The sequence below is a fragment of the Bradyrhizobium centrolobii genome (genome assembly GCF_001641635.1).
GTDB lineage: Bacteria > Pseudomonadota > Alphaproteobacteria > Rhizobiales > Xanthobacteraceae > Bradyrhizobium > Bradyrhizobium centrolobii.
On the sequence record NZ_LUUB01000080.1, the window covers coordinates 198,763 to 289,897 of the forward strand.

Genomic DNA, 91,135 nt, shown 5'->3' on the forward strand with positions numbered 1-91,135 from the left:
GCGCTAAAACTCCTGGAAGAGGGACATGCCGGCGGCAGCTTCAATCTCGGCACCGGTTCCGGCTTTTCGGTGCGCGAGATCCTGACTGCCATCAGGCAGGAGACCGGTCGCGAGGTGCCTCACACCGTCAAGCCGCGCCGCGCCGGCGATCCGACCTATCTGGTCGCTGATCCCTCCGCCGCGCGCAAAGTGCTGAACTTCGTGCCGCGCCACTCCGACCTGCCGACCGTGATCCGAACCGCCTGGGCCTGGCACCAGAAGGCGCATCCGCCAAGGTCGCGTTAGGCGACGCTGGCGTCCGCATCTTGCCTGCCGGGCGCATGAACGGCTAAAATCGGGGATCCCTGTCGGCGTCGGCACCTGTCCCGGCGTCCGGAATTTTTGCATCGCTGGCGATGATGCCGGCCTGCGGGGCTCAGCCAATTGCGCGAGCCAATTTTTCAAAGTGTCAAGGCCACGAACCTGATTCCCGCGCATCGGCCTGTTTTCAGGCGCGGACTTTAGGAGCATGGAGCGAATGCATCAGGCTGCCCGCCTGGAGTTCGAGCGCGTGATGGACGAGTTTGCCCGCTGGCACGCCGTGTCCGAGGACGAGCGCTCGCCGGCGCCTGCCTGGTGGTGGGGCCCTGCGATGGCGGTGTTCGACGACCATGAGCCGATGCGCAGCGCATGGTGCTGCCAACTCGGCCTCGGCGAAGGGGCGAGCTTCGCCGACGGCGCGCGCCGGTTGCTCGCGCTGTTCGCCGAGCAGACGTCGCTGCCGACGGCGAATGACTTTCCCAGCAAGGCGCAGAGCGCGGATCGCGACGCCCGCGATCTGCATCCGCAGCCGTCAGACGACAGCGCGTTTCAGCCGTGACTCCGCGCTCTTGTCGGCGGCCGCGTCGAGCTCCGGCAGAAGCGGCGGCGCGACGGGCAGCACCGTCGGCCGCAGCAGCTCGGCCATCTGCCGTGCCGGCAGCGGCTTGGAGATCAAGAAGCCCTGCATCTCGTCGCAGCCATGGGTACGCAGGAACGTCTCCTGCTCGGCATTCTCGACTCCTTCAGCGACCACGGTCATGCCAAGCGCCTTGCCCATGCTGATGATCGCCTGCGCGATCGCCTGATCCTCCGAATCCTGCGGCAGATCCCGCACGAAGGAGCGATCGATCTTGATGGTGTCGATCGGGAAATGCTTCATCAACGACATCGACGAGTAGCCGGTGCCGAAATCGTCGATGGCCAGACGAATGCCGCGGCTCTGGATGGCGTCGAGCACCTTCAGCGCGCGCCCGACATTGCGCATCATCATGCTCTCGGTGACCTCGAGCTGGAGCAGCACCGGCGACATGCCGCTGGCCGCCAGCGCCTCGTCGACGTCCTGTAACAGGTGCTCGTCGGCGAACTGGCGCGGCGACAGGTTGACCGCCATCGACAGCGGCAAGAGGCCACGGCGCTGCCAGACCATCGCCTGCGCACACGCCTCCTTCAGCACCCAGCGGCCGATCGGCACGATCAATCCGGTCTCCTCGGCGAGCGGGATGAACTGCGCCGGCGAGACATTGCCGAGATCGGGGTGCGTCCAGCGCAGCAGTGCCTCGACGCCGGTGATCTGGCCGGTCTCCATGTCCACCTTGGGCTGGTAGTTCAGCGCGAACTGCTCGCGCTCCAGCGCGCGACGCAGTGCGCTCTCGAGCGACAGGCGCTCGATCGACTGTGTCTTCACTTCCTTGGAGAAGAAGCGGTAGCCGTTCTTGCCGTCTTCCTTGGCGAGATACATCGCCATGTCGGCGTTCTTGGTCAGCGTCTGCGCATCGGCGCCGTTCGCCGGATACATCGCGATGCCGATCGAGGCGGTGGTGTGGCACTCGTGGCCGGCGAGCTCCATCGGCTGGCCGAGTGCCGTCAGCAATTCGGTCGCGATGCGCTGGACGTCGTCGATCTCGCCGCACTGGTCGAGGATGACGACGAATTCGTCGCCACCGAGCCGCGCCACAACGTCGCTCGCGCGCAGCGACTTGCGTAAGCGGTCGGCGACTTCGAGCAGAAGCAGGTCGCCGGCTTCGTGGCCGAGCGAATCGTTGATGACCTTGAACCGGTCGAGATCGATGAACAGCAGCGCGAAGCGGTGATCATGACGCTGTGCGGTGTCGATCGCCTCGCGTAACAGGCCGTTGAAGGTCTCGCGGTTCGGCAGGTTGGTCAGGCTGTCATGCGAAGCGAGATATTCGATCCGCTCGTCGGCCTTGTTCTTCTCGTCAGCGCGGTCGAAATTCTCCATCGCGAAGGAGACGTTGTCGGCCAGTCGCTGCAGCAGTTCGACGAACTCGCTGGTGAAAGTGTTCATTTCGGTCGACATGTAGATCATGACGCCGACAGGCTGATCGTGTGCGATAAGCGGGAACGCCGCGCCCGACCGCGCGCCGTCGCCGCGAACGATGGCGTGGAAGGCGCTGACGCGCTGGTCGTTGAGATAATCGTTGCTGATGCAGGGCCGCCGCGTGCGGAACGCCGTGCCGCTCATGCCACGGCCCTCGGGGCGTTCGGGGTCGACCGAGAGGCGGACGTTGCGCGTGGTGTCGGCCGACGGCCCGGCGCTGGCCACGATTTCGAGCTGGTCGCTGTCGGCCATGGCCAGCGCAATGGTCGTCGAGGTGAACTTGGCGCCGTTCGAAGCGGCAAGGCAGACGAGACCGAACAGCTCGGCGCGGGACTTGGCCCGCATGATCGCCTCATTGGTCGCGCTCAGCGCCGCGAACATGCGCGTCAGGCGTTCCTTCTGCGCCTCGGTGCGGGCCTTCTCCTCGGCGCGGTCGAAATTGTCGAGGGCGAAGGAGACGTTTTCGGCCAGGCGTCCGAGCAGTTCGACCAGATCGGGCGTGAACGTATTCTCTTCCGGTGCGAGGAAAAGCAGAATGCCGATCGGCTCCTGGCCAGCCCGCAGCAGCGGAAAGCTGGCAGCCGCCCGGGTGCCATCCTCGGTCGCCTTGGAGTGCCAGTGCGCCGATCGGGGGTCGTTCAGATAGTCGTTGATGACACTGGGCCTGCAGGTGCGCAGCGAGGTCCCGATGATTCCCTGGCCCTCGGGATGATCGGCGGAAACAACACAGGTGCGCCCGACCATTCGCTCCTGGAGGCGCCCTTTCACGGCGACGACGCGAACGAGTTCACGATTCTCGTCCATGATGCCGATCGTCGCCGAGGCGAACACGTCGCCCAGCACGGCCGCCTGGCACGCCACCTCGAACAGTTCCTCGCGCGTCTTGGCACGCATGATGGCTTCGTTGGTGGCACTCAGCGCCTTGAACATGCCGCTCAGGCGGCTGCGCTGCTTGTCGGCCCGCGCCTTATCCTCCGTCCGATCGAAGTTTTCCAGCGCGAAGGCGACGTTGGCCTGGAGCCTGCGCAACAGCTCGACGAATTCGGGCGTGAACGTGCCGCGCTCCGGCGAATTGAACAAGAACACGCCCTCGACCCGGTCGCCGTTGAATAGCGGCAGGGCCGCGGAGGACGCGATGCCGTTACGGCGGGCACTGGCGTGCCAGGGCTTGATGCGGTCGTCGGCCATCACATCGTTGCTGACCGAGGGCTGGCGCGTGCGGAACGCGGTGCCCGTCAAGCCCCGTCCCTCGGGCACCTGATCGGAGGTGGAGAACTTGAAGGTGCGCACCAGATCGGCATTCGGCCCGTAGCAGGCGACGACGCGAAGCAGTTCGGTGCGATGGTCGACGAGCGCGATGGTGGCCGAGGTGAACTTGGCGCCCTGCACCGTCGCCTCGCAGACCAGATCGAACAGCTCGGCGCGCGACCGTGCGCGCAGGATCGCCTCGTTGGTGGCGCTAAGCGCGGCATACATGCGCGCGAGGCGGTCCTCTTCCGCGGCAATTCTGGCCTTCTCGGTCTCGCGGTCAAAATTCTCGATCGCAAAGGAGACGTTTTCCGCCATGCGCAGCAGAAGCCCGACGATCTCCTCGTCCTTGGCCCAGGACCTGCTGATGAAGAACAGGATGACGCCGACGCTCTCGCCATGCTTGATCAGCGGAGCCGCGACGCAGGCAACGACGCCCGTATTGATGTTAGCCTGCTCCCACGGCGTTCCCTTGGTTCGGCTCGCGAGGTCGTCTTCGACGTATGGCTTCTGCGTACGGAAGACGTGCCCGGAGATGCCGCGGCCGTAGGGATTGTCGGCATCGACGGAGTAGCTTGTCTGGCCAACGATATCCAAATTCTGACCGGTGCCGGCGACCGGCCTCAACCAATGAGAAGCCTGCTCTTTGAGCAGAACGAAAGTCGCCAACGACTTGCCGCCATGGACGGAGGCGTCACACACGAGCTGATACAGCTCCTGTTCGGTCTTGGCGCGCAGAATGGCCTCGTTGGTCGCACTGAGCGCGCCGAACATGCGATTGAGCCGCCGCGTCGACCGCTCACCATTCTGCCGCGCGGTTTCGCGCGCGAAATTGTCCAGCACATAGGAAATATTGGCCGACATGCGCTCGAACAGCGAGACCATCTGCTCGTTCAGCGAGCCGGCCTCGCTGCGGGTGACGAACAGCACGCCGACGCTCTTGCCGTTGCAGAGCAGCGGCAACGCTGCCGCCGCGCCGACGCCGGCCTTGATCGCGCTCTCGCGCCACGCCAGCGAGCGTGGATCGTTTAGAAAATCATTGCTGATGCAGAGCTTCTGACTGCGGAACGCCTCGCCGCCGACGCCGGAGCCCTCCGGCGAGCCGGCTTCCGTCGTGATCTCGATCGACCTCAGCCGCGCAACGTCCTCACCGCAGCCGGCCGCATAACGGAGCCGCAGGCCGTCCGGCTCGACCAGGAACACCGAGACAGCCAAAAAGTCGCCGCTCGAAAACCCGGCGTCGCAGACCTTCTGGTACAGTTCGTCCGGCGATTTCGCATACAGGATGGCTTCGTTGATGGCACTCAACGCTGCAAATGTGCGCGCGAGGGTCGTCTGCAAGGTCTCAACTCCCGGGCATTCCTGCCGTTTTTCCCGGGACTTTATCGCCGCCGATCAACTAAGTGGTCGTTATTGCGCGCCCCAAACCATGGATCAAAGTGAACGAGCTGCGAACGACCGGCGCCAAACTGTCTGGAATACCGCCGTACGGGATGTCTGCGGGCGCAGCCCCACGACGAAAGGCGCATTCTCTTTGCGAATTTGCAGCCCTGTATTGGTTTACGGGAGATTGATATCGCACCTGCGCTTTGAGACGATGGCGGCAACAACCGAGTCCCAGCAAGGGCGATGACCGAGGGAACGCCATGCCAATCGTCAGGGCCGAACGCCTCACGCGCATCAGCGCCGCGCTGCTCCGGGCCGCCGGGGCATCCACTGAGGAAGCCGACGCGGTCGCCGTCGGCTGCGTCAACGCCAACCTCGCCGGGCATGATTCCCACGGCGTGATAGCGGTTCCCACCTATATCGATCGCGTCAAGGCCGGGCATATCGTCCCCGGCGCGCCATGGACCATCGTCCAGGAATCGCCGACCACGACCGTGATCGACGGGAATTGGGGTTTTGGCTTCCACGTCAACGCCAAGGCGATGGCGCTGACGATCGAGAAGGCGAAGACGGCGAATGTCGCCGCCTGCACCGTGTTCCGGCAGAGCCATGTCGGCCGTCTCGCCGCCTATCCGATGATGGCGATGCGCGAAGGCATGATCGGGATTGCGACGGCGGACTCCGGCCGCTCGCCCAAGCATGTGGCGCCGTTCGGCGGCCGGGAGGCGCGGCTCGGTACCAACCCGATCTCGATCGCGGTGCCGTCCGATCTCTACGCGCCCTTCTATCTGGACATGGCGACCTCGGCGGTGGCCGCCGGCAAGATCCAGCTTGCGGTGGCACGCGGCGAAGAGATTCCAACGGGATGGATCATCGATGCCGAGGGACGGCACACCACCGACCCCACGCAGTACCGCAAGGGCGGCGCGCTGCTACCGCTCGGCGGCACCGAGGGCTACAAGGGTAGCGGCCTTGCCGCCATGGTCGAAGTGCTCTGCGGCCTGCTCACAGGTCTCGGCTTCGGCGTCGAGCCGACCGGCCGGCACAATGACGGCTGCTTCATGGCGGTGTTCAACGTCGCGGCCTTCCGGCCGTTGCAAGACTTCAAGCGCGAGGTCGCCGAGTTCGCGCGCTACCTGAAATCGACTCCGCCCTCCGAAGGAAGCAAGGGCGTGTTCTATCCCGGCGAGATCGAGCACATGCGCGAGCAACAGCGGCTGCGCGACGGCATCGAGATCGAGGATGCGACCTGGGAGAAGCTGCGCGCGCTCGCGCGTGACTACAAGCTCGATAATGAGCTCGATCTGGCCTGACGGAATCTTGGAGAGCAGCAGCATGACGCGGCAGATGGCACTGGTCGGCTTCCTCCAGGCGCAAAATTGCACCAATTTGCCGAGCTCCTGGCGGCATCCGGAGTCGCGCGAGGATTCGATGTCGGCGGACTACTATCAGGAGATCGCCAGAATTCTCGAGGCCGGCAAATTCCACATGGCGTTCTTCGACGACCGCCTGGCGATGCCGGACCGCTACGGCAACGACCACGCCCACACCGTCGAATACGGCATCCGCTGCGTGAAGATGGATCCGCTGATCGTGCTGACGACGATGGGCATGGTCACCGAGAAGCTCGGCCTTGGGGCGACCTGCTCGACCACCTATTACGAACCCTTCGATGTCGCCCGCCGCTTCGCGACGCTCGACCTGATGTCGGGCGGACGTGCGGGCTGGAACGTCGTTACCTCGCTGAACGACGGCGAGGCGCTCAACATGGGAAAGGACTCCCATCCCGAGCACGACTCCCGCTACGACCGCGCCGACGAGTTCATGGAGGTCGTGCTCGGTCATTGGGATACCTGGGAAGACGGCGCTCTCATCATGGACAAGACGAGCGGCCGCTTTGCCGATCCGGCCAAGGTGAAGCGGCTCGACCACAAGGGCGAGTTCTTCAAGTCACGCGGGCCGTTCACAGTGCCGCGCTCGGACCAGGGCCATCCCGTCATCATACAGGCCGGCGCCTCCGGCCGCGGCCAGCGCTTTGCCGGACGCTGGGGCGAGGTGATCTTCACCGCCGCGCGCAACCTCACGGCCGCCAAGGAAAGCTACGCGGCAGTGCGCAACGAAGCCGCCAAGGCCGGCCGCGATCCCGACCAGATGTTCCTCTGCAACCTGACGACGCCGGTCTGCGCCGCGACCAATGCGGAGGCCGAGGACAGGATGGCGCTGATCAACAAGCTGCCGCTCCAGATCGACGCCCTGTCGCTGCTCGCGGAAGCGCTTAACTACGACTTCGCGTCCAAGGGACTGGACGAGCCGCTCACGACCGAAGAACTGAAGAGCATGCAGGGCATTCTGGGCATTCGCGACGGCGTGCTGAAGACGTCGGGGAAGAGCAATCCGAGCGCGCGCGACTTCGTCACCTTCTCCGGCCGCGGCCAGGTGCAGGACGCGATGGTCGGCGGCCCCAAGGAGATTGCCGACAAGTTCGAAGAAATGTTCGTCGAGCGCGGCTGTGATGGCTTCGTCATCGCCGCGACCTACGTGCCCGGCTCCTACGCCGATTTCGTGCGCCACGTCGTGCCGGAGCTGCAGCGCCGTGGCTTGTTCCAGAAGGACTATCGCGGCAAGACGCTGCGCGAGAATCTGGGCCTGAAGCGGCCTGCCGTGGGCGCCTGGAAGGCGCAGCCGCGTGATGCGGCGGAATAGAGCGAGGATCGGACATGCGTTGGTTGAAATTCACCGCCTCAGGCAAAACCTCCTGGGGGATCATCGAAGGCGACCAGGTGATCGCGGTCGACGGTGAGCCCTTTGGCGAATGGCAGCGCACCTCACGCACGCATCCGCTGTCACAGGTGAAGATCGAGCTGCCGCTGGTGCCGCGCACCTTCTATTGCGTCGGCTTGAACTATCTGAAGCACCTGAAAGAGGCCGCCGACAAGCGCGGCGAGGTGCCGGCCGTGCCCGACCGGCCCGAGATCGGCTATCGTGCCCAGAACGCACTGATCGCGCATGATGAGGACGTCGTGATCCCCTCTTTCGCGACCGAGAAAATTCACTACGAAGGCGAACTCGTCGTCGTCATCGGCAAGAAGGTGAAGCATCTGACTGAACAGAGCGCGATGGATTGCGTGTTCGGCTATACCATCGGCAACGACGTCAGCGAGCGCACCTGGCAGAAGGCCGATCGCAGCCTGTGGCGGTCGAAGAACGCCGACACGTTCAAGCCGATGGGACCGTGGATCGAGACGGAGGCTGATCTCGGCAGCATGGAAACCGTCGTCAGGGTCAATGGCAAGGAGACCAACCGCTTCCGCACCAACGACATGATCTTCGGCGTGGTGCCGTTCCTGGTCGAACTGACGAAGTATTTTACGCTTTGGCCGGGCGACGTGATCTGGATGGGCACGGATGGAGCCTCGCCGGACATCAAGCATGGCGACGTCGTGGAGATCGACATCGCCGGCATCGGCAGCTTGCGCAATCGGTTCGTGCGCGAGGGGCAGTAGCCACTCGTCTACGACTGCTGGGGCGGGACGAAATTAGGTCTCGTTGCGTCCGCAAGGGCGGTGCGCTCCCTCTCCCGCTTGCGGGGGAGCGGTGGGGTGGGGGGCTTCCGCAATCGAGGCTCCGGATGTGGTGAGAGCCCCCACCCGGCGCTTCGCGCCGACCTCCCCCGCAAGCGGGAGAGGTTGAGCGAGCTCGCGGCTCAATCAATCCCACCTCATGCCAATTCGTCTCAAAACGGCAGCGCCACGCCGGTCTTGATCTCCTTGAGCACCACGTTGCTGCGGACATAGCGGATGCCGGGAATGCGGAACATGAATTCGTCGAGAAACCTGTTGTAGGCGGCCATGTCCTGCACAACGACGTGCAGGTGATAGTCGGCGTCACCCGTGGTCGCAAAGCACTCCAGCACTTCGCGACGCTTCGTCACCCGCGCGACGAACTCATCGACGAATTTCGCGTCGTGCCGCTCTAGCGATACATGGAGGATGGCGGACATCGCAAAACCCGCCCGCTCCCGCGCAACCAGCGCCGCATAGCCCTGGATGACGCCAGTCTCCTCGAGCGCGCGCACCCGACGCCAGCAGGCCGACGTCGACATGCCGACCGCGTCCGCGAGTTGCTGGTTGGTGGCGCGGCCGTCCTTCTGGAGATGGGCGAGAATCCGCGCGTCCTGATCTTCGATCACCAAAGCTCCTCAGTCCGATAGTTTATACCATATTGTACCGTAAACTGGAAGATCATACCAAATTTCAGGCCATATCGGAATAGATAGGTAAGACCTACCACCCACCCGGGCTTAATCTCAGCGTATTCGGCAGGGATGCCGCGCGAGGTCCGCCATGGACGCCATTCCATCACTCGACAGTTACGAACTCTCCGACCGCTACGACCGCGAACACGGCCGCGTCTTCCTCACAGGCACACAGGCCATCGTCCGGATTGCACTCGACCAGGCGCGGCGCGACCGCGCGGCCGGGCTCAACACCGCCGGCTTCATCTCCGGCTATCGCGGCTCGCCGCTCGGCGGCATCGATCTCGAACTCTGGCGCATCAAAGAGCAGCTGAAGCGAGACCGCATCGAATTCCTGCCGGCCGTGAACGAGGATCTTGCGGCAACTGCGGTGCTCGGCTCGCAGCAGGTCGAGACCCAAGCAGATCGCGAGGTCGATGGCGTGTTCGGGCTGTGGTATGGCAAGGGACCCGGCGTCGACCGCTCCGGCGATGCGCTGAAGCACGGCAACGCCTATGGTTCCTCGCCGCATGGCGGCGTGCTGGTGGTCGCGGGCGACGACCATGGCTGCGTCTCCTCCTCGATGCCGCACCAGTCCGACGTTGCCTTCATGAGCTGGTTCATGCCGACGCTGCATCCGGCCAGCGTCGGCGAATATCTCGAGTTCGGCGAATATGGCTATGCGCTGAGCCGCTTCTCCGGCATGTGGGTCGGCTTCAAGGCGATCTCGGAGATCGTGGAATCGGGCGCCTCTGTCGCATTGCGCCCGCCGCGCGCCTTCCGCACGCCCGACTTCGTGCCGCCGCCGGGCGGGCTGCACTATCGCTGGCCCGACCTGCCGGGGCCGCAGATCGAGGAGCGGCTGGAGGCGAAGAAGCATGCGGTCTACGCCTTCGCAAAAGCCAATCCCATCGACCGCCACATCTACGACATCCCGCATGCGACCTACGGCATCGTCACGACAGGCAAGGCGCATCTCGACCTGATGGAGGCGCTGCGGCTGATGGGTCTCGATGAAGCGGCGTGCCGCAGCATCGGCATCGACGTCTACAAGGTCGGCATGGTCTGGCCGCTGGCGCTGCACGACGCGATGGAATTCGTGAAGGGCAAGCGCGAGATTTTGGTGGTCGAGGAGAAGCGCGGCATCATCGAGAGCCAGTTCAAGGAATACTTTTACGACTATCCCGGCGCAAAGCCCGAGCGCATGGTCGGCAAGCACGACGAGACCGGCGCGCGGCTGATCTCCTGGATCGGTGAATTGTCGCCCCGCGCGCTCGCGTCTGTGCTGGCGCGCCGGCTCGATCCAATGTTTCCGGGCCTCAATCTCGCCGCGCGTGCCGCCACGCTTACGCCGGAGGCAGAGCGCACGATCAACGTCACCGGCGCAACGCGCACGCCCTACTTCTGCTCCGGTTGCCCGCACAACACGTCGACGAAGGTGCCGGAGGGATCGAGGGCGCTGGCCGGCATCGGCTGCCATTTCATGGCGAGTTGGATGGACCGCGAGACATCCTCGCTGATCCAGATGGGCGGCGAAGGCGTGAACTGGGCGGCCTCGTCGAGATTCACCGGCCACAAGCACGTGTTCCAGAACCTCGGCGAAGGCACCTATTATCACTCCGGCTCGATGGCGATCCGGCAGGCTATCGCGGCAGGCGCCAACATCACCTACAAGATCCTGTTCAACGACGCGGTCGCCATGACCGGCGGCCAGCCGGTCGACGGCCCCATAGGCGTGCACGCCATCGCCCACAGCGTCCGCGCCGAAGGTGTTTCGCGCATCGCGCTGGTGTCGGACGAGCCCTCGCAGTTTTCACCTGCGGATCTGCCCTCCGGGGCGACTATCCATCCGCGCGAGGAGATGGACGCCGTGCAGCGCGATCTGCGCGACGTCCCCGGCGTCTCCGTGCTGATCTATCAGCAGACCTGCGCCACCGAGAAGCGGCGTCGGCGCAAGCGCGGGCAGATGATCGATCCGAAGCGCTTCGCCTATATCAACGATCTCATCTGCGAGGGCTGCGGCGACTGCTCGGTTGAGTCCAACTGCCTCAGCGTCGAGCCGAAGGAGACGCCATTCGGCCGCAAACGCCAGATCAACCTCTCGGCCTGCAACAAGGATTTCTCCTGCCTCAACGGCTTCTGCCCGAGTTTTGTCACCGTTGAGGGTGCCACGCGCCGGGCGAAGACGGCGAGCAGTATCGACGCGACCAGCCGCGCTGCAACGCTTCCCCTGCCCGCCCCCGCATCGCTCGATCGTCCCTACGATTTGCTCGTGACCGGCGTCGGCGGCACCGGCGTGATCACGGTCGGCGCGCTGATCGGCATGGCGGCGCATCTCGAACGCCGCGGCGCCTCGGTGCTGGACTTTACGGGCTTTGCGCAGAAATTCGGTCCCGTGCTGAGCTACATCCGCCTGGCGGCGTCCCCTGAGGCACTGCACCAGGTGCGCATCGATCAGGGCGCGGCGGATGCGCTGATCGGTTGCGACCTCGTCGTGAGCTCCGCGCCAAAGGCGTCCGGCACGTATCGCCGCGGCACACGCGCGGCGATCAACACCGCGGAGATGCCGACCGGGGACGTCGTCCGTTTCCGCGATGCCGATCTCGCCTCGCCCGCGCGCCTGCGCGCGATCGCCCGGGTCATCGGCGAAGTCAATCTCGACACGATCAACGCCAACGCGTTGGCCGAAAGCCTGCTCGGCGATAGCGTCTATGCCAACATCATCATGCTTGGCTTTTCCTGGCAGCGCGGACTTGTGCCGCTCTCGCTGGAGGCGTTGCTCCGCGCGATCGAGCTCAATGGCGTCTCCGTTGAACGCAACAAGCAGGCTTTCGCCTGGGGTCGGATCGCCGCCGCCGATCCGGAGTTTCTGCCCAGGCCCAAGAGCGCTCCCGCCGCCGAGACGCTCGATCAGATCATCGACCGTCGTGCCGAATTCCTGACCGCCTACCAGGATGCTGCCTATGCCGCGCGCTATCGGGAGATGATCGCGAAGGTGCGTCGTGCCGAGTCAAGATTGGGTAGCGAGGCGCTGACCGACGCGGTCGCACGCTCCCTGTTCAAGCTGATGGCCTACAAGGACGAGTACGAAGTGGCGCGCCTGCATATGCAGTCCGGCTTCCTCGACATCCTGAAGCGTGAGTTCGACGGTGATTTCCGCGTCAATTACCACCTCGCCCCGCCCTTCCTTCCCTCACGGCGCGACGCACGGGGTCGGCCGCGTAAGCGCGCCTTCGGCCAATGGATCCAGATGCCGCTGGCCGCGCTGGCGCGGCTGAAGGTGTTGCGCGGCACGCCGTTCGATCCGTTCGGCTACACCGCCGAGCGGCGCGCGGAACGGGAGCTGATCGGCTGGTATGAAGGCTTGATCGAGGCGATGCTCGCCCGGCTCGATGCGACTGGCCTGTCCGACATGATCGCGATCGCCAGGGCACCGATGGAGATCCGCGGCTACGGCCCGGTGAAGGACGCCGCAATCACGAAGGTAAAGGCCGAGGTCGGGGGGTTACTGACCCGCCCGGTATCGGCCCGAGCAGCCTGACGGGCCTGCGTCCTCAAAAATGAGGACACGCGCCGGCGCGGCGGCGAGGTAAGCTTCGGCGGTCACCTTCACCGATGGGGAGCCTCATGCAACGCAGACCGCTTCCGCTGAATTCAGCCATCGCGAGCTTCGTCCTGGTGGCCGGCGCGGTACCCGCCCTCGCGCAACAGGCGATTGATCTCGATCAGCTGACCATGACCCGGGCCGCAACCGATCTCTGCGCCGGCAAGATCACCAGCAAGGCACTGACCTCGGCAGCGCTGGCGCGCGCCAAGGCCAATCCCAACCTCAACGCCTTCATCACGCTTGATGAAGCCGGCGCCATGAAGGCCGCCGAGGCCTTCGACGCGCGGCGCAAGAAGGGCGCCTGCAAGCCCCTTGGCGGCGTGCCGATCGTGATCAAGGACAATATCGAGGTCGCGGGGCTGCCCTCCAGCGCCGGCACGCCAGCCCTCAAGAGCTTCGTGCCGAAGCAGGACGCGCCCGTCGCGGCAAAACTGCGCGCGGCCGGCGCGATCATCATCGGCAAGACCAACATGCATGAGCTCGCCTTCGGCATCTCGGGCTACAATGCGGGCTTCAAGACCGGCAGCGAGCCCGGCGTCCGCAACGCCTATGACAACAGCAAGATCGCCGGCGGCTCCTCGTCCGGAACGGCAGCCGCGATCGGCGCGCGGATCGTCACCGCGGGCCTTGGCACCGACACCGGCGGCTCCGTCAGGGTCCCCTGCGCGCTCAATGGCTGTGCGTCGCTGCGGCCGACCGTCGGCCGCTATCCGCAAGGCGGCATCGCGCCGATCTCCCACACCCGCGATACCGCGGGCCCGATGGCCGCCACCATGACTGATGTCGCGGCGCTCGACCGGGTCATCGCCGGCGGTGGCACGATCGCGCCCGCCGATCTGAAGCAGGTGCGCATTGGCGTGGTGAAGACCATGCAGGCCAATCTCGACGGCGATACCGATGCCGCCTTCAACGGGGTGATCGACAAGCTCAAGTCGCAAGGCGTCACCGTGCTCGATGTCGATATGCCAGAGCTTAATGAGCTCAACGGCAAAGTGAGCTTCCCCGTCGCGATCTTCGAGGCCAACGACGACATGGTCGCCTATCTCAAGCACACCGGCACCGGCCTCACCATCGAGGCCCTGGCCAAGGAGATTGCGAGCCCCGATGTGAAAGGCACCTATGAGGGTCTCGTCATCCCGCGCAAGTTGCCCGGCCCCGACAACACGGTGGTCGACGGCAAGCCGGCCTATGATGCGGCCATGAAGACCGGTCGGCCGACGCTCCAGACGCTCTATCGGGACACGTTCACGAAGAATAAGCTCGATGCCCTCGCCTTCCCGACCACGCCGAAGGTCGCGATCGACTCGAATCCCGATTCCAGCAGCCTGCCGAACTTCCTGCTATTCATCCAGAACACCGATCCCGGCAGCAATGCCGGCATTCCTGGCATCCAGATCCCGGTCGCGCTCGGCGCATCGAGCAAATTGCCTGTCGGCCTTGAGCTCGATGGTCCTGCGGGGAGCGACCGCCGATTGCTCGCGATCGGAATGGCGATGGAGAAGGTGTTCGGGCGACTGCCTGCGCCGGCGCGCTAGATGCATGATGCGGTTAAGTCTGGTTAGGAACCGCGAGGGAAGGTGCGCTCCTCTCGCGCTTGCGGGGGAGGGCTGGGGTGGAGGTGTCTCCACAATGAACACTCTGGAGGGAGCCCTTCTCCTCAGGAATAGGGATTGATCAGCTTCTGCTGCTCCGCACTGTGAAGCACGAGCATGTCGATGAAGGTCCTGACCTTCGCGGACAAATGGTGCCGGTGTGGATAGACTGCGTTCATCGACATCTCGACCGGCCGGTATTCGGGCAACAGACGAACCAGGTGGCCTGCTTCGAGATCGTCGCGAATGAGAAATCCGGCCATCAGGCAGACGGCGGCGCCTTCCAGCGCCACCTTCCGCAACGCCTCCCCGCTGTTGGTGACGAAGCTGCCCGAGATGCGCACCGATGCCGGCGTTCCCTTGCGGTCGAAGAAGCGCCAGTCGTCGCCGAAGGGATAGTTCACGTGACGACCGCAATTATGCGCGGTGAGCTCCTCGAGCTTCTGAACGCGGCCGTGCTTTTCGAGATAGTCGTGCGAGCAGCACAGCACGTGGCGCCAGGTGGCGAGGCTGCGGACGATCAGGCTCGAATCCGGCGGCGAGATCATGCGCAGGGCGACGTCGTAGCCTTCCTCGATCAGATCGACCTCGGCCTCGCCCATGCGCAGATCGACCTTGATCTCCGGATAGGTCGCCAGGAGCTTTGCCACCACCGGCGCGACGAAGGGCACCATGTGCGTGGCGGAGTGGATGCGCAGCGTGCCGCGGGGCTCCGATTGCAATTCGCTCGCAATGTCGTCGGCCTGTTCGAGGTCGGCGAGGATCTGGGTGGAGCGGTCGTAATAGGCCTTGCCGATTTCGGTGAGGCTCACCTTCCGCGTGGTGCGGTTGAGCAGCCGCACGCCGAGCCGGTCCTCCAGCGCCTGCACGTGGTTGCTGACCATGGTTGTCGACATGTTGAGCCGGCGCGCAGCGGCGGAAAAGCCACCGTTCTCGACCACCCGGACGAAGGCCGTAAGGCTGGTGAAGCGGTCCATCTCGTGAGGCTCCGATTATCCGCTCTTACTGGATAATGCTTCCAATTCTTCATGGATTATCACAAGGGCCGGGACAGCGCATCTTCACGCTCGACAGCAGCGCCCCCTTCGGAACGGGACGTCTGGCGATCCGGAGATGTCATGTCGAACGCTTCTTATGTTACTGAAACCAAAAACAAAATCAGCCTCCGCCCGTCGCGGCAGGCGATCAAGCGGGCAGCCATCGGGCTGGCGCTGGCGCTCGGCATCGCTGCGGCCGGCGACTTCGGCTACAGCTACCTGACGACCGGCCGCTACCTCGAATCCACCGACGACGCCTACGTGAAGGCGGATTCCACGATCATCGCGCCAAAGGTCTCGGGCTACATCGCCCAGGTGCTGGTCGGCGACAACGAGAAGGTCAAGGCGGGCCAGCTACTGGCCAAGATCGACGACCGCGATTTCAAGACCGCGCTCGAGCAGGCCCGCGCTGATGTCGCGGCCGCTGAAGCCTCGGTGCGCAACCTCGATGCCCAGCTCGAACTGCAGCAGCCGATCATCGAGCAGGGCACGGCGGACGTCGCCGCGGCCGAGGCCAATCTGAAATTCGCGCAGGAAGAGCGCGCCCGCTACGACGACCTGATGAAATCGGGCTCGGGCACGATCCAGCGTGCGCAGCAGACCGACGCAGCGCTGGGCGCCAGCAACGCGCAATTGCAGCACGCGAAGTCAGGCCTGTTGGCCGCACAGCGCAAGGTCGACGTGCTCACCACGCAACGCGCTCAGGCCGTCGCCCAGCTCGCGCGCGCCCGCGCGGTCGCTGAGCAGGCCTCATTGAACCTGTCCTATACCGGGATCACCGCGCCGGTCGACGGCACGGTCGGCGCCCGTTCGCTACGTGTTGGCCAGTACGTGCAGGCGGGCACGCAATTGATGGCGGTGGTGCCGCTCGATGCGGTCTACGTCGTCGCGAATTTCAAGGAGACGCAGCTCACGCATGTGCGCCCGGGCCAGCCGGTCGAGCTGCGCATCGACAGCTTCCGCAACGAGACCCTGCGCGGCCATGTCGACAGCCTGTCGCCGGCGAGCGGGCTCGAATTCGCGCTACTGCCGCCCGACAACGCCACCGGCAATTTCACCAAGATCGTGCAACGCGTGCCGGTGAAGATCGTGCTCGACGACCACCGCCTGGCCGGCCTGTTGCGGCCCGGCATGTCGGCGGTGCCGACCGTCGACACCAAGGCGACCGTGCTGGCCGAACGCGAGACCAGCGAACGTCTGGCTGACAATACGGCGCGTCCGAACGGCAGCTGAGGTCCATCGATCGCGGCAGGATTATCAAGACCCGCCGGACGATCCTTCCAAGACTTCCTCGATTATCGAAACCATCCGCCTAATGCATTCTGTCTCCGTAATCGAGACGAGGCTTCCATGAGCACGCTCCAACCCGCCCTCAACGCCGCTTCCGCCGCCAGCATTCCCGCCCCGGCTATGCCGGCAACGCCAGCGGTCTCCGCAAAAACCTGGATCGCCGTGGTCGGCGCAACGCTCGGCGCCTTCATGGCGGTGCTGAACATCCAGATCGTCAACGCCTCGCTTGCAGACATCCAGGGTGCGATCGGCGCCGGCATCGACGACGGCGGCTGGATCTCGACCTCCTACCTGATCGCCGAGATCGTCGTGATCCCGCTGTCCGGCTGGCTGGCACAGGTGTTCTCGATCCGCATCTATCTGCTCACCAACGCGACCTTATTTCTGGTGTTCTCGGCGGCCTGCGCGCTGGCGCAAGACTTGCCGCAGATGATCGTTCTGCGCGCCGTGCAGGGCTTTTCCGGCGGCGTATTGATCCCGATGGCGTTCACACTGATCATCACGCTCTTGCCGAAGGCGAAGCAGCCGATCGGACTTGCGCTGTTTGCGATCTCTGCGACATTCGCGCCAGCCATCGGCCCGACCATTGGCGGTTATCTGACCGAGAACTGGGGCTGGCAGTACATCTTCTACGTCAACCTGGTGCCCGGCACGCTGATGATCGCGATGCTGTGGTTCTCGCTGGAAGCCAAACCGATGAAGCTGCCGCTGCTGCGCGAGGGCGACTGGCCGGGCATCATCACCATGGCGATCGGCCTCTCCGCGCTGCAGACCGTGCTGGAAGAAGGCAACAAGGACGACTGGTTCGGCTCGCCTTTCATCGTCAAACTGTCCATTATCGCCGCCATTGCGCTGACCGCCTTTCTGTTGATCGAACTTACTGCGAAGAAGCCGCTGTTGAACCTGCGTCTGCTGGTTCGCCGCAATTTCGGTTTCGGCATCCTCGCCAACTTCCTGCTCGGCATCGCGCTGTACGGTTCGGTGTTCATCATGCCCGTCTATCTGTCGCGCATCCAGGGCTACAACGCCGAACAGATCGGCATGGTTCTGGCCTGGACCGGCTTGCCGCAGCTGTTGCTGATCCCGCTCGTGCCGCGGCTGATGCAGCGCTTCGATGCCCGGATCATTATCGGCATCGGCTTCGCGCTGTTCGCGATCTCAAATTTCATGAACATCTATATGACGAATGACTACGCGACCGATCAGCTGTTCTGGCCCAACGTCGTTCGTGCCGTGGGACAGGCCTTTGTATTCGCACCGCTCTCGGCCGTCGCCACTGCCGGGATCGAGCCGGAGAATGCCGGCTCCGCATCGGGCCTGTTCAACATGATGCGCAACCTCGGCGGCGCCATCGGCATCGCACTGCTGCAAACGCTCCTGACCAAGCGCGAGCAGTATCACTCCAACGTGCTGATGCAGTCGGTCTCGGTGTTCGAGCAGGCGACCCGGACGCGGCTGGAACAGCTCACACAATATTTCGTCAATCACGGCGTCCTCGACCGCGCCGACGCCTCCCATCGCGCCTATGTCGCGATCGGCCATATCGTGCAGAAGCAGGCCTATATCCTCGCGTTCAGCGACACCTTCTATCTGCTCGGCATGGCCCTGATCGTGGCCCTGGTCGCCGCCCTCTTCCTGAAGAAGCCCGGCCACCTCTCGGCCGGGGAAGCGCACTGACATCAATCCGCAAAGTAAGGAGAACGACCATGAAGCCCCGCATGAATTTCTACCAGGCTGCACCCGACACGCTGAAGGCACTGATGGCGCTGGAAGAGCAGATCCAGTCGACGGGCCTCGAGAAGTCGCTGATCGAGCTCGTCAAGATCCGCGCATCGCAAATCAACGGCTGCGCCTTTTGCATCAACATGCACACCGAAGACGCGCGCAAACGCGGCGAGACCGAGCAGCGCATCTATCTGCTCAGCGCCTGGCGTGAATCCCCGCTCTATTCCGACCGCGAGCGCGCGGCGCTCGCCTGGACCGAGTCGGTGACGCTGATCTCGCAGACGCACGCTCCCGACGACGTGTACGAGCAGGTGCGCGCGCAGTTCTCCGACGAGGAGACGGTGAACCTGACCATGCTAATCGCGGCCATCAATGCCTGGAACAGGATCGCGATCGCGTTCCGCGCCGTCCACCCGGTGAAGGTGAAGGCGTCGGTGGCGTGAGGCGGCGGGATGCCGTCGATCGCATGATGAACGCGACGCCGCTTCCACATTCTCACTGTCATGCCCCGCGAAGGCGGGGCATCCAGTATTCCAGAGACGCCAGATGTCCCATGCACTGCCGCGGCGTACTGGATCGCCCGGTCAAGCCGGGCGATGACGGCGGAGTGTGTGGCAACTGCATCGCGCCCCTTCGTCAACTGGGAGCGTGGTTCGCTAAACCCCCGTCGCCTTGGCGAACTCCACGTAGATCTCCCGCAGCCGCTTGGCCATCGGGCCGGGCTTGCCGTCGCCGACCGTCTTGCCGTCGATCGCGACCACCGGCTGCACGAACAGCGAGGCCGAGGTGATGAAGGCTTCCTTGGCGGCGAGCGCTTCCGCGACCGTGAAGGAACGCTCCTCGACGCGGAGCTGGCGCTCTTCGGCGAGGGCGACCACGGCCTTGCGGGTGCACCCCGGCAGGATCGCGTTGGAATTCTGGCGGGTCACGATGACGTCGTCCTGGGTCAGGATGAACGCCGAGGACGAGCCGCCCTCGGTGACGAAGCCGTCTTCGAGCATCCATGCCTCGCCGGCACCGGCCTCGGCCGCGGCCTGCTTCGCCAGCACCTGCGCCAGCAGCGCCACGCTCTTGATGTCGCGCCGCTCCCAGCGGATGTCGGGGACCGTGATGACGTTGATGCCGGTCTTGGCCGAGGCCGCGCCGACGATGTCCTTCTCCGAGGTGAACATCACCAGGCTCGACTCCACGTCGCCCTTGGGGAATGCGAAGTCGCGACCCTTGTCGGCGCCGCGCGTCACCTGGAGATAAACGAGGCCGTTGGCGACCTTGTTGCGCGCGACGAGTTCCTTCTGGATCTCGGTGATGCGCTCGACCGTCATCGGCAGCTTGAGCTTGATCTCGCCGACCGACCGCTCCAGCCGCGCCAGATGCGAGGCATTGTCGACCAGCTTGCCGTCGAGCACGGCCGCGACCTCGTAGATGCCGTCGGCGAACAGGAAGCCGCGGTCGAGGATCGATATCTTGGCGTTCGAGAGCGGGACGAATGAGCCGTTGACGTAGGCGATCGAGTCCAAGGGAAGTCTCCTGGCGGAATGGGGATTTGCCAGTTCCTATACGAAATTTGTTGATGTCACGAAACCCTCAACTCGTCATTCCGGGGCGGCGCGCAGCGGCGAGCCCGGAATCCATAACCACCGGCCGGGGTTATGGATTCCGGGCCTGCGCCTTCGGCGCACCCCGGAATGACGATGGGAGTTAGTGCGACAAAATCTTCGACAAGAACTTCTGCGCGCGGTCGCTGCGGGGCTTGCCGAAGAAATCGTCCTTCGGCGCGTCCTCGACGATCTCGCCGCGGTCCATGAAGATCACGCGGTTGGCGACCTTGCGGGCAAAGCCCATCTCGTGGGTGACGACCATCATGGTCATGCCCTCGCGGGCGAGGTCGACCATGACGTCGAGCACCTCGCTGATCATCTCGGGATCGAGCGCGGAGGTCGGCTCGTCGAACAGCATGGCGATCGGATCCATCGCCAGCGCGCGTGCAATCGCGACGCGCTGCTGCTGGCCACCGGAGAGCTGCGCGGGGAATTTCTGCGCATGCTCCTTCAGCCCGACGCGCTCCAAGAGCATCATACCCTTGGTAACGGCCTTGTCATGCGCCCGGCCCAGCACCTTCTCCTGGGCGAGGCAGAGATTGTCGATGATCTTCAGGTGCGGGAACAGCTCGAAGTGCTGGAACACCATGCCGACGCGGGCGCGCAGCTTCGGCAGATCGGTCCTGGGATCGTTGACCTTGGTGCCGTCGACGGTGATATCGCCCTTCTGGAACGGCTCCAGCGCGTTGACGCATTTGATCAGCGTGGATTTGCCCGAGCCCGAGGGCCCGCACACCACCACCACCTCGCCCTTGGCGACGTTGGTGGTGCAGTCCTTCAGCACCTGAAACGCGGTGCTGTACCATTTGTCGACGTGACTGATCTCGATCATGACAAGGCTCTAACGAATGATGGCGATGCGCGACTGCAGGCGGCGGACGCCGACGGACGCAACGCAGGAGATAGTGAAATAGACAAGGGCCGCGAACAGATACATCTCGACCAGACGGCCGTCGCGCTGCGCGACCTTGCTCGCGGCGCCGAGGAAATCCGGGATCGAGAGCACGTAAACCAGCGAGGTGTCCTGGAACAGCACGATGGTCTGGGTCAGCAGCACCGGAAGCATGTTGCGGAAGGCCTGCGGCAGCACGACGTAGCGCATGGTCTGGGCATAGGTCAGGCCGAGCGCGTTGGCCGCCGCCGGCTGGCCGCGCGAGATCGACTGGATGCCGGCGCGCATGATCTCCGAGAAGTACGCCGCCTCGAACATGATGAAGGTGATGAGCGAGGAGGCGAAGGCGCCGACGCTGATCGGACGCGAGGCGCCGGTCAGCCACTGCCCGATATAGGGCACCAGGAAGTAGAACCAGAAGATGACGAGCACCAGCGGCAGCGAGCGCATGAAGTCGACATAGAGGCCGGCGATGCGGCCGAGTATCTTGTAGCCCGAGAGCCGCATCAGGGCGATCGCGGTGCCGAAGATCAGGCCGCCGAGCGCGGAGAGCGCCGTCAGCGTCAGCGTGAACGTCATGCCCTCGTAGAAGAGATACGGCAGCGAGCGGCGGATGACGTCGAAATCGAAACTACCGAGCATCGCTATTTCCCCGTGATGTAGCCGGGGATCGCGACATAGCGCTCGAGGATGCGCATGCCGGTCACGACGACGGCGTTGACGAGGAGGTAGAGGATGGTCGCGGCGGTGAAGGCCTCGAACACCTGGAACGAGAACTCCTGCATCGAGCGCGCCTGTCCGGTGAGTTCGAGCAGGCCGATCGTGATCGCCACCGCGGTGTTCTTGATGGTGTTGAGGAACTCGGAGGTCAGCGGCGGCAGGATGATGCGGAACGCCATCGGCAGCAGCACGTAGCGATAGCCCTGCACGGTCGTCAGACCCAGCGCAGTGGCCGCCTGCCGTTGCCCGCGCGGCAGCGAGCCGATGCCGGCCTGCAATTGCACGGCGACGCGTGCCGACATGAACAGGCCGACGCCGATCGAGGCGGTCCAGAACGGTGCGTTCGGCAATTGCTTCAGCCACAGGCCGGCGGCCTTCGGCAGGATTTCAGGCAGCACGAAGAACCACAGGAAGAGCTGCACCAGGAGCGGCATGTTGCGGAAAAATTCGACGTAAGCGAAGCCGAACCAGTAGGCGCCCCTTGAGGGCAGCGTGCGCATCACGCCGACGATCGAGCCGGTGATGAGCGCGATGATCCAGGCCAGCACCGCGGTCTCGAGGGTCAGCACCAGCCCAGACAACAGCAAGTCGAGATAGGTGCCGGTCCCCATCGGGTTCGGCTGGAAAAAGATTCCCCAGTTCCAGTTGTAGGTCACGTGTCCCCCGCGCGAACGCGCCGATTGTACGAACTGTCTTTCAGGCCTCCGACCATTCTCCTCCAGAATGATCGAAGCTGATCCTCATCCTGAGGAGCGGCGTCTTCGCCGCGTCCCGAAGGACGAAGGCCGCAGCTCGGGCCTCATGGTCCGAGACGCCGCTTCGCGGCTCCTCACCATGAGGGTTTCAGTCTTGCCGGGACATCTCCGGCACCGAGCCTGCGGAGAGTCCCCCCTCACCCGGATCGCATCTAGCGGTGCGAGCCGGCCTCTCCCCGCACGCGGGGAGAGGCGGAAGTTGTGGCGCCGCTCATGCAATGATCAGGCCATTGCTCGGCGGCGAGCGAGCAAAGCTTACTTATAGTCGTCCGGGTTCGGCGAGTCCGAGGGCTTTGCGAACTCGTGCTTCAGCTCGTCGGAGATCGGCGTGTTGAGGTTCAGCCCTTTCGGCGGAATCTTCTGCATGAACCACTTGTCGTAGATCTTCTGGCCTTCGCCCGAGGTGTAGAGCGCCGCGGTCGCCGCATCGACCACCTTCTTGAAGGGCGCATCGTCCTTGCGCAGCATGATGCCGTAGGGCTCGGGCTTGGAGAACGCGTCCTTGGAGATCACGTAGTCGGACGGATTCTTCGAGCCGGCGACGAGGCTCGCGAGCAGGATGTCGTCCATCACGAAGGCGACGGCGCGGTCGGTCTCGACCATCAGGAAGGCTTCGGCATGGTCCTTGGCCGGGATGATGTTGGCGCCGAGACCACGCGCGACGTTGGCTTCGGTGAGCTGCTTGATGTTGGTTGTGCCGGCGGTCGAGACCACCGTCTTGCCCTTGAGGTCGTCGATCGACTTCAGACCGCTCGACTTCTTGAACACGTAGCGGCTGGCGGTGAGGAAGTGAGTGTTGGTGAACGAGACCTGCTTCTGCCGCTCGGCGTTGTTGGTGGTCGAGCCGCATTCGAGATCGATGGTGCCGTTGGCCATCAGCGGGATACGGGTCGCCGACGTCACCGGATTGAGCTTGACCTCGAGCTTGTCGAGCTTGAGCTCCTTCTTCACGGCGTCGACGATCTTGTAGCAGATGTCCATCGCGAACCCGACGGGCTTCTGGTTGTCGTCGAGATAGGAGAACGGGATCGAGGAGTCGCGGAAGCCCAGCGTGATGGCGCCGGTGTCCTTGATGTTCTTCAGCGTGCCGGTCAGCTCCTCGGCACTGGCCTGGCTGACGGCGAAGGTCGCGGCGAGTGCGAGGCCGATGCTACGGAAATGTCTCACTTTTTCTTCCCCTTTCAGGATGATGCGGGCGGATGCAAGCACAAATCGGGCCGAAATAGAATGTGACTTTCGGCTGGATCGCGGCTCAGGTTAACGGCCGCGGCAATTCGCCGAGATCCCAGAACAGGCCGGCCATCACCGTCAAGGCCTCTTCGGTCAGCGGAAGCAGGATGTGCTCATTGGGCGCATGCTGGGAGCAGCCGGGATAGGAGTGCGGCACCCAGATCGTCGGCAGTCCCAGTATCTCGGAAAACACGTCGTTGGGCAACGACCCGCCGAAATTGGGCAGCACGGCCGGCGCCTTGCCGGTGGTCTTCTGCACCGAGTCCGCCGCCCATTTGATCCAGGGGCTGTCGAAATCGGTGCGCGAGGCGGCAAAGCTCTGCGCCGCCCGCACCTCGACCATCGGAAAGCCGTGTCCCACAAGGTGCGCGCGGATGGCCTCGACCAGCCCGTCGATCCTGGTGCCGACGACGAAACGCAATTGCAGCACGGCATTGGCATGGCCGGGAATGGCATTCGCCGGCTTCTCGAAATTGCCTGATGACATCGCCAAGACTTCGAGCGTGTTCCAGGCATAGAGCCGTTCGGCGGGCGATAGCCCCTCCTCGCCCCAATTGTCGGCGAGCGCCGGCTCGTCCTCGGTCGGCACGACCTGCACATCCGCGAGATAGCTGCGGATCTGGTTGGTGAGCCGCGGCGGCTTCAGGGCCTCGAGCTGGAGGCGGCCATGGCCGTCAACCAGCGTGGAAATGGCGTTGACCAGAATGGTCGCGGGGTTGGCGAGCACGCCGCCCCAGTTGCCGGAATGGTGCCCGCCATCGCGCAAGTTCACGTCGAGATGGATGCGGATGCCGCCGCGGCAGCCGAGGAACAGCGTCGGCCGGTCGGCGGACAGGCGCGGACCGTCCGAGGCCATGAAGAGGTCGGCCTTCAGGGCGTCGCGATTGGCATCGCAGACCTTGCCGAGGTCGGGCGAGCCGATCTCCTCGCCCATCTCGACAATGAACTTGGCATTGAAGCCGAGCTTGCCGCCGCGAACCTCGCGCACCGCACGCAGCGCCGCCATGTTGATGCTGTGCTGGCCCTTGTTGTCGGCGGTGCCGCGGCCATAGACGCGCGCGCCGGCCGTGGTGGTGCGCCAGGGATCGCGGCCCTCGCCCCACTCGCCTTCCATGCCGTCGACGACGTCGCCATGGCCGTAGATCAGCACGGTCGGAACCGAGGCGCTCTCGTGATGCTCGGCAATGAGGAACGGCGCCTTGCCGCTCGGGGATTCCACCAGCCGGCTCTCGAAATCGAGTGCGGCGAAGGCGGGCTGCATCTCCTGTTCCAGATAGGCGCGCAGCTCGGCACCGCGCGACGGATTCTGGCTCTCGGTCCGGTAGGCGACGCGGCGGTCGAGCTCGGTGAGGAACGCGCCGGACTGGATGTCGTTGCGGGCGCGGGCGATGGCGTCGGCTCTGGTCATTACTTGCTTTTTCGACGTTTCGAGGCGAAGGAGCCTACCCGAGATGGGCGGGCCTTCGAAAGTGGCGGGAGGTTGGGATTTGGTTCGTGCTCTCTTGAGATTGGCTCGCCAAGGCAGGAGTGCTTTTTCGATTTTGGCCTTGCCAATGGCGGGACCATGCAAGAACTTCGCCAAAATCGGGCGCACTGTTAGCATTCGAAGAGCGCCAGGCATAGGGCGCCGAGGGACAAAACGATGGCCAAGCAAATCCGGCTCAACGCATTTGCGATGAACTGCGTCGCGCATCAATCGCCGGGCCTGTGGACCCATCCGCGCGACCGCACCGCCGAATATAACCGCCTGCCCTACTGGCTCGACCTCGCCCGGACATTGGAGCGCGGCCGGTTCGACGGGCTGTTCCTGGCCGACGTGCTCGGCGTGTACGACGTCTATGGCAACAGTCCGGATGCTGCTTTGCGCAATGCAGCACAGACGCCGTCCAACGAACCGCTGCTGCTGCTGTCGGCGATGGCGGCGGTGACGCAGAATCTCGGCTTCGGCGTCACCAGCAATCTCTCTTTCGAGCCGCCCTACCCGTTCGCGCGGCGGATGTCGACGCTGGATCATCTCACCGAGGGACGGATCGGTTGGAACGTCGTCACCGGTTATCTCGACAGCGCCGCGCGCGGCGCCGGCAAGGAGAAGCAGACCGCGCATGACGACCGCTACGACATCGCCGACGAATATATGGAGGTCGTCTACAAGCTCTGGGAAGGAAGCTGGGAGGACGACGCGGTGCTGCGCGACCGCAAGCGCGGCATCTTCACCGATCCGGCAAAGGTTCACCGCGTCAACCACGAGGGTGCGAACTACCGCATCAACAACACCATTCACCTGAGCGAGCCGTCGCCGCAGCGCACGCCCGTGCTGTACCAGGCCGGCACCTCGCCACGCGGCCGGCAGTTCGCGGCAAAACATGCCGAGTGCGTGTTCATGTCGGGGCCTTCGGCCAAGGTGATCGGGCCGCGCGTCGCCGCGATCCGCCAGGAGGCTGCCGCGCTCGGCCGCAACCCTGCAGAGATCCTGATGTTCTCGATGATGACCATCATCCTCGGGCGGACGGAGGCCGAGGCAAAGGAGAAGTATGCCGACTACCGCCGTCACATCAGCCCCGAAGGCGCGCTGGCGCTGATGTCGGGATGGACCGGCGTCAACTTCTCCGGCTACGACCTCGACCAGCAGGTGCGTCACGTCCAGAACGATGCCGGCCGCAGCGCGATGGACAACGTCACCCGCGCCGATCCCGACCGCGTCTGGACCGTACGCGACGTCATCGAGCATGTCGGCATCGGCGGCGCCGGCCCTGTCGTGGTCGGGACGCCGGAGATCGTCGCGGACAAGATCGAGGAATGGTTCGAGGCGACCGACGTCGACGGCCTCAACGTCGCCTTTGCAATCTCACCCGGCGATTTCGAGGATATCGCCGACATGCTGGTGCCCGAGCTGACCCGCCGCGGCCGTTACAAGCCGGAGTATGCGAAGGGCACGCTGCGGGAAAAACTGTTCGGCCAGGGACGCGCCAGGCTCGACGCACCGCATCCGGCGGCGGGGCATCGGGTCGGAAAGAAGGGGTAGATTTGGCGGGAGGTCGCGTCACACCTTCGGTGTCGTCCCGGCCTAGTGCGCAATTGCGCACGGGGGCCGGGACCCATAACCTCAGGCAGGAGTTTGGCGCAGATTCGTCGTTCGGTACTCCCACTACCCGCCACCGAGAGATCACGCAGTGTGGGCCTTCGGGACGACGTTGGAGAAGCATTGTGCCTCCACAACATCATCGGGACTGCGCGCCCCATCCCCAATGTCGTCCTGGCGAAAGCCAGGACCCATAACCCCAGGGAGCAGTTTGACGAAGATTGGTCGTTCGGGATCAGCACCACCCGCAATCGATAGGTCACGCGGTTGGGTCCTGGCTTTCGCCAGGACGACGTTGGGGAGGCATCGCGCACACTGGCTCCACATCGTCATTGCGAGCGCAGCGAAGCAATCCAGAATCCCTCGGCGGGGACGGTCTGGATTGCTTCGTCGCTTCGCTCCTCGCAATGACGGCGATGGGCGCCGTCTACACCTTCCCGTCCACCATCACCTCGATCAACTTCGTGCCCGGCCGGTTGAATGCCGACGCCAGCGTCGCCTTCAGCTCGCGGGGATCGCTCACCTTGATCGCCTCGCAGCCCAGCGACTTGGCGATGCCGACGAAATCCACCGGCGGATCCACAAAGTCCATGCCGACATAGTTGTCGTCGCCGTGGAAGGCGAGCAAGCGCTGCTTGATGATGCGGTAGCCGCCATTGTTGGCGATGACGACGTTGAGCGGCAGCTTGTGGTGGGCCGCGGTCCACAGCGACTGGATCGAATACATCGCGCTGCCGTCGCCGGAGAAGCACACGACGGGGCGATCCGGATTGGCTAGGCTGACGCCGACGGAGGCCGGCAGACCCCAGCCGATGCCGCCGGAGGCAAGGCCATGATAGCCGTAGCGATCGCGATGCGGATGCAGGTTCGCGATCTGGCGTCCGGAGGTGAGGCCCTCGTCAACGAGGATCGCGTTGCCGGGCATGGCCTCGACCATTTGCAGCACCATCCAGTCGGGATCGATCGGCGTGCGGCCGGCACTCTTTCCGAGCTGCTCGACCAGCGCGGCGCGCCGCGCGCTCCAGTTCTTCGGCGCGAGCTCGGCGAGACGCTGCCTGGCGCGTGGCGCCAAGGCAGCGCCTCCCATCTCCTTCACCACGGGGATCAGCGCGCGCAGGGTCTCCTTCAGGTCCGCCTTGAGCGCGATCTCGGCGCCGTAGTTCTTGGCGATTTCCCAATCGGCGAGGCCGATCTGAACGATGCCGAGGCCATCCGGCAGCGCATCGACCTCGCTATAGACCGACATCCGCAAGGGATCGCCACCGAGCGCGATCAGGAGGTCGTACGGCGCGAGCGCATCGCGCGCGACCTTCTGCACCCGCGCCAGCGGGCCGACGAAGCTCGGGCTCTCCGAGAGGAAATGCGCGCCATAGGGCGTCGAGGATTGATAGGCGGCGGCGCCGAGCAGCTCGGCCAGTTCGGCGGCTTCCTTGAGTGCGTCGCTCTTGACCACCTCGTCCATGGTGACGATCACTGGCCGCTCGGCTTTCAGGATACGCGCGGCAAAAGCCATGAGCCCTTCGTCCGACGGCTTGGTTCGCGCATCGATGCGCGTGGAACGGCCGAGATCGATGCCGGCCTCGCTGTTCAGGATGTCGCCGGGCAGCGAGATGAACACCGGCCCCGTCGGCGGCGTGGTCGCGACCTTGGCGGCGCGGCGCACGATGCGCGGCAGGTCCTCCAGCCGCGTCACCTCGACAGCCCATTTGACCAGCGGTTCGGCCATGCGCACCAGCGGGCCATACAGCACCGGCTCCATCAGCCCGTGGCCCTGCTCCTGCTGGCCCGCGGTCAAAATCATCGGCGTGCCCGTGAACTGGGCGTTGTAGAGCGAGCCCATCGCATTGCCGAGACCTGGCGCGACATGGACGTTGCAGGCGACGAGCTTGCCGGAGGCGCGGCTGTAGCCGTCGGCGATCGCGACCACCAGGCTCTCCTGCATCGCCATCACATAGGTGAGGTCGGGATGATCCTTCAGCGCATGCATGATCGGCAGCTCGGTGGTGCCGGGATTGCCGAACAGATGCGTGATGCCCTCGTCCTTGAGCAGCGCGAGAAAGGCGGAGCGGCCGGTGATCCTGTTCTTCATGTTTCCTCCAGGCCTCGCGGGCGTTGCCGCAAGGACGAAGACATGATGGCCGAAGTCAGAGGATGCGCGCAATGGAGCGCGGTCATGGCTGCGTTGCGTACGAGCGGAGCACGCCGCGCGTCACATCTCCTCGCGCCCGAGCTCGAACGGATCCTCGCCACCGGCCCGCTTCTTCTTTTTCGAGCGCTGCCACACCACGCCCGGAAAACCCTTCAGCGGCACCAGGGGCTCGCCGGTATAGGCCCATTCCTGCAGCTCTTCGATCGCGATGTGATAGAGCGGCTGGCGGCCGGTGCGTTCGTTGAACAGCGCGCGCGGGATGTTGACCATGTGCGGGCCGCGCGGGCGCTCATAGGCGATCGGCGTGCCGCAGTTGGAGCAGAAGCTGCGCGCGGTCTTGGTCGCCTTGTCCTCGTAGCGGGTGAGCGCCGTCTTGCCCGACGTGATGCGAAACCGCTTCTTCCAGCTCCCGACATAGGTCGCGTAAGCTGCGCCGTGAGCCCGGCGGCTGGCCGCGGAGTGATCATGCCAGGCCCAGCGCGCGGGAACGTCGATCTCGAAGCTGACCTTGCCGCAGAGGCATCGGCCGGTGGCGATCCCTGCGGCGACTGCGGCTTTGGCCATGGTGTTTCCTCATCGTCATTGCAAGCGCAGCGAAGCAATCCAGAGTCTTTCCACGGGTACAGTCTGGATTGCTTCGCTGCGCTCGCAATGACAGAAATTGTGTTAGCGGTCGTGCAACAAATCAAGCTCGTCATTCCGGGGCGCGACGAAGTCGCGAGCCCGGAATCCATTGGGCCCCACGTTCAGACGGAGAGATGGATTCCGGGTTCGACGCTCCCGGGCCGCGCTTCGCGCGGTCCGTCGCGTCGCCCCGGAATGACGGGAATAACTTACGCCGGCGTCAGCTCGTCATACACCGGATAGTCCGTATACCCCTTCTCCTCGCCGCCGTAGAACGTCGCGCGATTGTACGGCGTGATCGGATAGTCGTGCTGCAGGCGACGCGGCAAATCGGGGTTGGAGATGAAGATGCGGCCGAAGGCGATGATGTCGGCATGGCCATCGGCGATCGCCGCGTTCGCGGTCTCACCGGTGAAGCCGCCGGCGGTGATCAGTACGCCGCCATAGTGTGGACGGAACAGCACCATCGCCGAGGGCACGTTCTGCCAGTTGACATCGGCGCGGCCCGCGCCGCTGGAGCGCGGCTCGATGAAGTGCAGATAGGCGAGACCGAGCTTGTCGAGCGCCTTCACGACATGCGTATAGAGCGGCATCGGATCAGGCTCGCCGGAATCATTGGCAATGCCATGGGGCGACAGCCGCAGTCCGACGCGGTTCGCGCCCCAGACGTCGATTGCGGCCTGGGTGACCTCGAGCAGCAGGCGCGCGCGGTTCTCGATCGAGCCGCCATATTGATCGGTGCGCTGGTTGCTGCGCGACTGCAAGAACTGCTCGAGCAGATAGCCGTTGGCGCCGTGGATCTCGACGCCGTCGAAACCGGCGGCGAGCGCGTTCTTCGCGCCCTGCCGGAACGCCTCGACGATGTCCTTGACCTCGTCCGTCTCCAGCGCGCGCGGCGTCTCGTAGTCGGCGATCTTGCCATCGGCCGTCATCGCCTTCATGCCTTCGGCCTTGATCGGGATCGCCGAGGCCGAGACCGGCAGCGCGCCGCCATGATAGGAGGAATGCGAGACGCGGCCGACATGCCAGAGCTGGAGGAAGATGATGCCGCCCTTGGCATGCACGGCATCGACGACCTTGCGCCAGCCAGCGATCTGCGCGTCCGAATAGATGCCCGGTGTGGCGGGGTTGCCGCGGCCGGTCGACTGCACCGGCGAAGCCTCAGCGATGATCAGGCCGCCTTGCGTTGCACGCTGGCCGTAATACTCGGCATTGAGCGGACGCGGCGCAAAACTTTCGCGCTCCGCCCGCATGCGCGTCAAGGGCGCCATCGCGACGCGATGCGCGAGCTTGTACGGACCGACCTGCAACGGTTGGAACAACGCCTCGAATTTCATGCTGGCCCCAAATGGCTATGGAAGGATGTGGATCATATAGCGAGGGGCGGCTACCGGAAAAGGCGCCGCCCCTGCAAAAACAAATATTCCCTCCCGCGGAACGCGAGACAGTAGAGCCACTTACGCAGTCTTGATCCAGACAGCTTTCACGTTGAGGTATTCCTCGACGTGCTGCTTGCCGGACTCGCGGCCATAGCCGCTCATCTTGTAGCCGCCGAAGGGCACGGCCGGATCCATCGCCTGGTAGCAATTCACCCACACCGAGCCGGCACGCAAGCTTTTCGCGACCGCATGCGCCTTGCTGACATCGCGCGTCCACAGGCCCGAGCCGAGGCCGAACGTGGTGGCGTTGGCACGCTTGACCAGCTCATCCATGTCCTTGAAGGCGATCGCGGATATGACGGGACCAAAGATCTCCTCCTGCGCGATGCGCATGTTGTCCTGGACGCCCGCGAACACGGTCGGCGAGACGAAGAAGCCCTTTGCCAGCGCGCCTTCGGTGACGCGGCCGCCGCCGGCGAGCGCTCTCGCGCCTTCCTTCTGGCCGATGTCGAGATAGCCGGTCACGCGCTCGAGCTGCTGCTCGGAGACCAGCGGACCGATCTGAACATTGGGGTCGAGACCGTTGCCGACTTGCAGCTTCTTGCCGAACTCGGCGACGCGGCCGACGAACTCCTCGTAGATCGACTGCTCGACGAACAGGCGCGTGCCGGCGCTGCAAATCTGCCCCGAGTTGGCGAACACCGCCATCGCGGCGCCCGGCACGGCGGCATCGAGATCGGCATCCGCGAACACGATGTCCGGCGACTTGCCGCCGAGCTCGAGCGAGACGCGCTTGAGGTTACCGGCCGAGGCACGAATGATCGACTGGCCCGTGACGTGCGAGCCGGTGAAGGCGACCTTGTCGACATCGTGATGCGAGGCGAGCGCAGCGCCCGCGGTCTCGCCATAGCCGGGCACGACGTTGATGACACCGGGCGGCACGCCCGCTTCCATCGCAAGCTCGGCGATGCGCAGTGAAGTCAGCGGCGCTTCCTCGGCAGGCTTGAGCACCACGGTGCAGCCGGTCGCGATCGCGGGACCGATCTTCCAGATCGTCGCGGTGAGCGGGCCGTTCCATGGAATGATGGCGCCGACAACGCCGACCGGCTCCTTCAGCGTGTAGGAGAAGATCTCGCCGGGCAGCGAGTTCTCGACGGTCTCGCCATGGATCGCGGTGGTCTGCCCGGCGTAATACCGCAGCATGCCGACGGCGCGCAGGCGGTAGGCGCGCGTGCGGCTGACCGGCGCGCCCATGTCGAGCGTGTCGAGCTGCGATAATTCGTCAAAATTCTTCTCGACGAGGTCAGCGAGCTTCAAGAGCAGGTTCTGGCGCTCGAACGGTTTGACCTTGCTCCACGGCCCCTCGAAGGCGCGGCGCGCGGCGGCAACTGCGCGGTCGATGTCTTCCTTGTCGCCTTCGGCGACGGTTGCGAGCAGCTCGCCGGTGGCGGGGTTGCGCGTCTCGAAGCGCTTCCCGGAAGCAGCGTCGACCCACGTCCCGTCGATCAGCATCTGCTTGTAGGACCCGTTGGCGAACGGATGGCGCGTGATCGGAATAGCCTGCGACACAGCCATGGCTGCACTCCCTGTCAGGTGATTGATTGGGCTCGATCTGGGCGGGATCGTTAGGTCGAAGAGAATACAGCGGCGCGGATTAGGCGTAAAGTCGGCGTGGAACGAAGACCACCCATGCCCGCTTGTGCAGGGTCGAGCGGCCGCCATGTTATAGCTCGACCGAGCGCAACGCCCCTCCCCGGAGACGATCCATGCCACATCCCGCCATCGCCAAGGACAATGTCGCCGTGATCACCGGTGGTGCCTCCGGCATCGGTCTTGCCGCCGCCATGGCCTTCGCGCGCGCCGGCATGAAACTGTGCATCGTCGATGTGGACAAGGCGCGATTGGCGGAGGCCGCAACAAAGCTGTCATCCGTCGCAGGTGCCACAAATGTGATGGCATCAGCGGTCGATGTCAGCAAAGCCGAGAGTGTGACGGAACTGGAACGGGCCGTACGCGAGCGCTTTGGCGGCACCGACGTCCTCATGAACAATGCCGGCATCCAGCCCGGCAGCACGCTGTTCGGCGAGCCCGACAACTGGCAGCGCATCATCGGCGTCAACATGTGGGGCATCATCAACGGATCGCGCATCTTTGCACCCGGCATGATCGCGCGCAGCAAGGCCGGCCTCATCATCAACACCGGCTCAAAGCAGGGCATTACGACGCCGCCCGGCGATCCCGCCTACAACGTCTCCAAGGCCGGCGTGAAGGCGTTCACCGAAGCGCTCCAGCACGAGCTGCGCAATACGAAGGACTGTCATGTCACTGCACATCTGCTGATCCCGGGCTTCGTCTTCACGGGGCTCACCGCGAAGGGCCGCACTGAGAAACCCGCCGGCGCCTGGACACCGGAGCAGACCGTCGATTTCATGCTCACGCGGCTGGAAGCCGACGACTTCTACATCCTCTGCCCGGACAATGACGTGCCGCGCGCGCTCGACGAAAAGCGCATGCTGTGGGCGGCCGGCGATATCGTCGAGAACCGCCCACCGCTGTCGCGCTGGCATCCGGACTACGCGGATGCTTTCGCGAAGTTCGTAAAGGGCGACTAGGTACCGCGGCACCATTCGCTCATTCCCTCACTCCCTCTCCCCGTCCTTACGGGGAGAGGTGGGGAACAGCCTACAGCGTCTCTTGCTGGTGCCCACACTCCTTGCAGGCGAACTTGACCCGGCTCTGACCCCTGGGAGCCTGCACCCGGTTCGGGGCGCCGCACCTGCCACAGACCGCCTCGATGCGGGTCGTGCCTTGCTTGACGATGATGGTCTTCTTTTCCATCGATTCGCGGATCAGGCGCTCGGCCTCCTCTCGCAGGGATTGTTTCGACAAAGCTCGTCTCCGCCTCTGAAAGCGCGAGAGCCATATCGCACCTGCATTCAAATCACAATCCGCAATGCCTGCTCAGACCTCGACAATCACATAACTGTCCTCGACATGTACCGGAAACGTCTCCGCCACATACGGCCCCTTCTGCAACTCCTCGCCGCGCTCCACCGCGACCGGATATGACCGAATCTTGACGCGCTTCGGGTCGAACCAGGACTGACCGTTGCGCATGTCGAACTCCCAGCCGTGCCAGGGACAGCGCAGCATCTCCCCGACGCGCGAGCGCTGATAGACGCCGGGTTCCGGCGAGGTCAGCCGCGCCACGCAGGCGGCCTTCTCGAGCGGGGCACCCTCGTGCGGGCAGCGGTTCAACAGCGCGAAGAACTCGCCGTTGACGTGGAACACCACGATATTGCGATCCGCGATCTCGACGACCTTGTTGCCGCCGGGCGGGATCTCCGAGGTGCGCGCGACGATGTGGCGGGCCATATCCCTTCAGAACCTTTGAATCAGAACTTGTAGACCGCGCGGGCGTTGGTGCTGAAGATCTTCTTCCGCTCGGCCTCCGTCAGCGGCGTCTTGAAGGCGAAGCGCGGATCGTCGAAATCCCAGTGCGGATAGTCCGACGAGAACAAGAGCCGGTCGATGCCGACCCATTCGATCAGCGCGCGCAGATGCCGCGCCTCGTCCGGCTCGTCGATCGGCTGCGTCGTGAACCAGAAGTGCTCGCGCACATATTCGGACGGCTTGCGCTTGAGGTGCGGCACCTCGCTGCGGAAACGCTCGAAATGCTGATCCATGCGCCACACCGCCGGCGGGATCCAGCCGAAACCGCCCTCGATGAACACGATCTTCAGTTTTGGAAAGCGCTCCGGCACGCCTTCAATCACGAGGCTGGCAAGCTGCGCCGCGATGGTGTGCGCGTTGGACTGATGCTCCTCGACATAATAGGACGGCCAGCCGCCGCCGGTCGGCGCGTGACCACCATAGCCGCCGACATGAATGCCGAGCGGCAGGTCGAGCTCCTGCGCGCGCTCGTAAATCGGCCAGTAGCGGCGTCGACCAAGCGGCTCGTTGGCACGCGGCGAGACGTTGACCTGGATGTATTCGCCGATTTTCGCGCAGCGCTCGATCTCGGCAATCGCAAGGTCCGTGCCGTCCTGCCCGACCAGGATCGACGCCTTCAGGCGCGGATCGCGGTGCGACCAGAACGCAAGCTGCCAGTCGTTGATGGCGCGCTGGATCGCAGCGCCGAATTCCAGATTCTGCTGCGAGAAGATGAAGAGATCGAGCACCTGCAAAATGCCGAACTCGACGTCGAGCGGATCGAGGTGCTGCTTGCGCATGAAGGCAAGGTCCGAGCCGGGCGGCCCGCCGGTCGGCGGCCAGGCATCGCGCCGCGCGATCAGCGGCGAAGAGCGCGGATAGGGCGTCGTGAACAGATAGGGCGTGCGCAGATGGCTGCCATATTCCTTCAGGTGCTGCTGCCAGCGCTTGGGCAGAAACTCGTTGAGATCGTCGAGCGAATGCAGGCTCGGATGGACGTCGCAATCGATGATACGCAGCCGCGTCGCGGCGGGCTTCTCGTCGTCGCGCAGCGGACGGTCGATGACTTCACTCATGCGATCCTCCAAGCATTTTGTTTGCGCATGATCTTATCAGAAAACCGGTTCCCACTTTGCACTAACGTGGCCCTCCGGGTCCGGATCATGCTTGTCAGTTCAACGACAAACGTGAAAACGTCTCCAGCGGATTGTCGACGCACATCTTCGAGATGATGCTTTTCGGCAGGTTCGGCGGGATCGGATCGTCGCCGTCGAACTGCCAATGCGGGTAGTCGGACGCGAACAGGAACATCTTTTCTGAGCCGATCTGGTCGATGATCTCCTCGACGCTTCGCGCATCACCCGGCGCATCGAAGGGCTGCATGGTGACGCGGAAGTTGTCGCGGATGATCGCCGCCGGCTCGCGCTCGACCCAGGGCACCTCGACGCGCACGCCGCGCCAGGTCTTGTTGGCGCGCCACATGAAGGCCGGCAGCCAGCTCACACCGGATTCCATCAGCACGACCTTGAGGTTCGGAAATTTGCCGAACACGCCCTCATAGATCAGGCTCAGGATCTGCGCCTGAAACGCCTGCGCCTCGACGAAATAGTATTCGTAGCGGTGCGACGGCCAGCCGGCCGAGCTCGGCGCGTAGCGGTATTGCGTCCCCGCGTGGATCGCGAGCGGCAGCTTGTATTTTTCCGCGAGCTGATAAACCGGCCAGTAGTGCCGCCGGCCAAGCAAGGTCTCGCCCTGCGCCAGCACCAGGATGGAGACGAAGCGGTTGTCGCCGGCACGGCGCTCGATTTCCTCGATCGCAAGATCCGGCGCCTGCATCGGCACGACAATGGACGCGCGCAGGCGAGAATCGCGCGAAAGCCATTCGGCGGCGATCCAGTCGTTGATGGCCTTGCAGAAGTCGGCCGCCATGTAGGCGTCGAACACGGCCTGCGCGCCATACAGCACATTGAGGATCGCGCGGCTCGCGCCCAGCTGATCGAACGCCCCCTTCTGCACCATGGAGAGATCGGAACCGGGCTTGCTGCCGTTCGCCGGCCGCCAGTCGGCGCGACCTGTCAGCGGCATGCTTGGCGGATAGCTGGTGAGATCGAGACCGTCGATGGCGCGGCTCACCACCTGCTCTTTCCAGTGATCGCTGAGATAGGGAAGCAGCGTGGTACGCGTCCCACCAACCGCCGGGTGGATGTCGCAATCGATCCGCGTCGCCGCCATGGAAGCTTCCTCGCGCCGTCTTTATTGGCGGCGTTCTTGGTGCGCCGCTTCCGCAGAGTGCCCCTGCCCGCACCGGTGCGCAAGGGCGCACGCCCGCGCGTTCCGTCATGGCTCGGTTGCATTTCGCAGGCGCAGCACGCGTCGCCGAAGATCTTCACGCGCCCAAGAACGCTCCAGTGACTGGCTAAAATTTCGCCTGTTGCATCCCGCCGCCCAGGCATAGCTTCCCACAGCGTCCAACCTCTTTACACCCCAGCGGAGTCCCTCATGCCCCTCCTCATCCGCGGCGGCACCGTCGTCAATCATGATCATTCGCGCCGTGCGGACGTGCTGGTCGACGATGGCGTCGTCGTCGCGATCGGCGCATCGATCGATGCCCCCGCGGGCACGGAGACCATCGACGCCGGCGGGGCCTATGTGATCCCGGGCGGCATCGATCCGCACACCCATCTCGAAATGCCGTTCATGGGGACCGTCACCGCCGACGACTTCGAGTCGGGAACGAAAGCGGCGCTCGTCGGCGGCACCACGATGGTGGTGGATTTCTGCCTGCCCGATCCCGGCCAGTCCATGCTCGCGGCCTATCAGGACTGGCGGCACAAATCCGAGAAAGCGGCCTCGGACTACGGCTTCCACATGGCGGTCACGTCGTGGTCGAAGCAGATCTTCGACGAGATGGAGACCGTCGTCAAAACCTACGGCATCAACACCTTCAAGCACTTCATGGCCTACAAGGGCGCGCTGATGGTGAATGATGACGAGCTCTACAATTCCTTCGCGCGCTGCGCCCATCTCGGCGCCATGCCGGTGGTGCATGCCGAGAATGGCGACGTCGTCGCCTTGATGCAGGAGGCGCTGATCGCGCGTGGCGTCACCGGCCCCGAAGGCCACGCCTATTCGCGACCGCCGGAGGTCGAAGGCGAAGCCACCAACCGCGCCATCATGATCGCCGACATGACGGGCACGCCGGTCTACATCGTGCACACGAGCTGCCGCGAAGCGCATGAGGCGATCGCGCGGGCGCGCGCGGCCGGCAAGCGCGTCTATGGCGAGCCGCTGATCCAGCATCTGCTGCTCGACGCCGGCGAATACCAGAGCAAGGACTGGGACCATTCCGCCCAGCGCGTGATGTCGCCGCCGTTCCGCGACAAGTCGCACCAGGACAGCCTGTGGGCCGGCCTGCAGGCCGGCTCGCTGCAGGTGGTCGCAACCGATCACTGCGCCTTCACGACCGAACAGAAGCGGTTCGGGCTCGGCGATTTCAGAAAGATCCCGAACGGCACCGGCGGCCTGGAAGACCGCCTGCCGCTGCTGTGGACCGCCGGCGTCGCGACGGGGCGGCTGACGAAAGAAGAATTCGTCGCGGTGACCTCGGCGAACATCGCCCGCATCCTCAACATCTATCCGCGCAAGGGCGCGGTCGCCGTCGGCTCGGATGCAGACCTCGTGGTGTGGGACCCCGCCGCCCACAAGACCATCAGCGCGAAGCGGCAGATCAGCCGGATCGATTACAACGTGTTCGAAGGCTTTTCCTGCACCGGCGGACCAGCGGTGACACTGTCGCGCGGCCGGATCGCCTGGAAGGACGGAACCTTGCGCGCCGAAGCCGGCGACGGCCGCTATATTGAGAGGCCGGCATTCTCGCCGGTCCACGTCGCCAACTCCACCTGGAAGGAGCTCACCGCCCCGCGCGCCGTAAGCCGCGGAGCGGTGACGCCTTAGCCCACCTCGGGTGTCAGAGCGAGCCATGGAATAGCATCGGGGAATCAGTCGGCCGGAAACGCGCGTCCCAGCCGCGCTTCGCTCGCGAGCAAGGCAGCAGCATCGAGCTTGCCCTTCCGCGAGCCGTCCAGCGCGCAATCAAAAATCCGGTAGAATTGCGCGCCGTCATAGGCGACCAGCAGGAGATCGACGCCCGCGTTGATCGCCTCGACCACGGCCGTGCAGACGTCGTGCTGGTAGATCGCGCCCATGACAAGATCATCGGTCATCACGACGCCCTGGTAGCCCCATCTGTCGCGGATGATGCCTTGCACGACGCGCTTCGAATGCGAGGCGGCGCGGTCGGGATCGACCGCCGTGAGCGTGACATGGCCGACCATGACCGCGCTCTGCGAATGCGCGAGCACCTCGCGGAATGGACGCCAGTCGGAGGCATCGAGCTGTTCGACCGGCGTATCGAGATTGGCGCTGAAATGGTGCGTGTCGGTGCGCACGCGGCCGATGCCCGGAAAATGCTTGAGGGTCGCACCGACGCCCGAGGCTTCGAGCCCGCGGACATAGGCGCCCGCGATCGCGCCGACGACCGCCGGATCGCTCGCGATCGCGCGTTGGCCGATCAGCGTATGGAAATCGAGGCGGTTGCGCCTGACCGGCGGCTTGAGATCGAGCACCGGCGCGAGATTGAGATTGATGCCGAGGTCCGCGAGTTCACGCCCGTGAATGCGCCCGAATTCCTCTGCCTTGGCTTGTTGGACATCCGGCGCGAGCCCGGCAAGCGTCGCCAGCGCCGGCACCTTCGTGAGCGGCGGGGAGAGATGACCGACGATGCCGCCCTCCTGGTCGGCGGCGACGACGAGCGGCGGCAGGCCGGCGGCGCGCCGCTTGTCCTGGAGCGCTGCGATCTCGGCGCGCAAGGCCTCGACCGTCCGGTCCCTGATGTTGTGCCGGGTCACGTAGATGCCGCCGATCAAGCCCTGCTCGGCAAGCCGCGCGATCTCGGGAAAGGACGAATAGCCGACCATGAAGTGCGGTCCGAGCTGGCGTGCCTCGGCCGCACTCGCACTGAGGACATCGTGCTTGCGCACCTCGAACCTTAGGTGCGCGGCTGACATCAGGAGTGGCGGCAGGCACCAGAGAACGACGAGCAGCTTGCGCGCGATGCTGCGCCAGTGCCCCCGGCGCAGAAGGACGGCGACAATGATGATGCTCACAGCGACAAGCGCGATGTTTCCCGCGCCACGCAGCATGATCAGATAGGGATCGTTCTTGTTTGCCGCCGCGAATGCAAAAAGCGGCGCAGCCAGCCAGAGCAGGATGAGGCCGATACGACGAATGATCTGCATGGATTTCGATGGGTGCGAGAGGACGAATGCCTCGCACCTATCAAGGCGATTCACGTCGCGCGAGAGGCAAAAGCGCACCTGCACGAAAACTGCACGAAACTCCTGAACTCGTGCAGACGATCATCCCGGCTTCTGCACAAGGAGCGTCCAGACTTCGTGGCGTTACCAACCACGAAAGGTCTTCTGGACATGACGAGCCTGGCTTCGACGTCAACGACGGACATCCAACCGATCAGGCCTTCCTCGATACCCGCCAAGCTCGCGATGGCACTGGTGCTGGCCGTTCTCGCCGATTGGCTCTTCTACGGCCAGCGGATCGGACTCTCGCTGGCCATCTTTGCCGTCGCGATCGCCTGCGCCTCACTGCTCGCCAACCACGCGACGCTCGAGGCACGGCGGGCAATGGCCGGCGGGATCGTTCTCGCTCTGGGCCTCGTGCCAGCCGTCGAGGAGCTCAACACGCTCTCGTTCCTGATCCTCATCATCGCATTGGCCGTCAGCCTGCTGTTCGCGACCAATCCGGAGACGACCGAGCTCGCAGACCGCGCTCGCGCGCTGCGCAACTTCTTCCTGTTCGGCCCCTTCCGGTTCTTTCCCGACGCGCTCCAGGTCTTCAACATGTCGGCGTTCACACGAGGCATCGCCCTCTGGCTGATGCCGGCGGTTCTCGGCACCGTCTTTGTCGCGCTGTTCGCTGCGGCCAACCCGGTGATCGAGCAATGGGTGTCCCTGCTCAATCCAAAACTCATCTTCGAATATGTCAGCGTCTGGCGGCTGCTGTTCTGGACGGCGATGCTGGCGCTGGTCTGGCCGTTTATCCATGTGCGCTGGCGTCGCAAGAAGTGGCCCACCAATGCGGCAGCCAATATCGCGGAGCCGGAGCCCCTTGCGCCCTTCGTCTCAGCCGAGTTCCTGGGACCCTCGACAATTCTGCGCTCGCTGATCCTGTTCAACCTGCTGTTCGCCGCACAGTCCATCCTCGACGGGATCTATCTGTGGGGCCATGCGGCGCTGCCCGCCCAGGTCACCTATGCGGAGTATGCCCATCGCGGCGCCTATCCGCTGATCGCGACCGCGCTGCTCGCCGCCGCCTTCGTGCTGGTCGCGATGCGTCAGGGCGGGCCGGCGGAGAAATCGAAGGTGATCCGCTCGCTGGTTTATCTCTGGGTGGGGCAGAACGTCCTGCTGGTCGCCTCCTCCATTCTCCGCCTCGACCTCTACGTGGACATTTACATGCTGACCTATTGGCGCATCGCGGCCTTCATCTGGATGGGGCTGGTAGCGCTCGGACTGATCCTGATCGTCGCCCGCATCGTGCTCGACAGGTCCAACCAATGGCTGATCGGCGCCAACCTGACTGCGTTAACGATCGTGCTCTATATCGCCTCGCTCGTGAACTTCGACGCCTTCATTGCCGACTATAATGTCGCCCACAGCCGGGAAGTGTCGGGGCGGGGCGTGCAGATCGATATCAACTACCTCACCCAACTGGGGCCCCAAGCTTTGCTGGCGATCGGGAAGATGATGCAGCATCGCGCCGATGGCAATCTTGTCGTATGGCACGATAGGCTTGTAGAAGTGCAGCGCCTGGACATGGCTTGGCGAACCTGGGGATTTCGGACCTGGCGGCTGCAACGCCGGTTAGATGCACAGGCAAAGAGGCCGTCCGATAGCCAGCCGGCGGGCTGACGAGGAAGCGGAGAGATTCTTGGCGCATCGCATTCTCATCGTCGACGACGAAGGCCATATCCGCGAAGTCATCCGCGTCGCGCTGAGAAAGGCCGGCATGGACGTGATCGAGGCGCGCGACGGCAAGGAAGCGCTCAGCCGCTTTGCCGCCGACCGGCCCGACCTGATCGTGCTCGACATCGGCATGCCTGAGTTCGACGGCCTCGACGTCTGCCGCGAGGTCCGCAAGAGCTCGGGCGTGCCGATCCTGTTCCTGTCGGCGCGCGACGAGGAGATCGACCGCGTGCTGGGCCTCGAGATCGGCGGCGACGATTATGTGACGAAGCCGTTCAGCCCGCGCGAGTTGGTGGCGCGGGTCAACGTCATCCTTCGGCGTCTCAGCCCGCGCAATGGCGAGACCAAGGCTGGGCCCGCCGCGCTTGCGCAAGGCAACCTCCTGATCGATCCCGAGCAACATGTCGCGTCCTTTGCAGGTATCCCGCTGAAGCTCACCGCGATCGAGTTCGGCATTTTGCGCGCATTCCTGACGCGGCCGACTGCGGTGTTCAACCGCGACCAGTTGATGCGGGCGGCCTACCAGCTCAACATCCAGGTCTCCGACCGCACCATCGACAGCCACATTCGCAACATCCGCGCCAAGCTGGCGGCGCTAGCCTGCGACAACGTGATCGAGACCATTCACGGCGTCGGCTTCAAGCTCGGCCGCTGCGAGAAGCAGGCATGAGCACGGCGCCCGACAAGTGGCGGCCGTCGCTCGGGCTCGTGATCTTTGCGGTGCTGACCACCGTCGGCGTGCTGCCTTTAGTCGGGCTGTTCTTCTTCCGCCTCTACGACAACCAGCTCATCCGCCAGACCCAGGCGGAGCTGATCGCGCAGAGCCGCGTGCTCGCGACGATCTACGCGCAGGAGGTCGAGGCGCGGCTCGGGAGCGGCCTCACGCTCGGCGCCGAGGTGCCGCCCGGCGTGCTGCCCGACCCCGGCGATCAGTTCACGCCGATCCGGCCCGCGCTTGACCTCACCGCCAACGACCTGTTGCGGCGGCGCCCCGATGCGCAAGCCGCGCCCCGGCCGGCGGAGCAGGCCTATGTCGAGATCGGCGCAAAGCTGACGCCGATCATCCGCGAGACCCAGAAGGTGACGCTGGCAGGGTTCAGGATCCTTGATCCCCAGGGCGTGGTGATCGCCGGGCGCCAGGAGGTCGGCCAATCGCTTGCCCATATCGAGGAAGTCGCGAACGCACTGCACGGGCAATACCGCGCCACGCTGCGCAACCGCGTGCCGGACAAGCCTCCGCCGCCGATCTACTCGTTCAGCCGCGGGCTCGGCGTCCACGTGTTCTCGGCGATGCCCGTGATCGTCAATAACCGCGTCGCCGGCGTGATCTACACCACGCGGACGCCGAGCAACATCTTCGATCATCTCTATCAGGAGCGAAGCAAGTTCGTGCTGGCGGGGCTCGCCGTCATTCTCGGCACGATCGCGATCGGGCTGGTGTTCTCCCGCACCATTACGCTGCCGATGCGCGAGCTGATCGATCGAGCGGCCCGGATCGGCCGCGGCGACCGGGAGGCATTCCAGCCGCTCAGGCACTACGGCACGCGTGAATTCGCCCAGCTCTCGCACAGCTTCCTTGGCATGGCCGAGCAGCTGGCGCGACGCTCCGACTACATCGCGACGTTCTCGGCGCACCTCACCCATGAGCTGAAATCGCCGCTGACCTCGATCAGGGGCGCGGCCGAGCTGTTGCAGGACGCGCTTCAGGGGAAATCCGACGGCCTGACACCGGCCGAGCAGAAGATGTTCGTTGCGAACATCCTGTCAGACACCGAGCGGCTGGAGGCGATGGCGCAGCGGCTGCGCGAACTGGCCCGCGCCGAAAGCCTGCCGCAGAACGAACGCACCGAGCTCGCGCCCGTCATCGCCGATCTCAAGACCCGGTTTCCGGCCGGCGCGATCTCGGCCTGCGGCAGCCTTGATCGGCCGATCAGCATGTCCGGCGAGAAGGCGCTGATCGTGCTGTCGCACCTCACCGACAACGCGATGCGGCACAAGGCCAGGACGATCACGCTGGAAGCGGTCGACGAACGAACGACGCTGCGGCTGACGGTCAGCAATGACGGCGAGCCGATCTCAGTGCCCAACCGTGACAGGATATTTGACGCTTTCTTCACCACCCGCCGTGACCAGGGTGGGACCGGGATGGGCCTTGCAATCGCGCGTGCGGTGATGGCGAGCCATGGCGGCTCGATCAGGCTCAAGCCGACGGACAAGGGCGCGGCCTTCGAGCTCCAGTTTCCGGTAGCCTAGATCGCGAACACCCAGGCGGCGACGATGGTGCCGATCGTGACCAGCCCGGCAATGGTCCAGCCCGCGGCATATTCGAGTTCAGGATGACCGGTCGCCCGCATGATCTCTGCCGGATCGGCGGTATGCTTCCAATGCTCTGCCATGACAGCCTCGCGCGTTTCTCGCCGCGTCATATGTAAGTCGCAGCAGCCGCCATTAGGTTCCATCACGGAAACGCGAGGACCAGCGGCATCGATCGACCAGGAAGAGTGCCGCCGGAATGACGCAGCTTGGTTTATTTGCCGGCCCGCAGGAAGGCCCTGCGGGCCTTCGCTACACGGACGATTTCATCCCTGAAGCCGTCGAGCAGGACTTGATCCGCCGCATCGCGGCATTGCCGCTCCAGCGCTTCCAGTTTGGCGCCTTCGAGGGCAACCGCCGGGTCGCGTCCTTCGGCTTCCGCTACGACTATTCGCTGCAGCGCCTGACCGAAGCCGAGCCGATCCCGGAGTGGCTGATGCCCGCTGCCCGTCAGGTCGAGGCATGGGCCGGGCTGCCCGACCGCAGTGTCCGCCAAGTGCTCTGCACGGAATATGACATCGGCGTCGGCATCGGCTGGCACCGGGACAAGCCGCATTTCGACAAGATCCTCGGCCTGTCGCTCGGCTCTCCCTGCAAATTCCGCTTCCGGCGCCGGAGCGCGGATAAGTGGGAGCGCCATACGCTCGAGGCCCTTGCGCGCTCGCTCTACATGATGGACGGCGAGGCGCGGTCGCAGTGGGAGCACAGCATCCCGCCGGTCGAGGCCCAGCGCTACTCGATCACGTTCCGGACGATGAAGCCGGCCGCCGGCAGGCGACCGTGACAGGCCGATGCGAAATCTGAAAAACAACCCCATGCAAAGTAGCAGGGTGTCGCCGGCATAAGGCCTTGCGCGCTCTGCAAAGTCGTTGACACGTCGGGCAAAACAGCGGCACCAAGGTATCGTCGCGCGCTTTGTCAGCTTGCCCTCCACTTCCGATTGCATGGTAGATTGCGCATGTGGTGGTCTGGCCGACAAGCGGGCCACCGAGCGCAACACGACGGGCTGGGATTGGGGTACGGGGGCAAGGATGAAGTCCGGCAGATTTTTCCTCACCTGCGCCCTTGTCGCCGGCGGAGCTTCCAATGTCGGCGCTGCGCCTGCGAAGGTCTCGGGCTCGACCGCGCTGGCACTCGCGGGCGTGATCGCGCCGCTGTCGCCGGACTTGTCGGGCGCCGAGAAAAAGGCGGTGGCGATGCTGTTCGCCGCCAACAGTGACATCCCCTACAAGAAGACAATCGTGGTGACCGCGGACCGGATCGTCTGCCGCACCGGCAATGTCGACATCACCATGCGCAACTGCGAAGTCACCTTCGGCAAGACGGTCAAGACCGTGAATGGCTCCACGGCCAACGAAATCTTCGCCACCGAGGTGCTGGCCGGCATTCCGGCCGATGGCGCGGCGGGATCGAATTTCGAAAGCCTGACCAGGCTGAGCTGCACGATCGACCCGAACGCGATCCGGCAAAAAGACGGCAGCGGCGCGGATTGCACGTTCCAGCCGGGGAATTGAGCTGGGCCTGAAGGGGGAGCCGAAGGTGCCGTGAAATCGCCTCAAGACGAACTAACTAATAAGGCGAATTGAAAAGACGGGCCAAACGGGCGACCCAATATGAGGCGCGCAAGGCCGGCATCAATATGAAGAATTATCTCGCATTTTTCCTTCTTCTGACCGTCACAACAGCCTCCGCGCACGGCCCGCTGCGGGCGCGGCTGACAGCGCCGTCCAATCTTGTTCAGGTGGGCCTAATCGACTCGGACACGGTTGCCGGTGGGACCGCGCGGCTGTGCGAACAGGTCTCGTTCACGCGCGGCCTGCGCTACGGCGAGAGCGAGGCCAATGTGCTCGATGTCGCCACCAGCACGACCAAGCCGGATACGCCGCGGCCGGTGCTGCTGTTCGTGGCGGGCGACACCTTTACCGGCGACACGGCGGCGCCGGACCTGTCGCGTCAGATCCAGGACCAGGCCATGTGCTTTGCCGCGCGCAACGACATGATCGGGGTGCGCGTCAACTATCGCCTCGCGCCCGCGGCGACCTGGCCGGTCGGCGCGACCGATGTGGCGGCGGCGCTGTCCTGGATTCACGGGAATATCGACCTGTTCAATGGCGACACCCGCGAGATCGTCGCGGTCGGTTACGGCGCTGGCGCCTTTCATGTCGCCAGCCTGCTGGCACATCCCGAACTCCAGACCACCCACTCCGACGTCGCCGGCGTCGTGCTGATTTCGGGGATCTATCGCGCGGGCAAGAACGCCACCGACAGCGAGAAGGCTTATTTCGGCACCGATGCCAGCCAATATGACAAGCGGTCGGTCTTCCCCGGCATCCTCAACGTCGAAGAGACGATCGTGCTGGCCTGGGCCGCGGACGATCCCGCAGAACTCGTAACGCAGGGCGATATCCTGAGGAAGACGCTCTGCGGCGCAGGCCACTGTCCGCGCACCACGGTTCTGCGCAGCCGCGACGGCATTGCCGCGGCGTTCGGCCTCGACGGCTCCGCCGACAGCCTCGCCGAACCGACGCTGCTGCTGGTGCACCAGCTCGAGGCGCGCGGTCTGCCATAGCGGCACGCCGCCGTCGGCGCGTCAGCACGTCTGCCGTTTGGGTCAGCGTGGAACAGGACGCAACTTCGAAACGAGCCGTCAGCCACAGGATTGACAAACGCTTGACCTAGATCAAGCGGCCTTGGTGCCGATTGGGCCGACCTCCATGAGGGGCCAACATCAAACATCAAGGTGTCGAACATGCGCGTCATCGGCAGGATGCTGTTCGTTTTGATGGTCGCCTCAGCGTCGCTGGGGGCGATGTCCCAGCAACATGCAGAGCAATCCGCCGCCGACAACGAAATCCGCATCGGCAATGTCATGCCGTATTCGGGGCCGCTTTCGGAATTCGGCGCGATCGGCAAGGCGGAGGCCGCCTATTTCGACATGATCAACGATCGTGGCGGCATCAACGGCCGCAAGATCCGCTTCATCACCCGCGACGACAATTCCGATCCCGCGACCGCGCTGGAGCTGACGCGCAATCTGGTCGAGACGGACGACGTGCTATTGATGTTCGGATCGTTCGGCACGCCCGGCAATCTCGCCACGCGCTGGTATCTCAACGAGCGGAAGATTCCGCAGCTTTTCGTCGCGTCGGGTGACGAGGAGCTGAGCCGGCCCAACCGGTTTCCCTGGACCATGGGCTGGCAGCCCTCGTTCAAGGCCGAGGGACGCATCTACGCCAACTACATCCAGGCCTATTATCCGCATCGCAAGATCGTGGTGCTCTGGCAGAACGACCAGTTCGGGCGCATGGTCTTCAAGGGCATCGAGGAAGGTCTTGGCGATCTGAACCGTCTTGTCCTCGTCGATATCGCCTTCGACATTGCCGATGAGCATCTCGAAGGGCACGTCTCGATCCTCAAGCGCGCGGGCGCCGATATTTTCGTCTTTCTCGGCGTGCCGTCGACGGCGTCCAAGGTGATCAAGCTGGCGGCGTCACTCAATTGGCGCCCGGTCTTCATCGTGAACGATGCCTCCGCCTCGATCGCCAATGCGATGGCGCCCGCAGGCTTGGAGAATTCGGCCGGCGTGATCTCGGCAGCCTTCCTGAAGGATCCGAGCGATCCCGCATGGAAAGACGATCCTGCCATGAAGGACTGGTTCGCCTTCATGGACAAGTACCATCACGTAGAAAGCACGAACAACAGCGCTGCGCTCTATGGCTACGCCGCGGCCGAGGCGCTGACGCAGGTGCTGAAGCAATGCGGCGACGACCTATCGCGCGAGAACATCATGCGTCAGGCGGCTTCGCTCAGGGATCGTCGGCCCTCCGTTGCGTTGCCCAACATCAGGATGAATACCTCGCCAGACAGCTATCTGCCGATCAAGCAGATGCGGCTTGTCCAGTTTGACGGCCGTTCCTGGCAACCATTCGGCGACGTGATCGAGACCGCATTCACGGAAGGCGCAAAGCGATGACCTGCCCTCACGCGGGCTTGAGCGAGGCCAGCGCGTTTTCCAGGAGCAAGCGTACACGGGCGGCGTCACCGGATTTCACGACGGCCGGGTCGAGATAGAGCTCCAGGCCCGGAGCGCGCTCCGTGATGACGCCGCTCTTCCCGGCTCCCCCATCGTTCAGTGCGTCGACCGAATAGGGGATGACCTCCCGGCTGATGCCCTTCATTGTGATCGCGGGCAGCGCGTGCGCGCGAACGATGTCGCTGACCAGCGCGAAGGTCTCGTAGCTCAGCACGATGCCGCCGGGTTCGGCGATCGATTGCAGGCGCGCGGCGAGGTTCGCTTCCGCACCGATGATGGTGTAGTCCATGCGGTCGCTGCTGCCGAAATTGCCGACATTGCAATAGCCGGAATTGATGCCCATGCGCGAGCGGAACGGCTGCTCGATGCCGGAGGCGCGCCATTTCGCATTGAGCTCGGTGAGCCGGTGCTGCATGCGCCAGGCCATCTGAAGACAGGCCTGCGCGTCGGCGCGATCTCCCTTGGTCTCGGGGTCGCCGAAGAAGATCAGCATGGCGTCGCCGATGAACTTGTCGATGGTGCCGCCGAATTCGTGCGCGATCGCCGACATCTCGGTGAAGTATTCGTTCAGAAGCTGGGTCAACAGCTCCGGCTGGAGCCGCTCGGCGGTCGCGGTGAAATTCTGGATGTCGGAGAAGAATATAGTGAGCTTCTTGCGCTCGGTATGGATGGTGACGTCCTTCTGGCCGCTGAAGATGCTCTTGTAGACCTGGGGCGGGATGTAGCGCGAGATCTTCATCGAGAGCGAGGCGAGGAAGTCGTTGGCCGACTCGAGCTCCTTGTTCATGTTCTTGATGCGATTGGCCTGACGGCGCTGGAGCGAGAGGAAGGACAGGCCGCTTCCGGCTGCAATCAGGAGATAGGCCAGCAGGAACTTGAACGAGAAGATATTGGCCGCGATCGGCTGCGCGATGATCACCTCCTGGATGCCGCGGACGTCGCCGACCTTCCAGTCCTTCTTGGGGCTCTCGGGATGGCTGTTGTGGCAGCTCACGCAGGCCGGCCCCATGGTTACGGGGGCGACCAGGCGGACCTTGTCGGAGAACAGCGACGTCTCGGTGTCGACGATCTTCTGCTCGGGATCGATGCGGAGCGCGGCCAGCGCGTCCCGCTCGAACTTGTCGAGCTGGTGCGGCGCGCGGTTCTGGAACGGGAAGTCCGAGACGAAGCGGTAGGTGATGTTCTCCTGCTGTGCGCCGATCACCCGCCCGAGCTCCAGCGAGAGCGTCGCCGGAATCGGGATCGCGCCGGGGACCGACTCGTAGTTGTGCACGACCTTGGTCGTGCCGTTCGGGTTGGCGAGGATGCGCCCGACCACGTTGGACGCATAATAGCTGCGCACGCTGGTGATGACGGAGTTGAGATCGGCGGCCTGCCGGCGCAGCGCCGTCTTGCTCAGCTCGGTCAGGTCCAGCCAGACCGCCAGCGGCAGCGCAAGCAGGAGGAAGGCGATCACGGCACCGGTCAGGATGCCGCTCTTGCGCTGTTCTTCGGAGATCTCTTGTTTCACTTTGTGGCTCCGTTGTGTGCGTTCTTGTCGCAAAGTCTGGGGACCTGACGGCACAGCATGCAGGGGCACAGAGCCCGTAAACGCGAACCCGCGCAACCCCATTTTATGGTGGTCGCGGGAATGCGCCTTTTCGTTTCATGACCAATGCTTAAGATCGGGGCAGACCTGCATCTGCTCCGCCGGGAGACGCCCTATGACCGAGACCATCCGCATCAAGCGCATCAATGCGCGCCCCGTGATCGTGCCGATGAACCTGCCGCTCCAGACCTCGACCGGGGCGGTCGCCAAGGCACCGCTGGTGCTGATCGACTGCGAGACCGACGAGGGCGCGCAGGGGCATGCCTATCTGTTCTCGATCACGCCGTCGGCCTTGAAGCCCCTGACGGCGATGGTCGCGGAAATGTCGGAGATGCTCGCCGGCGACGAGCTTTTGCCGTTCGAGCTCGAGCGCAAGCTGACCCAGCGTTTCACCCTGCTCGGCCTTGCCGGCCTGCAGAGGCTGGCGCAATCCGGCATCGACATGGCGGCATGGGACGCGCTGGCGCGCGCCAAGGGCTTGCCGCTGGCACGGCTGCTGGGCGGTGCGCCCAAGCCGGTGCGGGCCTACAACTCGAAGGGGCTCGGCATCATGCCGGCCGCCGCCGCGGTGGACGAGGCGCACAAGCTGCTGGCTGAGGGTTTTCATGCCGCAAAAATCCGCGTCGGGCGGCCCGATGCGCGGGAGGATCTCAACGTGGTGCGCGCGGTGCGCAAGGCGGTCGGCGACCAGGTGACATTGATGTGCGACTACAACCAGGCCTTGACGGTCACCGAGGCGATCCGCCGCGGCGAGATGCTCGACGACGAGGGGCTGACCTGGATCGAGGAGCCGATCCGCCATGACGACTATGCCGGCTGTGCCCGCATCGCGGATGCGCTCCGCACGCCGGTCCAGATCGGCGAGAATTTCGACAGCGCCTTTTCCATGCAATCCGCGCTCGCCGCGGAGGCCTGCGACTACGTGATGCCTGACGTGCAGCGCATCGGCGGCGTCACCGGCTGGCTGCGCGCCGCGTCGCTGGCGCATGCCGCCGGCGTGGAGATGTCGACGCATCTGTTCTCGGAGGTCAGCGCACATCTGCTCTGCGTGACCCCGACCGCGCATTGGCTGGAATATGTCGACTGGGCCGATGCGGTGCTGGCAACACGCCTTGCGATCAAGGACGGCTTTGCACTGCCGAACGAGACGCCGGGCAACGGCATCGAATGGGACGAAGCTGCGGTGAGGAAGTACCTGGTCGAGTGATCGAAGGCTGGAGGCTGGTCGGTTCACCTCGCGCCGCTTGCGGGGAGAGGGAGCGCGTCAGCGCACTGCGGCATTCAGATCCATCGTCTCGAGCAGGCTGTCCTGGCGCCAGTCGATCAGGGCATCCTTGAGGCGGCTGATGACACCGGCGTGCTGGGGCGCGCCCCAGAGATTGTCGCGCTCGGCCGGATCATTCGCGAGATCGAAGAGCTGGCCGTCCTCCGCGCCGTGAATGAACACGGCCTTCCATCTGTCGTCGCGCACCATGGTGATCAGCCTCGCGCCCGTCATGGCGACGTCGCCGGCCTGCTCGCTGAAGACGAAATCGCGGCCGGCCCAGCTGTCACCCTTGAGCGGGGAAAGCAGGCTGCGGGCCTGGAACGGTTTTGGATGCTGCGCGCCGGCGAGATCCAGGATGGAAGGACCGAGGTCGAACAGCTGGCATTTTTCGCGGATCCGCCGCCCGCCTTTGAAACGTCCGGGCGACCAGAACAGCAGCGGTATGCGCGTGACGGGCTCGTACATCGACCATTTCTGGCTGAGGCCATGTTCGCCGAGATTGTCGCCGTGATCCGACATGAAGATGAGGACGCAGTCGTCGAGATAGCCCTTGTCCCCGAGCGTCTCCAGCAGGCGACCGATCTGCTCGTCGATCATGGTGACGTTGGCATAATAGTGTGCGCGCAGGCGCCGCATCTCGTCATGCGTCGGCTGAAGCTTCCATGACACCGCGTCGTGGTCGACCTCAGTGTCGTGGCGGCGCTTCTCCTTCAGATAGGCCGGCAATCCCTCGATCTCGGCCTCTGTCGGCTGAGGGACCGGAAGGTCGTTTCGGCCAAGGTAATGCTCCAGATATTCCGGCAGCGGGTCATAGGGCGGATGCGGTCCGGGCAGGCCGATCTGCATGAACAGCGCATCGGGCTTGGGACGGGTCTCCAGCCACCACATCGCGGTCTCGGCGACGAAAATGTCTGGATGCAGCGATTTTGGCATCTCCCATGTGAACGCGCCCATCCTGTCGCCGTAATCCGGCAGGCTGCGATAGCCGGCACGGGACGGCTTGGTCAGCTTGTGCGCGGCGAAGGCCTTGTCCAGTTCGTCGGCGAACCAGCGTCCTTCGAAAAAACGATCCTTGTTCTCGACTACGAAGCGCTCGTGGAACCCCGCCTTAGCGTCATAGGGGATCGTATGCATCTTGCCGACGTTGACGCAGTGATAGCCGGCTTCCGCCAGCTTGCTGACCCACGTCTTCTGCCAGGCCTGCCCGTTGCGCAGCACGCCGGAGGCGTGCGGATAGAGACCGGAAAACAGTGCCGCGCGCGAGGGAACGCAGCTCGGCGCATTGATGAAGCAATTGTCAAAATAGACCCCTTCGCCCGTCAGACGATCGAGATTCGGCGTTTTCATGTAGGGGTGGCCCGTCGCCGCGATCGTGTCGAAGCGTTGCTGATCCGTCATGACCAGGACGATGTGGGGCTTTGTCACGGTTGTTTTGTCCTACGCGGCGTTGTCTCAAAAGAAAATATGTCTGACATAATAATTCTTGTCAAACCTCGCGCTGCTGGATTATCTTGCATTCGAACCGCATTTCTCTGGGCAAACGCATTCACAACATGCAATAAATCAGACATTTAAACTCCAGGATCCGGATCAACGTGGCAAAGGCCGACAGCAACGACAGCCCGCAATCGAGCACTCAGGTCGCCCGCGAAGTGGCGCGGCTGATCCTGACGGGCGTGTGGCGCGAGGGCACGACCTTGCCGCGCGAGATCGAGCTTGCGTCCCGCTTCGACGTCAGCCGCGCCTCCATCCGCGAGGCGCTCTCGCTGCTCAAGGCGAAGGGGTTGATCGTCTCGAAGCAGAAGGCCGGCACGCATGTGCGGGCGCGCATCGACTGGAACATGCTCGATGAGGAATTGCTCAATTGGACCTTGTCGGAATTGCCGACGCAGGAGTTTGCCAAGCAGCTTTTGGAGATTCGCAGGATCGTTGAGCCGGAGGCCTGTGCAATCTGCGCCGCGCGCGGCACCGACGAGGATTTTGCGCGGATCGAACGCGCCTATCGTGGCATGGACGCAGCAGGAATGGACCGCCTTGCCTATGCCGAGCCGGACCTGCAGTTTCACCGCGGCATTCTCATCGCCACGGGAAACGACTTTCTGATCGCCTTCGGCGCCACCGTTGCCGCGGCGCTGCGCATGTCGTTCAACCTGTCGACGCAGAACGCGGGCGCGCCGCGCAAGAGCCTGCCCTACCATCGCGCGGTCCTCGACGCGATATGGGCGCGCAATCCCGACGCGGCGCGTCAGGCCATGCACAAGCTCATGGATCTCACCGAACAGAACATCATCTCGGCGCTGTCGCGCCAAAGGAAGAAGGACGCCGAGGATGAAAACGCCCGCACCAGACGGGCGCGTTGAAACCGGCAAGCCGTATCGAGGGAGGACAATATGAAGAACCAGGCGGACCAACCCGCTCGTGCGATCACCCGCCGCAAATTGCTGAAAGCGAGCGCCGCAGGCGCGGCGCTTGCGGCATTTCCGGCGCCGCTGATCGCGCAGACAAAACCGTTTGCCGGCGTCACGCTGCACGGCGCCTCGTTCCAGCACCGCTTCTTCACGCTGCTGCAAAAATACATCCCCGAGTTCGAGGAGAGAAGCGGCATGAAGGTCGACCTCCAGCTCTCGGCCTTCCCGGTCTACAACCAGCAGGCCAATCTCGAACTGTCCTCGGGCGGCTCGGCCTATGATTTCGTCAACGTCACCTTCATCCTCGCCGCGCGCTGGGTCGCGGCGGGGCTGCTCGCCAATCTCGACGAATTCGCGAGCGACCCCAACCTGACGGCAGCCGAATGGAATCCGAAAGACTTCGTCGAAGGCGCGCAGGTGCCCTATCGCGACGCCAAGGGCGGCACCTACGGCTATTCCTGGGAAGGCGGCGCGATGGTGATGGGGCTGTCGCGCATGGACCTGATGGAGAAGAAGGGGCTGAAGATCCCGAAAACCTTCGCCGAGCTTCAGCAGGTCTGCGCCGAGATCAACGGCAGCGATGGCGTCAACGGCATCGTCTCGTTCCAACTCCATCACTGGAACCTGCCGCCTTACGTCCAGGGCTTTGGCGGCAACATCTTCAAAAATCCACCCGGCGACATCATGCCTGCGCTGAACAGGCCCGAGACCATTCAGGGCATCGAGTACTACGCGAACCTCCTGAAGAGCGCGCCGAAGGGCGTGCTCACCTACACCGAGGACCAGGCGAGGCAGTCGCTGCTCACCGGCCGCTCCAACATCTTCATCCATTCCAGCGCCTGGGTGACGCCGATCCTGCTTTCCGATGAAAGCAAGGTGAAGGACACCTCGCGCGTGGTGCGGATGCCCGCGGGTCCCGTGCATGACTATCCGGCATCGAACAGCCAGGGGCTCGGCATTCCCAAAAACGCCAAGAACAAGAAGGCGGCGTGGGAATTCATCAAATGGGCGCTCTCCCCTGACATCTCGATGCGGCTCGTCAAGGAGCATGGTCATTCCTCGGTCTGCCGGCGGTCGATCATCACCAGCGACGTCTATCGCAAGCTGAACACGGTGAACGGCCAGGATCTCGGCGCGCTCTATCTCGAGGTGCTGGAATTGCCGGCCAGGGGCGAGAACTACATGGCATATCGCACCGTGAAGGAGTTCCCGATCGTCGGCGACGTCCTCAACAAGGCGTTCGAGCAGGTCGCGACCGGCCAGCTTCCCGCGAAGGACGCCATGAACGCGGCGCAGGACCAGGCGATCGCAGCACTTCGTCGCGCCGGGACGCAGCTTTGAGCCAGGGTGGAATTGACGGAGAGCGCCGCAGGTTCATCGCCTTCGCGCTCACGCCGAGCCTGATCGTGCTGTTTGCGGTCGCCGTGCTGCCGGCGATCTATCTCGTCGTGACGAGTCTCACGCCATTCCAGTTGACGACGCCGGGCTCGGCCACCGATTTCAGCGCGCCCTTGCGCAACTATGGCCTCTTGCCCGGCGACCCCCGCTTCGTCAATTCGCTGCTCGTGCAGGCCAAGCTGTCGTTCTGGGGCGTGCTGTTCCAGGTGCTGCTGGGCATGCTGCTCGCGCTGCTTCTGAACGTGCAGTCGCGCTTCGTCGAATTCGCCCGCACCTTCTTCCTGATCCCGATGGTGCTGCCGCCGATCGTGGTCGCGGTGATCTGGAAGCTGATCTACACGCCCGACATCAGCCCGCTCAATTACTCGGCGCAGTTGTTGAATTTCACCATGCCAGCGCTGACCTCGAGCGTCGATTTCGCGCTCACCGCGATCATCATCGCCGACACCTGGGAGTGGCTGCCCTTCACCTTCCTGATGGTGCTCGCGGCGCTGCAGACCATCCCGGAGGAATACTCGGAAGCCGCCCTCGTCGACGGCGCCAACAAGCTACAGATCTTCTGGTACGTGACGCTGCCCTTCATCACGCCGATCCTGGTGATCTCCGGCATGTTCCGCCTGATCGACAGCGTGAAGGCGTTCCCGCTGATCTTCCTCTTGACCGGCGGCGGCCCCGGCACGGTAACTGAAGTAACCAACTACTATGCGTACCTTCTTGCCTTCGACACCAACGAGATCGGCTATTCCAGCGCCGTGACGGTGGTGATGCTGCTACTCGTCGCCGGCGTCAGCCTTGGCCTCGTCTGGATGGGCCGCCGGAGAGAGGCGATGGCATGAGCGAACATTCCGGACGCCGCACGACGCCCGGACGGCTGGTCGCGATCGTCGTCACGCTGCTCATCCTGCTCTCGCCGTTCCTGTGGCTGCTGCAGATGAGCTTCAAGTCCAACGACCAGATCCTGCAATTCCCGCCGCCGCCGATCTTCACGCCGACGCTGGAGAATTACATCTCGCTCTGGCACAGCGCGTTCTCGGCCTCCTTCGTCAACAGCCTGCTCAGCGCCTCGCTCTCGACAGCGCTGGCGTTGCTGTTCGGCGTGCCCGCGGCCTACGCACTGTCGCGCTGGGCCGGTCGCGGCAAACATGGCTTGAGCTTCGCGATCCTGGTGACGCGCATGGCGCCGCCGATCGCGTTCACGATCCCCTTCTTCCTGTTCTACCGCTGGATCGGCCTGCTCGACACCATCACGGGCCTGGTTCTGGTCTACACCAGCTTCAACCTGCCGCTGGTGATCTGGATGATGCAGCCGTTCTTCGACACGGTGCCGATCTCGCTGGAGGAGGCAGCGCTCGTCGACGGCGCGCGCACGCGCACCGTGTTCACCAAGATCGTGCTGCCGATGGTGACGCCCGGCATCGCCGCGACCGCGATCCTCTGCTTCCTCTACGCCTGGAACGATTTCTTCTTCGCGCTGATCCTGACCCGGACCAATGCGCGCACGGCGCCCGTCGCCGTCGTCAACTTCATGAACTACGAGGGCTGGGAATGGGGCAAGATCGCCGCCGGCGGCTCGCTGGTGATGGCGCCGGTGCTGATCTTCTCGCTTGCGGTGCGCCGCTATCTCGTCTCCGGACTCACCGCCGGTGCGGTCAAGGGGTGACATCATGAAACTTCCGACCGGCGCCTCGCGCGTCGTCTTCATCTTTGCCCATCCCGCCGGCCATGTCGGTGCGCCGCGCCACTACACGCCCTATTTCCACGAGCAGGGCCTCGACTGGCACATGGTGCCGATGGATGTACGCCCGGAAAATCTCGCCGAGACGATCCGCGTGCTGGCGAGATCGCCGAACACTGCGGGCTTCAACCTGACCATGCCGCACAAGCCGGCGGCCTTCGAGCTCTGCGACGAGGTCGGGCGCGCCGCAAGGTTCGAGGGCGTCGTCAACACCATCCGCATTGATGCCGATGGCAGGCTGGTCGGCGAGTCCTTCGACGGCGGGGGATTTCTGAATGCGGCGCGCCAGGCCGGGATTTTCGATCCCAACCGTCGCTGCGTCGTGATCGGCGCGGGCGGCGCCGGCCGCGCGATCTGCCACGCGCTGGCGGCGGGCGGCTTGAAGCGACTGCGTATCCTCAACGAGGTGCCCGGCCCGGTCGAGGCGCTGGCGACAAAGCTGCGCGGACAATTCCCCGATCTCGATATCAGCCTTGAGGAACGCTTCGACGACGCCGGCCTCTGCGTGAACGCGACCTCGCTTGGCCTGCATGCAACCGACGCGCTGCCGATGGATCCGGCGCGACTGCCGAAGGATTGCGCTGTGTTCGACATCATCGCCGCACGCCGCACCGAGTTCATGGCAGCCTGCGCCGTCCGCGGCCTCAAGGTCATCGACGGCGTCGCCATGATCCGCCACCAGCTCCCGCTGCAGACTGCGTTCTGGCGGGATGGGCGGTAGGTCCTCCGCGCTCGTGTCCCGGACGCGCTGCAACGCGCAAGCGTTGCCGCGCAGGGCCGGGGGACCCAGTTGGCAACACAGCACGGCGCTGCCACATGGGCCCCGGCTTTGCAGCGCACCGCTCAAGAAGCGCTGCGCTGCGTCCGCGGCACGAAAGAGCACTATGCCGCGGCGGGCGGGCCGAACCAGGTGGTGAGCGCTTCGGCGAGTCCGTGCTGAGCTGAATCGCCCACCCACGCGACATAGCCGTCGGGCCGCACCAACACGGCATGAGGCGCAGCGACCGGTCCGAGCGCGGGAAGCTCCCACGGGCCGGCATGGTCGGCGTCGATCGACTGGACCCGATCCGCCCATGGCGCGATATCGAAGGCCCCTCGCTCGCCGAGATTGAGCAGCACGGCGCGGCCACCATGCAGCAGGGTAAACATTCTGAGTGGACCAGCGGCGGTGATGAGGTCGAGATCGGGCATGCGGCGCCCGAGCAGCGGATGTCCCTCGCCGAGATCGTAATGAATGTCGAGACCCGACATCATCGCACCGAACCGCTTGCGAGGCTCGTCCATGCCGAGGAGCTCGGACACGGAGTCGCGCAAGGCGTCGATACGGTCGTCGTGACGAAGCAGCGCGGTCTGCGCCATCGTGTTGCGCAGGACGCGCGCGGCGACCGGGTGGCGTTCGGCGTGGTAGGTATCGAGGAGACTTTCCGGCGACGTCCCCTTCACCACCTGCGCCAGCTTCCATCCCAGATTCACCGCATCCTGTAAGCCGGTGTTGAGGCCTTGGCCGCCTACCGGCGAATGTACATGCGCGGCATCTCCGGCCAGCAGCACTCTCCTGTCACGATAAGTGGCTGCCTGCCGGGTCATATCGGTGAATCTGGAGATCGAGGTCGGACTGTGGATCCCGTAATCGGTCCCGTGCACGGCGATGAGGGCGTCGCTGAGATCGCGCAAGGAGGGCTCGCTGCGGCCGGGTGGTCCGGCGTGCCGTTCGGTCACCATCATCCGCACGGGCCCGTCCTCCAGACGCGAGAAGGAGTGGATGCCCTTGTCGTCGCGACGGAGGCCCCATTCCGGCTCCTCAGTGATCTCAGCCTCGGCGATCAGGCAGCTCGTTGTCGGATCCCAGCCGGGGAAATCGATGCCGGCAGCCTTACGAACCCGGCTTCGTCCGCCGTCGCAGCCAACGAGATAGTTCGCCCGCAGCGGCGGGCTGCCAGTCACGTCGATACCGACGCCGGCCTCGTCCTGCGAGATCGCCGTCACCTCGCGCCCGCGATAGATCCGCACGCCGAGCTCACTGGCCCAGTCGGCCAAAATGCGCTCAATGCGGTTCTGCCGCAGCGCGAGCCCGTAGGCATGCCGGGTGGGAAAGTCGCTGATGTCGAGACGATGCCATGCGAACCCCGCAACCTGGGCCAACTGCCCCTCGCTAAGGAATCGGTCCGCGATGCCGCGCTGATCGAGGATCTCGATGGAGCGCGAATGCAATCCGCCGGCGCGCGTGCCGGCAAGGTCCTGGCTGACGCGCCGCTCGACCATGGCAACGTCAACGCCCGCCAGTGCCAGTTCGCCCGCGAGCATCAGTCCCGTCGGACCTGCTCCGACGATCACCACCGCATGGCCACTCGTCGCCGCTCCGGCGATCCGCCCGGCCGCCTGTGCCCGATCCGTCGATATCGATGCGCTCATCTCGTGACCCCCCAAGTTGTGGCTGAGGCCGGGGGTTCTACGGGATGACCGGGGGCTTGAAGCAAGCCCCTTGCAGGCCACATATAGAGTTGGGAGGACGGGCATTTTTCCTCCAGCCGGTCCGCGGCAGAGCGGAAACTCCTGACGACTTTATCCAGATGGTTAGTAGCGGCGCGGCTGTTGCGCGTCGGACTATGCCGATCACGCAGCGCCATCTCTCAACATATCCGGCGCACGGCCGGACAGCCTCACCACACACCGGAATCCGACGTGGCTGGTCGATGTGTCGACAGGCTCGGCATGGCGCGCGGCCGGGCGATAGCGGCGGCAATAGTTCGGCGCGCAGAGATGCGAGCCGCCTTTCAAGACTTTCCGCGGAATGCGGATGCTTGGTAGACATGGATCAAAGCTCGCCTCCTCGCGCCCACCGCGCGGGTTGCGCGGGATGCAGCAGGGCTTTGCCGCGTCGGCTTCGTGCTTCGGCGACCACCAGTCCGAGGTCCACTCCCAGACATTGCCGATCATGTCGTAGAGGCCGTAGCCGTTCGGCGGGAAGGCCATGACCGGCGAGGTACGCTCGAACCCATCCTCGCCGAGGTTCTGGACAGGGAAGTTTCCCTGCCAGATGTTGGCCATATGCTTGCCGCCCGGCATCAGCGCATCGCCCCAGGCGAACTCCTCGCCGTCGAGGCCGCCGCGCGCGGCGAACTCCCACTCCGCCTCCGTCGGCAGATCCTTGCCGGCCCAGCGCGCATAGGCAGCCGCGTCGCTGTAGGAGACGTGGACGACGGGATGATCGTCGAGCCCCTTGATGTTGCTGCCGGGGCCATAAGGGTGACGCCAGTTGGCGCCGCGCATGAAGCTCCACCACTGGCTCCAGTCGCGGAGATCGGTGATGCGCGGCAGCGGCGAGAACACCAGCGAGCCGGCGTAGAGCATCTCCTTCACCGCTCCGGGATAGTCCTTGGGATCCGGGACGATCTGCGCCTCGGTGACGTGGCGGGTGGCGTTCACGAACTGCTTGAACTGCCGGTTGGTCACCGGCGTGCGGTCGATCCAGAAGCCGTCGACGGACACGCGATGGCTCGGCACTTCCTCGGGATAATGATGGTCGGAGCCCATCCGGAAGGTACCGCCGGGAATGAAGACCATCTCGCCCGTCTTCACGTCATCCGGCAACCACTCGCAGCGATCCAGGCCTGCCCGCAGCATCGTGAAAACTCCGATACGCGCACTCCACCTCGCGCTACGGCGCGGAATTCAGCGGATGTCGGCGATGACAGACTGCCCTATGCGCTGGACACATTGCCTGGCCCCTCTTCCTGGCGCTGAAGGCTGGAGATGCAAATGATGCGTTACGTAAACATCTCTTCCTTTTTTAGGTACCGTTTGAGCACACAACAGAATCTGACTGCGTTCTCCCCGCGATCCCGAGGAGCGAACGAATATCGCTTAGGTTGCAAAAGGTAACCGAAGATTGGACGACTGTGATGTGCAGTTTGTGCCAGCACGGCGCAACGGGGGTGAGCCTTAACGACGCCTGTTGCAAATCCCTCAATCAGCAGCGTTGTGAGGCAGACATCTCGCGTGAAATGCCGCAATGATTTTCCTCGAAACGGGAAGCCAGGTTGTCTCATCCGCTTCCCGCTGCGGTAGTATTTTGCAGTTGGTTGCCGCAGAATTGTCGCCCTTCAGTACAAGAGTACGGCCATGGGGCAGTTGCTTCTAGTTGATTCGCAAAAGCTTGACGGCTTCGAGGGCCTTCACCAGGCCGTTCACGGATCCCATGTCGACGTCATGCAGCTTGGACGCGGACGGCTGCGCGGCACGCTGTCCCATATCGGCATCGGAGATTTCTCCCTCAGCATCGGCGCCTTCAACGTCGGCATGCGCACTCAGCGCATCTCCAGCGACGACAAGCTGATCATCGGCATGCTGCTGGCGGCGGAGAAGCGCGTGGCCCATTGGTCGTTCGACATGCAGCTCAACGACGTGCTCGTGATTCCGCCGTTGCTCGAGCATGACGGCGTCTTTCACGGTGCATCCGCCTACGCGGCCATGCGCCTCGATCTCAACGAGGTGACGTCGCTGTTCGGTGGCGACGCCAGGCTGAGCGATCCCGACACATGGCGCAGCCGGGGCCACTTCCGGGCGGATCTTGCGACCGGCGCGATCGCCTCGCGCCGTCTGATGCAAATCATGTCTCATCTGCGCACCCACAAATACGGTCTCACGACGTCGACCGCCGATTTCTGGAAACGGTCGATCGTCGAGTGCATGGCCGCCAATGTCATGTCGTCTCTGCCGCCCGACGACGGCGGCTGGCTGCCTTCGGCAAGGCGGCTCATCCGCAGGGTCGAGGACTATCTGGACGAAGCCGGCCCTCGCCCGGTGCATGTTTCGGAGATCTGCGCGGCGCTGAGGGTATCGCGACGCACCCTGCATCGCGCCTTTCAGGAGGTGTTCGGGCTTGGGCCGGTCACCTTCCTGCGGCACAAGCGCCTGTGCACCATCCATTCGATCCTGCGCGGCAGCGCGCCGGGCTCGACGACGGTGGCGGCGGTGGCCATGCAGCAGGGCTTCTATGAGCTCGGGCGCTTCTCACAGTATTACTTCATGATGTTCGGCGAGCATCCGTCGCAGACTTTGGGAATTGCACCGTCTGTTCTTGCCAAGGACAGAAGCATCAGCGCCTAGCGTGCGATGCCGCGCAAGGCGCAGCGGCGCGGCTACCTGACATCCGCGCCAGTCTTCTTCTTGCGGGCTGCCCTGTGCTCGATCCAGGCGCAGCGGCGGGCCGTGGCGCCGGAGCGCGCGACGGCCGAGATGCCCTCGCCCGCGCGGAGCAGCGGCTCGGCGTTCTCGCGCAAAGCGCGGCAGCGAGCGAGCTCGGCCTGCCAGTCAATGATCCCTGCATGGGCGCTGGACGCGATCAGCGCCAGCATCGCGATTGCAGGACAGGCCGCCTTCATTGCCGAAGCATCCTTCATTTCGGCCGAGCCGGATCGCGCCGGTAGCGGAAGTCGCAGTGATCGGCGCCCTGCATGATCGTCTGCGTGCGCGCGAGCGTGACGTCAGGGCCAAATCCATCCGCGGTCGCGAAGTCGGCGGTGCAGATCAGGAGAAAACCGAGCTCCGGCTCGCCGAGCGCCTTGTAGAACTCGGCATAGGCGCAGCGCTTTACATCGAGGGCAAATGCGTCCTCGGTCTGTTCGATCACGTCATAGGCGATCGCATCGTCGCGGGCGTAGGTCTTGAAGGCCGACGCGACGGCCTTGCCGAGATTGGTCTCGTTCTTCGCTTTCCAGAATTCCTCGCCGTAGCGGCGGTAGAGATCGCCGAGCGCCTGGCGCACCAGCGCGTTGGCGCGCGTCTCGCCGAGCTCTGCCTGCAGGGCCTTGACCAGCGGGATCAGCACCTCGGCCTGGATCTTTGCCTGTTCGATGACGGAAACGCTCATTCGGGTGTCTCGCGCCCCGGATGGAGGCCGTTGCCCGGATGGAGCGCAGCGTAATCCGGGAGAACACGCGGCGGGCAATATCCCGAATTTCGCTTCGCTCGATCCGGGGTGCGCAACTACGGCAAGCATAGCCCCACCGGGGACGATTGGCTAACCTTCCGCCGGGTAGCACAAACGGCCGTCAGGCTGGATTCGCACGGCCGGGTTGATCTCGGCCGGCTCGACCTGCCCTGGTCCCATGATGTGAACAACGGTCTCGCCGGCGGCGATGAGATAATCGGCGATGATCCGCCGGTGACATCGCCACCACAGCGTCTCCGCGCACATGATCGCGCAACGCCGTTCGTGACCCAGTTCCCGTAGATGCGCGAGGCCGTCCTGAAAGGCATCGCTCATGGCGCAGTCGGCGTAATTGTGAAAGCTGTCGTTCTGCCAGAAGGCGTTGGACGCGCGCGGCACGTCGCGCTTGCGGCCGCGCAGGCCTCCGAGCGCGGCAATATGCTCGTAGCCGATCGAATGCGCCGCGAGCGATTGCGGCAAGGTCTCGCGGTTGTACTGCGGATTGGTGCGCGAGCGCGGCACGGTGCGAACGTCGACGACGAGCGTGACGGCGGCGTTCCGCAATAATTCGACGAACTCGTCAATCGGGCGGGTCGCGTGGCCGAGCGTGAAGAACGGATGAGCCATGGGATGCCCTGCCTGTCAGCGCGACCGCCGCCCGTCAGCTCCGCAGCCGCCGCAGCGCCCGGCCCTTGTGCAGGGCGACGTGGTCGGTCTTGTCGCTCTTGATCTCGTATTGCGGATCGTCCGGGCTCGCGTGATGGACGTAGCCCTTGTAGTCGACGTCCTTCCTGTGCACGCGCAGGATGTGGCCGCGCACACGGCCGGCCTCGGAATTCCAGCTCACGTGGTCACCGACTTTAAATGTCTTCCCGGCCGCCTTGGTCATGGAACATCAATGCCGGCCGGCGCCGGGCTGTTCCAGACGGTCCCACCCAATTGCAGTACGCTTCGCTCTGATGGGTTTGGCTGCCGGTATGATCGTGGCTTGCCGAGCCGTGGCTCGTGGCGACAAGCCCGCCTGCGCCCGTTCGCCTTCGGCGCGGCATCCTTCTCTCGCTTCGCGAGCGCAGGATGGTGGGCACGACAGGGATCGAACCTGTGACCCCTACCATGTCAAGGTAGTGCTCTCCCGCTGAGCTACGTGCCCTAGAGGTCGTCTAGATCGGGTGGGGTCCCTATAACGGCTCAGGGGAGCCGGCGCAAGGACGGAACGGGGCCGATTTAGGCCGCCAGCATCTTGTTCACTTCGCTCACCAATTCGCGCAGGTGCACCGGTTTCGACAGCACCTTGGCGTTCTTGGGAGCGTCCGAATCCGAGTTCAGGGCCACCGCGGCAAAGCCGGTGATGAACATGATCTTGATGTCGGGATCGAGTTCCGAGGCGCGGCGGGCGAGCTCGATGCCGTCCATCTCCGGCATCACGATGTCGGTGAGCAGCATCTCGAAAGGCTCTTCCCGCAACCGCTGATAGGCGGCCATGCCGTTGTCGTGCGATGAGACCTGAAAACCGGCGTTTTCCAGCGCCTTGACCAGGAAACGGCGCATGTCGTTGTCGTCTTCGGCAAGCAGGATTTTTGGCATGGCAGGAAACGTCGAATCCCAAGAGGACTATCAGCAGAGGTCACTAAGCCCGACAGAGGGTAAATTTGTGGTGAAAATGTTTACCCTGGGCCGCGATCCACCGGTTCTTTGTGAACCGGAATGCGGCACGAATCAATCGAGCCGTTCGGAGCGATGCCGCCTCCATGCCTGCACGGTTAAGACACGTTCCAGCGCCGATCACACTTTTTCGCTTGGCAGAATGGTTGCGATTCCAGACAATGAAAGCACATAAGAGCCGCTCGACCGGCCGAATCAATTCGATCCGAGCCCTGCCGGATCCTGCGGATGCTAAAGGGACGAAGCCCCTCAGATGACCCGGTTTGACGGCGAGGTATCGCCAGCGTTCGAGATCGTGGAGCCCGCGGAGTGGCGGGCGCCAATCATCTTCAACTCGCCCCATTCCGGCTCGACGTACCCGGACGAATTCCTGCAGGCCTCGCGGATCGACCTGCCGACGCTGCGGCGCTCGGAAGATTCGTTCATGGACGAGCTGATCGGCCACCTCAGCACTCGCGGCTTTCCGACCGTGCGCGTCAACTTCCCGCGCTCCTATGTCGACGTCAACCGCGAGCCCTACGAGCTCGACCCCCGGATGTTCTCCGGGCGGCTGCCGAGCTTCGCCAACACCCGTTCGATGCGCGTGGCCGGCGGGCTCGGCACCATCCCGCGCGTGGTCGGCGACGGCCAGGAGATCTATCGCGACCGCATCCTGGTCGACGATGCGCTGGCGCGGATCGAGGCGCTGTACAAGCCCTATCACCGCGCGCTGCGCCGGCTGATCAACAAGGTGCACCAGCTGTTCGGCACGGTGGTGCTGATCGATTGCCACTCGATGCCATCGGTCGGCGTCTCCCGCGACGAGCCGCGTCGCCCGGACGTGGTGATCGGCGACCGCTACGGCACGAGCTGCACGCCGCTCCTGCCCGACCGGGTCGAGGAGACCATGAGCAGCCTCGGCTATTCGATCGGCCGCAACAAGCCCTATGCCGGCGGCTTCATCACCGAGCACTACGGCAACCCCGCGAGCGGGCTGCACGCGGTGCAGCTCGAGCTCAACCGCGCGATCTACATGGACGAGCGGCGGCGCGAGCGCGGCGCACGCTTCGCACAGGTCGCATCCGACTTCGCAGTCCTCGCCGACGTGCTGGCGACGACGATTCCCTTCGCAGATCTCGGCCCGTTCCAGGCGGCGGCGGAATAGCGGTTCGCGCCCTTCGTCGCGCGATCGCATCGCGAGCGCTTCGCGCGGGAGCGTTTTCGATTCGCGCCCGAGCGCGCGTTGAAGTGAAAACAGAGGCCCAAGAAAAAAGGGCCGCTTGTGATGAACAAGCGGCCCAAGTCTAGGGAGGAAACGCCCAAGGAGGGCAGCGGTAACGCGAAGCGCTACCGCACCGCAACAATATGCGACTGCGCCGCACAAAGTGCAAGGGCTTTTGAGCCGTTTCCCATGCAAAAAACACAGGGCTCAATTGCTTCCAGCGAAATCCGGATTCAGTTTCTTTGATAAGGAATTTCAATGGGTTGATAGCCGTTTGCATACGAACGAGGCATATCCGGAACTAAGTTCTCAACGTCGTGATCGATATTTGGCCAGGATATGGCTCAGAGGAGGCAGCCGCCCCGGCATCCAAAATACCAGGGTGCAAATCAAGACAGCGCTGCACGGCGGGGGCGAATTGAGCTAGGCAGATGCGAGCTTCACCCGACTTTCGTTTTGAGGATTCGCCGTGACGGTGATCGACTTCTCAGCCTTCATCGGGCGGCTCGCCACCGCCTCCGGCGAGACTATCCTGCCGTTCTTCCGGACCTCGCTCTCGATCGACGACAAGAGCAAGACCAAGGATTTCGATCCCGTCACCGAGGCCGACCGCGCGGCAGAGGCGGTGATGCGGCGCCTGATCAAGGCCAATTTCCCCCAGCACGGAATCGTCGGCGAGGAGTTCGGCAACGAGCGCGAGGACGCCGACTATGTCTGGGTGCTCGACCCCATCGACGGCACCAAATCCTTCATCGGCGGCTTCCCGATCTGGGGCACGCTGATCGCGCTGTTGCACAAGGGCGCGCCGGTGTTCGGCATGATGCACCAGCCCTTCATCGGCGAGCGCTTTTCCGGCGACAACGGCTCGGCCAATTATAAAGGCCCCTCCGGCGAACGTCGGCTCCAGGTCCGCCGCTGCGCCTCGCTTGCCGAGGCCACGACCTACACGACGAGCCCGCTCTTGATGAGCGAGAGCGACCGCGCCATTTTCGGCCGCATCGAGAAGGGCGCGCGGCTCTCGCGCTATGGCGGCGACTGCTACTCCTATTGCATGCTGGCCGCCGGCCATGTCGACCTCGTGGTCGAGACCGAGCTCAAGCCCTACGACATCGCGGCGCTGATCCCGATCATCACCGGTGCCGGCGGGGTCGTCACCACCTGGGAAGGCAAGCCGGCGCAAAGCGGCGGCCGCATCATTGCCGCCGGCGATCCGCGCGTGCATGAAGAAGCGCTGAAATTGCTCAACGGATAGGCGGGCGAGGAGCTTGCATGAAAAACTGGCGCAAGCTTGTCCTCGCAACCCTGCTCCTGCTGCCGTCGCTCGCCGCGGCCCAGGATTTCCCGGCCAAGCCGATCCGGCTGGTGGTGCCGTTTCCGGCCGGCGGTCCCAACGACATCATTGCCCGCGTGATCGGCCAGCGCATGTCGGAGATCTCGGGCCAGCCGGTCATCATCGACAATCGCGGCGGACAGGGCGGCGTGCTCGGCACCGACGCGGTCGCAAAGAGCCAGCCCGACGGCTACACCATCGCCATCTCCAGCGCCGGCGCGCTCGCGATCAGCCCGAGCATGGAGAAGGTCGCCTACGACACGCTGAAAGATTTGACGCCCGTGACGCTGGTCGCGACCGTGCCGGAGATGCTGGTCGTTGCCACCAACGTGCCCGCCAAGGACATCGGCGAGCTGATCGCGCTGGCAAAGGCGCAGCCCGGAAAACTCAACTTCGCCTCCTCCGGCCCCGGCAGCCTGCCGCATCTTGCCGGCGAATTGTTCAAGCTGACCGCAAGCATCGACATCGTGCACGTGCCCTATCGTGGCGCCGCCCCGGCGGTGAACGATCTCCTGGGCCAGCAGGTGAAGATGACCTTCCTCGATCTGCCGGTGCTGCTGCCGCAGATCAAGGCGGGCAGCCTACGTCCGATCGCAGTCGGCTCGCCCGAGCGGGCACAGACCGCGCCTGATGTGCCGACCACGGCGGAAGCGGGCTTCCCTGCCCTACGCATCGAGAACTGGTACGGCATGGTGGCGCCGAAGGGCACGCCGAAGGAGATCGTAACAACGCTTCACCGCCTCGCGACACAGGCGATGGCCGATCCGGCCGTGAAGGAAAAGCTAACCGCGCAGGGCGCGAGCCTTGTCGGCGACACGCCGGAGCATTTTCGGCAGTTCATCGCCAACGAGACCGCGAAGTGGGCGAAGGTGATCAAGGACGCCGGCGTCGAGACGGCGAAGTAGGCGGCGACTTAAGGCACAGCCATCACCACAAAACAGGTGCGTTCCCTCCCCCCTTGCGGGGGAGGGCTAGGGAGGGGGGTGCCACACGGCACACGCTCTCCGTCTCTGCGCGAACGTCGCGCGTTGTTCTTGATAGACTTTTTCCTGGGCTACCCCCCTCCCTGCCCTCCCCCGCAAGGGGGAGGGAGCAGAGCGGAGCGCGTGGCAACACTGCACCTCGCATCTTGGCAGCACGCCCTCACATCGCCGCGGCGCGCAGATGCTCGACCAGCATTTTCGCCGGCCGCGGCAGCGTCTTGAAACTTCGCGCGCAGATGACGAGTCTCCGGTTGGCCCAGCTGTCGCGCAGGCGAACCATGGCGAGCGGCATCAGCTTGGCGCAACGGCGGGCGGCGGATTCCGGCACCAGCGCAACGCCGACGTCGGCGGCGACCATCTGGCAGATCGCATCGAAATCGCGCAGGCGCGCGCGATAATGCGGGCGCATGCCGAGCCGGGCGGCGTGCTTTGAGATATGGAGCTGGAGCGCGGTGGCGCTGGTCAGCCCGACGAAATCGCAACCGCCTGCCTCCTGGAAGTCGATCTGGCGGCGGCCGGCGAACGGGCCGCGCCGTGACGTCACCAGCGTCAGACGGTCTTCGCTGAAGACGAAGCGCTCGATGTGGTCGGGCAGCGCATGCTCGGCGGCGAAGCCGAGATCGGCGGCGCCCGCGGTGATCGCAGCCGCGATGTCGGTGCTCTCGCGCTCCTCGATGTCGACGGCGACATCGCGATGTTCGTGCAGAAAGCCGGCGAGCGCCTTCGGCAGGTGCTCCGACAGGCCGGAGGTGTTGGCGAGGAAATGCACGCTCGCCCGCACGCCGCTGGCAAAGCCGGCGAGATCGCCGCGCATGGCGTCGACCTGGTGGATGACGAGGCGAGAGTGATCGAGCAGGCTCTCGCCGGCCGCGGTCAACTCGACACCGCGGCGGCCGCGCTTGAGCAGCGCGACGCCGAGCGCGTCCTCGAGCCCCTTGATCCTGGCGCTGGCCGAGGCCAGCGCAAGATGCGACCGCTCGGCACCGCGCGTGATGCTGCGCTGGTCGGCGACCGCGATGAAAAGCTGGAGATCGACGAGGTCGAAACGCACTTGCTGTCTCCTTCGACGTTCAGCCTTCGTCAATGGCGAAGGCTATCTCCGGAACCTCCAGATTGTGCTGAAGCGCAGCTTCCGTCAATGTGGGCGGTATGATCGACCCGCTGCTCATCCTCATCGCCGCCGTCTTCCTGATCGCCGGATTCGTCAAGGGCGTGATCGGTCTGGGCTTGCCGACCGTCTCGATGGGCCTGCTCGCCGTGAGCATGGCGCCGGGCCGCGCGATCGCCATCGTGATCGTGCCCGCCATCATCACCAACATCTGGCAGACCTTCGTCGGCCCTTACCTGCGCGACATCCTCAAGCGCCTGTGGCCGCTGATGGTCGGCACCGTGATCGGATGCTGGCTCAACGCCGGCGCGCTCACCGGCCCCTATGCGCGCTACGGCACGATCGTGCTCGGCCTCCTGCTCATCATCTACGCGGTGATCGGACTGAACAAGTTCCACTTCCGCGTCGCGCCGAAGAACGAGAGATGGGTCGGCGGCGTGGTCGGCGTCATCACCGGGGCGATCTCGGCTTCGACCGGCGTGCAGGTGATCCCGTCGATGCCGTTCATGCAGGCGATCGGCATGGAGAAAGACGAACTCGTGCAGGCGCTCGGCGTGTTCTTCACGGTCGCAACGCTCGCGCTCGCCTTCAACCTCACCGCGGGCGGCCTCCTCACCCCGGCCAACGCCGTGCCGGGCGCCGTCGCAATGGCCTGCGCCTTTGCCGGGATGTTCATCGGCCAGTCGGTGCGGGCGCGCATGCCGGCGGAGGCATTTCGCCACTGGTTCCTGGTCGCGATGATCCTGCTCGGCCTCTATCTGGCGGGCAGCGCGCTGCTCAATGAGGTTGCTTAAGAGGCTCGAGTGCGACGAATCTAGTCGACCGAGATGCTCGAGTCACCTCGCACGCGAGGCAAGGCTCACGACTTCGGTGCGTAGCCGGGCACCCATTTTTCGTATTGAGGCAAATCGTCCTGGATCGTCCACCACGGCGCGCGCGACGAGGTAAATACGTGGAGGCGCGGCCTGACCTCCGGATCGTCATCGAGCAACCCGGCGGCAATGCTGACGGTCTCAAGATAGCTCGCCTTGCCCGGCGTCAGGCAGCCGCAGACCTTGCATCGATGGCGGAAACTCCCCGGCGCGGATTCGTAGCGCACCATCATGTCCTCGCCCGCGACGAAGCGAAACTTGCCGGCATCGACATGGGCATAGGTGGCGAATGGCGCGCCGGTCAACTTGCGGCAATTGGCGCAATGACAGTGCGTCAGCGAACGCACTTGGTCGACCTCGAACCGCACCGCGCCGCACAGACAGCTTCCACGAATCATTGCAACCACCCCCTCTGCCGGGATCGCGTCGGGAGCCCGATCCGCCGGCTTGTTATGGCCCTTCGCTTTGTTGTTATCGCGTTTCCAGCATGGCAACGCGGATACCGAGATAGACGAAGAGGCCGCCGAGCGTCCGGTTGATCCAGGCTATCACGCCCTCGGACTGCCGCAGCCGGTGCGCGGCCTTCGCCGCGAACGCCGCCAGGAACAGGCACCACAGCGTGCCCGTGCAGATGAAGATCAGGCCGAGCGTCAGGAAGGCGAGCGGCTTGTGCGACGAATCGACTGCGACGAATTGCGGCAGGAAGGCGAGGAAGAACAGCGCCACCTTGGGATTGAGCGCATTGGTGAAGACGCCCTGGAGAAAGACCCGCCGCAGCGATTTCTGGACGGGCTCGCCTGTCACGGCCGCCGCGAGCGCCGGCCGCGACCACAGCATTTGAAGTCCCGTCAGGACGAGATAGGCCGCGCCGACCAGCTTCAGGATCGCGAATGCCGTGGATGAGGCCATCAGCAGTGCCGATAGCCCGATCGCTGCGCCCGTCACATGGAATAAGCAGCCAAAACTGATGCCGAAGGCGGCCGCAGCCCCACCCCGCCATCCCATCTGCATGCTCCGGCCGATGACATAGACGGAGTCCGGTCCCGGCGTGATGTTGAGCAGCACGCCGGACAGGATGAAAAGCCAGAGTTCGTGAATGCCGAGCATGCCTGATGTCCCGTCCACCCGGGGCCGGGCGGTGTGAGGGAACCCGGCTTAGTCGGTTCGCCGGCCTGCGTCCACCGCCGGATTGCGTAGGATTTGTAACGAATTTGCAATGCGGATCATACTTCCGCTCGGCCTCTTCTGCTCTATAAAGGCAAGGTTCTTGAAATGCTGGATTCGGGACGACTGCCACGCCGTGGCCGGTCCCCGATCCGTTGGAGCCCTGGGGATATGGAAAGACGCCTGGCCGCCATCGTCTGCGCCGACGTCGCCGGCTATTCGCGCATGATGGGCCATGACGAGGCCGGCACCCATGCCGCCTTCAAGGCGCATCGCAGTGCGATTCATCCCATTATCCTCAATCACGGCGGCCGCGTCGTGAAGAACACCGGCGACGGATTCCTGCTGGAGTTCGCCAGTATCGTCGGCGCCACTGAGGCGGCGATCGCGATTCAGACGCTGATGGCGGAACGCAACCACCATCTGCCCGCCGAGCGCGCCATGCAATTCCGCCTCGGAATCCACATGGGCGACGTGATCGCCGACGAGGACGAGGTGTTCGGTGACGACGTCAACATCGCCGTACGCCTCGAATCCGTGGCCAGCCCCGGCGGCTTCGCGATCTCGGCCAAGGCCTACAAGGAAGTCGGCAAGCATCTCAGCGTATCGCTGGTCGATGCCGGCAATCACCGCTTCAAGAACATCAAGGATCCGGTCGGCGTCTGGACCTGGACGCCAGAGGGCGCACCTGCGCTCGTGCCCGAGGCGAAGGAGGCGTCGGTCCTGTCGCAGCAGTACCGGACCGCGATCGTCGGGGTGCTGCCCTTCGCCAATCTCAGCGACGCCCAGGACGACGAGTATTTCTCCGATGGCCTGACCGAGGACCTGATCCACGCGCTGTCGCTGCAATCGTTCTATCGCGTGCTGAGCCGCAACTCGACCTTCGCCTTCAAGGGCAAGAACGTGAGCACCCGCCTGATCGCGCGCGAGATCGACGCGACCTACCTGATCCAGGGTTCGGTGCGGCGTGCCGGCAGCAAGATCCGCGTCACCGCCGAGCTGATCGCGCCGGAGACCGGCGAGCAGCTCTGGACCGGCCGCTACGACCGCGACATCGGCGATCTCTTCGCGATGCAGGACGAGATCACCACCAACCTGTCCGCAGCCATCGCCACCGAGATCGTCCGTGCCGAAGCCTCCGCGCCCGCACGCCTCACCAACGACGTGACCGCCTGGGACCGCTTCCTCAAGGGACTCTCACATTATTACCGGCAGACCAAGGAGGACCTGAGCTCGGCCATCGCCCTGTTTCACGAGGCCATCACGCTCGATCCGAAACTGTCGATCGCCCACGCCTATCTCGCCACGATCCAGATCCAGAGCATCCAGTTCGGCTGGATCAAGGGCACCCGTGAATTGTGGGCCGAGGCGATGAACCTCGCCGAAACCAGCGTGCGGCTTGATCCGCGCTCTTCCTTCGCGTTTTCGATCCTGTCGTGGGCGCATGCGATGGAGGGGCATTACGAGGCCGCAATGGACGCCGCCAGGCGCGCGGTCGCGCTCAACCCCTACGACATGGGCGCGCGCGGTGTGCTCGGCATCTGCCACTTCGTCATCGGCGAGCACCGCGAGGCGATCGAGCTGTTCTCGATGGCGGCGCAGCGCGACAACAACGATCCGCGCTACCAATGGGCGGCACTGAATGCCTTCAGCCATTACCTGCTGGGGCAATATGACGCGACCCTGTCATGGGCGCGCGAACAGCTCTACATCAACCCCAATCACATGCAGGCGCTCGCGATCCGCGCCGCCGCGCTGGCACAGCTTGGACGCGCCGAGGAGGCCGCCGAGGCGGCCGAAGTTCTGCTCGGCAACTACCCGGCGCTGAACGCCGACCGGCATTTGCGGAATTTCCACTGGAAGCGGCCCGAGGACATCGCCCATTACCGCGAGGGCCTATTGAAAGCGGGTGTACCCTTCAGCAAGCTGACCCTCGTCCAGACCGACGTCAAGCGCGCCGCCGAATCCTGAGGGCAAACCTCGGCCCCATCGCAATCTCACGTCTGCTTTTATTGACACCGCGCGGAATTCCGCCACACTTCTCCACACGCTGAGGTAGCATAGTCTCCCGCTGTCTGTTTGTTAGGACTTTCCGCGCTCTATCGGCGCGTCTGCTTTTTACGATTCGCTGTTTTCAGGAATTTGGGCCATGCATAACCCTGCCTCGAAACCCTTCGATCCCCCGATCGAGGTGTCGCCGAACAATCCTTGTCCGTTCCTGCGCGGACTCGTCGGCAAGGGCTTCGTCGACGGCGGGACCGTCCCGCTGGGCACGCTGGCGCAGACCATCGCGAATGCGAGTGGCGAGAAGGGGCCGAAAAAGACGCTGGCCCGCATCGAGACCCGCGGCGTCGCGCTCATCGCCAACGGCGCGCGTCACCTGCTGAAGAGCATCTGGTCGGGCGCCCAGCTCGACGCGCTGCGCGGCGGCCCCCTGGACAAGCGCGGCGCCGGCTCGCGCATCCTCAGCGTGGACGGGCGCGTCAACGAGGACGAGATCGCGCGGCTTGCCAGCTTCGGCCGGAATTACCCCGATCCGTGCGGCGGCGTTGAGCCTGGCCTCAACGCGTCGGAGATCGAGATATTCATGCGCGATAACCTCAAGCGCGCCGGCGACGCTGCGCGCTGGTACTACCCGCTGCTGATGAAATTCGAATGGCCGATCCTGCTGAAGATCATGGGCAAGGGCGAGGGTGAGAACCGCTATCTCAGCGTGGCCGACGTGCGCACGCTGTTCAATGAGCGCAAATTCCCCGATCGCATCAACCAGCGACTTTTGTCGCAACCGGTGCTGTCGGCCTGCCAACGCACGATGCGCGGCGCCCTCAAGCTTGCGGCCCTGCTCGTCGCCCTCGGCCTCGTGACCCTCATCGCCGTTGCCGAATTCCCCGATCAGGTCAGGGCAGTCCTGTGGGGACAGGCGGCGCAATTGATCCCGCCGCCCCTGCCCCCGCTCCGTGAGACGACGGCTGCCTACTGGCTCGAGCAGAACTGGTCGCTCGAGGACCGGCACTGGTTCCATCACACCAGCCAGGGCACCGCAACGTTTCCTGTCCCCTACTCCTGGTTCATGGCACTGGAGCAGCCTCGCCTTCACCTGTTCTCGCGGCCAGGCATGATGAAGGACAGCACCTATCTCGAGCGCTTCGGCTTCATCCCGAGCCCGCAGTCCATCAACACCGACGCAACCACGCTGCGGCGCTTCGGCTATGCCAACGTCTACGAGACGAAGCAGCCGCCGAGCCTGTCGAGCGATTGGGGGCAAGGCGAGAATGTCGACGGCCTTCCGGTCGGATTTGCGCGGACGACGGGCGTCGTCGACCCTGCGACGGGACGGCGTGAAGAAGACAAGATCGGGCTGACCTGCGCCGCGTGTCACACCGGGCACATTCGTTACAAGGGCGTGGACGTGCGCTTTGACGGCGGACCGGCCATGACCGACCTGAAGAAGCTCGAGCTCTCGACCGGTCTCTCGATCGCCTACACCCTGTATGTGCCGTTCCGCTTCAAGCGGTTTGCCGATCGCGTGCTCGGTCCCGAGGCGAGCGACGCCGACCGCGACGCCCTCAAGCAGAAGCTCGGCGCGATCGGCAAATTCCTGCTCGACTGGCAGAACAATTACGACAAGACGATCGCCGGCAAGACGACCTGGGACGGCAAGCAGCAGAAGGACACCGAGGAAGGATTCGGGCGTCTCGATGCGCTCAACCGCATAGGCAATCAGGTGTTTGCGCAGGACTTCGCGTTCAGCGGCGTCGCTGGGTTCGAGAAGAACCTGCATGCCCAGGATGCGCCGGTCAGCTTCCCGCCGATCTGGACCGTGCCGTGGCTCAAATATGCGCAGTACGATGCCTCGATCGAGCAGCCGCTGATCCGCAATGCCGGCGAAGCCCTCGGCGTGACCGCGCTGCTCAACCTGTCCGATGCCTATCCCAAGGACAGGCTCTACCGCTCCTCGGCCGAGATCACCAATCTGCACTGGATCGAGAGCTTGCTGGCAGGTCCCGATCCCTACGCGCAGAAGAAGCTCGGCGGGTTGACCTCACCGAAATGGCCTTCGCAGATCCTTGGCGACGCCTGGAAGATCGATCCCGATAGCGTCAAGCGCGGCCGCAAGCTCTACGCGACGATCTGCGTTGAGTGCCACCTCGGTCCCGTCAACGATCCCGAGTTCGACAAGGAGTATCCGGAGAAAAGCGTCTGGTCCTCGCCGCGCTGGGAGCGCATCGGAGACCAGATGGTGCTGAACCCCGTCCAGAAGAGCGTCGCGGGGATGGGGACGGATTCCGCACAGGCCAACGTCCTTGAGAAGCGGACGATCTCCGTGCCGGGCTTCCTCGACCTGCAGCCGACGCGCATTCTCGGCGAGCAGTGGAAATGCACGAACCTGCCGGAGACCTCGTCGACCGAAATGTCCTACGCGCTTGGGCTGATGGCCATCGTCGACGTCGTAAGCCGCAAGGCGATGGATGACGCACAAATCCCGCCAGAGAGACAGAAGTCCTGGTGGGGCGCCCGCGCGAACTGCCCTAATCCCGGGCCGCAGCCTCCGGACCCCAAGGAGCCACGCCCCTGGTATCGCGCGCGTCCGCTGAACGGCGCGTGGGCCACCGCCCCGTATCTCCACAACGGCTCGGTCCCCTCGCTCTACTGGATGCTGAGGCCGGCGGCCGAGCGCCCGAAGAAGTTCTGCATGGGCAATCGCGACTACGATCCGAAGCAGGTCGGCTTCGCTGTCGTCGAGGGCGAGACCTGCAAGACCGGAGAAACGCAGTTCTCGACCACCTGGCCCGACGGCACCGAGATCAACGGCAACAGCAATCGCGGCCATTCATTCGAGGGCACGCCGGGGCCGGACAAGCCAGGCGTCATCGGGCGCCCGCTGGAGGAAAAAGAGCGCTACGACCTGATCGAGTATCTGAAGACGCTGTAGCGAGAGGCGCTCTTTGACACGCGCGACAAGACGCGGATGCCCGGGACAAGCCCGGGCATGACGAGATTGTGGGACGATCGGCCGCTCAGGACGCATCGAGCTCGCTGTGATCCGCGCAGGCCATTGTCCTGCTGCTCGCCTACCACCTCACCCGAATAACGGCGTGCCCGGCACGAAGGCGTCGAACGCGGCCCAGAATTGCGCGCGGTAGCGGTCCTGCTCCTGGAGGATCTCGTGCTTGGCTCCGGCGATCACGAGATGGGAGCCTGCACGCAGATGATAGGCGAACTCCTCGATCGCCGCGGTCGAGACCACGGTGTCGTTGGAGGCCGCCAGCATCAGGATCGGCTGCCGGATCTCGGACGGGTAGTACATGCCCTTGAAGGTCTGCATCGCGCGGAACGCGGTATCGGCCCAGGCGACCGTCGGCGATGCCAGCCCGAGCGTCGGATCCTCCTCGAGGATCGCCGCGTTGCGCGCATAGCGCACGGGATCGCTGGTCAAGGGATTGTTGATGAAGGGATCGAGCCCGGTGAGACGGTCGCTGCCGCCGGGCACGTAACGGCCGCCCTGCCCCAACAGGCGCATGGTCCTGAGCAGCGCCCGGACCGGAAACGAGGTGGAGCGGCCTGGCAGGTCGATCATCGGCGCCGACAGCACCATGCGGTCGAACCAGCGCTTGCCCGCATGCGCCACCCGCAGCATCACCGCGCCGCCCATGGAATGGGCGAGCGCAAAAAAGGGCGGCGGACAATCCGGCAGCACCACCTGCTGCACGAAGGTCTCGACGTCGACCTCATAATCGGAGAAGGCGCGCACAAAGCCCTTGCGCGGATCGCGCAGGCGGCGCGAGGAATGGCCCTGCCCGCGCCAGTCGATCATCGCCACCGCAAAGCCGCGATCACGCAGGTCACGCACCGTCTCGAAATATTTCTCGATCTGTTCGCCACGCCCGGTGAAGACGCAGACGGTGCCCTTGCGGCCCGCCGGCGGCGCCCAGCGTGCGAAGCGCAGCTCGGCGCCATCGGGCGTCTTGATGGTGCCGCTGACGACGTTTTCGGGAACCGGATTGGCGGGGATCGAGACCAGCGTCATGGTGGGAGGTGCTGAAAATCAAGGGGCGGACGCGCCGAAAAGGCGCCGTTGCCGCCCTCTTGAACGCTGTTTCGTCCCACCCATATCATTTTCGTGCAGGCCGCTACCAGTGCTTCGGAACCGAAGCATCAGGCTGCACACAGACTAAGCCCGGCCCGATTCGCGGGCGGGTTACCAGATCAGTCGCTCAATGGAGGACTAACCATGCGTACCTACGACCTCACCCCCTTCTATCGTTCCACCGTCGGCTTCGACCGTCTCTTCAACCTGCTCGACCAGACAAGCTCCGACGGCAGCCCCGGCTATCCGCCCTACAACATCGAGCGTACCGGCGAGAACGCCTACCGCATCACCGTTGCGGTTTCCGGCTTCTCCAAGGATGAGCTGTCCATCGTCGCGAAGGAAAACACGCTGACGATCAAGGGCGAGAAAGTCGCGAACGAGAACAGCAGGAGCGAAGTGCTCTACCGCGGCATCGCCGCCCGCGCCTTCGAGCGCGCCTTCCAACTTGCCGACTTCGTGCAGGTGAAGGATGCCTCGCTCGAGAACGGGCTGCTTCATGTCGACCTCGTGCGCGAGATTCCCGAGGCCAAGAAGCCGCGCCAGATCGCGATCAACACCAGCGCGCAACCTGCGCAGGTGATCGAGGGCTCCGCCGGCAAGGCGGCCGCTTAAGACACCTCGACAACTTCCAAGTTACGAAAACGCCCCGGTGCCCCGGGGCGTTTTTTGTTTGCATGACGCAAAGAGACGCACGAGAATTTTTGGGCGCCTTTTGTTTTGCTCAGCTCTCCCCGATGTCGTCCTGGCGAAAGCCAGGACCCATTACCCCAGGGAGACGTTTGGCGAAGATTCGTCGTCCGGTACTCGCACCGTCCGCCATCGATAGACCTCGCGGTATGGGTCCTGGCTTTCGCCAGGACGACACCGGATGGTTTTTTGCGCTACATCACAGAGCGGTGAAGAGGCGTAACGAGCTAGCCGCATGCTCCGTCCTTTGGGCATCGAAGCCAAGAAGGACGGAGAATAATCGTGACACTTTGGCGCAGCCTTTTCGTCGCCGCGAGCCTGTTGGCGGCCCCACTCAGCCTTGCCCATGCCCAGGCACCGCAGACCGTGAAGGCGAAGAATGTCGTGCTGGTGCACGGCGCCTGGGCGGACGGCTCGAGCTGGTCGGAGGTGATCCCGATCCTCCAGGCCGCGGGCCTGCATGTAACCGCGGTACAGAATCCGCTGGGCTCGCTCGCCGAGTCCGTCGAGGCGACCAGGCGCGCGCTGGCGGAGCAGGATGGTTCGACCGTGCTGGCCGCGCATTCCTGGGGCGGCACCGTGATCAGCCAGGTCGGCACCGATCCGAAGGTCACTGGCCTCGTCTATGTCGCAGCGCGCGCGCCCGACGCCAACGAGGATTTCGTCGCGCTGTCGAAGCAATTCCCGACCGGACCCGCGCGCGCCGGCATCGTCGAGCGTGACGGATTCACAAAACTCTCCGAGGACGCCTTCCTGAAGTATTTCGCCAACGGCGTCGCACCGGACCGCGCGAAGGAGCTCTACGCCGTGCAATGGCCGACGGCCGCCTCGATCTTCGCAGGCCGCACCACTGAAGCCGCCTGGCACTCGAAGCCGAGCTGGTACGCGGTGTCGAAGAATGACTACACCATCAATCCAGATTTCGAACGCTTCCTGGCCAAGCGCATGAATGCGACCACGATCGAGCTCGACGCCGGTCACCTCTCGCTGGTGTCGCATCCGAAGGAGGTGGCGAATTTGATCCTGGATGCGGCGGGGTACGGGCATAGCTAAGCGGCGATCGCTTGAAAGCACAAAGGCGCCCGAGGTTTTCGGGCGCCTTTTGTTTTGCTCATCCCTCTCCTCAATGTCGTCCTGGCGAAAGCCAGGACGACATTGAAGGAGCGGCCGGCGCTGTCGCGATTTAACGAACAGCGCCCACGTCCTAATCCAGCCCCTGCGCGGCCGGCATCTCCTGGGTCGGCAGGATCGTCGGTGCGGGCTTGGACTGGCCGACGGTTGGAGTGGCGGCTTGCGGCGCGGCCTCGGCGGGCTTGGGCTGCACGGCGGCTGTCTGCTGCGAGGGCTGAGCCTGCCCAGGTTGAGCCTGCGGCGCTTGCGCCTGCTGCGGCGCCGGCTCGGTTGAGGCCGGCCTGGCGGCGGCGACCGGCGTCTGGCCGCGCGGCGGGGAGGCCTTCGGCAGCGGCACGGTGCGACTCGCCACATGCGGGATCGGAGCCGGCGGCCGCGGCGGACCGCTGCGGATCACGGTCGGCGGCGGCAGCGCGCTATGCGGTCCGTAAGGCGCAACCGCGCCCTCATCATAGGCCGGAGCCATGCCGAAGGCGTCGTAGGCCGGCATGAAACGTAAAATCCGTCCGTCGCGGGCATCGATCACGAGCCGCCCATCGTCACCGCGGCGGTCGATCACCGCGATGGTGTAGACGGTGCCGCGCAGGCGCGGGATGCCGAGCGGCGAGAAGCCATTGTCGCGGAGCACGGCGTAGACCTCGGTCGGCGGCAGCAGCGCCGGCGCCGCGCCGCGCTCATCCTCGTAGCCGTAGCGGTATCGTGGTGGTGGTGGAACCTCCGGCGGGCCATAGGGGCCGTCGAAATCCGAAACCGCGATATAGGGCCCCCGCGCGCCTCCGTTCGCCAGCACCTGCGCCTCGGCAGCCGTTGCAGCCAGCGCCAGCGCGGCGGCGGCCACACATCCTGTGAAAAACTTCATGGTCGAACGCTCCTGTCAGGCCCTAGAAGCGGCGCGCGCTGTTTCGCTTCTGGTGGCGGGGCGCGCCTTTCCGAGGGTTGATCCGAAGCTTCCTTGGGGATTTCGGCGCCGCTTCGACGCGCCTAGGGCCGGATCAGGGCGCGTTTGCTTCAAATCCGGGGCGGCGCGCCATGCGGAAAGCGCCGATTGACACTCTGGGAATCGGGACTTTCGCGCGCTTGTGTGCTAGACAAAAATTTGGCAAGGTGATGGTTAGGACAGGAAGACTGTCTCAATTTGGCTTGCGGTTCCGGCACAGGGATTGCAGCGAAACTTGGTGCTCTCGAGCGCCAAGAAGGTGACAGGCAAAGCCGTTCTCGGGGACGAAGAACGCCTAGGCCTGAATTTAAGAAAATGCGGCTCGCAACGGACGAGCGGTGGCCCTGAAGCGGGTGCCGCGGGACGCCCAAGGTGCGCCGAAGATGGCGGTGAGGCAGCTTGCCGCATGGAGAGGACGAGGACAATGAACGGGTCGCAATTCGAGCGCGCAAACATCGTGGCAGAAGAGCTGTCGGCGACGGTCGCCTCGAAAACGACCGATCGTCCGCTCGAAAAACATACCTACCGCCCGCCCGCCGAAGGTCTTTACGACCCGAGCCTGGAAAAGGATTCCTGCGGCGTCGGCTTCATCGCCAACATCAAGGGCAAGAAGTCGCACGAGATCGTCTCGGACGCGCTAAGCATCCTCTGCAACCTCGAACACCGCGGCGCGGTCGGCGCCGATCCGCGCTTCGGCGACGGCGCCGGCATCCTGGTGCAGATCCCGCACGCCTTCTTCGTCCGCAAGGCCAAGGAGCTCGGCTTCGCGCTGCCTAATCCGGGCGAATACGCCATCGGCGCGCTGTTCATGCCGCGCGACACCGCCTGGCGCAACGTCATCAAGAGCATCATCGCCGACCAGATCAAGGAGGAAGGCCTGACGCTGCTCGGCTGGCGCGACGTGCCGACCGACAACTCCTCGCTCGGCGTCACCGTGAAGCCGACCGAACCCGCCTGCATGCAGGTGTTCATCGGCCGCAACGGCGCCGCCAAGACCGACGACGAGTTCGAGCGGAAGCTCTACATCCTGCGCAAGTCGATCTCGCAGGCGATCTACCAGCGCCGCGACCGCGGCCTTGCGGGCTACTATCCCTGCTCGATGTCCTGCCGCACGGTAATCTACAAGGGCATGTTCCTCGCCGACCAGCTCGGCAAGTACTATCCCGACCTGCACGAGAAGGACTTCGAGAGCGCGCTGGCGCTGGTGCATCAGCGCTTCTCGACCAACACCTTCCCGACCTGGTCGCTGGCGCATCCCTACCGGATGATCGCGCATAACGGCGAGATCAACACGCTGCGCGGCAACGTCAACTGGATGGCGGCCCGCCAGGCCTCGGTGAGCTCGGCGCTCTACGGCAAGGACATCAACCGGCTCTGGCCGATCTCCTATGAGGGCCAGTCCGACACCGCCTGCTTTGACAACGCGCTCGAATTCCTGGTGCAGGGCGGCTACTCGCTGCCGCACGCCGTCATGATGATGATTCCGGAGGCGTGGGCCGGCAATCCGCTGATGGATGAGAAGCGCCGCGCCTTCTACGAATATCACGCCGCGCTGATGGAGCCGTGGGACGGCCCCGCCGCGATCGCCTTCACCGACGGCCGCCAGATCGGCGCGACGCTCGACCGCAACGGCCTACGGCCGGCGCGCTATCTCGTCACCAAGGACGACCGCATCGTGATGGCGTCCGAAATGGGCGTGCTCAAGATCCCCGAGGATCAGATCATCACCAAGTGGCGCCTGCAGCCCGGCAAGATGCTGCTGGTCGACCTCGAACAGGGCCGCCTGATCCCCGACGACGAGATCAAGGCCGAGCTCGCCAAGGGCCATCCCTACAAGGAGTGGCTGGACCGCACCCAGATCGTGCTGGAGGAGCTGCCGAAGGCGCCGACCACCGGCGTGCGCTCCAACCTGTCGCTGCTCGATCGTCAGCAGGCATTCGGCTACAGCCAGGAAGACATCAGCATCCTGATGACGCCGATGGCCTCCACCGGCGAGGAAGCGACGGGCTCGATGGGCAACGACACGCCGGTCTCGGCGCTGTCGGACAAGCCCAAGCCGCTGTTCACCTACTTCAAGCAGAACTTTGCGCAGGTCACCAACCCGCCGATCGATCCGATCCGCGAGGAGCTGGTGATGAGCCTGGTCTCGATCATCGGACCACGGCCGAACCTGTTCGACCTTCAGGGCCTCGCCACCACCAAGCGTCTCGAGGTGCGCCAGCCGATCCTGACGGACGCGGATCTGGAGAAGATCCGCTCGATCGCCGATCTCGGCGATTCCCATTTCAGGTCGCGCACGCTCGACACCACCTTCCACGCCGGCCTTGGCGCCGCGGGCATGGACCAGGTGCTGGACGAGCTCTGCGCACGCGCCGAATCCGCGGTGCGCGAGGGCGTCAACATCATCATCCTGTCCGACCGCATGGTCGGCACCGACCGGGTGCCGATCCCATCGTTGCTCGCCTGCGCCGCCGTGCATCATCATCTGATCCGCACCGGCCTGCGCACCTCGGTCGGCATCGTCGTCGAATCCGGCGAGCCGCGCGAAGTGCACCACTTCGCCTGCCTTGCCGGCTACGGCGCGGAAGCGATCAATCCCTACCTCGCGTTCGAGACCATCATCGCGATGAAGGACCGCCTGCCCGGCTCGCTCGACGACTACGAGATCGTCAAGCGCTACATCAAGTCGATCGGCAAGGGCCTGCTCAAGGTGATGTCCAAGATGGGCATCTCGACCTACCAGTCCTATTGCGGCGCGCAGATTTTCGACGCGGTCGGCCTCAAGGCGGACTTCGTCTCAAAGTTCTTCGCGGGCACCCATACCCGCGTCGAGGGCGTGGGGCTGGCCGAGATCGCGGAAGAGGCCGTGCGCCGCCATGCCGACGCGTTCGGCGAGGCGCAGGTCTACAAGAGCGCGCTCGACGTCGGCGGCGAATATGCCTACCGCACCCGCGGCGAGGACCATGCCTGGACCAGCGAGTCCGTGTCGCTGCTCCAGCACGCCGCGCGCGGCAATTCGCAGGAGCGCTATCGCGCCTTCGCCAAGATCCTGAACGAGCAGTCCGAGCGTCTCCTGACGCTGCGCGGCCTGTTCCGGATCAAGAGCGCCGAGGAAGAGAAGCGCAAGCCTGTAGCCCTCGACCAGGTCGAGCCGGCCAAGGACATCGTCAAGCGTTTCGCCACCGGCGCGATGAGCTTCGGCTCGATCTCGCGCGAGGCGCACACCACGCTTGCGATCGCCATGAACCGGATCGGCGGCAAGTCGAACACCGGCGAAGGCGGCGAGGAGGCCGACCGCTTCAAGCCGCTGCCGAACGGTGATTCCATGCGCTCGGCGATCAAGCAGGTCGCCTCGGGCCGCTTCGGCGTGACGACGGAGTATCTCGTCAACTCCGACATGATGCAGATCAAGATGGCGCAGGGCGCCAAGCCCGGCGAAGGCGGCCAGTTGCCCGGCCACAAGGTCGACGCGACCATCGCCAAGGTCCGGCACTCGACGCCGGGCGTCGGCCTGATCTCGCCGCCTCCGCACCACGACATCTACTCGATCGAGGATCTGGCGCAGCTCATCTACGACCTGAAGAACGTCAACCCGGAAGGAGACGTTTCGGTCAAGCTGGTCTCCGAGATCGGCGTCGGCACGGTCGCGGCCGGTGTCGCCAAGGCGCGCGCCGACCACGTCACCATCGCAGGCTTCGAGGGCGGTACCGGTGCTTCGCCGCTGACCTCGATCAAGCATGCCGGCTCGCCCTGGGAGATCGGCCTTGCCGAGACCCACCAGACGCTGGTGCGCGAGCGGCTGCGCAGCCGTATCGCGGTGCAGGTCGACGGCGGCTTCCGCACCGGACGCGACGTCGTGATCGGTGCGCTGCTCGGTGCCGATGAGTTCGGCTTTGCCACGGCGCCGCTGATCGCGGCCGGCTGCATCATGATGCGCAAGTGCCACCTCAATACCTGCCCGGTCGGCGTCGCGACGCAGGACCCGGTCCTGCGCAAGCGCTTCACCGGCCAGCCCGAGCACGTCATCAACTACTTCTTCTTCGTCGCCGAGGAAGTCCGTGAGATCATGGCGAGCCTCGGCTTCCGCACCTTCAACGAGATGGTCGGTCAGGTGCAGATGCTCGACCAGACCCGTCTGGTCGCGCATTGGAAGGCCAAGGGCCTCGACTTCTCGAAGCTGTTCGTCAAGCAGAAGGAAGAGAAGGGCCAGAAGATCTATCACTCGGAGCTCCAGAACCATCATCTGGAGGCCGTGCTCGACCGCAAGCTGATCGAGAAGGCTCAGCCCGCACTCAACCGCGGCGCGCCGGTGAAGATCGAGGCCGAGATCAACAACACCGACCGTTCAGCCGGCGCGATGCTGTCGGGCGCGGTGGCCAAGATCTACGGCCATGCCGGCCTGCCGCACGACACGATCCATGTCGGCCTCAAGGGCACCGCCGGCCAGGCCTTCGGCGCCTGGCTCGCCCGCGGCGTCACTTTCGAGCTCGAAGGCGAAGGCAACGACTATGTCGGCAAGGGCCTCTCCGGCGGCAAGATCATCGTCAAGCCACCGCGCAACGGCGGTATCGTGCCGGAGGAGAGCATCATCGTCGGCAACACCGTGATGTACGGCGCGATCGAGGGCGAGTGCTACTTCCGCGGCATCGCCGGCGAACGTTTTGCCGTGCGCAACTCGGGCGCCGTCGCCGTGGTCGAGGGCGCAGGCGATCACTGCTGCGAATACATGACCGGCGGCATCGTGGTCGTGCTCGGCAAGACCGGGCGCAATTTCGCGGCCGGCATGTCCGGCGGCATCGCCTACGTGCTCGACGAGACCGGCGACTTCGACAAGCTGTGCAACCTCTCGATGGTCGAGCTCGAGCCGGTGCTGTCGGAAGAGATGATCGCCCAGAGCGCCTACAACCAGTTTGGCGACCTCGAGGCGCACGGCCGGGTCGACGTGTTCGCGAACCTGCTCGACTCCGACGTCGAGCGGCTGCACGTCCTGATCACGCGCCACGCGAAGGCGACCGGCTCCACGCGCGCCGCCGACATCCTTTCCAATTGGAAGGAATGGCTGCCGAAATTCCGCAAGGTGATGCCGGTCGAGTACCGGCGCGCGCTGCGCGAAATGGCCGCCAACGCGGACGCCGAGCCGAAGATCGCGATCGGGGCGTAAGGAATCGAAACCCGTCATTGCGAGCGCAGCGAAGCAATCCAGCATCTTCCCTCAGGCGACAGCCTGGATTGCTTCGTCGCTTCAGTGCAAAATTGCTTCGCAATTTTGTCACGAGCTCCTCGCAATGACGGTGAGGAAACAACAAACCAATTAAGCGGCAGGGACTACGGGTTTAATGGGCAAGGTCACGGGTTTTCTCGAAATCGAACGGCACGATCGCAAGTACACCCCGGTCGCCGAGCGCTTGCAGCACTTCAAGGAATTCGTCGTGCCACTCAGCGAGCGTGAGCTGCGCGACCAGGCCGCGCGCTGCATGAATTGCGGCATCCCCTATTGCCATGGCACGGGCTCGGTCGCGCCCGGCACGCCCGGCTGCCCCGTCAACAACCAGATCCCCGACTGGAACGATCTGGTCTATCAGGACAATTGGGAAGAGGCCTCGCGCAACCTGCACTCGACCAACAATTTCCCGGAGTTCACGGGGCGCATTTGCCCGGCGCCGTGCGAAGCGTCCTGCACGCTCAACATCGACGACAACCCGGTCACCATCAAGACCATCGAATGCGCGATCGTCGACCGCGCCTGGGACAATGGCTGGCTGAAGCCGGAGGTCGCCGCGGAGAAGACCGGCAAGAAGGTCGCGGTGATCGGCTCGGGTCCGGCTGGCATGGCCTGCGCGCAACAGCTCGCGCGCGCCGGCCACGACGTGCATGTCTACGAGAAGTACGCCAAGGCCGGCGGACTGCTCCGCTACGGCATTCCCGACTTCAAGATGGAGAAGGGCATTATCGACCGCCGCGTCAAGCAGATGGAGGCGGAAGGCGTCACCTTCCACTACGACAGCCATGTCGGCGCTGACGGCAGCGTCGATCCGCGCGAGCTGCTCAACCAGTATGACGCGATCGCGCTGACGGGTGGCGCGGAAGCGCCGCGCGACCTGCCGATCCCCGGCCGCGACCTCGACGGCATTCACTACGCGATGGATTTCCTGCCGCAGCAGAACCGCCGCAACTCTGAGGAGCCGCTGAACGGCGTCAGCGAGATCCTCGCCGGCGGCAAGCATGTCGTCGTGATCGGCGGCGGCGATACGGGGAGCGACTGCATCGGCACCTCGCTGCGCCAGGGCGCGAAGTCCGTGACCCAGCTCGAGATCATGCCGGCCCCGCCCGAGCGCGAGAACAAGGGCCTGACCTGGCCGAACTGGCCGCTGAAGATGCGCACCTCCTCGAGCCAGGCCGAAGGCGCGATCCGTGAATACGCGGTGCTGACGCAAAAATTTTCCGGCGAGAACGGCAGGGTCAAGAAGCTGCACTGCGTGCGCGTCGACGACAAGTTCAGGCCGATTGCCGGTACCGAGTTCGAGCTCGACGCCGAGCTCATCCTGCTCGCGATGGGTTTTGTGCATCCCGTGCACGAAGGCCTGCTCAAGCTCCTGTCGGTCGAGCTCGATCCGCGCGGCAACGTCAAGGCCAACACGCTGGACTACCAGACCTCGCGCCCGAACGTGTTCTCGGCGGGCGACATGCGCCGCGGCCAGTCGCTGGTCGTCTGGGCGATCCGCGAAGGCCGCCTGTGCGCCCGGTCGATCGACATGTTCCTGATGGGGAAGACGGATCTGCCGCGCTAGCTGCTCGCGCCGCGGCTGGATTTGAAGGAAGCTGTCATCGCCCGCGAAAGCGGGCGATCCAGTATTCCAGAGACAGTGACGCGATACGGAGAGGCCGCGGCGTTCTGGGTGCCCCGGTCAAGCCGGGGCATGACGCCGGGATGAGTGGTGAGAGCGCCGCCAAAGGTGCCGCACGCGCTCAAGCGCGCCCCACCGCCCTCAATTCTGCAACCTCACGCCCAGCATCACCACCGTGCCCTGCGAGCTCGATCCCGCCTGGTTCGAATCCAGGATGTCGTGGCGGAGCGTGCCCTTGAGCCAGACGTTGCGGTTGAGCTTGTAGATGAGATTGCCTTCGATCGAGTAGGTCTTGTCGTTGCGGTTCTGGTCCTGATAGTCGTACGTGCCGAAGGTGAACCTGCCGACCGCTGTGAGCCAGCGGCGGAAGTCGTGATCGACTTCGGCCGCGTAGGTGTGCACCAGCACGCCGGAGGAGCCGGGAACCGTGGTCTCGGCGATCTGCGTGTCGGTGAAGAATTTCACGGTGGTCAACCCGCTCGCGTTCCAGATCAGCGAGCCCGCGGTCAAGAAGCCCGAGAGCTGGCTGAGGCGCGGGTCGACATAGTTGCGCGCGGAGTAGCCGACCGAAATCTCGCCGGTGAGAATGCGCGTGAACTCGAAGGTCGAGCCGACCCTGGCATAGCCGCCCGATGAATCGCGGAAGTAGCCGTTGCGGTCGGCGGCCTGATCGTGCACGCGGCTGTCGCCCTCGATCTCGACGAACGGCTTCAGCCCCGGTTTGAGCTCGTAGGAGAAACGCCCCACACCGCCATACTGGTTGAAGTCGCGGTCGTCGTTGCTCGACACCGTGCCGTCGGTGAGCTTGGAGTCCGTATACGCCGTGCGGTCGACGGTGGCGCCGGCCGCGACTTCGAAGCGATTGAAGGTCTGGTCGAAGCCGACGGTGGCGCCATAGGTGGCGTAGACCGGATATTTCTGCAGGCCCGCCTGCACGTTCGGGCTGCCGGGATTGTCGGTGGCGAGCCGCAGGCGGAGCTGCGAGGTCAGCTTGAAGTCGCGGTCGACGTCGATGCGGCCATCGACATGGCCGGTGAAATCGGGGCGGTCGACGTCGACCGGCGACGGCGAGGCGAAGCCGTCGATCGTCGCCGGCATCTGGTTGCCATAGCCCGAGAAGGAGCCGCGCAGGTCGGCGACCAGCGCGTGGCGCTCCCAGTCGGACACCACCAGGAGGTCGGGCGCAACCACATAGACCGGCGAGCCGACCGGCTTGTTGAGGCGAGCCGGATTGGTGTCGTAGCCGGCGGAGAGCTCGAGCCCGCCCTTGATCAGGAAGCTGCCGGCATAGTCGCCAACGGCGCCGAACGGATCGTCATCGGCCTTGAGGCGGCGGCGCAAGGGCTGGCCCGGCACGCTGCCGGCCATCGCCGGCGGCGTCGGCGCCTTGTGCGCGGTCTCGGATGGCGGCGGCGCGATGCGGGGCGGGCCGAGGCTTGTCGCCGGCATCGCAGCTGGCGCCCGCGAGCCGGGCCCGGGCGCGCGCTTCGGCTTCGGCTGTCCCGGATAAAGCTTGGGCTGCTGCCGCTTGCGATTGAGCGAGTCGTAGCCCGAACCGGCGGCGCCATTGGCGGCGGGCAGCCCATAGGTCGGGACCTGGCCGACGCGCGAGGTCGCCGGCGTCTGCTGGCTCCTGCGCGGATCGGCGCTGGGGTCGGGCAGCGCCGGCAGCGCATCCGACGGCGCCTGCACGACACCGGCGGTGCGCCGCGTCGGCAGCGTGTCAGGCGAGACGAAGCCACCACGGGCGGGATTGAAGAGGTCGGGCGTGAGGCTCTGGGCGGCCGCCGGCGCGCTTTCGAGCGCGGTCAGCAGCAGGCATGGCAAAGCGGCGCGAAAGAGCTGCGCGCGTTTGCTCCGGCCTCTACCTGGAGGCGACACCACGATGGAATTACCCCAACCAAATCAAGCACTTCTTCGACGGTCCATCGCCGGGCGGCAGGAACCATCGTTAATGGAGTTAAAACAATTATGGTTAATGAGCCGTTGAAGGGTTTTGGCGCGCGTCGCCTCGCGGACTGCGGCGTGCTAATGAGGCGCCAACGGGCAGATCGCCCAACCTCCCTGGATCAGGACATGCCGAGCTCGAAACCGCTGATGACCGCATCATCCGGCCCCACACCCGCCAGTGTCGAATCCGCGCTCCGCACGCTGGAGACGGAAAGCGGCGGCATCAACGCGCTCGCCGCGGCGCTGAAGGGACCGCTGGGCGCAACCTTCGCAGCAGTGGTCGATCTGATCCGGCAGGCCAAGGGCCGCGTCATCGTCACCGGACTCGGCAAATCCGGCCACATGGCACGCAAGATCGCGGCGACGTTGGCCTCGACCGGCACACCGGCTTTCTTCGTGCACGCCGCCGAAGCCGGCCACGGCGACCTCGGCATGATCACCGCCGACGACGTCATCATGGCGCTGTCCTGGTCCGGCGAGCAGCCGGAGATGAAGAACATCGTGAACTATTCGGCGCGCTTCGCGATCCCCATGATCGCGGTGACGTCGAACCCCGCCTCCTCGCTCGGACAGGCCGCCGACATCGTGATCGAGCTGCCGAAGGCGCGCGAAGCCTGCCCGCACAATCTGGCACCGACCACCTCGACCCTGATGCAGGCTGCGATCGGCGATGCCATCGCGATCGCGCTGCTCGAGGGCCGCGGCTTCACCGCGCTGGAATTCGCCCATTTCCACCCCGGCGGAAAGCTGGGCGCCATGCTGAAATTCGTCCGCGACTACATGCGCACGGGCGCGGAGATCCCGGTGAAGCCGGTCGGCACCAAGATGTCGGAGGCCGTGGTCGAGATGTCGGCCAAGGGCCTCGGGTGCGTCTGCATCGTCAACGATGCGGGCGAGATCGCGGGCATCATCACCGACGGCGACCTGCGCCGTCACATGCGGCCGGACCTTTTGACTGTAACGGTCGACGACATCATGACGAAGCAGCCCAAGACCGTGCCGCCCTCCATGCTCGCCACCGAGATGCTGGAGGTGCTGAACGCGCGCAAGATCACGACGCTGATCGTGGCCGAAGCGAACAAGGTCGTCGGCATCGTGCATCTGCACGATCTGTTGCGGGCGGGCGTGGCGTAAGGCACGCTGCCTTCACCTCGTCATTCCGGGGCGCGCCCTCTCGGGCGCGAGCCCGGAATCCATCGCGCCCCGGAGTTTGTTTCTCTATGGATTCCGGGCTCGCGCCAAGTGGCGCGCCCCGGAATGACAGCGAGAATGTCGCGCCCATCTCCCTCCCCTCCGTCATTGCGAGCGAAGCGAAGCAATCCAGACTGTCTCCGCGGAGGGATTCTGGATTGCTTCGCTGCGCTCGCAATGACGGGTGGTTAGACCGTTGGAAACCTTGCCGCCTCCTCCTCCAGCGGCAGCCGCAGGCCGTTCGCGAGATACGACACCGTGCGGTAGAAGCCGCACAGCAGCATGATCTCCAAAATCTGCGCCTCGTCATAATGCGCCGACAGCGCAGCGAACTCCGCGTCGCCAAGTGTCGCGCGGTGATGCAGCGCATCGGCAGCCGCGATCAGCGCCTGCTCGGCCAGCGACCAGCACGATGACGTCGCATCACCCAGCACGGTGGCGCGGACCTGGTCGTCCGTGAGCCGGGCCGTGCGAGCGAAGATCGCGACATGCACGCCCCATTCATATTCGCATGTGTTCAGCGCGCAGGTGCGGTCGATGACGATCTCGCGTTCCCGCAGGCTGAGCGGGCCGGGATCGAGCAGGCCGCCGGCGCGAAACTTGTCCCAAGCACGCGTGTGGCCCGCCATCACCCGGAACAGCATCAGCGGCGGCGCGCCGCGCATGATGCGGTCGAACTGCGCCTTTATCTCCGGGGGATAAGGCGGATCGAGCGGCGCGATGCGCGGCATCGAGGGTGACATGGCAGATGACATTGGCTGCCTCCTTGCTACAATTATTATAGCACAACGCTACATTATCCGTAGCAAGACGCAAGAGGGCCGCGATGGCGAAACAGGCAGCATCACGGGACCGGCGCGTGCGCGGCTCGCGCACAGGCCGACCGATCATGGCGCTGCTCGACCTGTTGGGCCGGCGCTGGAGCTTGCGGATATTATGGGAATTGCGCGACGCCCCCCTTACCTCGCGCGCGCTGCGCGCGGCCTGCGACGAGGCTTCGCCGACAGTGCTGCAGGCCCGGCTGGACGAATTGCGCGAGGCGGGGTTCGTGGAGCTGGGCGAGGCCGGAGGTTATGGGCTGACGCCACTGGGGCAGGAGCTGTGCGAGACGTTCATGCCGCTGCACCGGTTTGCGGAGAGGTGGCGGAAGATTTGAAGCAAGGAGTGACCACCCTTCCCTTCTCCCCTTGTGGGAGAAGGTGGCGCGCGTAGCGCGCCGGATGAGGGGTCTCTCTCCGCAAGCTCACTGCAGCAGATTCATTCGCGGAGCGAGACCCCTCACCCGTCTCGCCGCTGCGCGGCGAGCCACCCTCTCCCGCAAGGGGAGAGGGTAAAAAGTCATGCTGCCGCCACCGTCAGATTCGCACCATCGACCTGCACCACCTTCACACGCGTCCCGGCCGGTGTATCCGGGCCCGCGACGCGCCAGACAGTGTCGCCGATGCGCACCGTGCCGCTGCCGTCGATGATCGGCTTCTCCAGCGTGAACTCGCGCCCCAGCAGCGCCTCCGTGCGCTTGTTGAGGAACGGGCTCGAGCTCGCATCCAACTTCTGCCGGGCGAGGCGGCGCCACACCGGCACGGCGGCCGCCGCGAATAGCGCGAACATCACGAGCTGCGCCTGCCAGGCTGGATGAAAGACAAACGAGACGAGGCCGACGAGCAGTGCCGCTAGCCCGAGCCAGAACAGAAACACGCCCGGGGCGACCACCTCGAGCGCCACCAGGATGAAGCCGAAGATCAGCCAGTTCCAGGTGCCGAGCGAAACGAACATGTCGGTCATGACACGACCTCTTTGTATTGGCGCATGCCCTTATCGGAAAACCGGTGTCCACTTTTCCGGGTCATGCGCCGAATTCTACTGCGGCGACACGGATGGCGGCGTGGGACCGGACGGCGGCACCGAGCCGCGGCGGGCGGCCGCGGCAGCGGAC

The 91,135-nt window shown here is 64.6% G+C and carries 75 protein-coding genes and 1 tRNA gene (1 of these 76 cut by a window edge); 39 read left to right on the forward strand and 37 right to left on the reverse strand.

The features are described 5' to 3' along the window. Together galE and AYJ54_RS29760 are read left to right on the forward strand one after the other, a co-directional pair. Positions 1–285 carry the 3' portion of a UDP-glucose 4-epimerase GalE gene (galE, locus tag AYJ54_RS29755; RefSeq protein ID WP_063704640.1) on the forward strand. It extends 708 nt beyond the left edge of the window, so 285 of the gene's 993 nt are visible here — the last part of the coding sequence; its start codon lies beyond the left edge, outside the window; its stop codon occupies positions 283–285. Between the two features lie 232 nt (positions 286–517). Further along, a complete protein-coding gene (locus AYJ54_RS29760) occupies positions 518–859 on the forward strand; it encodes a hypothetical protein (protein ID WP_063704642.1) in 342 nt (113 codons plus the stop codon). On the opposite strand, the gene AYJ54_RS29765 is transcribed toward AYJ54_RS29760, so the two are convergent. After that, positions 833–4,948 carry a bifunctional diguanylate cyclase/phosphodiesterase gene (locus AYJ54_RS29765; protein WP_063704644.1) on the reverse strand — a complete coding sequence of 1,372 codons (4,116 nt, stop codon included), beginning with the start codon at positions 4,946–4,948 and terminating at the stop codon, positions 833–835. The genes AYJ54_RS29760 and AYJ54_RS29765 overlap by 27 nt on opposite strands. Positions 4,949–5,253: 305 nt before the next feature. On the opposite strand from AYJ54_RS29765, the gene AYJ54_RS29770 reads away from it, so the two are divergent. Genes AYJ54_RS29770 through AYJ54_RS29780 form a run of 3 tightly spaced genes read left to right on the forward strand, consistent with a single transcriptional unit; the run spans position 5,254 to position 8,496 of the window. Further along, on the forward strand, positions 5,254–6,306 hold the full coding sequence (locus AYJ54_RS29770; protein ID WP_063704646.1) for an Ldh family oxidoreductase: 1,053 nt from the start codon (positions 5,254–5,256) through the stop codon (positions 6,304–6,306). A 22-nt stretch (positions 6,307–6,328) separates the two neighbouring features. After that, complete coding sequence (locus AYJ54_RS29775) at positions 6,329–7,696, forward strand: LLM class flavin-dependent oxidoreductase (RefSeq protein ID WP_063704879.1); 1,368 nt, start codon at positions 6,329–6,331, stop codon at positions 7,694–7,696. A gap of 14 nt (positions 7,697–7,710) precedes the next feature. Then, positions 7,711–8,496 carry a fumarylacetoacetate hydrolase family protein gene (locus AYJ54_RS29780; RefSeq protein WP_063704648.1) on the forward strand — a complete coding sequence of 262 codons (786 nt, stop codon included), beginning with the start codon at positions 7,711–7,713 and terminating at the stop codon, positions 8,494–8,496. A 230-nt stretch (positions 8,497–8,726) separates the two neighbouring features. Here AYJ54_RS29780 and AYJ54_RS29785 read toward each other — a convergent pair whose 3' ends face one another. Beyond that, positions 8,727–9,182, reverse strand: a complete 456-nt coding sequence (locus AYJ54_RS29785) for an Lrp/AsnC family transcriptional regulator (protein ID WP_063704881.1) — start codon at positions 9,180–9,182, stop codon at positions 8,727–8,729. A gap of 154 nt (positions 9,183–9,336) precedes the next feature. Between AYJ54_RS29785 and AYJ54_RS29790 the strand changes: the two genes are divergently transcribed. Both AYJ54_RS29790 and iaaH read left to right on the forward strand, forming a co-directional pair. Further along, positions 9,337–12,768, forward strand: a complete 3,432-nt coding sequence (locus AYJ54_RS29790) for an indolepyruvate ferredoxin oxidoreductase family protein (RefSeq protein WP_063704650.1) — start codon at positions 9,337–9,339, stop codon at positions 12,766–12,768. A 173-nt stretch (positions 12,769–12,941) separates the two neighbouring features. After that, positions 12,942–14,369 (forward strand): indoleacetamide hydrolase, encoded by a 1,428-nt coding sequence (iaaH, locus tag AYJ54_RS29795; protein ID WP_063704883.1) that lies wholly within the window; start codon positions 12,942–12,944, stop codon positions 14,367–14,369. Positions 14,370–14,491: 122 nt separating this feature from the next. Here the strand turns inward: iaaH and AYJ54_RS29800 are convergent, their stop codons facing one another. Next, complete coding sequence (locus tag AYJ54_RS29800; protein ID WP_063704653.1) at positions 14,492–15,403, reverse strand: LysR family transcriptional regulator; 912 nt, start codon at positions 15,401–15,403, stop codon at positions 14,492–14,494. A 141-nt stretch (positions 15,404–15,544) separates the two neighbouring features. On the opposite strand from AYJ54_RS29800, the gene AYJ54_RS29805 reads away from it, so the two are divergent. The 3 genes from AYJ54_RS29805 (at position 15,545) to AYJ54_RS29815 (ending at position 18,921) form a co-directional block, all read left to right on the forward strand. Further along, complete coding sequence (locus AYJ54_RS29805; RefSeq protein ID WP_063704655.1) at positions 15,545–16,696, forward strand: HlyD family secretion protein; 1,152 nt, start codon at positions 15,545–15,547, stop codon at positions 16,694–16,696. Between the two features lie 117 nt (positions 16,697–16,813). Continuing rightward, on the forward strand, positions 16,814–18,430 hold the full coding sequence (locus AYJ54_RS29810; RefSeq protein ID WP_063704657.1) for an MDR family MFS transporter: 1,617 nt from the start codon (positions 16,814–16,816) through the stop codon (positions 18,428–18,430). 29 nt (positions 18,431–18,459) lie between these two features. Next, positions 18,460–18,921 (forward strand): carboxymuconolactone decarboxylase family protein, encoded by a 462-nt coding sequence (locus AYJ54_RS29815; protein ID WP_063704659.1) that lies wholly within the window; start codon positions 18,460–18,462, stop codon positions 18,919–18,921. 213 nt (positions 18,922–19,134) lie between these two features. On the opposite strand, the gene AYJ54_RS29820 is transcribed toward AYJ54_RS29815, so the two are convergent. The 6 genes from AYJ54_RS29820 to AYJ54_RS29845 form a co-directional block, all read right to left on the reverse strand. Beyond that, positions 19,135–19,995, reverse strand: a complete 861-nt coding sequence (locus AYJ54_RS29820; RefSeq protein WP_063704661.1) for a D-amino-acid transaminase — start codon at positions 19,993–19,995, stop codon at positions 19,135–19,137. Positions 19,996–20,176: 181 nt separating this feature from the next. Next, complete coding sequence (locus tag AYJ54_RS29825; protein WP_063704663.1) at positions 20,177–20,908, reverse strand: amino acid ABC transporter ATP-binding protein; 732 nt, start codon at positions 20,906–20,908, stop codon at positions 20,177–20,179. 9 nt (positions 20,909–20,917) lie between these two features. Further along, the gene (locus AYJ54_RS29830) at positions 20,918–21,610 is read right to left on the reverse strand and encodes an amino acid ABC transporter permease (protein WP_063704665.1); all 693 of its coding nucleotides are present in this window, start codon (positions 21,608–21,610) and stop codon (positions 20,918–20,920) included. Positions 21,611–21,612: 2 nt separating this feature from the next. Then, positions 21,613–22,344 (reverse strand): amino acid ABC transporter permease, encoded by a 732-nt coding sequence (locus AYJ54_RS29835; protein ID WP_063704667.1) that lies wholly within the window; start codon positions 22,342–22,344, stop codon positions 21,613–21,615. Positions 22,345–22,698: 354 nt separating this feature from the next. Further along, the gene (locus AYJ54_RS29840; RefSeq protein WP_063704885.1) at positions 22,699–23,610 is read right to left on the reverse strand and encodes an amino acid ABC transporter substrate-binding protein; all 912 of its coding nucleotides are present in this window, start codon (positions 23,608–23,610) and stop codon (positions 22,699–22,701) included. Positions 23,611–23,695: 85 nt separating this feature from the next. Then, entirely contained in the window at positions 23,696–25,081 is a 1,386-nt protein-coding gene (locus tag AYJ54_RS29845) for a M20 family metallopeptidase (protein ID WP_063704669.1), read from the reverse strand. Positions 25,082–25,315: 234 nt separating this feature from the next. On the opposite strand from AYJ54_RS29845, the gene AYJ54_RS29850 reads away from it, so the two are divergent. Beyond that, complete coding sequence (locus AYJ54_RS29850; protein ID WP_063704671.1) at positions 25,316–26,695, forward strand: LLM class flavin-dependent oxidoreductase; 1,380 nt, start codon at positions 25,316–25,318, stop codon at positions 26,693–26,695. Between the two features lie 484 nt (positions 26,696–27,179). Here AYJ54_RS29850 and AYJ54_RS29860 read toward each other — a convergent pair whose 3' ends face one another. The 4 genes from AYJ54_RS29860 to AYJ54_RS29875 all read right to left on the reverse strand — a co-directional run bounded on the left by AYJ54_RS29860 (position 27,180) and on the right by AYJ54_RS29875 (position 32,479). Next, entirely contained in the window at positions 27,180–28,841 is a 1,662-nt protein-coding gene (locus AYJ54_RS29860) for a thiamine pyrophosphate-binding protein (RefSeq protein ID WP_063704675.1), read from the reverse strand. 120 nt (positions 28,842–28,961) lie between these two features. Beyond that, complete coding sequence (locus AYJ54_RS29865; protein WP_063704677.1) at positions 28,962–29,465, reverse strand: GFA family protein; 504 nt, start codon at positions 29,463–29,465, stop codon at positions 28,962–28,964. A gap of 269 nt (positions 29,466–29,734) precedes the next feature. Then, positions 29,735–30,862: an alkene reductase gene (locus tag AYJ54_RS29870; RefSeq protein WP_063704679.1), complete on the reverse strand. Its 1,128-nt coding sequence runs from the start codon at positions 30,860–30,862 to the stop codon at positions 29,735–29,737. A 120-nt stretch (positions 30,863–30,982) separates the two neighbouring features. After that, positions 30,983–32,479 carry an aldehyde dehydrogenase family protein gene (locus AYJ54_RS29875; protein ID WP_063704680.1) on the reverse strand — a complete coding sequence of 499 codons (1,497 nt, stop codon included), beginning with the start codon at positions 32,477–32,479 and terminating at the stop codon, positions 30,983–30,985. Positions 32,480–32,670: 191 nt separating this feature from the next. Here AYJ54_RS29875 and AYJ54_RS29880 point away from each other — a divergent pair, with 191 nt between their 5' ends. Further along, positions 32,671–33,516 carry an SDR family NAD(P)-dependent oxidoreductase gene (locus AYJ54_RS29880; RefSeq protein WP_063704682.1) on the forward strand — a complete coding sequence of 282 codons (846 nt, stop codon included), beginning with the start codon at positions 32,671–32,673 and terminating at the stop codon, positions 33,514–33,516. Positions 33,517–33,586: 70 nt separating this feature from the next. Here the strand turns inward: AYJ54_RS29880 and AYJ54_RS29885 are convergent, their stop codons facing one another. The 4 genes from AYJ54_RS29885 to AYJ54_RS29900 form a co-directional block, all read right to left on the reverse strand. Further along, a complete protein-coding gene (locus AYJ54_RS29885; RefSeq protein ID WP_063704887.1) occupies positions 33,587–33,793 on the reverse strand; it encodes a hypothetical protein in 207 nt (68 codons plus the stop codon). A 72-nt stretch (positions 33,794–33,865) separates the two neighbouring features. After that, positions 33,866–34,279 carry a Rieske (2Fe-2S) protein gene (locus tag AYJ54_RS29890; protein WP_063704684.1) on the reverse strand — a complete coding sequence of 138 codons (414 nt, stop codon included), beginning with the start codon at positions 34,277–34,279 and terminating at the stop codon, positions 33,866–33,868. Positions 34,280–34,299: 20 nt separating this feature from the next. After that, on the reverse strand, positions 34,300–35,412 hold the full coding sequence (locus tag AYJ54_RS29895) for an amidohydrolase family protein (protein ID WP_063704686.1): 1,113 nt from the start codon (positions 35,410–35,412) through the stop codon (positions 34,300–34,302). A gap of 94 nt (positions 35,413–35,506) precedes the next feature. Continuing rightward, a complete protein-coding gene (locus tag AYJ54_RS29900) occupies positions 35,507–36,568 on the reverse strand; it encodes an amidohydrolase family protein (protein ID WP_063704688.1) in 1,062 nt (353 codons plus the stop codon). A 267-nt stretch (positions 36,569–36,835) separates the two neighbouring features. Here AYJ54_RS29900 and hydA point away from each other — a divergent pair, with 267 nt between their 5' ends. Continuing rightward, entirely contained in the window at positions 36,836–38,290 is a 1,455-nt protein-coding gene (gene hydA, locus AYJ54_RS29905; RefSeq protein ID WP_063704690.1) for a dihydropyrimidinase, read from the forward strand. 44 nt (positions 38,291–38,334) lie between these two features. Here hydA and AYJ54_RS29910 read toward each other — a convergent pair whose 3' ends face one another. Beyond that, positions 38,335–39,633: a glycoside hydrolase family 3 N-terminal domain-containing protein gene (locus AYJ54_RS29910; RefSeq protein WP_063704693.1), complete on the reverse strand. Its 1,299-nt coding sequence runs from the start codon at positions 39,631–39,633 to the stop codon at positions 38,335–38,337. 189 nt (positions 39,634–39,822) lie between these two features. On the opposite strand from AYJ54_RS29910, the gene AYJ54_RS29915 reads away from it, so the two are divergent. The 3 genes from AYJ54_RS29915 to AYJ54_RS29925 are packed head-to-tail and all read left to right on the forward strand — an operon-like array spanning position 39,823 to position 43,629. Next, positions 39,823–41,322 (forward strand): DUF4153 domain-containing protein, encoded by a 1,500-nt coding sequence (locus tag AYJ54_RS29915; RefSeq protein ID WP_063704695.1) that lies wholly within the window; start codon positions 39,823–39,825, stop codon positions 41,320–41,322. A 19-nt stretch (positions 41,323–41,341) separates the two neighbouring features. Further along, positions 41,342–42,046, forward strand: a complete 705-nt coding sequence (locus AYJ54_RS29920) for a response regulator transcription factor (RefSeq protein WP_063704698.1) — start codon at positions 41,342–41,344, stop codon at positions 42,044–42,046. Next, positions 42,043–43,629, forward strand: a complete 1,587-nt coding sequence (locus tag AYJ54_RS29925) for an ATP-binding protein (RefSeq protein WP_063704700.1) — start codon at positions 42,043–42,045, stop codon at positions 43,627–43,629. The genes AYJ54_RS29920 and AYJ54_RS29925 overlap by 4 nt, the downstream gene beginning before the upstream one ends. Here AYJ54_RS29925 and AYJ54_RS51500 read toward each other — a convergent pair. Next, positions 43,626–43,772 carry a hypothetical protein gene (locus AYJ54_RS51500; RefSeq protein WP_201724278.1) on the reverse strand — a complete coding sequence of 49 codons (147 nt, stop codon included), beginning with the start codon at positions 43,770–43,772 and terminating at the stop codon, positions 43,626–43,628. The two genes, AYJ54_RS29925 and AYJ54_RS51500, sit on opposite strands and share 4 nt — an antisense overlap. Positions 43,773–43,888: 116 nt before the next feature. On the opposite strand from AYJ54_RS51500, the gene AYJ54_RS29930 reads away from it, so the two are divergent. The 4 genes from AYJ54_RS29930 (at position 43,889) to AYJ54_RS29945 (ending at position 47,662) form a co-directional block, all read left to right on the forward strand. Next, complete coding sequence (locus AYJ54_RS29930) at positions 43,889–44,473, forward strand: alpha-ketoglutarate-dependent dioxygenase AlkB (RefSeq protein WP_063704701.1); 585 nt, start codon at positions 43,889–43,891, stop codon at positions 44,471–44,473. Between the two features lie 247 nt (positions 44,474–44,720). Then, a complete protein-coding gene (locus tag AYJ54_RS29935; RefSeq protein WP_063704703.1) occupies positions 44,721–45,203 on the forward strand; it encodes a hypothetical protein in 483 nt (160 codons plus the stop codon). 125 nt (positions 45,204–45,328) lie between these two features. Continuing rightward, positions 45,329–46,258 (forward strand): alpha/beta hydrolase, encoded by a 930-nt coding sequence (locus AYJ54_RS29940; protein ID WP_063704890.1) that lies wholly within the window; start codon positions 45,329–45,331, stop codon positions 46,256–46,258. 180 nt (positions 46,259–46,438) lie between these two features. Beyond that, positions 46,439–47,662 carry an ABC transporter substrate-binding protein gene (locus AYJ54_RS29945; RefSeq protein ID WP_063704705.1) on the forward strand — a complete coding sequence of 408 codons (1,224 nt, stop codon included), beginning with the start codon at positions 46,439–46,441 and terminating at the stop codon, positions 47,660–47,662. Positions 47,663–47,669: 7 nt separating this feature from the next. On the opposite strand, the gene AYJ54_RS29950 is transcribed toward AYJ54_RS29945, so the two are convergent. Further along, positions 47,670–49,232 carry an adenylate/guanylate cyclase domain-containing protein gene (locus tag AYJ54_RS29950; protein ID WP_063704707.1) on the reverse strand — a complete coding sequence of 521 codons (1,563 nt, stop codon included), beginning with the start codon at positions 49,230–49,232 and terminating at the stop codon, positions 47,670–47,672. Positions 49,233–49,425: 193 nt separating this feature from the next. On the opposite strand from AYJ54_RS29950, the gene AYJ54_RS29955 reads away from it, so the two are divergent. Beyond that, the gene (locus AYJ54_RS29955) at positions 49,426–50,517 is read left to right on the forward strand and encodes an enolase C-terminal domain-like protein (RefSeq protein ID WP_063704709.1); all 1,092 of its coding nucleotides are present in this window, start codon (positions 49,426–49,428) and stop codon (positions 50,515–50,517) included. 57 nt (positions 50,518–50,574) lie between these two features. On the opposite strand, the gene AYJ54_RS29960 is transcribed toward AYJ54_RS29955, so the two are convergent. Further along, on the reverse strand, positions 50,575–52,002 hold the full coding sequence (locus AYJ54_RS29960; RefSeq protein ID WP_245329162.1) for a sulfatase family protein: 1,428 nt from the start codon (positions 52,000–52,002) through the stop codon (positions 50,575–50,577). A gap of 170 nt (positions 52,003–52,172) precedes the next feature. Between AYJ54_RS29960 and AYJ54_RS29965 the strand changes: the two genes are divergently transcribed. Genes AYJ54_RS29965 through AYJ54_RS29985 form a run of 5 tightly spaced genes read left to right on the forward strand, consistent with a single transcriptional unit; the run spans position 52,173 to position 56,839 of the window. Next, positions 52,173–52,937: a FadR/GntR family transcriptional regulator gene (locus AYJ54_RS29965; RefSeq protein ID WP_063704710.1), complete on the forward strand. Its 765-nt coding sequence runs from the start codon at positions 52,173–52,175 to the stop codon at positions 52,935–52,937. Between the two features lie 30 nt (positions 52,938–52,967). Then, the gene (locus AYJ54_RS29970) at positions 52,968–54,326 is read left to right on the forward strand and encodes an ABC transporter substrate-binding protein (protein ID WP_063704712.1); all 1,359 of its coding nucleotides are present in this window, start codon (positions 52,968–52,970) and stop codon (positions 54,324–54,326) included. Further along, positions 54,323–55,219, forward strand: coding sequence for a carbohydrate ABC transporter permease (locus AYJ54_RS29975; protein ID WP_063704714.1), 897 nt, complete (start codon positions 54,323–54,325; stop codon positions 55,217–55,219). The genes AYJ54_RS29970 and AYJ54_RS29975 overlap by 4 nt, the downstream gene beginning before the upstream one ends. Further along, positions 55,216–56,043 carry a carbohydrate ABC transporter permease gene (locus AYJ54_RS29980; protein WP_063704716.1) on the forward strand — a complete coding sequence of 276 codons (828 nt, stop codon included), beginning with the start codon at positions 55,216–55,218 and terminating at the stop codon, positions 56,041–56,043. The genes AYJ54_RS29975 and AYJ54_RS29980 overlap by 4 nt, the downstream gene beginning before the upstream one ends. A gap of 4 nt (positions 56,044–56,047) precedes the next feature. Beyond that, positions 56,048–56,839: a shikimate dehydrogenase family protein gene (locus AYJ54_RS29985; protein WP_063704718.1), complete on the forward strand. Its 792-nt coding sequence runs from the start codon at positions 56,048–56,050 to the stop codon at positions 56,837–56,839. A 161-nt stretch (positions 56,840–57,000) separates the two neighbouring features. On the opposite strand, the gene AYJ54_RS29990 is transcribed toward AYJ54_RS29985, so the two are convergent. Together AYJ54_RS29990 and AYJ54_RS29995 are read right to left on the reverse strand one after the other, a co-directional pair. Further along, on the reverse strand, positions 57,001–58,530 hold the full coding sequence (locus AYJ54_RS29990) for an FAD-dependent monooxygenase (protein WP_082905911.1): 1,530 nt from the start codon (positions 58,528–58,530) through the stop codon (positions 57,001–57,003). 201 nt (positions 58,531–58,731) lie between these two features. Beyond that, positions 58,732–59,742 carry a formylglycine-generating enzyme family protein gene (locus AYJ54_RS29995; protein ID WP_063704720.1) on the reverse strand — a complete coding sequence of 337 codons (1,011 nt, stop codon included), beginning with the start codon at positions 59,740–59,742 and terminating at the stop codon, positions 58,732–58,734. 498 nt (positions 59,743–60,240) lie between these two features. Here AYJ54_RS29995 and AYJ54_RS30000 point away from each other — a divergent pair, with 498 nt between their 5' ends. Further along, positions 60,241–61,227: a helix-turn-helix domain-containing protein gene (locus AYJ54_RS30000; RefSeq protein WP_063704721.1), complete on the forward strand. Its 987-nt coding sequence runs from the start codon at positions 60,241–60,243 to the stop codon at positions 61,225–61,227. Positions 61,228–61,259: 32 nt separating this feature from the next. Here AYJ54_RS30000 and AYJ54_RS30005 read toward each other — a convergent pair whose 3' ends face one another. The 6 genes from AYJ54_RS30005 to cpdR form a co-directional block, all read right to left on the reverse strand. Beyond that, a complete protein-coding gene (locus tag AYJ54_RS30005) occupies positions 61,260–61,502 on the reverse strand; it encodes a hypothetical protein (RefSeq protein ID WP_063704895.1) in 243 nt (80 codons plus the stop codon). Positions 61,503–61,516: 14 nt separating this feature from the next. Beyond that, positions 61,517–61,990, reverse strand: a complete 474-nt coding sequence (locus AYJ54_RS30010; RefSeq protein WP_063704723.1) for an L-2-amino-thiazoline-4-carboxylic acid hydrolase — start codon at positions 61,988–61,990, stop codon at positions 61,517–61,519. Positions 61,991–62,140: 150 nt separating this feature from the next. Then, entirely contained in the window at positions 62,141–62,677 is a 537-nt protein-coding gene (locus AYJ54_RS30015) for a DUF488 domain-containing protein (RefSeq protein WP_063704725.1), read from the reverse strand. A gap of 34 nt (positions 62,678–62,711) precedes the next feature. Next, entirely contained in the window at positions 62,712–62,939 is a 228-nt protein-coding gene (locus AYJ54_RS30020; RefSeq protein ID WP_063704727.1) for a hypervirulence associated TUDOR domain-containing protein, read from the reverse strand. A 186-nt stretch (positions 62,940–63,125) separates the two neighbouring features. Continuing rightward, positions 63,126–63,200 (reverse strand) — tRNA-Val (locus tag AYJ54_RS30025). Between the two features lie 74 nt (positions 63,201–63,274). Next, entirely contained in the window at positions 63,275–63,634 is a 360-nt protein-coding gene (gene cpdR, locus AYJ54_RS30030) for a cell cycle two-component system response regulator CpdR (RefSeq protein ID WP_007597092.1), read from the reverse strand. A gap of 331 nt (positions 63,635–63,965) precedes the next feature. On the opposite strand from cpdR, the gene AYJ54_RS30035 reads away from it, so the two are divergent. From AYJ54_RS30035 to AYJ54_RS30045, 3 genes are all read left to right on the forward strand, one after another. Further along, a complete protein-coding gene (locus AYJ54_RS30035) occupies positions 63,966–64,856 on the forward strand; it encodes an N-formylglutamate amidohydrolase (RefSeq protein WP_063704729.1) in 891 nt (296 codons plus the stop codon). 526 nt (positions 64,857–65,382) lie between these two features. Further along, positions 65,383–66,165: a histidinol-phosphatase gene (gene hisN, locus AYJ54_RS30040; protein ID WP_063704730.1), complete on the forward strand. Its 783-nt coding sequence runs from the start codon at positions 65,383–65,385 to the stop codon at positions 66,163–66,165. A gap of 17 nt (positions 66,166–66,182) precedes the next feature. Further along, positions 66,183–67,148 carry a Bug family tripartite tricarboxylate transporter substrate binding protein gene (locus tag AYJ54_RS30045; protein WP_063704732.1) on the forward strand — a complete coding sequence of 322 codons (966 nt, stop codon included), beginning with the start codon at positions 66,183–66,185 and terminating at the stop codon, positions 67,146–67,148. A 238-nt stretch (positions 67,149–67,386) separates the two neighbouring features. Here the strand turns inward: AYJ54_RS30045 and AYJ54_RS30050 are convergent, their stop codons facing one another. After that, entirely contained in the window at positions 67,387–68,277 is an 891-nt protein-coding gene (locus tag AYJ54_RS30050; RefSeq protein ID WP_063704734.1) for a LysR substrate-binding domain-containing protein, read from the reverse strand. A 98-nt stretch (positions 68,278–68,375) separates the two neighbouring features. Between AYJ54_RS30050 and AYJ54_RS30055 the strand changes: the two genes are divergently transcribed. Continuing rightward, entirely contained in the window at positions 68,376–69,128 is a 753-nt protein-coding gene (locus AYJ54_RS30055; RefSeq protein ID WP_063704735.1) for a sulfite exporter TauE/SafE family protein, read from the forward strand. Positions 69,129–69,193: 65 nt separating this feature from the next. Here the strand turns inward: AYJ54_RS30055 and AYJ54_RS30060 are convergent, their stop codons facing one another. Next, positions 69,194–69,604 carry a GFA family protein gene (locus tag AYJ54_RS30060; RefSeq protein WP_063704737.1) on the reverse strand — a complete coding sequence of 137 codons (411 nt, stop codon included), beginning with the start codon at positions 69,602–69,604 and terminating at the stop codon, positions 69,194–69,196. 73 nt (positions 69,605–69,677) lie between these two features. Next, positions 69,678–70,313 (reverse strand): LysE family translocator, encoded by a 636-nt coding sequence (locus tag AYJ54_RS30065; RefSeq protein ID WP_063704739.1) that lies wholly within the window; start codon positions 70,311–70,313, stop codon positions 69,678–69,680. A 228-nt stretch (positions 70,314–70,541) separates the two neighbouring features. On the opposite strand from AYJ54_RS30065, the gene AYJ54_RS30070 reads away from it, so the two are divergent. Next, positions 70,542–72,341 carry an adenylate/guanylate cyclase domain-containing protein gene (locus AYJ54_RS30070; RefSeq protein ID WP_063704741.1) on the forward strand — a complete coding sequence of 600 codons (1,800 nt, stop codon included), beginning with the start codon at positions 70,542–70,544 and terminating at the stop codon, positions 72,339–72,341. Positions 72,342–72,519: 178 nt separating this feature from the next. Beyond that, positions 72,520–75,303 carry a di-heme-cytochrome C peroxidase gene (locus tag AYJ54_RS30075; RefSeq protein ID WP_063704743.1) on the forward strand — a complete coding sequence of 928 codons (2,784 nt, stop codon included), beginning with the start codon at positions 72,520–72,522 and terminating at the stop codon, positions 75,301–75,303. Between the two features lie 147 nt (positions 75,304–75,450). Here the strand turns inward: AYJ54_RS30075 and AYJ54_RS30080 are convergent, their stop codons facing one another. Further along, positions 75,451–76,398: an alpha/beta fold hydrolase gene (locus tag AYJ54_RS30080; protein WP_063704745.1), complete on the reverse strand. Its 948-nt coding sequence runs from the start codon at positions 76,396–76,398 to the stop codon at positions 75,451–75,453. Between the two features lie 204 nt (positions 76,399–76,602). On the opposite strand from AYJ54_RS30080, the gene AYJ54_RS30085 reads away from it, so the two are divergent. Further along, a complete protein-coding gene (locus AYJ54_RS30085; RefSeq protein WP_063704747.1) occupies positions 76,603–77,073 on the forward strand; it encodes an Hsp20 family protein in 471 nt (156 codons plus the stop codon). A 357-nt stretch (positions 77,074–77,430) separates the two neighbouring features. Next, a complete protein-coding gene (locus AYJ54_RS30090) occupies positions 77,431–78,201 on the forward strand; it encodes an alpha/beta fold hydrolase (protein ID WP_063704749.1) in 771 nt (256 codons plus the stop codon). Positions 78,202–78,352: 151 nt separating this feature from the next. Here AYJ54_RS30090 and AYJ54_RS30095 read toward each other — a convergent pair whose 3' ends face one another. After that, positions 78,353–79,138, reverse strand: a complete 786-nt coding sequence (locus tag AYJ54_RS30095; RefSeq protein WP_063704750.1) for a hypothetical protein — start codon at positions 79,136–79,138, stop codon at positions 78,353–78,355. 502 nt (positions 79,139–79,640) lie between these two features. Here AYJ54_RS30095 and gltB point away from each other — a divergent pair. Together gltB and AYJ54_RS30105 are read left to right on the forward strand one after the other, a co-directional pair. Continuing rightward, the gene (gene gltB, locus AYJ54_RS30100) at positions 79,641–84,377 is read left to right on the forward strand and encodes a glutamate synthase large subunit (RefSeq protein ID WP_063704752.1); all 4,737 of its coding nucleotides are present in this window, start codon (positions 79,641–79,643) and stop codon (positions 84,375–84,377) included. Between the two features lie 175 nt (positions 84,378–84,552). Further along, positions 84,553–86,004: a glutamate synthase subunit beta gene (locus AYJ54_RS30105; protein ID WP_063704753.1), complete on the forward strand. Its 1,452-nt coding sequence runs from the start codon at positions 84,553–84,555 to the stop codon at positions 86,002–86,004. 198 nt (positions 86,005–86,202) lie between these two features. Here AYJ54_RS30105 and AYJ54_RS30110 read toward each other — a convergent pair whose 3' ends face one another. Next, positions 86,203–87,945 (reverse strand): outer membrane beta-barrel protein, encoded by a 1,743-nt coding sequence (locus AYJ54_RS30110; protein ID WP_063704755.1) that lies wholly within the window; start codon positions 87,943–87,945, stop codon positions 86,203–86,205. Between the two features lie 192 nt (positions 87,946–88,137). Between AYJ54_RS30110 and AYJ54_RS30115 the strand changes: the two genes are divergently transcribed. After that, positions 88,138–89,145, forward strand: a complete 1,008-nt coding sequence (locus AYJ54_RS30115; protein WP_063704757.1) for a KpsF/GutQ family sugar-phosphate isomerase — start codon at positions 88,138–88,140, stop codon at positions 89,143–89,145. A 245-nt stretch (positions 89,146–89,390) separates the two neighbouring features. Here AYJ54_RS30115 and AYJ54_RS30120 read toward each other — a convergent pair whose 3' ends face one another. Next, a complete protein-coding gene (locus tag AYJ54_RS30120) occupies positions 89,391–89,945 on the reverse strand; it encodes a carboxymuconolactone decarboxylase family protein (protein WP_082905912.1) in 555 nt (184 codons plus the stop codon). Positions 89,946–90,028: 83 nt separating this feature from the next. Here AYJ54_RS30120 and AYJ54_RS30125 point away from each other — a divergent pair, with 83 nt between their 5' ends. Continuing rightward, positions 90,029–90,358, forward strand: a complete 330-nt coding sequence (locus AYJ54_RS30125; protein ID WP_063704760.1) for a winged helix-turn-helix transcriptional regulator — start codon at positions 90,029–90,031, stop codon at positions 90,356–90,358. Between the two features lie 182 nt (positions 90,359–90,540). Here AYJ54_RS30125 and AYJ54_RS30130 read toward each other — a convergent pair whose 3' ends face one another. After that, the gene (locus AYJ54_RS30130) at positions 90,541–90,984 is read right to left on the reverse strand and encodes an NfeD family protein (RefSeq protein WP_063704762.1); all 444 of its coding nucleotides are present in this window, start codon (positions 90,982–90,984) and stop codon (positions 90,541–90,543) included. Positions 90,985–91,135 lie beyond the last annotated feature (151 nt).

What these genes read in the sequence shown, in the direction of transcription:
- AYJ54_RS29760 (WP_063704642.1), top strand. Translation starts at nt 518, where the DNA reads ATGCATCAGGCTGCCCGCCTGGAGTTCGAGCGCGTGATGGACGAGTTT.
- AYJ54_RS29770 (WP_063704646.1), top strand. Translation starts at nt 5,254, where the DNA reads ATGCCAATCGTCAGGGCCGAACGCCTCACGCGCATCAGCGCCGCGCTG.
- AYJ54_RS29775 (WP_063704879.1), top strand. Translation starts at nt 6,329, where the DNA reads ATGACGCGGCAGATGGCACTGGTCGGCTTCCTCCAGGCGCAAAATTGC.
- AYJ54_RS29780 (WP_063704648.1), top strand. Translation starts at nt 7,711, where the DNA reads ATGCGTTGGTTGAAATTCACCGCCTCAGGCAAAACCTCCTGGGGGATC.
- AYJ54_RS29790 (WP_063704650.1), top strand. Translation starts at nt 9,337, where the DNA reads ATGGACGCCATTCCATCACTCGACAGTTACGAACTCTCCGACCGCTAC.
- AYJ54_RS29800 (WP_063704653.1), bottom strand. Translation starts at nt 15,403, where the DNA reads ATGGACCGCTTCACCAGCCTTACGGCCTTCGTCCGGGTGGTCGAGAAC.
- AYJ54_RS29805 (WP_063704655.1), top strand. Translation starts at nt 15,545, where the DNA reads ATGTCGAACGCTTCTTATGTTACTGAAACCAAAAACAAAATCAGCCTC.
- AYJ54_RS29810 (WP_063704657.1), top strand. Translation starts at nt 16,814, where the DNA reads ATGAGCACGCTCCAACCCGCCCTCAACGCCGCTTCCGCCGCCAGCATT.
- AYJ54_RS29815 (WP_063704659.1), top strand. Translation starts at nt 18,460, where the DNA reads ATGAAGCCCCGCATGAATTTCTACCAGGCTGCACCCGACACGCTGAAG.
- AYJ54_RS29825 (WP_063704663.1), bottom strand. Translation starts at nt 20,908, where the DNA reads ATGATCGAGATCAGTCACGTCGACAAATGGTACAGCACCGCGTTTCAG.
- AYJ54_RS29830 (WP_063704665.1), bottom strand. Translation starts at nt 21,610, where the DNA reads ATGCTCGGTAGTTTCGATTTCGACGTCATCCGCCGCTCGCTGCCGTAT.
- AYJ54_RS29845 (WP_063704669.1), bottom strand. Translation starts at nt 25,081, where the DNA reads ATGACCAGAGCCGACGCCATCGCCCGCGCCCGCAACGACATCCAGTCC.
- AYJ54_RS29850 (WP_063704671.1), top strand. Translation starts at nt 25,316, where the DNA reads ATGGCCAAGCAAATCCGGCTCAACGCATTTGCGATGAACTGCGTCGCG.
- AYJ54_RS29860 (WP_063704675.1), bottom strand. Translation starts at nt 28,841, where the DNA reads ATGAAGAACAGGATCACCGGCCGCTCCGCCTTTCTCGCGCTGCTCAAG.
- AYJ54_RS29865 (WP_063704677.1), bottom strand. Translation starts at nt 29,465, where the DNA reads ATGGCCAAAGCCGCAGTCGCCGCAGGGATCGCCACCGGCCGATGCCTC.
- AYJ54_RS29870 (WP_063704679.1), bottom strand. Translation starts at nt 30,862, where the DNA reads ATGAAATTCGAGGCGTTGTTCCAACCGTTGCAGGTCGGTCCGTACAAG.
- AYJ54_RS29875 (WP_063704680.1), bottom strand. Translation starts at nt 32,479, where the DNA reads ATGGCTGTGTCGCAGGCTATTCCGATCACGCGCCATCCGTTCGCCAAC.
- AYJ54_RS29880 (WP_063704682.1), top strand. Translation starts at nt 32,671, where the DNA reads ATGCCACATCCCGCCATCGCCAAGGACAATGTCGCCGTGATCACCGGT.
- AYJ54_RS29890 (WP_063704684.1), bottom strand. Translation starts at nt 34,279, where the DNA reads ATGGCCCGCCACATCGTCGCGCGCACCTCGGAGATCCCGCCCGGCGGC.
- AYJ54_RS29895 (WP_063704686.1), bottom strand. Translation starts at nt 35,412, where the DNA reads ATGAGTGAAGTCATCGACCGTCCGCTGCGCGACGACGAGAAGCCCGCC.
- AYJ54_RS29900 (WP_063704688.1), bottom strand. Translation starts at nt 36,568, where the DNA reads ATGGCGGCGACGCGGATCGATTGCGACATCCACCCGGCGGTTGGTGGG.
- hydA (WP_063704690.1), top strand. Translation starts at nt 36,836, where the DNA reads ATGCCCCTCCTCATCCGCGGCGGCACCGTCGTCAATCATGATCATTCG.
- AYJ54_RS29910 (WP_063704693.1), bottom strand. Translation starts at nt 39,633, where the DNA reads ATGCAGATCATTCGTCGTATCGGCCTCATCCTGCTCTGGCTGGCTGCG.
- AYJ54_RS29915 (WP_063704695.1), top strand. Translation starts at nt 39,823, where the DNA reads ATGACGAGCCTGGCTTCGACGTCAACGACGGACATCCAACCGATCAGG.
- AYJ54_RS29925 (WP_063704700.1), top strand. Translation starts at nt 42,043, where the DNA reads ATGAGCACGGCGCCCGACAAGTGGCGGCCGTCGCTCGGGCTCGTGATC.
- AYJ54_RS51500 (WP_201724278.1), bottom strand. Translation starts at nt 43,772, where the DNA reads ATGGCAGAGCATTGGAAGCATACCGCCGATCCGGCAGAGATCATGCGG.
- AYJ54_RS29930 (WP_063704701.1), top strand. Translation starts at nt 43,889, where the DNA reads ATGACGCAGCTTGGTTTATTTGCCGGCCCGCAGGAAGGCCCTGCGGGC.
- AYJ54_RS29935 (WP_063704703.1), top strand. Translation starts at nt 44,721, where the DNA reads ATGAAGTCCGGCAGATTTTTCCTCACCTGCGCCCTTGTCGCCGGCGGA.
- AYJ54_RS29940 (WP_063704890.1), top strand. Translation starts at nt 45,329, where the DNA reads ATGAAGAATTATCTCGCATTTTTCCTTCTTCTGACCGTCACAACAGCC.
- AYJ54_RS29945 (WP_063704705.1), top strand. Translation starts at nt 46,439, where the DNA reads ATGCGCGTCATCGGCAGGATGCTGTTCGTTTTGATGGTCGCCTCAGCG.
- AYJ54_RS29955 (WP_063704709.1), top strand. Translation starts at nt 49,426, where the DNA reads ATGACCGAGACCATCCGCATCAAGCGCATCAATGCGCGCCCCGTGATC.
- AYJ54_RS29970 (WP_063704712.1), top strand. Translation starts at nt 52,968, where the DNA reads ATGAAGAACCAGGCGGACCAACCCGCTCGTGCGATCACCCGCCGCAAA.
- AYJ54_RS29980 (WP_063704716.1), top strand. Translation starts at nt 55,216, where the DNA reads ATGAGCGAACATTCCGGACGCCGCACGACGCCCGGACGGCTGGTCGCG.
- AYJ54_RS29985 (WP_063704718.1), top strand. Translation starts at nt 56,048, where the DNA reads ATGAAACTTCCGACCGGCGCCTCGCGCGTCGTCTTCATCTTTGCCCAT.
- AYJ54_RS29990 (WP_082905911.1), bottom strand. Translation starts at nt 58,530, where the DNA reads ATGAGCGCATCGATATCGACGGATCGGGCACAGGCGGCCGGGCGGATC.
- AYJ54_RS29995 (WP_063704720.1), bottom strand. Translation starts at nt 59,742, where the DNA reads ATGCTGCGGGCAGGCCTGGATCGCTGCGAGTGGTTGCCGGATGACGTG.
- AYJ54_RS30000 (WP_063704721.1), top strand. Translation starts at nt 60,241, where the DNA reads ATGGGGCAGTTGCTTCTAGTTGATTCGCAAAAGCTTGACGGCTTCGAG.
- AYJ54_RS30005 (WP_063704895.1), bottom strand. Translation starts at nt 61,502, where the DNA reads ATGAAGGCGGCCTGTCCTGCAATCGCGATGCTGGCGCTGATCGCGTCC.
- AYJ54_RS30010 (WP_063704723.1), bottom strand. Translation starts at nt 61,990, where the DNA reads ATGAGCGTTTCCGTCATCGAACAGGCAAAGATCCAGGCCGAGGTGCTG.
- AYJ54_RS30015 (WP_063704725.1), bottom strand. Translation starts at nt 62,677, where the DNA reads ATGGCTCATCCGTTCTTCACGCTCGGCCACGCGACCCGCCCGATTGAC.
- AYJ54_RS30020 (WP_063704727.1), bottom strand. Translation starts at nt 62,939, where the DNA reads ATGACCAAGGCGGCCGGGAAGACATTTAAAGTCGGTGACCACGTGAGC.
- cpdR (WP_007597092.1), bottom strand. Translation starts at nt 63,634, where the DNA reads ATGCCAAAAATCCTGCTTGCCGAAGACGACAACGACATGCGCCGTTTC.
- AYJ54_RS30035 (WP_063704729.1), top strand. Translation starts at nt 63,966, where the DNA reads ATGACCCGGTTTGACGGCGAGGTATCGCCAGCGTTCGAGATCGTGGAG.
- AYJ54_RS30045 (WP_063704732.1), top strand. Translation starts at nt 66,183, where the DNA reads ATGAAAAACTGGCGCAAGCTTGTCCTCGCAACCCTGCTCCTGCTGCCG.
- AYJ54_RS30055 (WP_063704735.1), top strand. Translation starts at nt 68,376, where the DNA reads ATGATCGACCCGCTGCTCATCCTCATCGCCGCCGTCTTCCTGATCGCC.
- AYJ54_RS30060 (WP_063704737.1), bottom strand. Translation starts at nt 69,604, where the DNA reads ATGATTCGTGGAAGCTGTCTGTGCGGCGCGGTGCGGTTCGAGGTCGAC.
- AYJ54_RS30065 (WP_063704739.1), bottom strand. Translation starts at nt 70,313, where the DNA reads ATGCTCGGCATTCACGAACTCTGGCTTTTCATCCTGTCCGGCGTGCTG.
- AYJ54_RS30070 (WP_063704741.1), top strand. Translation starts at nt 70,542, where the DNA reads ATGGAAAGACGCCTGGCCGCCATCGTCTGCGCCGACGTCGCCGGCTAT.
- AYJ54_RS30075 (WP_063704743.1), top strand. Translation starts at nt 72,520, where the DNA reads ATGCATAACCCTGCCTCGAAACCCTTCGATCCCCCGATCGAGGTGTCG.
- AYJ54_RS30080 (WP_063704745.1), bottom strand. Translation starts at nt 76,398, where the DNA reads ATGACGCTGGTCTCGATCCCCGCCAATCCGGTTCCCGAAAACGTCGTC.
- AYJ54_RS30085 (WP_063704747.1), top strand. Translation starts at nt 76,603, where the DNA reads ATGCGTACCTACGACCTCACCCCCTTCTATCGTTCCACCGTCGGCTTC.
- AYJ54_RS30095 (WP_063704750.1), bottom strand. Translation starts at nt 79,138, where the DNA reads ATGAAGTTTTTCACAGGATGTGTGGCCGCCGCCGCGCTGGCGCTGGCT.
- gltB (WP_063704752.1), top strand. Translation starts at nt 79,641, where the DNA reads ATGAACGGGTCGCAATTCGAGCGCGCAAACATCGTGGCAGAAGAGCTG.
- AYJ54_RS30105 (WP_063704753.1), top strand. Translation starts at nt 84,553, where the DNA reads ATGGGCAAGGTCACGGGTTTTCTCGAAATCGAACGGCACGATCGCAAG.
- AYJ54_RS30115 (WP_063704757.1), top strand. Translation starts at nt 88,138, where the DNA reads ATGCCGAGCTCGAAACCGCTGATGACCGCATCATCCGGCCCCACACCC.
- AYJ54_RS30120 (WP_082905912.1), bottom strand. Translation starts at nt 89,945, where the DNA reads ATGTCACCCTCGATGCCGCGCATCGCGCCGCTCGATCCGCCTTATCCC.
- AYJ54_RS30125 (WP_063704760.1), top strand. Translation starts at nt 90,029, where the DNA reads ATGGCGAAACAGGCAGCATCACGGGACCGGCGCGTGCGCGGCTCGCGC.
- AYJ54_RS30130 (WP_063704762.1), bottom strand. Translation starts at nt 90,984, where the DNA reads ATGACCGACATGTTCGTTTCGCTCGGCACCTGGAACTGGCTGATCTTC.